Source organism: Mesorhizobium sp. C399B (assembly GCF_030323185.1).
In the GTDB taxonomy this organism is placed as follows: domain Bacteria; phylum Pseudomonadota; class Alphaproteobacteria; order Rhizobiales; family Rhizobiaceae; genus Mesorhizobium.
In genome coordinates this window covers 678,053-791,594 of record NZ_CP100472.1, presented here as the reverse complement: position 1 = coordinate 791,594, position 113,542 = coordinate 678,053, and the positions used below count along the sequence as shown (strand labels likewise).

Annotated in this window: 103 protein-coding genes (2 of these 103 cut by a window edge); 51 read left to right on the top strand and 52 right to left on the bottom strand. The window is 63.4% G+C overall.

Going from position 1 to position 113,542, the window contains the following annotated elements; translation table 11 throughout:
* A protein-coding gene (locus NLY36_RS03855; protein WP_023735889.1) for a sarcosine oxidase subunit beta family protein crosses the window boundary here: on the bottom strand, positions 1–779 show its 5' portion. Its footprint begins 481 nt before the window's first position; 779 of the gene's 1,260 nt are visible here — the first part of the coding sequence; it begins with the start codon at positions 777–779; its stop codon lies off the left edge, out of view.
* A 318-nt stretch (positions 780–1,097) separates the two neighbouring features.
* Between NLY36_RS03855 and NLY36_RS03850 the strand changes: the two genes are divergently transcribed.
* From NLY36_RS03850 to NLY36_RS03805, 10 genes are all read left to right on the top strand, one after another.
* The gene (locus NLY36_RS03850) at positions 1,098–3,587 is read left to right on the top strand and encodes a mechanosensitive ion channel family protein (RefSeq protein ID WP_023735888.1); all 2,490 of its coding nucleotides are present in this window, start codon (positions 1,098–1,100) and stop codon (positions 3,585–3,587) included.
* A 144-nt stretch (positions 3,588–3,731) separates the two neighbouring features.
* Entirely contained in the window at positions 3,732–3,995 is a 264-nt protein-coding gene (locus NLY36_RS03845; RefSeq protein WP_023670370.1) for a hypothetical protein, read from the top strand.
* 206 nt (positions 3,996–4,201) lie between these two features.
* A complete protein-coding gene (locus tag NLY36_RS03840; RefSeq protein ID WP_023735887.1) occupies positions 4,202–5,635 on the top strand; it encodes a UbiA family prenyltransferase in 1,434 nt (477 codons plus the stop codon).
* Positions 5,636–5,638: 3 nt separating this feature from the next.
* A complete protein-coding gene (locus NLY36_RS03835) occupies positions 5,639–6,991 on the top strand; it encodes an FAD-binding oxidoreductase (RefSeq protein WP_023706098.1) in 1,353 nt (450 codons plus the stop codon).
* Positions 6,992–7,115: 124 nt separating this feature from the next.
* On the top strand, positions 7,116–7,559 hold the full coding sequence (locus NLY36_RS03830) for an EamA family transporter (RefSeq protein ID WP_023700340.1): 444 nt from the start codon (positions 7,116–7,118) through the stop codon (positions 7,557–7,559).
* A complete protein-coding gene (locus NLY36_RS03825; RefSeq protein ID WP_023735886.1) occupies positions 7,556–8,605 on the top strand; it encodes an NAD-dependent epimerase/dehydratase family protein in 1,050 nt (349 codons plus the stop codon). The genes NLY36_RS03830 and NLY36_RS03825 overlap by 4 nt, the downstream gene beginning before the upstream one ends.
* A 19-nt stretch (positions 8,606–8,624) precedes the next feature.
* A complete protein-coding gene (locus NLY36_RS03820) occupies positions 8,625–10,055 on the top strand; it encodes an aspartate aminotransferase family protein (protein ID WP_245260261.1) in 1,431 nt (476 codons plus the stop codon).
* Between the two features lie 34 nt (positions 10,056–10,089).
* A complete protein-coding gene (locus NLY36_RS03815; protein WP_023735884.1) occupies positions 10,090–11,325 on the top strand; it encodes a glycosyltransferase 87 family protein in 1,236 nt (411 codons plus the stop codon).
* The gene (locus NLY36_RS03810; RefSeq protein WP_023670377.1) at positions 11,322–12,077 is read left to right on the top strand and encodes an FkbM family methyltransferase; all 756 of its coding nucleotides are present in this window, start codon (positions 11,322–11,324) and stop codon (positions 12,075–12,077) included. The genes NLY36_RS03815 and NLY36_RS03810 overlap by 4 nt, the downstream gene beginning before the upstream one ends.
* Positions 12,078–12,232: 155 nt before the next feature.
* Positions 12,233–14,794 (top strand): GcvT family protein, encoded by a 2,562-nt coding sequence (locus tag NLY36_RS03805; protein WP_023735883.1) that lies wholly within the window; start codon positions 12,233–12,235, stop codon positions 14,792–14,794.
* A gap of 69 nt (positions 14,795–14,863) precedes the next feature.
* On the opposite strand, the gene NLY36_RS03800 is transcribed toward NLY36_RS03805, so the two are convergent.
* A protein-coding gene (locus NLY36_RS03800) for an IS3 family transposase (protein ID WP_502882028.1) occupies positions 14,864–16,218 on the bottom strand; the annotation gives its coding sequence in 2 pieces (ribosomal slippage) (positions 14,864–15,739 and positions 15,742–16,218; 1,353 coding nt in all).
* Between the two features lie 97 nt (positions 16,219–16,315).
* On the opposite strand from NLY36_RS03800, the gene NLY36_RS03795 reads away from it, so the two are divergent.
* From NLY36_RS03795 to NLY36_RS03780, 4 genes are all read left to right on the top strand, one after another.
* Positions 16,316–17,161: a DUF1194 domain-containing protein gene (locus tag NLY36_RS03795; RefSeq protein ID WP_023691008.1), complete on the top strand. Its 846-nt coding sequence runs from the start codon at positions 16,316–16,318 to the stop codon at positions 17,159–17,161.
* 99 nt (positions 17,162–17,260) lie between these two features.
* Complete coding sequence (locus tag NLY36_RS03790) at positions 17,261–18,211, top strand: ABC transporter substrate-binding protein (RefSeq protein ID WP_023696445.1); 951 nt, start codon at positions 17,261–17,263, stop codon at positions 18,209–18,211.
* Between the two features lie 90 nt (positions 18,212–18,301).
* Positions 18,302–19,075: an ABC transporter permease gene (locus NLY36_RS03785; RefSeq protein WP_023688107.1), complete on the top strand. Its 774-nt coding sequence runs from the start codon at positions 18,302–18,304 to the stop codon at positions 19,073–19,075.
* On the top strand, positions 19,072–19,869 hold the full coding sequence (locus tag NLY36_RS03780) for an ABC transporter ATP-binding protein (protein ID WP_023696446.1): 798 nt from the start codon (positions 19,072–19,074) through the stop codon (positions 19,867–19,869). Before NLY36_RS03785 ends, NLY36_RS03780 begins: the two co-directional genes overlap by 4 nt.
* 13 nt (positions 19,870–19,882) lie before the next feature.
* On the opposite strand, the gene NLY36_RS03775 is transcribed toward NLY36_RS03780, so the two are convergent.
* The 3 genes from NLY36_RS03775 to NLY36_RS03765 all read right to left on the bottom strand — a co-directional run bounded on the left by NLY36_RS03775 (position 19,883) and on the right by NLY36_RS03765 (position 21,854).
* The gene (locus NLY36_RS03775) at positions 19,883–20,821 is read right to left on the bottom strand and encodes a GlxA family transcriptional regulator (RefSeq protein WP_348524244.1); all 939 of its coding nucleotides are present in this window, start codon (positions 20,819–20,821) and stop codon (positions 19,883–19,885) included.
* Between the two features lie 349 nt (positions 20,822–21,170).
* Complete coding sequence (locus NLY36_RS03770; RefSeq protein WP_023681787.1) at positions 21,171–21,305, bottom strand: hypothetical protein; 135 nt, start codon at positions 21,303–21,305, stop codon at positions 21,171–21,173.
* A gap of 363 nt (positions 21,306–21,668) precedes the next feature.
* A complete protein-coding gene (locus NLY36_RS03765; RefSeq protein ID WP_023681786.1) occupies positions 21,669–21,854 on the bottom strand; it encodes a hypothetical protein in 186 nt (61 codons plus the stop codon).
* A gap of 202 nt (positions 21,855–22,056) precedes the next feature.
* Here NLY36_RS03765 and NLY36_RS03760 point away from each other — a divergent pair, with 202 nt between their 5' ends.
* Positions 22,057–22,956, top strand: a complete 900-nt coding sequence (locus NLY36_RS03760) for a LysR substrate-binding domain-containing protein (RefSeq protein ID WP_023670389.1) — start codon at positions 22,057–22,059, stop codon at positions 22,954–22,956.
* Between the two features lie 124 nt (positions 22,957–23,080).
* Here the strand turns inward: NLY36_RS03760 and NLY36_RS03755 are convergent, their stop codons facing one another.
* From NLY36_RS03755 to NLY36_RS03700, 12 genes are all read right to left on the bottom strand, one after another.
* The gene (locus tag NLY36_RS03755) at positions 23,081–24,046 is read right to left on the bottom strand and encodes an alpha/beta hydrolase (RefSeq protein ID WP_023688109.1); all 966 of its coding nucleotides are present in this window, start codon (positions 24,044–24,046) and stop codon (positions 23,081–23,083) included.
* A gap of 251 nt (positions 24,047–24,297) precedes the next feature.
* The gene (locus tag NLY36_RS03750) at positions 24,298–24,465 is read right to left on the bottom strand and encodes a hypothetical protein (protein WP_196813564.1); all 168 of its coding nucleotides are present in this window, start codon (positions 24,463–24,465) and stop codon (positions 24,298–24,300) included.
* A gap of 186 nt (positions 24,466–24,651) precedes the next feature.
* On the bottom strand, positions 24,652–26,781 hold the full coding sequence (locus NLY36_RS03745) for an ASKHA domain-containing protein (RefSeq protein ID WP_032997853.1): 2,130 nt from the start codon (positions 26,779–26,781) through the stop codon (positions 24,652–24,654).
* Positions 26,732–27,706 carry a methyltetrahydrofolate cobalamin methyltransferase gene (locus NLY36_RS03740; protein WP_023670394.1) on the bottom strand — a complete coding sequence of 325 codons (975 nt, stop codon included), beginning with the start codon at positions 27,704–27,706 and terminating at the stop codon, positions 26,732–26,734. Before NLY36_RS03740 ends, NLY36_RS03745 begins: the two co-directional genes overlap by 50 nt.
* Positions 27,707–27,786: 80 nt before the next feature.
* A complete protein-coding gene (locus tag NLY36_RS03735; RefSeq protein WP_023681780.1) occupies positions 27,787–28,878 on the bottom strand; it encodes a methylenetetrahydrofolate reductase in 1,092 nt (363 codons plus the stop codon).
* Positions 28,875–29,486, bottom strand: coding sequence for a methylenetetrahydrofolate reductase C-terminal domain-containing protein (locus tag NLY36_RS03730; protein WP_023735231.1), 612 nt, complete (start codon positions 29,484–29,486; stop codon positions 28,875–28,877). Before NLY36_RS03730 ends, NLY36_RS03735 begins: the two co-directional genes overlap by 4 nt.
* Positions 29,479–29,781 (bottom strand): virulence factor, encoded by a 303-nt coding sequence (locus tag NLY36_RS03725; RefSeq protein WP_023670397.1) that lies wholly within the window; start codon positions 29,779–29,781, stop codon positions 29,479–29,481. Before NLY36_RS03725 ends, NLY36_RS03730 begins: the two co-directional genes overlap by 8 nt.
* A gap of 273 nt (positions 29,782–30,054) precedes the next feature.
* Positions 30,055–30,570: a GNAT family N-acetyltransferase gene (locus NLY36_RS03720; protein ID WP_081731010.1), complete on the bottom strand. Its 516-nt coding sequence runs from the start codon at positions 30,568–30,570 to the stop codon at positions 30,055–30,057.
* Positions 30,558–30,824: a type II toxin-antitoxin system TacA family antitoxin gene (locus tag NLY36_RS03715; RefSeq protein ID WP_023735234.1), complete on the bottom strand. Its 267-nt coding sequence runs from the start codon at positions 30,822–30,824 to the stop codon at positions 30,558–30,560. The genes NLY36_RS03720 and NLY36_RS03715 overlap by 13 nt, the downstream gene beginning before the upstream one ends.
* Positions 30,825–30,880: 56 nt before the next feature.
* Positions 30,881–31,663 carry a formyl transferase gene (locus tag NLY36_RS03710; RefSeq protein WP_023735235.1) on the bottom strand — a complete coding sequence of 261 codons (783 nt, stop codon included), beginning with the start codon at positions 31,661–31,663 and terminating at the stop codon, positions 30,881–30,883.
* A gap of 110 nt (positions 31,664–31,773) precedes the next feature.
* Entirely contained in the window at positions 31,774–32,349 is a 576-nt protein-coding gene (locus NLY36_RS03705) for a DUF4893 domain-containing protein (RefSeq protein WP_023681777.1), read from the bottom strand.
* A gap of 114 nt (positions 32,350–32,463) precedes the next feature.
* Positions 32,464–33,093 (bottom strand): DUF1638 domain-containing protein, encoded by a 630-nt coding sequence (locus NLY36_RS03700; protein ID WP_023681776.1) that lies wholly within the window; start codon positions 33,091–33,093, stop codon positions 32,464–32,466.
* A 65-nt stretch (positions 33,094–33,158) separates the two neighbouring features.
* Here NLY36_RS03700 and NLY36_RS03695 point away from each other — a divergent pair, with 65 nt between their 5' ends.
* Complete coding sequence (locus NLY36_RS03695; protein ID WP_023670401.1) at positions 33,159–33,299, top strand: entericidin A/B family lipoprotein; 141 nt, start codon at positions 33,159–33,161, stop codon at positions 33,297–33,299.
* Between the two features lie 89 nt (positions 33,300–33,388).
* Here the strand turns inward: NLY36_RS03695 and NLY36_RS03690 are convergent, their stop codons facing one another.
* Positions 33,389–34,087, bottom strand: coding sequence for a cobalamin B12-binding domain-containing protein (locus NLY36_RS03690; RefSeq protein ID WP_023670402.1), 699 nt, complete (start codon positions 34,085–34,087; stop codon positions 33,389–33,391).
* Positions 34,088–34,349: 262 nt separating this feature from the next.
* On the opposite strand from NLY36_RS03690, the gene NLY36_RS03685 reads away from it, so the two are divergent.
* The 7 genes from NLY36_RS03685 to NLY36_RS03655 all read left to right on the top strand — a co-directional run bounded on the left by NLY36_RS03685 (position 34,350) and on the right by NLY36_RS03655 (position 42,198).
* Positions 34,350–35,924 (top strand): trimethylamine methyltransferase family protein, encoded by a 1,575-nt coding sequence (locus NLY36_RS03685; RefSeq protein ID WP_023735236.1) that lies wholly within the window; start codon positions 34,350–34,352, stop codon positions 35,922–35,924.
* Positions 35,925–36,013: 89 nt separating this feature from the next.
* A complete protein-coding gene (locus NLY36_RS03680) occupies positions 36,014–36,700 on the top strand; it encodes a hypothetical protein (RefSeq protein WP_023681775.1) in 687 nt (228 codons plus the stop codon).
* A gap of 104 nt (positions 36,701–36,804) precedes the next feature.
* A complete protein-coding gene (locus NLY36_RS03675; RefSeq protein ID WP_023735237.1) occupies positions 36,805–37,542 on the top strand; it encodes a dienelactone hydrolase family protein in 738 nt (245 codons plus the stop codon).
* 95 nt (positions 37,543–37,637) lie between these two features.
* Complete coding sequence (locus NLY36_RS03670) at positions 37,638–38,816, top strand: BaiN/RdsA family NAD(P)/FAD-dependent oxidoreductase (RefSeq protein ID WP_023735238.1); 1,179 nt, start codon at positions 37,638–37,640, stop codon at positions 38,814–38,816.
* 215 nt (positions 38,817–39,031) lie between these two features.
* Entirely contained in the window at positions 39,032–39,592 is a 561-nt protein-coding gene (locus NLY36_RS03665) for an RNA polymerase sigma factor (RefSeq protein ID WP_023688122.1), read from the top strand.
* Between the two features lie 2 nt (positions 39,593–39,594).
* The gene (locus NLY36_RS03660) at positions 39,595–41,691 is read left to right on the top strand and encodes a vWA domain-containing protein (protein WP_023735239.1); all 2,097 of its coding nucleotides are present in this window, start codon (positions 39,595–39,597) and stop codon (positions 41,689–41,691) included.
* A 240-nt stretch (positions 41,692–41,931) separates the two neighbouring features.
* On the top strand, positions 41,932–42,198 hold the full coding sequence (locus NLY36_RS03655) for a hypothetical protein (RefSeq protein WP_031202677.1): 267 nt from the start codon (positions 41,932–41,934) through the stop codon (positions 42,196–42,198).
* 8 nt (positions 42,199–42,206) lie between these two features.
* Here NLY36_RS03655 and bmt read toward each other — a convergent pair whose 3' ends face one another.
* The gene (gene bmt / locus NLY36_RS03650) at positions 42,207–43,229 is read right to left on the bottom strand and encodes a betaine--homocysteine S-methyltransferase (protein ID WP_023735240.1); all 1,023 of its coding nucleotides are present in this window, start codon (positions 43,227–43,229) and stop codon (positions 42,207–42,209) included.
* A gap of 114 nt (positions 43,230–43,343) precedes the next feature.
* A complete protein-coding gene (locus NLY36_RS03645; protein ID WP_023681768.1) occupies positions 43,344–44,201 on the bottom strand; it encodes a helix-turn-helix domain-containing protein in 858 nt (285 codons plus the stop codon).
* A gap of 224 nt (positions 44,202–44,425) precedes the next feature.
* Here NLY36_RS03645 and NLY36_RS03640 point away from each other — a divergent pair, with 224 nt between their 5' ends.
* On the top strand, positions 44,426–45,436 hold the full coding sequence (locus NLY36_RS03640; RefSeq protein ID WP_031249048.1) for a fatty acid desaturase: 1,011 nt from the start codon (positions 44,426–44,428) through the stop codon (positions 45,434–45,436).
* 91 nt (positions 45,437–45,527) lie between these two features.
* Positions 45,528–46,355 (top strand): phosphate/phosphite/phosphonate ABC transporter substrate-binding protein, encoded by an 828-nt coding sequence (locus NLY36_RS03635; RefSeq protein ID WP_023735242.1) that lies wholly within the window; start codon positions 45,528–45,530, stop codon positions 46,353–46,355.
* Here the strand turns inward: NLY36_RS03635 and NLY36_RS03630 are convergent.
* The 5 genes from NLY36_RS03630 to NLY36_RS03610 all read right to left on the bottom strand — a co-directional run bounded on the left by NLY36_RS03630 (position 46,320) and on the right by NLY36_RS03610 (position 54,080).
* On the bottom strand, positions 46,320–47,627 hold the full coding sequence (locus tag NLY36_RS03630; protein WP_023735243.1) for a M24 family metallopeptidase: 1,308 nt from the start codon (positions 47,625–47,627) through the stop codon (positions 46,320–46,322). The genes NLY36_RS03635 and NLY36_RS03630 overlap by 36 nt on opposite strands.
* Before the next feature lie 55 nt (positions 47,628–47,682).
* Positions 47,683–49,251 (bottom strand): ArnT family glycosyltransferase, encoded by a 1,569-nt coding sequence (locus NLY36_RS03625; protein ID WP_023735244.1) that lies wholly within the window; start codon positions 49,249–49,251, stop codon positions 47,683–47,685.
* Between the two features lie 44 nt (positions 49,252–49,295).
* The gene (locus NLY36_RS03620; RefSeq protein ID WP_023735245.1) at positions 49,296–51,866 is read right to left on the bottom strand and encodes a GcvT family protein; all 2,571 of its coding nucleotides are present in this window, start codon (positions 51,864–51,866) and stop codon (positions 49,296–49,298) included.
* Positions 51,867–51,884: 18 nt separating this feature from the next.
* Positions 51,885–52,349 (bottom strand): endonuclease domain-containing protein, encoded by a 465-nt coding sequence (locus NLY36_RS03615; RefSeq protein ID WP_023688130.1) that lies wholly within the window; start codon positions 52,347–52,349, stop codon positions 51,885–51,887.
* 153 nt (positions 52,350–52,502) lie between these two features.
* Positions 52,503–54,080, bottom strand: a complete 1,578-nt coding sequence (locus tag NLY36_RS03610) for a trimethylamine methyltransferase family protein (protein ID WP_023735247.1) — start codon at positions 54,078–54,080, stop codon at positions 52,503–52,505.
* 271 nt (positions 54,081–54,351) lie between these two features.
* Here NLY36_RS03610 and NLY36_RS03605 point away from each other — a divergent pair, with 271 nt between their 5' ends.
* The 5 genes from NLY36_RS03605 to NLY36_RS03585 all read left to right on the top strand — a co-directional run bounded on the left by NLY36_RS03605 (position 54,352) and on the right by NLY36_RS03585 (position 60,568).
* Positions 54,352–55,545 carry an MFS transporter gene (locus NLY36_RS03605; protein ID WP_023696464.1) on the top strand — a complete coding sequence of 398 codons (1,194 nt, stop codon included), beginning with the start codon at positions 54,352–54,354 and terminating at the stop codon, positions 55,543–55,545.
* A 110-nt stretch (positions 55,546–55,655) separates the two neighbouring features.
* Positions 55,656–56,813, top strand: coding sequence for an MFS transporter (locus tag NLY36_RS03600; RefSeq protein ID WP_023735248.1), 1,158 nt, complete (start codon positions 55,656–55,658; stop codon positions 56,811–56,813).
* A 110-nt stretch (positions 56,814–56,923) separates the two neighbouring features.
* A complete protein-coding gene (locus NLY36_RS03595; RefSeq protein WP_156933181.1) occupies positions 56,924–58,981 on the top strand; it encodes a prolyl oligopeptidase family serine peptidase in 2,058 nt (685 codons plus the stop codon).
* A 32-nt stretch (positions 58,982–59,013) separates the two neighbouring features.
* Positions 59,014–59,136 (top strand): hypothetical protein, encoded by a 123-nt coding sequence (locus NLY36_RS03590; protein ID WP_023670422.1) that lies wholly within the window; start codon positions 59,014–59,016, stop codon positions 59,134–59,136.
* Between the two features lie 52 nt (positions 59,137–59,188).
* Positions 59,189–60,568, top strand: coding sequence for an aspartate aminotransferase family protein (locus NLY36_RS03585; RefSeq protein ID WP_023696467.1), 1,380 nt, complete (start codon positions 59,189–59,191; stop codon positions 60,566–60,568).
* A 424-nt stretch (positions 60,569–60,992) separates the two neighbouring features.
* Here the strand turns inward: NLY36_RS03585 and mmsB are convergent, their stop codons facing one another.
* Entirely contained in the window at positions 60,993–61,877 is an 885-nt protein-coding gene (gene mmsB / locus NLY36_RS03580; protein ID WP_023691030.1) for a 3-hydroxyisobutyrate dehydrogenase, read from the bottom strand.
* Between the two features lie 23 nt (positions 61,878–61,900).
* The gene (locus NLY36_RS03575; RefSeq protein ID WP_023696468.1) at positions 61,901–63,067 is read right to left on the bottom strand and encodes an isobutyryl-CoA dehydrogenase; all 1,167 of its coding nucleotides are present in this window, start codon (positions 63,065–63,067) and stop codon (positions 61,901–61,903) included.
* 149 nt (positions 63,068–63,216) lie between these two features.
* Between NLY36_RS03575 and NLY36_RS03570 the strand changes: the two genes are divergently transcribed.
* The gene (locus tag NLY36_RS03570; RefSeq protein WP_023735249.1) at positions 63,217–63,825 is read left to right on the top strand and encodes a dimethylsulfonioproprionate lyase family protein; all 609 of its coding nucleotides are present in this window, start codon (positions 63,217–63,219) and stop codon (positions 63,823–63,825) included.
* A 2-nt stretch (positions 63,826–63,827) separates the two neighbouring features.
* Positions 63,828–65,303 carry a cobyric acid synthase gene (locus NLY36_RS03565; RefSeq protein ID WP_286461679.1) on the top strand — a complete coding sequence of 492 codons (1,476 nt, stop codon included), beginning with the start codon at positions 63,828–63,830 and terminating at the stop codon, positions 65,301–65,303.
* A 147-nt stretch (positions 65,304–65,450) separates the two neighbouring features.
* Here NLY36_RS03565 and NLY36_RS03560 read toward each other — a convergent pair whose 3' ends face one another.
* Positions 65,451–65,621 carry a hypothetical protein gene (locus NLY36_RS03560; protein ID WP_023670429.1) on the bottom strand — a complete coding sequence of 57 codons (171 nt, stop codon included), beginning with the start codon at positions 65,619–65,621 and terminating at the stop codon, positions 65,451–65,453.
* A 52-nt stretch (positions 65,622–65,673) separates the two neighbouring features.
* The gene (locus NLY36_RS03555; RefSeq protein WP_023696471.1) at positions 65,674–66,459 is read right to left on the bottom strand and encodes a TSUP family transporter; all 786 of its coding nucleotides are present in this window, start codon (positions 66,457–66,459) and stop codon (positions 65,674–65,676) included.
* Positions 66,460–66,655: 196 nt separating this feature from the next.
* Between NLY36_RS03555 and NLY36_RS03550 the strand changes: the two genes are divergently transcribed.
* Entirely contained in the window at positions 66,656–67,087 is a 432-nt protein-coding gene (locus NLY36_RS03550) for a TerB family tellurite resistance protein (RefSeq protein WP_023696472.1), read from the top strand.
* Positions 67,088–67,103: 16 nt separating this feature from the next.
* On the opposite strand, the gene NLY36_RS03545 is transcribed toward NLY36_RS03550, so the two are convergent.
* From NLY36_RS03545 to NLY36_RS03525, 5 genes are all read right to left on the bottom strand, one after another.
* Positions 67,104–68,726, bottom strand: coding sequence for an ABC transporter ATP-binding protein (locus NLY36_RS03545; protein ID WP_023696473.1), 1,623 nt, complete (start codon positions 68,724–68,726; stop codon positions 67,104–67,106).
* On the bottom strand, positions 68,723–69,592 hold the full coding sequence (locus NLY36_RS03540) for an ABC transporter permease (RefSeq protein WP_023696474.1): 870 nt from the start codon (positions 69,590–69,592) through the stop codon (positions 68,723–68,725). Before NLY36_RS03540 ends, NLY36_RS03545 begins: the two co-directional genes overlap by 4 nt.
* Positions 69,589–70,536 carry an ABC transporter permease gene (locus tag NLY36_RS03535; RefSeq protein WP_023696475.1) on the bottom strand — a complete coding sequence of 316 codons (948 nt, stop codon included), beginning with the start codon at positions 70,534–70,536 and terminating at the stop codon, positions 69,589–69,591. Before NLY36_RS03535 ends, NLY36_RS03540 begins: the two co-directional genes overlap by 4 nt.
* 325 nt (positions 70,537–70,861) lie before the next feature.
* Positions 70,862–72,337: an ABC transporter substrate-binding protein gene (locus tag NLY36_RS03530; protein WP_023696476.1), complete on the bottom strand. Its 1,476-nt coding sequence runs from the start codon at positions 72,335–72,337 to the stop codon at positions 70,862–70,864.
* A 121-nt stretch (positions 72,338–72,458) separates the two neighbouring features.
* Positions 72,459–73,739, bottom strand: coding sequence for an acetylornithine deacetylase/succinyl-diaminopimelate desuccinylase family protein (locus NLY36_RS03525; protein ID WP_023735251.1), 1,281 nt, complete (start codon positions 73,737–73,739; stop codon positions 72,459–72,461).
* 223 nt (positions 73,740–73,962) lie between these two features.
* Between NLY36_RS03525 and NLY36_RS03520 the strand changes: the two genes are divergently transcribed.
* The gene (locus NLY36_RS03520) at positions 73,963–74,394 is read left to right on the top strand and encodes a L,D-transpeptidase (RefSeq protein WP_023681747.1); all 432 of its coding nucleotides are present in this window, start codon (positions 73,963–73,965) and stop codon (positions 74,392–74,394) included.
* 13 nt (positions 74,395–74,407) lie between these two features.
* Here NLY36_RS03520 and NLY36_RS03515 read toward each other — a convergent pair whose 3' ends face one another.
* From NLY36_RS03515 to NLY36_RS03485, 7 genes are all read right to left on the bottom strand, one after another.
* Positions 74,408–75,415 carry a lipid A biosynthesis lauroyl acyltransferase gene (locus NLY36_RS03515; protein WP_031249051.1) on the bottom strand — a complete coding sequence of 336 codons (1,008 nt, stop codon included), beginning with the start codon at positions 75,413–75,415 and terminating at the stop codon, positions 74,408–74,410.
* Positions 75,416–75,419: 4 nt separating this feature from the next.
* On the bottom strand, positions 75,420–76,448 hold the full coding sequence (locus NLY36_RS03510) for a zinc-binding dehydrogenase (protein WP_023681745.1): 1,029 nt from the start codon (positions 76,446–76,448) through the stop codon (positions 75,420–75,422).
* Positions 76,449–76,484: 36 nt separating this feature from the next.
* Positions 76,485–77,756 carry a beta-ketoacyl-ACP synthase gene (locus NLY36_RS03505; RefSeq protein ID WP_023706061.1) on the bottom strand — a complete coding sequence of 424 codons (1,272 nt, stop codon included), beginning with the start codon at positions 77,754–77,756 and terminating at the stop codon, positions 76,485–76,487.
* A 42-nt stretch (positions 77,757–77,798) separates the two neighbouring features.
* Positions 77,799–78,992: a beta-ketoacyl-ACP synthase gene (locus tag NLY36_RS03500; protein WP_023735253.1), complete on the bottom strand. Its 1,194-nt coding sequence runs from the start codon at positions 78,990–78,992 to the stop codon at positions 77,799–77,801.
* Positions 78,993–79,047: 55 nt separating this feature from the next.
* On the bottom strand, positions 79,048–79,329 hold the full coding sequence (locus NLY36_RS03495) for an acyl carrier protein (RefSeq protein ID WP_010909964.1): 282 nt from the start codon (positions 79,327–79,329) through the stop codon (positions 79,048–79,050).
* 209 nt (positions 79,330–79,538) lie between these two features.
* Positions 79,539–80,087: a histidine phosphatase family protein gene (locus NLY36_RS03490; protein ID WP_023670442.1), complete on the bottom strand. Its 549-nt coding sequence runs from the start codon at positions 80,085–80,087 to the stop codon at positions 79,539–79,541.
* Between the two features lie 99 nt (positions 80,088–80,186).
* Positions 80,187–83,237, bottom strand: coding sequence for a caspase family protein (locus tag NLY36_RS03485; RefSeq protein WP_023735254.1), 3,051 nt, complete (start codon positions 83,235–83,237; stop codon positions 80,187–80,189).
* A 143-nt stretch (positions 83,238–83,380) separates the two neighbouring features.
* On the opposite strand from NLY36_RS03485, the gene NLY36_RS03480 reads away from it, so the two are divergent.
* The 3 genes from NLY36_RS03480 to NLY36_RS03470 all read left to right on the top strand — a co-directional run bounded on the left by NLY36_RS03480 (position 83,381) and on the right by NLY36_RS03470 (position 87,259).
* Complete coding sequence (locus NLY36_RS03480) at positions 83,381–84,331, top strand: AEC family transporter (RefSeq protein WP_023735255.1); 951 nt, start codon at positions 83,381–83,383, stop codon at positions 84,329–84,331.
* Between the two features lie 251 nt (positions 84,332–84,582).
* On the top strand, positions 84,583–86,040 hold the full coding sequence (locus NLY36_RS03475) for an NAD-dependent succinate-semialdehyde dehydrogenase (protein WP_023670445.1): 1,458 nt from the start codon (positions 84,583–84,585) through the stop codon (positions 86,038–86,040).
* A 193-nt stretch (positions 86,041–86,233) separates the two neighbouring features.
* The gene (locus NLY36_RS03470) at positions 86,234–87,259 is read left to right on the top strand and encodes an aldose epimerase family protein (protein WP_023681740.1); all 1,026 of its coding nucleotides are present in this window, start codon (positions 86,234–86,236) and stop codon (positions 87,257–87,259) included.
* 9 nt (positions 87,260–87,268) lie between these two features.
* Here the strand turns inward: NLY36_RS03470 and NLY36_RS03465 are convergent, their stop codons facing one another.
* Positions 87,269–88,189, bottom strand: coding sequence for a sugar kinase (locus tag NLY36_RS03465; RefSeq protein ID WP_023735256.1), 921 nt, complete (start codon positions 88,187–88,189; stop codon positions 87,269–87,271).
* A gap of 154 nt (positions 88,190–88,343) precedes the next feature.
* Here NLY36_RS03465 and NLY36_RS03460 point away from each other — a divergent pair, with 154 nt between their 5' ends.
* Both NLY36_RS03460 and NLY36_RS03455 read left to right on the top strand, forming a co-directional pair.
* A complete protein-coding gene (locus tag NLY36_RS03460) occupies positions 88,344–88,787 on the top strand; it encodes a FixH family protein (RefSeq protein WP_023735257.1) in 444 nt (147 codons plus the stop codon).
* Positions 88,788–88,791: 4 nt separating this feature from the next.
* Positions 88,792–89,991, top strand: coding sequence for a cytochrome-c peroxidase (locus tag NLY36_RS03455; RefSeq protein WP_023735258.1), 1,200 nt, complete (start codon positions 88,792–88,794; stop codon positions 89,989–89,991).
* 1 nt (position 89,992) lies between these two features.
* Here NLY36_RS03455 and NLY36_RS03450 read toward each other — a convergent pair whose 3' ends face one another.
* Positions 89,993–90,445: an Lrp/AsnC family transcriptional regulator gene (locus tag NLY36_RS03450; RefSeq protein WP_023688158.1), complete on the bottom strand. Its 453-nt coding sequence runs from the start codon at positions 90,443–90,445 to the stop codon at positions 89,993–89,995.
* 163 nt (positions 90,446–90,608) lie between these two features.
* Between NLY36_RS03450 and putA the strand changes: the two genes are divergently transcribed.
* Complete coding sequence (gene putA / locus NLY36_RS03445) at positions 90,609–94,217, top strand: bifunctional proline dehydrogenase/L-glutamate gamma-semialdehyde dehydrogenase PutA (protein WP_023735259.1); 3,609 nt, start codon at positions 90,609–90,611, stop codon at positions 94,215–94,217.
* A gap of 87 nt (positions 94,218–94,304) precedes the next feature.
* A complete protein-coding gene (locus NLY36_RS03440) occupies positions 94,305–95,369 on the top strand; it encodes a glycosyltransferase (protein ID WP_023735260.1) in 1,065 nt (354 codons plus the stop codon).
* A 45-nt stretch (positions 95,370–95,414) separates the two neighbouring features.
* Here NLY36_RS03440 and hmuQ read toward each other — a convergent pair whose 3' ends face one another.
* From hmuQ to NLY36_RS03420, 4 genes are all read right to left on the bottom strand, one after another.
* On the bottom strand, positions 95,415–95,729 hold the full coding sequence (gene hmuQ / locus NLY36_RS03435; RefSeq protein ID WP_023681734.1) for a heme-degrading protein HmuQ: 315 nt from the start codon (positions 95,727–95,729) through the stop codon (positions 95,415–95,417).
* Positions 95,730–95,779: 50 nt separating this feature from the next.
* Positions 95,780–96,688, bottom strand: a complete 909-nt coding sequence (locus NLY36_RS03430; RefSeq protein ID WP_348524897.1) for an energy transducer TonB family protein — start codon at positions 96,686–96,688, stop codon at positions 95,780–95,782.
* A 178-nt stretch (positions 96,689–96,866) separates the two neighbouring features.
* On the bottom strand, positions 96,867–97,301 hold the full coding sequence (locus tag NLY36_RS03425; RefSeq protein WP_023710743.1) for a hypothetical protein: 435 nt from the start codon (positions 97,299–97,301) through the stop codon (positions 96,867–96,869).
* Positions 97,302–97,306: 5 nt separating this feature from the next.
* Positions 97,307–99,454, bottom strand: coding sequence for a TonB-dependent hemoglobin/transferrin/lactoferrin family receptor (locus NLY36_RS03420; RefSeq protein ID WP_245260191.1), 2,148 nt, complete (start codon positions 99,452–99,454; stop codon positions 97,307–97,309).
* Positions 99,455–99,712: 258 nt separating this feature from the next.
* On the opposite strand from NLY36_RS03420, the gene hemP reads away from it, so the two are divergent.
* The 5 genes from hemP to NLY36_RS03395 are packed head-to-tail and all read left to right on the top strand — an operon-like array spanning position 99,713 to position 103,813.
* Positions 99,713–99,919, top strand: coding sequence for a hemin uptake protein HemP (gene hemP, locus NLY36_RS03415; RefSeq protein WP_023673860.1), 207 nt, complete (start codon positions 99,713–99,715; stop codon positions 99,917–99,919).
* A 49-nt stretch (positions 99,920–99,968) separates the two neighbouring features.
* Positions 99,969–101,027 (top strand): hemin-degrading factor, encoded by a 1,059-nt coding sequence (locus NLY36_RS03410; protein ID WP_023735263.1) that lies wholly within the window; start codon positions 99,969–99,971, stop codon positions 101,025–101,027.
* A gap of 10 nt (positions 101,028–101,037) precedes the next feature.
* Positions 101,038–101,919 carry a heme/hemin ABC transporter substrate-binding protein gene (locus tag NLY36_RS03405; RefSeq protein ID WP_031194752.1) on the top strand — a complete coding sequence of 294 codons (882 nt, stop codon included), beginning with the start codon at positions 101,038–101,040 and terminating at the stop codon, positions 101,917–101,919.
* Between the two features lie 4 nt (positions 101,920–101,923).
* Entirely contained in the window at positions 101,924–103,018 is a 1,095-nt protein-coding gene (locus tag NLY36_RS03400) for a FecCD family ABC transporter permease (RefSeq protein ID WP_286461669.1), read from the top strand.
* 6 nt (positions 103,019–103,024) lie between these two features.
* Complete coding sequence (locus NLY36_RS03395; RefSeq protein WP_023735264.1) at positions 103,025–103,813, top strand: heme ABC transporter ATP-binding protein; 789 nt, start codon at positions 103,025–103,027, stop codon at positions 103,811–103,813.
* A 109-nt stretch (positions 103,814–103,922) separates the two neighbouring features.
* Here NLY36_RS03395 and rirA read toward each other — a convergent pair whose 3' ends face one another.
* Positions 103,923–104,384 (bottom strand): iron-responsive transcriptional regulator RirA, encoded by a 462-nt coding sequence (gene rirA, locus NLY36_RS03390; protein ID WP_023672640.1) that lies wholly within the window; start codon positions 104,382–104,384, stop codon positions 103,923–103,925.
* Between the two features lie 294 nt (positions 104,385–104,678).
* Between rirA and NLY36_RS03385 the strand changes: the two genes are divergently transcribed.
* The 3 genes from NLY36_RS03385 (at position 104,679) to NLY36_RS03375 (ending at position 107,264) form a co-directional block, all read left to right on the top strand.
* Positions 104,679–105,974: a DUF445 domain-containing protein gene (locus NLY36_RS03385; protein WP_023688166.1), complete on the top strand. Its 1,296-nt coding sequence runs from the start codon at positions 104,679–104,681 to the stop codon at positions 105,972–105,974.
* A gap of 209 nt (positions 105,975–106,183) precedes the next feature.
* Entirely contained in the window at positions 106,184–106,606 is a 423-nt protein-coding gene (locus tag NLY36_RS03380; RefSeq protein WP_023672638.1) for a phasin family protein, read from the top strand.
* Positions 106,607–106,766: 160 nt separating this feature from the next.
* A complete protein-coding gene (locus tag NLY36_RS03375) occupies positions 106,767–107,264 on the top strand; it encodes a MaoC family dehydratase (RefSeq protein ID WP_023681725.1) in 498 nt (165 codons plus the stop codon).
* A 15-nt stretch (positions 107,265–107,279) separates the two neighbouring features.
* On the opposite strand, the gene NLY36_RS03370 is transcribed toward NLY36_RS03375, so the two are convergent.
* Positions 107,280–108,752, bottom strand: coding sequence for an MFS transporter (locus tag NLY36_RS03370; protein WP_023735265.1), 1,473 nt, complete (start codon positions 108,750–108,752; stop codon positions 107,280–107,282).
* Between the two features lie 131 nt (positions 108,753–108,883).
* Between NLY36_RS03370 and NLY36_RS03365 the strand changes: the two genes are divergently transcribed.
* Positions 108,884–109,777: a LysR family transcriptional regulator gene (locus tag NLY36_RS03365; protein ID WP_023735266.1), complete on the top strand. Its 894-nt coding sequence runs from the start codon at positions 108,884–108,886 to the stop codon at positions 109,775–109,777.
* Between the two features lie 4 nt (positions 109,778–109,781).
* On the opposite strand, the gene NLY36_RS03360 is transcribed toward NLY36_RS03365, so the two are convergent.
* The gene (locus tag NLY36_RS03360) at positions 109,782–111,200 is read right to left on the bottom strand and encodes an aminotransferase-like domain-containing protein (protein WP_023735267.1); all 1,419 of its coding nucleotides are present in this window, start codon (positions 111,198–111,200) and stop codon (positions 109,782–109,784) included.
* A 106-nt stretch (positions 111,201–111,306) separates the two neighbouring features.
* On the opposite strand from NLY36_RS03360, the gene NLY36_RS03355 reads away from it, so the two are divergent.
* A complete protein-coding gene (locus tag NLY36_RS03355; protein WP_023735268.1) occupies positions 111,307–112,170 on the top strand; it encodes a DMT family transporter in 864 nt (287 codons plus the stop codon).
* 28 nt (positions 112,171–112,198) lie between these two features.
* Here NLY36_RS03355 and NLY36_RS03350 read toward each other — a convergent pair whose 3' ends face one another.
* Positions 112,199–113,239: a zinc-dependent alcohol dehydrogenase family protein gene (locus tag NLY36_RS03350; protein ID WP_023735269.1), complete on the bottom strand. Its 1,041-nt coding sequence runs from the start codon at positions 113,237–113,239 to the stop codon at positions 112,199–112,201.
* 36 nt (positions 113,240–113,275) lie between these two features.
* Positions 113,276–113,542, bottom strand: the 3' portion of a protein-coding gene (gene maiA / locus NLY36_RS03345; RefSeq protein ID WP_023688172.1) for a maleylacetoacetate isomerase. Its footprint extends 384 nt past the window's final position; 267 of the gene's 651 nt are visible here — the last part of the coding sequence; its start codon lies beyond the right edge, outside the window; it ends in the stop codon at positions 113,276–113,278.

Here is a 113,542-nt window from a genome sequence, read left to right as displayed (position 1 = left end):
AGCACATGGCTCTCGATCGGCATCCTGTCGATGCCGGCAAGCTGCATCACCCGTCCGGTGCTGCCGGCAACGGCCACGGCAACTTTCTTGCCGCGGATCTCTCCGCGCGTCGTCTGTACGCCGGTGATGCGGTCGCCGTCGCGCAGGAAGCCGGTGACCTCGCAATTCTCGACGATGTCGACGCCGCGTCGGTCGGCGCCGCGCGCATAGCCCCAGGCAACCGCATCGTGCCGGGCGGTGCCGGCGCGTGGCTGCATCAGGCCGCCGACGATGGGAAAGCGCGCGGAGGCCGACATGTCCAGCGCCGGGACCAGGCGCGCGATCTCGGCGGTGCTCATCAGCTCGGCATCGACGCCGAGATGGCGCATGGCGTTGCCGCGCCTGGCCAAGTCGTCGAACTGGGCCGGCGTGTGAGCCAGGTTCAGGCAGCCGCGCTGCGAGAACATGACGTTGTAGTTGAGGTCGTGCGACAGGTTCTCCCACATCTTCATCGAATGTTCGTAGAAGCGGGTGTTGGACGGCAAAAGGTAGTTGGAGCGCACCGCCGTGGTGTTGCGGCCGACATTGCCGGAACCCAGCCAGCCCTTTTCCAGCACCGCGACATTGGTGATGCCGTGCTCCTTGGCCAGATAGTAGGCCGTCGACAGGCCATGACCGCCGCCACCGATGATGATGACATCATAGGAGGCCTTGGGCTCGGGCTTGCGCCAGGCCGGCTTCCAGTCCTTGTTTCCCTTGAGCGCGTTCGTGAGAAGCGAAAGGGCTGAATATTCCGCCATTCTTCATGTCATCCCTAGAGCATGATGCCGAAAGGTGTGAAGCGGTTTTCGGACGACATCATGCTCTATATCTTTGATTTCTAGAGCCGGATTGTTTCAGGTCGGACAGACCTGAAACCATCCGGCTCGGGTGCGATGCGGCAGACTATAGAGCAGGCGGCGGGCGCAAAGCCAAGATTGCGCCATGGCTTTTCGACTGGCCGACTCCCGCAAGGCGACACCTGCCATGACTTCGCCACGACTTGCCCCATGGGATGAGCGTCTCTATCAAGGTCCGCTTTAGAAGCGGCCTTTGCCGCGCTTCGAGTCGCCACCATTATGTTTTTTCGCTTCTTTCGCCTGATCCTGGTCCTCGCGCTCGTTGCCTTGGCGCCGCATTCGTTCGGCGCGATGGCGCAGGGGCTGGGCCAGGCGCCTGCCGGGCTGGTCGCCGACCAGCAGAAAATCCTGCAGGGTTTGACGACGAAAACCGACGCTCTGGAGAAGAAAGTCCAGGAGGACGGCGTCGACGACGCTACCCTCGTCGAGATCCGCCTGCAGCTGGAAGAGCTGTCGCGCGGTGCGCTGAACAGCGCGCTGGCGTTTCGTTCGCGGCTGGGAGAGATCAATTCGAGGCTCGAGCAGCTTGGCGCCCCGCCGGCTGCCGGACAGCCCCCTGAACCGGACATCGTGACCGGCGAGCGCCAGGCGCTGGCGTCGGAAAAGGCGGAGATCAACGCCGTCATCGCCGGGGCGCAGAACCTGTCGATTCGCATCAATTCGCTGATCGAGAAGATCGGTAATATGCGCAGCGAGCTGTTTCGCAGCGGCCTAACCAAGCGCTATGTGCTGTCCGATGCACTGAGCCCGCAGGTGTTTTCCGACGCAAGGGACGAATACGCCAATTTTTACAGGGCGGTGTCGTCGTGGCTGAGCTTTGCCTTCAAGTTCAAGTTCCAGGCGATGCTCGCGGCGACCCTCATGGCGCTTGCGTTGGCCGTGGTGCTTCTGGTCGGTGGGCGCCGCCTGTTTGGGCGCATCTTCGAGCCCGACGCGTCGGTTGAAGATCCGACGTATCTCAGTCGCCTGTCGGTGGCGTTCTGGTCGACCTTGCTGCCGACGCTGGCGGTCAGCGCCTTCCTCGCCTCGACGGTGTTCCTGTACAACTACTACAATGTGCTGCGCGGCGACATAGGCGTGTTCCTCAACGCTCTGGCAGCCGTCATCGCCATAGTGTTCTGTGTCAACCGCCTGACCAATGCGGCTCTGTCGCCCAGCATGCCGAACTGGCGTCTGATCCAGGTCGAGACCGGCCCGGCGCGTTGGCTGGTGCGGCTGACGACGGCCATGGCAGTCGTCATCGGCATCAACAATTTCCTGTCGATCGTCAACGACAAGATGGGCTCGCCTCTGTCGCTGACGGTGGCCAGGAGTTTTGTCGCCACCGTGATCGTCGGGGTCATCCTGATCCTGATGGCGCTGCTGAAGCCTTACAAGGACGTCGCTGGGCGCTGGCGCCGCTGGCCGGCCTGGCTGCGCTACACCTGTGTCGCGCTCGGCCTGTTCACGATTGCGGCGGCGCTGTTCGGCTATATCGGTCTTGCCATCTTCGTCTCGTTGCAGGTCGTGGTCACTGGCACCATCCTGCTCACCGCCTATATCGGCTTCCTGTCGGCGCGCGAGATCGGCGAGGAGGGTGGTTTCGCCGGCACGTCCATCGGGCGCTGGCTGAAGACCAATTCCAGCTATGAGGACACCGCGCTCGACCAACTCGGCCTCGTCGTCAGCGTCGCCATCAACCTGATGATCGTGCTGGTGTTCCTGCCGCTGATCCTGTTGATGTGGGGCTTCCAGCCCGGCGATATCCAGGCCTGGGGCTATAAATTGGCGACAGGCGTCACCGTCGGTTCGGTGACGATTTCGGTCACCGGCATCCTCACCGGCATCGTCGTCTTCATCATCGGCTATTTCCTGACCCGCTGGTTCCAGGGCTGGCTCGACGGCTCGGTTATGGCTCGCGGCAAGGTCGATACCGGCGTGCGCAACTCGATCCGGCTGGCGGTCGGCTATGCCGGCGTCGCGCTCGCCGGCCTGGTCGGCATCTCGGCGGCGGGCATCGATCTTTCCAATTTGGCGCTCGTTGCCGGCGCACTCTCGCTGGGTATCGGCTTTGGCCTGCAGAATGTCGTGTCCAACTTCGTGTCGGGCCTGATCCTTCTCGCCGAGCGGCCGTTCAAGGTCGGCGACTGGATCGTCGCCGGCGACACATCAGGCACGGTCAAGAAGATCAGCGTGCGCGCCACCGAAATCGAGACCTTCCAGCGGCAATCGGTGATCCTGCCCAATTCGAACCTCATCAACAACGCCGTCGGCAACTGGACGCACCGCAACAAGCTCGGACGTGTGGAGATCAAGGTCGGGGTCGCCTATGGCAGCGACGTCAAGCGGGTACACGCGGTCCTGCTTGAGATTGCGCGCGGCCATGCGCTGGTGCTGAAGAACCCGGAACCCTTCGTGCTGTTCACCAATTTCGGGCCGGCAGCACTCGAGTTCGAGATCCGCGTGTTCCTGGCCGATGTGCTGAACGGCGCCATCGTTCAGAACGATATCCGCTTTGCCGTTCTCGATGCTTTTGACGCCGAGCACATAGAAATCCCCTCGACGCCGCGCGCCGAGGTCAAGGTCAAGCAGACCGACGCATGGCCGATCGACGACGACAAGATCGAAGTCGAGTTCGCCGAGAAGGAGCAGGCGGAGGCCAGAGCCGCCACCGAGGCGAAGCGGCTGGCCAAAACTGGTCGCAAGGCCCGCAAACCCGATCCCAGCTAGGCCCCAAGCTCCTCCCAAACCGATTGCGGCATGAATGCGGCATTCAGTTGCGGTTCAGCTTGCATCTCATATAAGCTCACATGCAAAGGCGAGAATGCCTTGCGAAATGCAACAGAGGCGGTGTGGAAACACCGATATTGCAAAATGTGGAAGTCGCTCGTCGTCGCCATCGCTCTTACCGCAGCGAGTGGCTCGGCCTTTGCCGCCAGCGCGGTCAACAAGGATGCTGAGACCCGTACGCTGATCGTGACGGAAGGCGGCGGCAAGACGGAGTTGGCGCTGGCCGCTGGCGAAACCGTGGAATTCTGCCCGAACGGCTGTTTTGTCACCTTGCCCAATGGTGACCTCGAGGCCCTGACCGGCTCGGAAACGGTCGAAATCTCGGGTGGCGTTGCCCGCATCAAGTAAAGTCGGCAGGCAGATGTAGTAGAGGCCGGGCAATGCCCGGCCTTTTATTGTTCGCGGTAGCGATTGCTTAACAATGACGCGGGAAATATCGTGGCGCCTACCGGCTGCAACCGTGCGTTTTAACGTTCAATACGCCGTTCCGCCGCTATACCGGTGCGAAGACGCCGAAACACGGCGCAACCGGTTATGAATAGGGCAGAACGGACATGGATGCGCGGTCGGACAAGAACGCAATCCCGCTTGCGGTCGACCTCGACGGCACGCTGATTGCGACCGATCTTCTTTGGGAAGGCCTGTTCATCCTGCTCAAGAAGAATCCGCTCTATGTTTTCCTGGTTCCGTTCTGGCTGGCCGCCGGCCCGGCGCGGCTGAAACAAGCGATCGCAGACCGCATCGACATCGATCCGGCCTCGCTGCCCTATCGCGAAGCGCTGCTGCAGCGGCTGCGCGCCGACCATAGCGACGGACGCAAGATCGTGCTGGCGACCGGTACGCCACGCAAGTTCGCCGAGGCGATCGCCGCGCATCTGGGCGTCTTCGACTATGTGCTGGCGACCGACGGTCCCCACAACATGACCTCGGGCCGCAAGCGCGACGCGCTCATCGCCGCCTATGGCGACGGCGGTTTCGACTATGCCGGCAACAGCCGGCTCGACCTCAAGGTTTTCGGAGCCGCACGCAACGCCATCGTCGTGGCGCCCGACCGCCATGCGAGGCGCTGGCAGGCCGCGCATAGCGCCGAAAGGATGCCGGCGCCGAAAAGGACATTGAAGACATTCGTCAAGATGCTGCGGGTGCATCAGTGGCTGAAGAATTCGCTGATAGCGGTGCCGATGGTGCTGTCGCATGAATACTTCAACATCAACATGATCTGGCAATGCCTGCTGGCGTTCGTCTCCTTCAGCGCCGTGGCTTCCGCCATCTACATCCTCAACGATTTCTTCGACCTTGCGCTTGACCGCAAGCACCCGACCAAACGCAACCGGCCTTTCGCCAGCGGCGCGCTGTCGATACCGTTCGGTCTCGGCGCGATGGCCGCTCTGCTGACGATCGGCATCGCCGCCGGGCTTCTGTTGCCGATCGAGTTCCTGGGCGTGCTCGCCGGCTATCTGGTGGTGACCACAGCCTATTCGCTGTCGTTCAAGCGCATGCTCCTGGCCGACGTACTGACGCTGGCGGGGCTCTACACAGTGCGTGTGCTGGCAGGTGCTGCGGCGACCGGGGTCGAAGTCTCGTTCTGGCTGCTCGCCTTCTCGATTTTCTTCTTCCTGTCGCTGGCGCTGGTGAAGCGCTATGTCGAACTGCGCACCACAGCCATTCCGGTGGGCGAGCGCATTAGCGGTCGCGGCTACCGCATCGAAGATCAGGAGATCGTCGCCCAGGCGGGCATGGCGTCGGCCTTCTCCTCGGCGCTGGTGCTGGCGCTCTACATGGACAGCGTCTCCGTGCGCGAACTCTATCCGCATCCCAGGCTGGTCTGGCCGCTGGCGCCGATCGTGCTGTATTTGACCATGCGGGTCTGGATCCTGGCGCGCCGCAACGAGATGAATGATGATCCGGTCATCTTCATCATTCGCGACTGGCGAAGCCAGATCGTCGTGGTGATCGGCGCCGCCCTTCTGGTCGCGGGAGGCTGGTAGGGCATGGCCGGCGAACGGTACCGGAGTTTTGGCCTCGCCACGCCGGCCGCAAAGCGAGCCATCGCGGCCGACGATGCCATCGCGCTGATGCGAAGCGGCAAGGCGACAAAGAACGCTCTGCTCGCCTATGGCAATGGCCGCTCCTACGGTGATTCCTGCCAGAACGGGCCAGGTGCGGTCGTGGACATGCGGCCGCTGAACCGCATCGGCGCCTTCAATGCCGAGACCGGCCTGCTCGAGGCGGAGGCCGGCGTGTTCCTCTCCGATATCATTGCGCACACTGCACCTTACGGTTTCTTTCCGACTGTCGTCCCAGGCACCCAGTTCGTCACCCTTGGCGGCGCGATCGCCAATGACGTCCATGGCAAGAACCATCACCGGCGCGGCACCTTTGGCTGCCATGTCGAGTCGTTCACGCTGCTGCGCTCGGACGGGCGGACCTACACCTGCTCGGCAACCGACAATGCAAGGCTGTTTGCGGCGACGATCGGCGGCATGGGGCTGACCGGCCTGATCCTGTCGGCCTCGATCCGGCTGATGCGGGTGCATTCGCTCGATATCGCCGAGAAGGTAACGCGGTTTGCCGATCTCGGCGAATTCTTCGAACTGGCCGAGGCCGCCGACCAGGCCAATGAATATGCCGTCGCCTGGATCGACCAGCTTGCCGGCGGCCATGGCCGCGGGCGCGGCCTGTTGTTGACAGGCAATCATGCCGAGTATGGCTCGCATGCGGCGTCTCGCGCCGGCTCCCGTTTTTCAGTGCCGTTCCAGCCGCCGTTCAATGTGCTCAACCGGCCGTTCCTCACCGCCTTCAACGCCGCCTATCGGTGGAAGAAGGGGCGCTCGCCGGGGCCGAGCCAAACCGGCTACCAGGGCTTTTTCTTTCCGCTTGATGGTGTCGGCGACTGGAATCGGCTGTATGGCCCGAAAGGTCTCTACCAGCACCAGAGCTTGGTGCCGGAAAATGTCGCGCGCCAGACCGTGCCGGCGCTGCTCGAGGCGGCGCGACGGGCCGGGCAGGGCTCTTTCCTCACCGTGTTGAAGCGCTTCGGCTCGATCCGCTCGCCGGGGCTGCTGTCTTTTCCGCGGCCAGGCTTCACGTTGACGCTGGATTTCCCCAATCGCGGCGACAGGACGCTGGCCCTGCTCAGCGAACTCGACGGCATCACGGTCGCGGCCGGCGGCGCGGTCAACCCGTACAAGGATGCGCGCATGGGCGCTGATACTTTCGCGGCCTCCTTCCCGAATTGGCAGCGGCTTGAAGCGCTGCGCGACCCGGCGTTCGTGTCCAGTTTCTGGCTGCGGACGGCGAAAAAGCTCAACGTCCGGCCAGGGCGTGTCGAGGCAGCTGAATAGGTACAATCCGAATAAGTCATGGTGAATAGATCGTAATTTCCGTGGTTTACTCAAAGCATTGTCGTGACTTCATGAAATGTTTGCAGGTTCGTAATACGACCGTTGCGAGTGGCGGGTGCAAAATATGAAATACATCGTCTTCATTCTGTTCACGGTCATGACCAATGCCGCCGCGCAGCTGATGCTGAAGCAAGGCATGATGTCACTCGGGCCGATTTCGTTCGAAGGCACCAATCCGCTGTTGAGGCTGTTGCAGGTCGTTTTCAGCCCATGGGTGTTTCTCGGCCTGTGCACCTTCGTCATCTCGATGGCTTCGCATCTCTATGTGCTGTCCAAGGTCGAGCTCAGCTTTGCGTATCCGTTCCTCAGCCTTGCCTATGTCGCGGTTGCGATCTTCGCCTATTTCATCTTCCGCGAGGACCTCAATGCCTGGCGCATTGCCGGCATCGCCTTCATCTGCGTCGGCACCGTGCTGATCGCGCAAAGCGGTCGAGACTTGGGCGGGCGCGGGCATGACGACCAAACCGCTTCCATCATCCCCAACAAGACCAGCGAGATCGTTCGATGAGACATGTTATTTTCGGCGGCGACGGCTTCGTCGGCCGTCATCTTGCCCCGAAGCTTGTGGCCGATGGCGAAGAGGTTGTCGTTGCCGACATCGTCAAGAGCGACCTGGCGCACTATCGCAACGTTCGCTTCGTCACCTGCGATGTCACGGATACGGCCTCGGTGGCCAACATCGGATTGAAGGCCGACGACATGGTCTACAACCTGTCGGCCAAAATGCTGTCGCCGATCCAGGTGCGGGCCAAGCGTCACGACTTCTTCTTTCCGGTGAATCTCCACGGCACCGAACACATCATGCAGGCGATGGACAAGGCCGGCGCGTCCAAGCTCGTCCACTACACCACGGACATGATCTACGGCCACACGGTCACCCAGCCGATGACCGAGGAGCACCCGGTCGCGCCGCTCGGCGAATATGGCTGGTCGAAGCAGAAGACCGAGGAGCTCGCCGCGCAATGGCGCAAGCGCGGCATGTCGATCTCGCTTTTTCGACCGCGGCTGATCATCGGTCCCGGCCGGCTCGGGATCCTGGAAAAGCTGTTCAAACTGATCGACTGGAATTTTCCTGTGCCGATGATCGGCTCGGGCAAGAACCCCTATCAGTTCATCTCGGTGTTCGATTGCGCGGAAGCTGCCCGCGCGGCCTGGAAGGCAGGCGTGCCCAACCAGGCCTATAATCTGGGCTCCCTCAATCCGCCGCCGGTGAAGAAATTGCTGGGCGACCTGATCAAGCATGCCGGCTCGAAATCGCTGCTGATCCCGACGCCGGGCTGGGCGGTCAAGCGCACCCTCGACCTGCTCGATCTCATGAACATGCCGATCATGGATCCCGAACAATATCTGATCGCCGATGAGGAGTGCGTGCTCGACGTATCCAAGGCCGAGCGCCAGCTCGGCTGGGTGCCGCAATATCGCGACGAGGACATGCTGATCGCCGCCTACAGCGAATACCGCGCCAAGAAAGACGGGCTTGCCGTCACCGCAAATCATGTCCCCGCCGTGGGACGACCAGGAGAACTCCGAAATGACCGTCATGGCCAAGCCTGAGCAGACGAACGCGCGCACCATGGTCGGCGCGCCGGCGTTGTCGCCTACCGCCATCGCCAAGCCCGACCTGATCAGCGTCGAGCAGGCGAAGGCGATGGATGTTGCGCGCATGACCGACTTGTTCAAGGCGCATCTCAATCCGGGCCAGCTGCATTTCATGAAGCTGCTCGGCTTCCACAAGATCAAGATCGAGCGTGCCGAAGGCATGTTCTACATCGACCAGAACGGCCGCAAGATTCTCGACTTCTTCGGCGGCTTCGGTTCGCTGGCCTTCGGCCACAACCATCCGCGCATCCTGGAGGCCCGGCGCAAATTCCAGGAGGAGAAGCGCCAGGAAATCGCCATCGCCTTCATGTCGCAATATGCATCGGCGCTGGCGCACAACATCGCCAAATGCTCGCCCGGCGATCTCGACATGGTGTTTCTGGGCTCGTCGGGTTCGGAAGCGATGGAAGCGGCGGTGAAGCTCGCCGAGCGCGCCGCCGGGCCGAAGAGGCCAAAAATCGTCTATGCCGAGAATTCCTTCCACGGCAAGACCAAGGGCGTGCTCGGCATTACCGATGGCCAGCTCTACCGCGCGGACTTCAAGATGGCTGAGAACACCGTTCGCATTCCGTTCGCCGATATCGAAGCGGTCGAGCGGCTGTTCCGCTCCGACCCGGAGGTCGGCGTCATCGTGCTTGAGACAATCCAGGGCGGCGGCGGCATCATCCAGGCGCCGGCCAAATACTGGCAGAAATTGCGCGTGCTCTGCGACCAGTATGGCGTGCTGTGGGTGGCGGACGAAGTGCAGTGCGGCTATGGCCGTTCGGGACGCTTCTATGCCTTCGAGCATTATGGCGTCGTGCCCGATGTGACGGCGCTGGCGAAATCGCTCGGCGCCGGCAAGGCGGCGGTCGGCGCGATGATCGCCCGGCGCGAGGTCTATATGAAGGCCTATGGCACGCCGAAGACGGCGATGATCCATGCCATGGCCACCTTTGGCGGCATGGGCGAGGCCTGCGTCACCGCGATCGAGGGCATCAACGTGCTCTATGATGAGGGGCTGATCGACAACGCCGCCACTGCCGGCGACTATCTGCTGCAGCGCCTGCAGGCGCTGAAGGAGAAGTACCCTAAGATCATCAAGGACGTGCGCGGCAAAGGCTTTATGATCGGGCTCGAGTTCCACGACTTCTCGCAGACCTTGCCGATGGTGCTACGTCCGATCGTCAGCGTCCTCGACGACAAGCTGAAGGGCTCGCTGTCGGGCTTCGTCGGCGCGCTGTTGTTGCGCGACTATGACGTGCTCGTCGCCTTCACCGAATACAACCGCAACGTCATCCGTCTCGAGCCACCGCTGATCTGCCAGCGCGAGCATGTCGACCGTTTCGTCGATGCTTTCGACAGCCTGCTGTCGCGCGGCATCGTGGGAATCGTCAAGGATTTCGTCAAAAGCCAAGTCCGTTAAAAGAAGTCCGTTGAGCGAAGTCCTGAGTCCGACAATGCTGAGCAAGTCTCCCGCCCCGCAAAACACACTCGACCGGCTGACTGCGGCCGCTCTCGCGTGGGGCGAGGGGACTTATGCGCGATGGGCGGCTCCGGTCGGCGCGATCGCGTTTTCGCTCTATATCCTGCTGACGGCGTTCATGGCCTTGACGATGCCCGACGCCAATTGGGACATGCTGCCCTATCTCGCCATCGCCGAGGAGGGCGCTTATCCCGATGCGCAGGCATTGCATGACTATGCCTACAGCACGGTCCAGGCCGGCGTGTCGGCCGGCGACTACAAGACGCTGACCGACGATGGTGGCGGTTTCCGCAGCCATATGGCGCAAAATGCCGCCGACTTTCACTCGCTGCTTGGCATGTACCGGATCAAGTTCCTCTACGCCGAGATTCTTTCGACGATGAGTTCGGTGATGTCGCCTGTCGAGGCGATGCGGGTGCTGCAGGTGGTCTCGGTGCTGCTGTTCGGGATGATCACGCTGCTGTGGCTGCGAACCGAAGGCGCGTTGGCGCTGGCGCCGGTGGCCGGCGCGGTGCTGATCATGGCCGATTTCGGCGACGCGGCACGCGCCTCGACCCCGGATCTGTTGTGCTCGGCGCTGTTCCTCGGCGGGCTGCTTGCCTATGTGCGCGGCCGCGAGGCAGCGACCGCTGTCCTGCTTTTCCTGGCCTTCATGGCGCGGCCGGACAATATTGTTTTTCTGGCCATCTTCGCCGTGCTGCTGCTGGTCTTCCGGCAGCGGGCGTGGGGCGCGCTGGCCGGCTTTGCCGCGTCCTTCGTCGCTTATTTCGCGATTTCGCATTGGGCGCAGCATCCCGGCTGGTGGCCGCATCTGTGGTTCTCCAGCATCGAGCAGCACTACAATATGGATGGATTCGAGCCACCGTTCTCGGTTGGCGCCTATGTCAAGGCGTTCGCCGCATCCTTCATTCGCGCCACCAGCCTCAACAGTTGGGTCGGGGTCTGGGTTCTGGCGCTGGCCGGGTGGCTTGCGCTCAGCCGCGCCGGCTTCCGGCTCGATCGCCGCGCCGGCATCCTGCTTGCAGCACTGGTGCTTGGCGTGCTGGCGAAATTCACCGTCTTTCCGATCCACGACACCCGCATCTACTTCCCGAACCTTCTGCCGCCCTACCTTTTGCTCGTCGGCCCGATCATGGCGCTGTGGGCGTCGGCAAGCCTGAATGGAAGGCGGCCCATCGCCTTGCAGGCCATACCTGGAGATAAGCCATGAGTTCCATTTCCGGCCTGGCGCGCATCGCCCTTTCGCTCGGCCTGCCCGCCGGCCTGCTCGATCGGGGGCCGGCGTTGCGTGGCACGAAATTCCTGGCCAAGGCGGCGCTGAAGGCGCGGTTTGGCGGTGGGCAAGCCTTCCAGATGGTCAATGTCGGCGCTTGCGACGGCGCGCTGTTCGACGACGTCACGCCGTGGCTGCACCGCATTCCGCGGGCGCGGGCCGTGCTGGTCGAGCCGATCCCGTACAATCAGAAGCGGTTGCGGGCCAACTATCCCGACACGGAACGCTTCGTCATCGAACCGGTCGCGGTGACGAAGACCAAGGGCACGATCACCGTCCACACTTTCGATGCCGCGGCACTCGAGGCCGGCACGCTGCCGATCGAGTTCATCGGCTGCTCGTCGGTCACCGACACCAATCTGATGTCGGGCAAGAATGCCTGGGGCGAGGACGACGCCAATTTCAACAAGTTCGCGCCGCACGTGAGGGATATCGAGGTGCCGTCGGAAACGCTGCAGACGCTGCTCGACCGCAACGGCATCACGCATATCGACGCCTTCCTGGTCGATTGCGAGGGCGCCGACTGGATCGTCTTCGAACAGCTCGATCTCAAGCGCTATCGTCCGGGCATGATCAAGGTCGAGGTCGGCGCGCTGCCGGCCGCCGAAATCGGCCAGGTCGTGGTCAAGCTGAAGACATCAGGCTATCAGGTCGGCTTCCAGGCCGAGGACATCTGGGCCTTCGCCTGAGATAGATCGCCACTGGCGGCACGCCGGCGCGCCGGGTCGCGTCGCATCCGCGACGTGTCGCAAACAGGCGGTAGCTGCATCCACGTCCTCTGCATATTGTGCGCCATTCGAACGGGCGCGGACGCGCCCGCTTTATCCCCTTGGAGTCGCGGGCAATGGCAGAGTTTCCGAAACAGGCGAAGGTCGTCATCGTCGGCCTGGGTGGCATTGTCGGCGCGTCGATCGCGCATCATCTGATCGAGCGCGGCTGGACCGACATTGTCGGCATCGACAAGTCGGGCATCCCGACCGATATCGGCTCGACCGCGCATGCCTCGGACTTCTGCTACACCACGAGCCATGATTTCCTGTCGTGCTGGACGACGCTCTACTCGATCGATTTCTACGAAAAGATGGGCCATTACGCCCGCATCGGCGGTCTCGAAGTGGCGCGCGTCGGCGACGACAGCCGCATGGACGAGATCAAGCGCAAGATCGCCTCGGCCAAATCCTTCGGCACCCGCGCCCGGCTGATCGAACCGGCCGAGATCAAGGAAAAATTCCCGCTGATCGAAGAGTCCATGGTGCAGGGCGGCCTGTGGGATCCGGACGCCGGCCTGGTCATCCCGCGCTCGCAGACCGTCGCCGGCAAGCTGGTCGACCAGGCGGAAGCTACGGGGAAACTCAAATCCTTCGCGAACACGCCCGCCAAATCTCTCATCGTCGAGGAAGGCCGCATCAAGGGCGTCGTCACCGACCGCGGCACGATCATGGCCGATTATGTCATCGTCTGCGCCGGCATCTGGGGCCGGCTGATCGCCGAGATGGTCGGCGAAGACCTGCCGGTCATGCCGATCGACCATCCGCTGACCTTCTTCGGGCCTTACAATCAATTCGCCGGCACCGGCAAGGAGATCGGCTGGCCGCTGTTGCGCGACCAGGGTAATTCGGCCTATATGCGCGACACCGGCGACCCCAGGACCGCCGAAGGCGGCCAGATCGAATGGGGTTACTACGAAGAGACCAATCCGCGTCTTTGCCATCCGCGCGATTTGCTGGAAAAGGATCAGGCGCGGCTGTCGCCGTCGCAGCGCGATCTCGACATGGAGCAGATCCTGGCGCCGCTGGAGCGCGCCATGGAACTGACGCCGATTCTGGGCGAACTCGGCTACAATGAAAGCCATTCCTTCAACGGCCTGTTGCAGGTGACCGCCGATGGCGGCCCGTCCATGGGCGAGAGCCAGAAGGTGAGGGGCCTCTGGTACGCCGTCGCCATCTGGGTCAAGGACGGCCCCGGCATGGGCAAGCTGATCGCCGACTGGATGACGGACGGCCGCACGGAAATCGACCATCACGCCATCGACTATGCGCGCTTCTATCCGCACCAGACGAAAGAGCAGTTCATCTGGGATCGCTGCACCGAGACGGCGATGAAGGTCTACAATCCGGCGGTGCATCCGCGCGAGCCGTTCTCCAAAGGCCGCAACATCCGCCGCTCGCCGTTCTGGGAGCGCGAGAAGGAGCTTGGCGGTTACTTCATGGAGCTGGGCGGTTGGGAGCGCGCGCATGGCTATGCCGCCAACGAGCATCTGCTGGAGAAGTATGGCAACCGGGTTCCCATACGTGAGAACGAGTGGGACAATCGCCATTTCTGGCGGGTGTCCAATGCCGAGCACCTGGCGATGAGCGAGGATTGCGGCATCGTCAACCTCTCGCATTTCTCGATGTACGACATCGAAGGGCCGGATCATGTCGCGCTGCTGGAGTGGCTGTGCGCGGCCAAGATCGGTGGCGACAACAATATCGGCAAGGGTATCTACACCCACTTCCTCGACGAGCAAGGCATGGTGCGCGCCGACTTCACCGTCATCCGCATGGCCGACCGCTGCCGGCTGATCGACGGCGCCGACGCCGGCCCGCGCGACTTCCGCTACATGCAGCGCACCGCGCAGGACAAAGGCTTTGACGTCACCATCACCGACGTGACGGAAAAATATGTCACCATCGGCATCTGGGGACCGAACGCGCGGGCGACACTGCAGAAAGTGGTCGAAAATCCGGATGGTCTCTCGCTGGAGAACTTCCCGTTCGCGGCGATCAAGCCGGTCAGGATCGGCGGCAAGGACGTCACCGCCTTCCGCATCTCTTATGTCGGCGAGCAGGGCTGGGAACTGCACATGCGCTACGAGGACGGCCTGGCCGTTTGGGACGCGCTGCGCTCGACCGGCGTGATGCCGTTCGGCGTCGAGACCTATGCCAACACGCGGCGCATGGAAAAGAGCCTGCGCCTGCAGAACGCCGACCTTCTGACCGAGTACAATCTGCTTGAGGCCGACCTTGCCCGACCGAAGGTCAAGGAGAACGATTTCTGCGGCAAGGCCAAACATGTCGAATACCGCGCCCGCGAGCACCAGCCGGCGATCCTGTGCACGCTGGTGATGACCGAGAACGTCGATGCGAAAGGCGTTGCCCGCTATCCCGTCGGCACCATGCCGGTGATGGATCCGAAGACCGGCGAGACGCTGGTTGACGAACTCGGCCGCCGGTCTTTCACCACGTCGATGGCCTATGGCCCGACCATCGGCAAGAACATCGGCCTCGCCTATCTGCCCTGGGCCCATGCCCAGGAAGGCCGCAAGCTCGCCATCGAATATTTCGGCGAGACCTACCCGGTAGAAGTGGCGGCGGTTGGTTACAAGCCGCTCTACGATCCAGAGAATTTGAAGCCGAGGAGTTGAGCGTCATAGGTTCCAACCAACACATCGAAAAGCCCGGCACCTTGAACTGACCCCATAAAGTTGGACGGTTCATTGAGCTGGTAGGTTTAAGGGCTGGTTCCTGTATTGCACAGGGGCCAGCCCTTTCAGTTTCAGTTTGATGCGGCGGTGGTTGTAGTAGTCGATGTAGTCCGTGATGGCGTCGTCCAGGCTTTGAACGGTGTCGAAGGTTCCGGGATGGAAGAGCTCGGATTTGAGGATGGCAAAGAAGCTCTCCATTGGGGCGTTGTCGAGGCAATTGCCTTTGCGTGACATGCTCTGTTGAAGGCCTCTGGCTTCCAGCCTGCGTTGGAATGCCGACATTTGATACTGCCATCCCTGATCGGAATGCAGGATCGGCCGTTCGTCCTCACCAAGCCGGGCGAGGGCTTTGGTCAGCATATTGTCCACCAGTTTGAAGCGTGGCCGCCGCGCCGTCTCGAACGCGACGATCTCGCCATTGTAGAGGTCCATGACTGGGGACAGGTAGAGCTTGTCGCCGGCCAGGCTGAACTCCGTCACGTCGGTCACCCATTTGCGGTTAGCCCGGTCGGCGCCGAACTTGCGCTGCAACAGATCGGGAGCGGTCCGCCCAGCCTCGCCCCTGTAGGAGCGATACTTCTTCGGCCTGACCAGCGACTTCAATCCCATCCCGGCCATCAGGCTCTGGACGGTCTTGTGGTTGACGCGCCGGCCCAACCGGTGCAGTTGCGCAGTCACCCGGCGATAGCCGTAGCGACCCTTGTGGCTGTCGAAGATGGCCTTGATCGCCGCCTTCAGCGCCGCATGGCGGTCCGAGCGCTTCGCTGCTTTCTGTCTGTAATAGAACGTGCTGCGCGCAAGCTTCGCCAGCTCGAGCAGCCCCTCAAGCGAATGCAACGGCCTTAACGCCTGGACGGCTTGCGCTTTTTGGGCGCATGTCCCTGCGTTAAGGCCTCCAGTTTTTTTAGGTAGTCGTTCTCCATCCGCAGATGCTTCAGCTCAGCCAGCAGTTCTTCGCGGCTTTTGGCCTCGTCACTGGCTGCAACAGGCACTACGGGGGACGGCGGCTTTGACATGGGTCGTCCTCTGGGACGTGGGCCGAGCGCCTCTATCCCGCCCGCATGATAGCGCTTCTCCCAGCCCGTCAGGCAACTGGCATTGCGGATATTGAACAATGCAGCCGTCTGCCGATACGACAGACCTTCCTCCCACATCCGCTCAAGCACCGACAGCCTGAACGCCGCGTCATAACGATCGTACTTGGCAGATAGCCCGGCATCTCCATGGGCCTGGTACAACGCAACCCACTTGCGAACAGTGGCCGCATCAACGCCATGCATTGACGCCGCGCTCGCGTAGCCCTCATCCTCGCCTAAATAGATGTCGACAACCGAGCGCTTGAAACTCTCGCTGTATTTGGACATGCAAAACCCCCGAAGGTTGTGTCCAACTTTCGGGGGTCAGTTCAACCTCGCCGGGCTTTTTGCTTTGTCAGCAGCCGGTTTTCGCTTACCTTCGGGTATGTCTGCTTTTTCTTGCGCACGACATTTCCTTTCAGGCAGCGCCGCGCTGGCGCTGGGGCTCTGGCTGGTGCCGCCGGTTCAAGCCGCCGAGCCGGTCGACGTCGAGCTGGTGCTGGCCGTCGACGTGTCGCTGTCGATGTCGCCGGGCGAACTTGAAATCCAGCGTCACGGCTATGCTGCTGCGCTGACGCACGACAATGTTCTGCAGGCCATCGCCGATGGCGCCTACGGCAAGGTCGCCGTCACCTATGTCGAATGGGCGGGAGCGACCACGCAGCAGGTCGTCGTGCCGTGGACGGTGATCGCCAGCCGGGCCGATGCCGAGCGGGTGGCCGCGCAGCTTTCCGCCCATCCGCCGGCCAGCGCCCGGCGCACCTCGATTTCCGGCGCGCTGGAATTCGGCAGCGATCTGTTCGCCGAAAGCGGTTTTCAGGGGACAAAGCGCGTCATCGATATTTCCGGCGACGGGCCCAACAACCAGGGCGCGCCCGTCGACATCACCCGCGACGCGGTGGTCAAGCAAGGCATCATCATCAACGGCCTGCCGCTGATGACGCGCGGCGGGTTCGGCGGCGCCTATGACGTCAACAATCTCGACCGCTACTACAGCGACTGCGTCATCGGCGGTCCCGGATCCTTCATGATCCCGGTCAATGACTGGACGCAGTTTCCCGAAGCCATCCGCCGCAAGCTGGTGCTGGAGCTGGCCGGCGCCGCTTCGCCGCAACGGGCGCGCGAGGAGGCCGGGCATCCGCCGGTGGTGCTGGCGCAGGACCGGCCGACCGACTGCCAGGTCGGCGAAAAGATGTGGCGCGACCGCAGCTGGATGTTCGATGCGCGTTAGCGTTCGAATCATCACGCTGCCGTGAAGGGCCGGTTTCATTGACAAGCCCATGGGCGTCTGTGACACAATTCGGCATCCAAAAAAACAAGGGGAACCGACATGAACAAGACCATCGTCGCTGCCGCGGTATTGGCGCTTGCGGCTGCAATATCCGTGCCGGCCGAGGCTGCCACATCGGTCACCATCGGCATCAGCGGATGGACCGGCTTTGCGCCGCTGACGCTCGCCAAGCAGGCCGGCATCTTCGAGAAGCATGGCCTCGACGTGACCCTGAAGAAAGTGCCGCAGGCCAGCCGGCCGCTCGCCATCGCCAGCGGCGATCTGCAATGCGCCGCCACCACGGTCGAGACCTGGCTGGTGTGGAACGCCTCAGGGGTGACCACCAAGCAGATCTTCCAGCTCGACAAATCCTATGGCGCCGACGGCATTGTCGTGCGCAACGACATCAAGACCGTCGCCGACCTCAAGGGCAAGAATGTCGCGTCCTCGGCGCCGGGCACGTCGCCCTATTTCATGCTGGCCTGGGTGCTGAACAAGAACGGCCTGTCGACCAAGGATGTGACCGTCGTCAACCTGGAACCGGATGCGGCGGCGCAAGCCTTCCTGGCCGGCCAGAACGATGCGGCGGTCACCTATGAGCCGTTCATCTCGGCGGTGCGCGACAAGTCCGATCAGGGCCACATATTGGCGACCACGCTCGACTACCCGATGGTGCTCGACACGGTCGGCTGCACGCCTGAATTCCTCACCGCCAATCCCGACGCCGCCAAGGCGCTGGCCGACAGTTATTTCGAAGCGCTCGACCTGATCAAGAGCGATCCGCAGAGATCCTACGAGATCATGGGCGCCGACGTGAAGCAGTCTGCGAAAGAATTCGAGGATTCGGCGAAATACCTGAAATGGGCCGACAAGGCGGAGAACAAGCAGTTCTTCACCAAGGAATTCCAGGACTTTTCCAAGACCGCCGGCGAGCTTCTGCTGCAGATGGGGTTGATCAAGGAAGGGCCAGATGTTGCCACGCTGGCCGACACCAGCGCGGTGGCGAACTGATAGTCCGGCCTTTGACCATTGTGCGGCGGCGCCTAGGGCCGCCGCTCTCTCCTGGACAAGTGATGATTTGACGATGCGGACGATCTGAAGATGCGCCCCTTGCATCCGGTGTCGCCGGGCATTCGAACCGTGCTTGGCATTTCCTTCTTCGTGCTGTTCGTCGCCTTCTGGGCGTGGATCACGCTTGGCGGCCACGTCAACCGCATCTTCCTCGCCGACCCGCTGTCGATGCTGCGGGATGGTTGGCGGCTGCTGGTCGAGGACCGCTTCTGGCTCGACATATTGATCACCATCTGGCGGGTCTTCGGCGGGTTCCTGCTGGCGTCGATCGTCGCCGTGCCGATCGGCATCGCCATGGGCGCCTGGAAACCAATAGAGGCGTTTCTGGAGCCGTTCGTCTCCTTCGCCCGCTACCTCCCGGCTTCGGCCTTCATTCCGCTGCTCATCCTGTGGGCCGGCATTGGCGAGCTGGAAAAGCTGCTGGTCATCTTCGTCGGCTCGGTGTTCCAGATCATCCTGATCGTCGCGGTCAAGGTGGGCTCGACGCGGCGCGACCTGGTCGAGGCGGCCTATACGCTGGGTTCGACCAACAGCGGCATCGTCAAACGGGTCATCATGCCGGCCAATGCGCCCGAGATTGCCGAGACGCTGCGGCTGGTGCTCGGCTGGGCTTGGACCTATGTCATCGTCGCCGAGCTGATCGGTTCGTCCTCAGGCATCGGCTACATGATCATCAACAGCCAGTCGCGGCTGGCGACAGGGCAGATCATCTTCGGCATCATCGTCATCGGGCTGATCGGACTGTTGTCCGACTTCGCCTTCAAGGCGTTCAATCGCTGGCTCTTTCCCTGGAGCCTGGCATGAGCAAGTTGCTTATCGAAGGCGTCTCGCGAACCTTCGCCGGCGTGCGCGGCGGGCAGCCGGTCAAGGCGCTGATGCCGGTCGACCTTGCGGTCGCGGCCAACGACTTCATCACCATTCTGGGGCCGTCCGGCTGCGGGAAGTCGACGCTGCTCAGGATCGTTGCCGGCCTGGAAGCGCCGAGCGAAGGCCGTGTGCTGCTCGACGGCAAGGCGGTGACGCGGCCGGGACCGGATCGCGGCATGGTGTTCCAGTCCTACACGCTGTTTCCGTGGCTAACGGTGGCGCAGAATATCGCCTTCGGACTGCGCGAACGTGGCATGGCCGAAAAGGAGCGAGACGGGATCGTCGCTTCCTATGTCGACCTCGTCGGGCTCAAGGGCTTCGAGAACCATTGGCCAAAGCAGCTGTCCGGCGGCATGCAGCAGCGCACGGCGATCGCCCGGGCGCTGGCCAACGACCCCGAAATCCTGTTGCTGGACGAGCCGTTCGGTGCGCTCGACAACCAGACGCGCGGACTGATGCAGGAACTGCTGCTCGGCATCTGGGAGCGGCGCAAGAAGACAGTGCTGTTCGTCACCCACGACATCGAGGAGGCGATCTTCATGGCTTCGCGGGTGATCGTGATGAGCGCGCGGCCAGGCCGCATCAAGTCGGATGTCGCCATCGACCTGCCGCATCCGCGTCACTATACGCTGAAGACCAGCCGGGAGTTCTCGGCGCTCAAGGCGCGGCTGACCGAGGATATCCGCGTCGAGGCGATGCGCACAGTACAGGCGCAGCCCGCCGAAGCCTGAGTGCGTTTTCGGATCAGGCCGCCAGCAATTGCTTGCGGTCGACGCGCTCCTGCTGCGGCGAGCGGGCATAGAGTTCGCGGTAGCATTTGGAGAAATGCGACGCCGAGACGAAGCCGCAGGCGACCGCTACCTCGACCACCGGCATCGAGGACTGGATCAGCAGGTGCCGGGCGCGGTCGAGGCGGATTTCCAAGTAGTAGCGGGCAGGGGATCTGCCCATCTCGGTGCGGAACAGGCGCTCGATCTGGCGGCGCGACAGGTCGACATGGTCGGCGATCTCGATCAGCGACAGCGGTTCGGAGAGATTGCCTTCCATCAGTTCGATGATGGTCAGCACCTTGGAATTCTGCACGCCGAGGCGGGCGCGCAGCGGCAGGCGCTGGCGGTCGGTGGGGCTGCGCACGCGGTCGGTCAGCACCTGCTCGCACACGCGGTTGACCAGATTGTCGTCGAAATCGTCGCCGATCAGCTTGAGCATCATGTCGAGGGCGGCGGTGCCGCCGGCGCAGGTGTAGATGTTCTGGTCGATCTCGAAGAGGTCGGCAAAGACGTTGGCCTTGGGAAAGGCCTCGGAAAAGCCCGGCAGGTTTTCCCAATGGATGGCGCAGCGCTTGTTGGAGAGCAGGCCGGCGGCGGCAAGGATATGCGCGCCGGTGCACAGGCCGCCGACGGCGACGCCTCTGTTGTATTCCTCGCGCAGCCAGGCGAAGGCCGACCTATTCTGGTAGCGCTCGACATTCATGCCGCTGCAGACGATGGCCATGTTCGGCCGATCCGGCCCGGCCATTTTCTTGCGCTCTTCCTCGAGCGAGGTGTTGACGGCGCATTCGACGCCGTTGGAGGCGCGCACCGGCTTGCCGTCGATGCTGGCGAGGCGCCAGCGATAGGCCTCATAGCCGAGCATGCGGTTGGCCGAGCGCAGCGGGTCGAGCGCCGTCGCAAAGGCGATCATGGTGAAGTCCGGGACAAGGAAGAATACAAACGATCGCTTGATCGGATGCTTTACGGCGTTCAAGGGAACCTCACGCGGCCATGGCGCGAACAGGATGTCGCGAACAGCACAGCGACATCAGGAAAAACCATTCCTGTCAATCGGCTAGGGGGCTAAGCGGAAACTATATTTGCGACATGGGTCGCAAATGAGCAATCGTCCGGGATGACAGGCACGGGCTGCCGACGGATTGGGCATGGTGGCGGCGGCATAGGTGCCAAAAATGAGAAACGCCGCTTCGGTCAAGCCGAAGCGGCGCTGTTATCGACTATCGGCAGCGGCAGGGAAGCGCTGAGCGCTAGCCGTTATCTCAGGCAACGAAACCGAGGCGCACCGCATTCATGGCACCGGTCTGGCCGGGCATGGTATTGGCAAGGCGCTGGCGCTCGAGAGCGGTCGTCAGGTTCATTTCGCGGCGGGCAAAGAGGCGGGCAAAAAGCTTCATCATCATCTCCTATCGGTTGCTCAGACGGGTCGCCTTCGCTTGATGGAGTGGGGCAGCTCGTTTGCTGACGGTGATATAGGCCTGCGTGAGCAGAAACTAAATCGCAAATGCGAAGCGCTTGAATAGAAATGCGACATCGTTTGCGACATTATTGGGCATGGTGCCCAAAATTTACGATTACTTACAGTGTGTTACCGGCGACATTGAGGCGCCATGCAAGTGACGCATATGCGCTATGCAGCGGCGACACGGCTCTGAAAATCATTTGAGTGCAAATAAGTTGGAGAAAGCCTGCAGGGCCAATAGAGAAGGCCTGCCGGGCTGGTCTGCGCGGCAGGCCTTCAGCACAAGGTACACAATGGTTTACTTTGCTCCAGCCCAGGATCCGACGCCGTGGCGTGCACCGGTCTTGGTGTCGGCAGCTTCAGGCCAGCCGATATCCTTCTGCAGTTCGATCGGCAGCGAGCGGATCGCACGTTCGGTCTGGAAGCGGGCGCGGGCCGCGCTCAATTCGGTCGCAAGCCGACCGATGGATGACAGGATAGACATTTCATTCTCCTTTGGTTGTGGCACGTCCCGCATGAACGCGTTCCGTCGCCTGGATATTCCGCATCGAGTGCAATTCCGTGTCAGGAGCGTTGGAGCCATGGCACGTCCTGCCTTCGATGGAGTTGACTATCCTCCCAATCTGATGTTCAATCAAACGAAATGGAATGATGCTTCACATCAGAAAAATTGAAGGTCGATCCCGATGAACGCCCCACTCAATCATCCGCTGCCGCTGCTCGATCTCGACGTTTTGCGCACCTTCGTGGCCATTGCAGAGACCGGCAGTTTCACCACGGCGGCCAATGCGGTGTTCCGCACGCCGTCGGCGGTCTCCATGCAGATCAAGAAGCTCGAGGACATTCTCGGGCGGTCTGTTTTCGCGCGGGATGCGCGCTCGGTGACGCTGACCACGGATGGCGAGATGCTGCTCGGTTATGCCCGCCGGCTGTTGTCGATCAACCGCGAGGTGGTGTCGAAGTTCATCATCCCCGAGATCGTCGGCGTGGTGCGGCTCGGCTCGCCGGACGACTATGGCGAGCGCGTGTTGCCGCATGTGCTGAAGCGTTTCGCGCAGTCGCATCCGTCGATTGCCGTCGACGTCACCATCGACCAGAGCAGCAATCTGCGCCGCCGCATGGACGACCGGGCGCTCGACATCACGCTGCTGACCAATTCCTACAAGACCAGCGCACTCGGCGCCGAGGTGCTGCTCACCGAGCCGATCGTCTGGGCCGGCGCCAAGGGCGGCAGCGCGCATCTGCGCGAGCCTTTGCCGGTGTCGCTGTGGGAAGAGGGCTGCGCCTGGCGGGCCGGCGCGCTCGATGCGCTGAGCCGTGAAGGCCGCAATTACCGCATCGCCTATATGAGCGCCCACACGGCAGGCCAGCGCGCCGCCATCATGTCGGATCTCGCGGTTGCACCGTTGCCGAAGTCGTTCCTGGGCAACGACATGGTCGAGCTTTGCCCGAAGGACGGCATGCCCGATATCGGCACCTACAATCTGGCGATGGTGGTGTCGCCGGACGCCAGCGCGCCGGTCAAGGCCGTCGCCGACCATATCCGTGCGACGTTCGAGCTTTTCCGCGAAACCGGCAAGTTCTAGAGCGGTTCACCGTTTCACGGAAACGGCGAGCCGCTCTAACTCCTTGTTTTGACTCAATTCCCAAGGGAAAGCGCTACACGCTTTCCCGGGAAAACCGTTTTACACTTTTCCTGGAATTGCTCTGCTATTCCGCTGCTTGGGCGGGGCGCGCCGCGAGAGCGGGTCGCGCCGTGCGCCGCGCAGTTGCGCGCCGCTTGGTGGGCTCACCTTCAAGGAAGGCGACGATGCTGTCCCTGGCGCGACGCGCCTCCGGCATCTCGATCAGCGGCCAGACGTGGAACATGCCTTCCTCATAGACGACGTCGATATCGACGCCGGCAGCGCGTGCCTTTTTGGCGAAGATCAGATTGTCGGGGCTGAGCAGGTCGTGCGAGCCGGTCAGAAGCAGGGTCTGCGGCAGCACCGAGAGGTCGCCATAGAGCGGACTGATATGCCAGTCCCTGCGATCGATGCCGGCACTGTACATGCGGATCGCTTCCAGCCCGCCGGAAATGCCGAGCCACGGATCGTTGCGTTCCGCCTCGAACACTTCGGGGTTGGACAGCGACATGTCGAGGCCGGGTGAAATCAGCACGTGGCGCGACGGCAAGGGCAGGCCTTCCTCAGCCGCCATCATGGTCAGCACGACGGCCATGTTGCCGCCCGCGGAATCGCCCATGAAGACGATGTCTTCAGCGTCGGTCTCATCCAGCATCTGCCGGTAGACGTCGCCGACCATGCCGAACATGGCGTGGAAATCATGCTCCGGCGCGATGGGATAGATCGGCACGGTGATGCCGAAACCCAAGCGCTCGGCCACCTCGGCGATCAACCCCCAATGATAGGATGTGATCTGGAAGACATAGGCGCCGCCATGCATGTAGAGGATGCGCCTGCGTTCGCCGGCCTTCGGCGCGATTTCATAGACAGGGAAGCCATCGACGCTGCGCTCGGTGATATCGAGCTGCTCCCGCAGCAATGCCGGGGGATGATGATCCTCGGTCTTGCGGGCATATGCGATCCAGCGCTGCAGGTTTTCCGGGCTGGCAAATGCCTTCTTGCGGCTGTGCCGGAGGATGAAGGAAACGAGGTGGCTTTTGAAACTGGGCATTCGCGTACACAAGCTCGGCCGCAGCCGACTAAGAGAATTCCCCCACTGTCTCGAAGATCGTACCTCCAGCCGAAATGTCAAGATTCTGGCCCAAGCCAACACGGTTGTTTGATCAGCCAGGTCCGCTGTTTTGCGCAGCGCGGCTCAGCGCCGGGGCAGCAGCGCGGCGCGCAGCTTGACGTCGGTCGCAGCCGGGACCATGCGGCGGCCCCGGCGCTTGGTCAGCAATTTGCACTTGTCGGCGAAGGTCATCAGCGGCCCGAGCCCAGGATCAGACGCGACAGGTTGGTCTGGGCGTCGATGCGCGGCGACACGGGCCAGCCGATGTCCTTCTGGATTTCGGGTGGCAGGTTGTTCATGGCGCGCACGGCCTGTGCATTCTTCATGGCCGCACGAAAACGGCCCAGGGTCTCGAACATCTCTATTCTCCTTTGGAGCGTTGTGGCGGCGGAATAGTCCGGTCCGCCATTCGATGTCCGTTAAATGCTTCACGTCTGTATCGGACGGATTGCGCCAAAACAGCGTTTCGGTTTCCAGATCGGTGCGATCTGGAAACATTTGCATACAAATGAAATTGGGCGAATTGGCGGCCTTCGTAAGGCGGCTTATTCCCGGCTGCGCCTGGCGGCATGGCCTTCGCGCGAACGCCGGCGCGGGGCGGCGTCGCCGGCGACGCCATCCTCGCTGACGGTCTTGCGTGGCGGCAATTTCACCGCCGCCGACAGTTTCGGGAACGGATCGACCTTGTTGGGAAGCGCCATCGCGTAGACGAAATGCTCCTGGAATTTCGGCTCCAGAGCGGTCTCGATCTTCTCGATGTGGCTGACCGTGTCCTCGATCTCGCGGCGATAGCCACGATTGAGCAGCGCCATCCGCGCACCGGCGCCGGCGGCGTTGCCGACGGCCGAGACCTTGTCGAGGTCGCAATCCGGGATCAGGCCGAGCACCATGGCGTATTTCGGATCGATGAACGAGCCGAACGCGCCGGCGAAATGGATGCGGTCGACGTGTTCGGTGTTCTGCTTTTCCATCAGAAGCTTGGTGCCGGCATAGAGCGCCGCCTTGGCAAGCTGGATGGCGCGCACGTCGGTCTGCGTGATGGTGATCTTGGGTTCGCCTTCCTTCAAGACATAAGAGAAGGTGCGGCCGTTGACCGTGACGCGCGGCGACCGCTCGGCCAGCGACCCGTCGATGACGCCATCCTCGGAGATGATGCCGGCGAGGTACATTTCGGCCACGATCTCGATGATGCCGGAGCCGCAAATGCCGGTGACGCCGGTCGCCTGCACGCTATCCAGGAAGCCGGGGTCGTCGGACCAGAGTTCAGAGCCGATGACGCGGTATTTCGGCTCCAGCGTATCGGGGTCGATGCGCACGCGCTCGATTGCGCCGGGGGCGGCGCGCTGGCCGCCGGAGATTTCGGCGCCCTCGAAGGCCGGGCCGGTGGGCGAGGAGGCTGCGACCACCCGCTTGCGGTTGCCAAGCACGATCTCGGCATTGGTGCCGACGTCGACGATCAGCATCATCTCGTCCTGGCGGTGCGGGCCTTCCGACAGCGTCACCGCCGCCGCATCGGCGCCGACATGGCCGGCAATACAGGGCAGCATATAGAGGCGGGCGCCCTGGTTGAGCTTCAGGCCGATATCGGAGGCCTTGATGCGCACCGCGCCCGAGACGGCGAGCGCGAAGGGCGCGCCGCCGAGTTCGGTCGGATCGATGCCGAGGAACAGATGGTGCATGATCGGATTGCCGACAAAGACGGAATCCAGGATGTCGTTGCGCTGGACATTGCCTTCCGCGCAGACCTTGTCGACCAGGCCCGAGATCGCCTCGCGCACGGCGACCGTCATGCCTTCGCGGCCGTCCGGGTTCATCATCACATAGGAGACGCGGCTCATCAGATCCTCGCCGAAGCGAATCTGCGGGTTGGAGGTGCCTGACGAAGCGGCGACGCGGCCCGACAGCAACGACACCAGATGCATGGCGATGGTGGTCGAGCCGATGTCGCAGGCCAGTCCATAGGCCTCGTTCTTGAGGCCGGGCCAGAGTGCTATGACGCGGGCGATGTCGCTTTCGGCATCCTTGTGGATGGCCGCGGTCGCGGTCCAGTTACCCTTGCGCAGTATGCCTTGCACCTGCGGCATCAGGTAGAAGTCGAATTCGAGGTTTTTAAAGCCCCAATCCTTCATCAAGGCGATCTTGAGGCGGTCGAGATCGCCCAGCGGCTTGTGCATGTCGGGCTCTTCGATCTCGACATAGCACATGCGGATCGCCGAATCGCGGGCGATGACGCGCGTGTCGGCATCCTTGCGGATGGTCTGGGCGTTGATGACCGTGTCCTGCGGCACGTCGATGACGAGGTCGCCGAGAATCTGCGCCGAGCAGGACAGGCGCCGCCGCTCGGGCAGGCCGCGGACGCGCTCATAGCGCTCTTCCTTGGCGCCCTTGGGCGAGATGTGGTCGTTGGACGAGACGATCTTGTGCTTGGCGAAATTGCCTTCCTGCACTTCGATCTGGCAGCGACCGCAGGTGGCGCGGCCACCGCAGACGCTCTCGACATAGACGCCGAGCTGACGCGCGGCATCGAGCACCGGTGTGCCGACGGGAAACCGCCCGCGCTTGCCTGACGGCATGAACAGCACGAGCGGATCAGTAATGTTTGCAGGCGAGTTCACGATTGCGCGCTTATCCCCTGGCCATGCGGGCTTCACGGCCGCCGCGCCGGCGACCGCCATTGCCGCCGCCTTCGCCCGGAGCGTTAACGGCGGTGGGCGCTGCGACCGCCTGGCCGCCTTCGGCCGGTTTGTAATCCTTGTAGGTGCGGATCCAGTTGGTGCAGTTCTCGTCGGTGCCGTTGAGCACATTGGCGCCGCGCACGGCTTCCATTTCCTGCGGGCGAACCGGGTTCATGATAGCGCTAGTCATGCCGGCGCCGATCACCATCGGGATGAAGGCGGCGTTGATGCCGTGGCGGTGCGGCAGGCCGAACGAAATGTTGGACAGGCCGCAAGTGGTGTTGACCTTGAGCTCTTCGCGCAGACGGCGCAGCAACGCGAAGACCTGGCGGCCGGCATCGCCGAGCGCGCCGATCGGCATCACCAGCGGGTCAACGACGACGTCATGCGCCGGAATGCCGAAATCGGCGCAGCGCTGCACGATCTTCTTGGCGACGGCGAAGCGCACATCCGGATCCATCGAAATGCCGGTCTCGTCGTTGGAGATGGCGACGACCGGAACGTTGTACTTCTTGACCAGCGGCAGGATGGCTTCGAGCTTTTCCTCTTCGCCGGTCACGGAGTTGACCAGCGGCCGGCCCTTGGCGACCTTGAGCGCTGCCTCGATGGCGGCGGTCACCGACGAGTCGATCGACAACGGCAGGTCGACAAGGCCCTGGACGATCTCCAGCGTCTGCACGAGCAGGCCGGGTTCGGTTTCGTTCGGATTAACGGAGGTGACGCCGGCATTGACGTCGAGCATGGTGGCGCCGCAGGCGGCCTGTTCCAGCGCATCCTTGATGACTGTCTCGAAATTGCCGGCGATCATCTCGGCGGCCAGCTTCTTGCGGCCGGTCGGGTTGATGCGCTCGCCGATGACGCAGAAAGGCTGGTCGAAGCCGATGATGATCTCTCGTGTCGCCGAGGCGACGATGGTCCGGGTCATGAAGTCTCTCCGCCTGATATAAAGATTTCTTTATATCGTTGTCTGGTTTCATTCAAGCGAATGGCTGGCCGTCCGCGCTGTCAGTGCGCGGTCTTCACCATATCCACCTGCGTTTCGGTAATGTCGTCGTGCAGTATGCTCTCGAGCCGGTCGGCGACCATCTGATCGTCGTGGCGGATCTCACGTTTCCATGGCTGGCGGCCTTTCAGCACACCCGATTCATCGACGATCTCGGCGACATATTCCTCCTGGCGGTAGGCCATCACATGGATGCCGGAGACACCAGGAATTTCCTTCACCTCGTTGATGATGTCGGTGCAGAGCTGCTTGCCTTCCTTCTTCTGGTCCTGCGCACCTTCCAGCCGCTTGATGATGGCGTCGGGAATATGAATGCCCGGCACGTTGGAGCGGATCCATTTGGCCGTCTTGGCCGAAGCCAGCGGGCCGACGCCGCACAGGATGAAAACTTTTTCCGTATGCCCCAAGTCCCGCGCCCTCTGCATGAAGGTTCTGAACATCGGCACGTCGAAGCAGTATTGCGTCTGCACGAACTGCGCGCCGGCGGCGATCTTCTTGCCGAGATGGATCGGGCGGAAATCGAAGGGTGGCGCGAAGGGGTTGACGGCGGCGCCGAGGAAAATTTGCGGCGGCGTCGTCAACTTGCGGCCGGACAGGAACTTGCCGTTGTCGCGCATGATGCGGCAGGTTTCGAGCAACGACATGGAATCGAGGTCGAAGACAGGCTTGGCGCCGGGCTGGTCGCCGGCCTGGACGCCGTCGCCGGTGAGGCACAGCATGTTGGCGACGCCCATGGCGGCACCGCCCAGCACGTCGCCCTGGATCGCGATGCGGTTCCTGTCGCGGCAGGCGATCTGCATGATCGGCGCGTAACCCATGCGGGTCAAAAGCGCGCAGATGCCGACCGACGACATGTGGCAGTTGGCGCCGGAGGCATCGACGGCATTGATGGCGTCGACCCAGCCGTCGAAGATTTTCGCGCGGTTATAGACGTCTTCGGGATCGGCGCTGTCGGGCGGGTTGAGCTCGGTGGTGACCGCGAATTCGCCGCGCCGCAGCACACGCTCCAGCCGGCCACGCGAGGAGTGGCCGGGCAGCGGATCGAGCGGCAGATGGATGCCGGCCGGGTTTTCATCGCGCTGGCGGCCGATCACGCGGCCGCTCCAGTGTTGGCTTTGGCCGCTGCTTCACGGGCCGCTGCCGACTGGGCCGTCACCCGCAGCCAGGCCGAGGTTTCGCGCAGCGACTGGTCGACCGGCTTCTGCACGGTCAGGATCCTGTCGCCATGCTCCATGTTCCGCGAGCCTTCCCAGGCCTTAACCCATACGCAAGGCATGTCGGGCTCGACCTCGCAATTGCCGTTGGCGCGCACACCGCCGCAAGGGCCGTTGCGCAGCTGCTTGGGGCAGTTCATCGGGCACGACATGCCGGTCGAGGACAGGATGCACTGGCCGCACATGCGGCAGTCGAACATGAAGCCTTTTACGCGTTTTTCAACGAACTTGATCGGCGCTTCGACGCGGCCGTAGCCAAGGCCTTTCCACAGCGGATGGAGCAGCAGGAACATGTCTGCGAATCTGGAGTAGAACCATTCGAGCAATCGCGAATGGCGGATCGACCACAGCCTGATCGCAAACGAGCGCTGCACGCGCCGCTGCGGCGATACGTCGGCCGGCTTGTAGTCGGATTTCGGCGCTGCCTTCTTGACCTGCGTGGCCTGGGTCACCGCCGGGCCCCCTTTGCCGGGAGTCGTGTCAGACATTTTCTTTCCCGCCCGCCTTGACCAGAGCGACCAGCCGCTCGCGGTCGTATTTCGCGTCGATGTCGCTGAATGCCTTCTCGACCTCGGCTTCGAGGTCGTCGCCGACCGGGATCGGATCGGCCTTGCGCCATTCGGCGAGGTAATCGTCGGTGCCGCCGGCGCCGGTGCGCATGGCGCACATATCGATCGCCTCGGTGAAGCGCAGCGGCAGTTCGCGCTTGGCGTTCTGCCGGCCCTTCTTGACGATGACCTGGGCGGGGATGTCGCGCCAATAGACGACGATCAGATCGGCCATGAATTCTCTCACTCCCTGTAGAGCGCCGTGCGTCCATGAGGGAAACGACGCTCCACCACTTTGTCCAGCAGGTGCGAGCATTGCCGGATGCGCAGTGGGGCTGCTTGTTATGGGACGACGCGCGCGCATTCAAAAGCGACGCTATTGGACGTCGCAAAAAGAAAGGCAAGAATCTTTGACTTTGTTACGGGCTGAGATGGCCTGAGGCGAGGGTAAGAGGGTGCGTACAAACCGCCTGGCAGGGTGAACATCGCCGCTTTTCCAACAGCGTCGTCATTCGTCCTCGAAGCCGTTTTGTTTCAAATCCGCGATCCGAACAATCATGCTGCGTTTTGGGTCGAATGGGAGATCTTCAAAGTCGAAGGCGAGATAGAAGCCTCTTACATCATCATCGAGCGGATGCGTCAGGACACCGAAGCAGCCTATTTCCCTTGAGAACCGCACCGCTGTTCTCAAGGCGAAAAGGAGAAGCGAACGTCCACAGCCATGACCTTGATACCGCCGGTCCACGGCAAGCTGGCCGAGCAAGATAACTGGAATGGGATCGGGGCGGTTGCGTTGCGCCGATTTTGGCAGATGGGCGCGCTCGATTTGACCCGTGCTTAAGGTGACATAGGCGGCGATAGCCCCGGTCGCGAGATCACAAATGATGCTGGTGCGCGAGGTCCCATCCTGTTGATTGCGCCAGGCATGGCGGCGAAGCCAGTTGTTGAGCGACTCGCGACCGCAATCGAAGGCCTCTCTGTCGTCATCCGCCGCAAGAGGCCGGGGAGGCGTTAGTCCTGCCATACAGGTCGTGAGGCAGCGAGCCTCCGCAGCCCAGGACGGGTTTTCGCGGGAGACTTCGCCCACGCCTCGAACTTTTCCCAATCGGCGGCCGGAATCGTCACGATACGTCCGTCCAGTACCTCCATTTCGGCGGCTTCGACCGCCTTGCGCCTGATAAAGTCGCTGAGATTGGTGTTTGCCTGACTGGCGGCGGCTTCAAGAATGTCACGTTCATCAGAGGTGACGCGGACACTGAGGGGGGCCATATTTGACATCGGCAAACTCGCTTTCTGTATGACAATAGCGTACAAGCCGTCAGATTGACAGTGCCTTACCACACACCCCGGCGCACACCGGTCCAGAGATGGAACCAGATCGTCGGGTGGTACCATTGTTTCGACGGCAGGCCGGGGTCGATCGTGACAAGCTTGCCGTCCAAGGCCCCGCGGACCGCCTCGACGCAGATGTCACGCGAGAACGCCGCCTGGCGCAACGCATAGCTCGAAATAGTGTCGCCGGGCTCCGGCTTGCCGCGCGCCTGTTTCAACACGCCGCCGGTGTCGACGCCGGCGTCGACCAGATGCACGGTGGTGCCGAAATTCTGGAGATCGCCGCAGGCCAGCGCCCAGTAGCCGCCATTCATGCCGCGGTATTTCGGCGCGATGCCGGCGTGGTAGTTGAGCACCGGGCAGGGCATTTGCGCCAGCGTCTGCCGGGACAAGAGCCGGCAGCCGGCGAGCAGCACCACGCCCGGGCGGATGTCGGCGATCGCCTGCAGGCAATCGGCTGCGTTGGCGGAGGAGACGTGGATGATCTTTTGTCCCGGCTTCGGCTCGGTCTCAAGCTTCTGATCGGCGATGAGCCGCTCTGCGTGGCCAGCGAAGAAGCGCTTGCCGAGCCTCGTCAACACCATCGTGCCGAGTTGACCGATGGCCGAAAACCAGCCCTGGCGGCGCGCCCGGCCGAGCAGCAATTGTTTTTTGGATTCAGGGCTTTCGAGGATGACGCTGACAGGGTCGAGCTGGTCGGCGATGGCGTTGACGATGGCCCAGATGTGCGGCCCGCCTTCGGTGACGATGACGATCGCAGCACTTTTTTCAACCGCTGATGCCATGGCGCGCTTTCTTGCCGGCGCGCAACCATTTGCCGTGCGCTGCCCGGCTCAATTCTGTGCCGGGCGAGGTTAAATCTTGATGACCGCCCGGCCAGCGAGAGACCAACGGATCAGCGCTTGAACTCGATGATGTCGAGTTTCGATTCGTAGTAGGGCGCCGGGAATTCGATGCGCCATTCATTGGCGCTGGTGCGGAAGGCATAGCCGACCTGGTCGCTTTCCGGGCCGCTGCCATAGGGTTTTGGCTTGTTGTCATTGACATAACCGGAGCCGAGATAGATCGCGCGTTTTTCGCTATCGTCGAAGAAACGGCCCTTAGTGCGTTGCGAGCCGCTGACCTTTTCCAGCTGCCAGCCGGAGCCATCGTCCGTGACCTTGCACTTGAACCAGCCATAGATGACCAGCGGGCCGGTCAGGCCCACCTTGATGGTTCGGCATTGCCAGTTGCCGCTCAGGTCCTTGTCGGAAAAGGCCACTATCGGCTTTGCCAGCAGCGCGTCGAGTTGGCTGACCTCAGCCGGGTCTCCCGCTTTTGCCTCGGCCAGCGCCGCCTTGCGGGTCTCGCCATATTTGTGGAGCCGCACCTTGTCGGCAGGCGTGATGATCTTCTGCACCTCGCCGTCGGCGCGAGCGGGCAAGACGAGGCAGAGGAGGCCAAGGGCGGAGAGCAGGACGCGAGGGGTCATCGGGACGTTCCGTGTTCGGATGGCTGAATCAGCCTGTTTGCTTGTTGCTCACAACTTAACCATCCGCGGCGGCCTGTCATCTGTTCTCGACAGCGTCCCGGCTCAAGAACCGCTTCAGGCGTGGGCGGCGGCCTGCGCCAGCCCGGCCGTCAGGTCGCCATAGCCCGTCGAGCGGCGCTCATAGGCGAGGCCAAGCATCTTCGCGGCCTGCTCGGCGACCTTGTCGAGTTCCGGATCGTCGGTCTGGGCGATGTAGATCAGCTTCTGGTAGTTGCCGAAATAGTCCTTGATCAGCTCCGGGTGCTTGTCGAGGCCGAGCGGCTTCATGAAGAAGGCGTCGAACTGGCGGCACAGGAAATCGGTCATGTAGAACGACATCATGTCGTCGTCGGCGACCTTCGCATAGGCGTCCATGCCTTGGTAGAAGGCAAAGCAGTGCGGCCCGGCCATGCGCTCGACGCCGTGCTTCTCCAGGACCCGGTCGAGCATGCCGCCGGTACCGCAATCGGCATAGCCAACGAAGATGTTGCTATAGCCTTCCGCCTTGGCCTCTTCGATCGCCTTGTCCATCGCCGGTGCGATGCGGTCGGGGTAGAAATGGAACTCCGCCGGCAGGCAGGTCAGGTCGAGATGGTCGAGCTTGAGCTGCTCCTTGACGGCCAAAACTTCGCGCGCAATCATTCCACAGGCGATGACCAGCAGCCTGTCGTCTTGATTCGGTTTCGTTTTTTGCATTCTGGCCATGGAACCCGGTCGAAGCGGCCTTCGTTGCTGTGGGGCGAATCTATCGAGAGAGGGATAAACCGTCCATGAAACTGTTACGCGTTGCGCCGATTGCAATCCTTGCCTGCGTCCTGGCGCTTACGGCCTGTGCCAACACCGTCCGTGGTGTCGGCCGGGATATCAAATCGACCGCGAAAGCCGTCGACGACACCGTCACCAAACCCTGACGCAGCCATCCGTTCCAATAGCTGGGAACAAAAAAGCCGCGCTGCAAGGCGCGGCTTTCGATTGTGGGCCAGACGCCTTGCGGAAGAGATCAGGCTGAAGCGCGCATATTATGCTTGCGCTTCATGAAGTCCTTGGCGGTCTCGACCGCCACAGCCGCGTCGCGGCAATAGGCATCGGCGCCGACGGCCTTGCCGAATTCCTCGTTTAGCGGCGCGCCGCCGACCAGGACGACATAGTCGTCGCGGATGCCCTTTTCCTTCATCGTGTCGATGACGACCTTCATGTAGGGCATGGTCGTGGTCAAAAGCGCCGACATGCCGATAATGTCGGGCTGGTGCTGCTCGATGGCGTCGAGGTATTTTTCCACCGCATTGTTGATGCCGAGATCGATGACGTCGAAGCCGGCACCTTCCATCATCATGCCGACGAGGTTCTTGCCGATGTCGTGGATGTCGCCCTTGACGGTGCCGATCACCATCTTGCCCTGCTTCGGCGCGCCGGTGGCGGCCAGCAGCGGGCGCAGGATGAACATGCCGGCCTTCATGGCGTTGGCCGACAGCAGCACCTCGGGAACGAACAGGATGCCGTCGCGAAAGTCCTCGCCGACGATGCGCATGCCTTCGACCAGAGCTTCGGTCAGCACCTTGTAGGGCACCCAGCCGCGCTCGAGCAGGATGTTGGTGCCTTCCTCGATCTCTTCCTTCAGTCCGTCATAGAGATCGTCGTGCATCTGCTGCACCAACTCGTCGTCGGAAAGCTCGGAGAGGATGATCTCGTCGTCGGCCATTTTTCTCGGGCTCCTTGCCGCACGGGATGCGATCACGGCGGCTTAAAATAATCGCGTCAATACCTAACCCGGCGGGGGCAGGTATCCATAGCTGATTTGCGACTTCCCGCAAAAGGAAAGCGACCGCAAATCTATTGGAATTCTTGTCGATTTTGCGACAGGCGTTGGCGCTGGCGGGCCGTTTCGAATAGGGTGCATGACTACGATCCGGGCGAGAAGCCGCCATACGCGGCCGCAAACGGTTTTTAGGGAAAAAACGATCATGGGTGAAAACGCGTCAGTCGACCAGGAAGCGTCCAATGCGCGACGTGGACGTGCTGCCAGCGGCGGCGCGGCTGCAAGGCGGGCGGCGCGCTCGGGCGGCGGACCGGGCACCCAGCTCACCTATATCAAGCGCAAGATCAACATCTATGAGGTCCTCAACGAGGAAGGCCTGGCGATTATCGAAAACAACACCGATACGGTGCTGGAAGAGATCGGCATCATCTTTCGCGACGACGCCGAGGCGCTGCAGCTTTGGAAAGAGGCGGGCGCCGACGTCAAGGGCGAGCGCGTGCATTTTCCCAAGGGCCTCTGCCGCTCGCTGCTGAAGACCGCGCCGCCCATCTACACCCAGCATGCGCGCAACGCCGAACGTTCGGTGCAGATCGGCGGCAACGCCACGGTCTTCGCGCCGGTCTATGGTCCGCCCTTCGTGCGCGATCTCGACGGTGTCAGGCGCTACGCGACGATCGAGGATTTCCGGAATTTCGTGAAGCTCGCCTATATGGCGCCGTCGATCCACCATTCGGGCGGCACGGTGTGCGAGCCGGTCGATGTGCCGGTCAACAAACGCCATCTCGACATGATCTACAGCCACATCAAATATTCGGACAAACCGTTCATGGGTTCGGTGACGGCGCCAGAGCGGGCCGAAGACACCGTCGCCATGGCCAAGATCGTGTTCGGCGACGATTTCGTCGAAAACAACACCGTGCTGACCAGCCTGATCAACGCCAATTCGCCGATGGTGTTCGACGAAACCATGCTGGGCGCGCTGAAGGTTTATTCGCGTCACAACCAGGCTTGCATCGTCACGCCGTTCATCCTTGCCGGCGCGATGAGCCCGGTCACGGTGGCCGGCACGCTGACACAGGTTCTGGCCGAGGTGCTGGCCGGTGCCTCTTTCACGCAGTTGATCCGCCCCGGCGCGCCGGTACTGTTCGGCACCTTCGCCTCGTCGATCTCCATGCAGTCTGGTGCGCCGACCTTCGGCACACCGGAGCCGTCGCTGGTTTCCTACGGCGCCGCACAGCTTGCCCGCCGGCTCGGCCTGCCGTTCCGCACCGGCGGATCGCTCTGCGCCTCCAAGGTTCCGGACGCGCAGGCCGCCTATGAGAGCGCCAACACGCTGAACTCGACCATTCTTGCCGGCACCAATTTCGTCCTGCATTCGGCAGGCTGGCTCGAAGGCGGACTGGCGTCCTGCTACGAAAAATTCATGATGGACATCGACCAGCTCGGCATGACGCAAAAGTTTTCCGAAGGCGTCGACCTCTCGGAAAACGGCCAGGCGATGGACGCCATCCGCCAGGTTGGCCCGGGCAGCCACTATCTCGGCTGCGACCACACCCAGGCCAATTTCCAGACCGCCTTCTACCGCTCCAGCATCGCCGACAACAATTCCTACGAGCAGTGGCTGGCCGAGGGCGAGAAGACAGCGCCGCAGCGCGCCAACGAACTCGCCCGCCGCTGGCTGGAGACCTATGAGGCGCCGTATCTCGATCCGGGCATCGACGACGGGCTGAAGGACTACATCGCGACGAAGAAGGCGTCGATGGCTGACGCCTTCACCTGAAAGGAGCCCGAGTCAGGCGGGGCTAAAGTCGCCAACATCATCCACAAGGAAGTCTGGCGGAGCGCTTTCTCCGACCCGGACAAGAAGGGATGATTGCGCGGCGCCGGGCTGACGAGATAGCGGCCGCGCTTTCCGCCGACGGCCTCATCCTGCGCGGCGGCTTCAATTTCGCAACAAGCGAAACGCCGCCGCATGGCCCTTCAGTTGCCCCCGCCAAATCCGTGCTGTTGGTGGGGCAGGCGGGAGCGGCACCCTGGCCGCATTTCCTGCGCTGGCGCGACCGGCAACCGCAAACCATTGCTAATCCGCTCGACACATGGTCGCGCGCAGTGATCGGTGCGGTGGCGGAGAAATTCGGCGCGCGCGCCGTTTCGCCTTCGGACAGACCTTATCTGCCGTTCCAGCAATGGGCGATGCGAGCGGAGAGGCTGAGACCGTCGCCGCTGGGCATCCTGATGCATCCGCAGTACGGGCTCTGGCATGCCTATCGCGGCGCGTTGCTGTTCGAGGATGAGATCGCGCTTCCTGAACGTCGCGAAGCGATTCACCTTTGCGACGCCTGTGTTGCAAAACCTTGCCTGAAATCCTGTCCGGTTGACGCCTATTCCGCGGATGGTTTCGCTCATCAGGCTTGCCTGGCGCATGTGCGGGGATCGAAGGGCGAACCATGCCGCGGCGGCGGCTGCCTCGACCGCAACGCCTGTCCGTATGGCACGGCCCATCGCTATCCGCCTGAGGTTCAGGCCTTTCACATGACGGCGTTTGCCGGCCTGTAGCCGGGTCGAAAGCCCGCACAAAGTGTTGAACGGGATTGTCAGGGAACGGCTTGCCCTGACAATGCCTGCTTATATGTATCGCACGACAATCAACGGGGCGCGCCATGGCGAAGCAGGACATTGAGATAAAAACCGAGGACGGCGTAGCGAAAGCCGGGCTGTTCCGTTCGGCGACCGCTTCCCCGTCCAGGGCCGGTGTCATTCTCTATATGGACGCCTTCGGTCCGCGACCGGCGCTCGACGCAATGGCGGAGCGGCTGGCCGGCGAGGGCTGTGCGGTGCTGGTGCCGGATCTTTTCTATCGCAACGCACCCTACGGGCCGTTCGAGCCCAAGACCGCTTTCGTCGTCGAGGAGACCAAGGTCGCGCTGACGGCGTTGGTCCACGGCACGACACAGGACATGACCATCCGCGACAGCAGGGCGTTCCTCGACACGCTTACCGCTGAAGGTGTCACCGGACCGGTCGGTGTCGTCGGTTACTGCATGGGCGGGGCGCGGGCCTTGAATGCGGCTGCAACCTATCCCGATCGCATCGTGGCGGCGGCAAGCTTCCATGGCGGCAATCTGGCCAGCGATGCCGCCGACAGTCCGCACCGCAAGGCTGCAATGATCAAGGCGCGGGTCTATGTCGGAACGTCTGCGGTGGACCGCAGCTTTCCGCCGGAGCAGTCGGCGCGACTGGCCGAGGCGCTGCGCGTGGCGGAAGTCGACCACGTCATCGAAAACTATGCCGGCATGGCGCATGGCTGGTGCGTGTCGGATCACAGCGTGTTCAACGCGGCCGGCGCCGAACGTCATTGGAAGCGATTGACGACGCTGTTCGCCGAGACGCTGATCTAACGAGGCGTTGCCTGAAGTCGCAACGAACGGGTAGAGACTGCACGATTGGCGCGGCCTGTTAAAACAGCGCCAGTCGAGCGGGAACGAACAGCCTGATGCAATCCTATGATGTCGTGGTGATCGGCGCCGGTGCGGCCGGAATGATGTGCGCCATCGAGGCCGGCAAGCGCGGCCGCTCGGTCCTGGTGCTCGATCACGCGGGAAAGCCCGGCGAGAAGATCCGCATCTCGGGCGGCGGCCGCTGCAATTTCACCAACATCCATGCGAGCCCGAAGAATTTCATCTCCGGCAATCCGCATTTCTGCATCTCGGCGCTGAGCCGCTACACGCAGCGCGATTTCATCGAGCTCGTCGAACGCCACGGCGTCGCCTATCACGAGAAGACGCTGGGACAGCTGTTTTGCGATGGCTCGGCGCGGCTGATCATCGACATGCTGGTCTCTGAAATGCAGGATGGCGGCGTGGAGCTGGCGCTGTCGACCGAGGTGAGGAACGTCAGCAAGGCCGCGGACGGTTTTGTGCTGACGCTCTCCACTGGCAGCGTCGCCTGCAATTCGCTGGTCGTTGCCTGTGGTGGCAAGTCGATCCCCAAAATGGGCGCGTCCGGTTTCGGCTACGAGCTTGCGGCGCAGTTCGGCCTGGCGGTGGTGGAAACACGGCCGGCGCTGGTGCCGCTTACCTTCGACGCAAGAACGCTGGAGCGGCTGGCGCCCTTGGCCGGCAATGCCGTCGATGCCGAAGTCGCCTGCGGCAAGACGTGGTTTTCAGAAGCGATGCTGTTTACGCATCGCGGCTTGAGCGGGCCTTCCATCCTGCAGATCTCGTCCTATTGGCGCGAGGGCGACGAGATCCGCATCGCCATGCTGCCGGGGAGGGATGTGGCGGAACTGCTGCGCGCCGCCCGGCTCGTCAACGGCAGGCAAGCGGTGCAGACGGTGCTTGCAAACCATTTGCCGAAGCGCCTTGCGCAAGCAGTCGCCGAGCGCAGTGGGATCGATGGCAATCTCGCTGATTTGACAGACCTGCAAATGAAAACCGTCGAAGCCGCCGTCAACGACTGGCGCATCAAGCCGGCCGGCTCCGAGGGTTACCGCACGGCGGAAGTGACGCTTGGCGGTGTCGATACCAACGGGCTCGATCAGAAGACGATGCAGGCGAAATCCGTGCCGGGGCTGTTTTTCATCGGCGAAGTCGTCGATGTCACGGGCTGGCTGGGCGGCTATAATTTTCAGTGGGCTTGGTCGTCCGGCTGGGCCTCGGGCCAGGTGTGCTGATATTCAGGTGAGGCCGGCCTGCAAACGACGGCTTTCTGTGCTTCCGGTGCTCGCGTACCAAAAGTACGCTCCGCTCCGGTTCTCGAAATCCATCGTTTTCGGCTCGGCCTGACCTGAATCTCAGCGCACCTGTTGCGCGTGCATCCGTCGCCTCGGAAAAAAATCTTTCCATAACCCCAAGGATTGGCCATTAGCCTTCGTCCAACAGGCAAATGATGGCGATGATGCTGGATGAAAGCGAAGCCTCCGACGCCGAATTGATCGGGCGGGCGAAGGGCGGAGACAGGGGCGCCTTCGGCAAATTGCTGGAGCGGCACTACGACTTCGTCTATCGCGCCGCCTATCGCTGGTGCGGAAAGAAGGCCGATGCCGAAGACATCGCCCAGGAGGTCTGTGTCCGTCTCGGCAAGGCGATCCGCGACTACCGCGGCGGCGGCGCGTTCACGACATGGCTCTATTCCGTGACGTTGAACGCGGCGCGCGACATGATGCGCAAGACCACGCGCGAAAACGTCAAGACCGAGGCTTTCGGCGCCTACAGCATGATATCGGGAGAGGCCTCGGCCGAACCTGAAGATCCCACTGAGGCGCTCTGGGCAGCGGTGCGGCAATTGCCGGACAAGCAGCGCGATGCAGTACTTCTGGTCTATGGCGAAGGTTTGAGCCATGCGGCCGCCGCCGAGGCGATGGCAATCTCGGAGACGACGGTTTCCTGGCACATCCATGAAGCGAAGAAACGGCTGAAGACGTTGATTCGTTCAGCCGGGGAAGTGTGACCATGGTCGACGACAACGAACTCAACAGGCTGCGCGACGCAGCAGTACCGGCGCCGGGCGAAAGCGCGAAGGCACGCGCCTTCGAAGCCGCCATGAGCGCCTATGATCAGGAAAATATTTCTGCCGTCACCCAAGGATCGGTCGGCGGGCTTCGTCTCACAGAGCGAGCACAAAAGCTCTGGAGCGAGATCATGCAAAAGAAACTCATCGCCACGCCAGCCATTGCCGGGCTCGTCGCCCTGCCGATCGCCGGATACGCCACCTTCCACATGCTGAGGGAACAGCCGTTGCCGTTCGGCGGCGACGAGAAGATCACCGAAACGCTGGCCGACAAGCCGGCGATCAACGCGCCGGTAAAAGAAAAGCAGGCGCCTGAAGGCGACAAGAAGGCCGACGCCGATGTGCGAAGCCGCGACACCACTACGCCGCTTACGCCACCCGCGCCGCCGAAGCCCGAATCGACCGTTGCTGTCGCCCCGGCGCAGCAGGATGCGCTGGGGCGCGGCGTGTTGGCCGAGCCTGCGCCAGTTGAGAGCCGCGAGTTTTCGCTTGACGGCACCGCTGCCCCGGCCGGCGGCGCGCGGGTCAACCGCATGGCCGGCGCGACCGAATCCAAGTACTTGGCACAGCCTTCGACGATGCCGGCCGACCAGATTGCGTCGCAGGAGCCAAACCGCGACCGCGTCGAGGATTTCAAGACCAATCCGGTGCATGCAGCCCTTCAGGATCCGGTCTCGACCTTCTCGATCGACGTCGACACCGCTTCCTATTCCTTCGTCCGCGGCTCGCTGAAGCAGGGCTACCTGCCGCAGGCCGATACGGTCCGCGTCGAGGAGATGGTCAATTACTTCCCCTATGACTGGAAGGGTCCGGACTCGGCTTCGGCGCCGTTCAACTCGACCGTCAGCGTCATGCCGACGCCGTGGAACGGGCACACCAAGCTGATGCACGTCGCCATCAAGGGCTTCGACATCAAGCCGGTCGAGCAGCCCAAGGCCAATCTGGTGTTCCTGATCGACGTCTCGGGTTCGATGGATGAGCCGGACAAGCTGCCGCTGCTCAAGTCGGCTTTCCGGCTGCTGGTCAGCAAGCTCAAGGCGGACGACACCATCTCGATCGTCACCTATGCCGGTGACGCCGGCACCGTGCTGATGCCGACCACGGTCACCGAGAAGGACAAGATCCTCAACGCCATCGACAATCTGCAGCCGGGCGGCTCGACGGCCGGCGAGGCGGGTATCAAGGAAGCCTACAAGCTTGCCCAGCAGTCCTTCGTCAAGGACGGCATCAACCGTGTGATGCTGGCCACGGACGGCGACTTCAATGTCGGCCAGACCGATGACGACGATCTGAAGCGACTGATCGAGCAGGAGCGCAAGACCGGCGTCTTCCTGTCGGTGTTCGGCTTTGGACGCGGCAATCTGAACGACCAGATGATGCAGACCATCGCCCAGAACGGCAACGGCACCGCCGCCTATATCGACACGCTGGCCGAGGCCGAGAAGGTTCTGGTCGAGGATGCCTCATCGACGCTGTTCACCATCGCCAAGGACGTCAAGATCCAGGTCGAGTTCAATCCGGACAAGGTCTCGGAGTACCGGCTGATCGGCTATGAAACCCGCGCCTTGAACCGCGAGGACTTCAACAATGACCGCGTCGATGCCGGCGATATCGGCTCCGGTCATTCGGTGACGGCCATCTACGAGATCACGCCGAAGGGCAGTGGCGGCGAGCAGATGGATCCGCTGCGCTACGGCCAGGCAACGGTCAACAATGGCGGCGTCGCCAATGCCGACGAATATGCATTCGTCAAGATCCGCTACAAGCTGCCGAACGAAGACGTCTCGAAGCTGATCACCACGCCGGTGACGTCGGCCAACGAGGTCCAGTCTTTCGACCAGGCCAGCACCGACCAGCGTTTCTCCATCGCTGTCGCCGCCTTCGGCCAGAAGCTGCGCGACGAGGATGCGACCGCGAAGTTCGGCTACGACAAGATCATGGAGATTGCCACCGCCGCCCGAGGAGCCGACCCGTTTGGGTACAGGTCCGAGTTCCTTTCGCTTGTGCGCCTTGCCTCGGCGCTCGGCGGTAACCGGTAGTGGCAATACAGTCGGTTCCTTTCAGACGGGGGTCGTTCTGATACGGGGAACCGGCTACGGGCGGGTGAGGCAGGCCGGCGGGGAAAACCCTGCCGGCCTTTTTTCGGATCGATTGATCCGAAGCGCACCGACGATCCGCCTGATCGTTAAATTGCGCGGCTTTTCCGGAACGTCATCGCAATGCCCTGCTATTATTGCATGGGGTCGGGACTGGGCTTGGGGAGCCGGGAATTGCAGATCATGAACATTGGAAACACGACGCCGGCGGTGAGACACACGCAGGCGTCGGGAACGCTGTCGCCAGAATCCAGGCGCATCATGGATGACGTTGACGCAGCCCGGAATACCGCAAAGTCGGCGCTGACCAATGACCGCTTTCGCGTCATGCTGGAGCAGATCGGCAATCCGCAGTCGTCGGGTGACCTGGTGACGATGAGTGGCAACGCCAACGGCACCGCCCTGGATTTCAAGACGGCGCTATCGCGTTACGCTGAAAACAGCGAATAAGTTCGATATCAGGCGCGGCTGCGGCGGCGTTCGCGGCGGGCTTCGCTGGTCTCGGCGGTGTTTTCCGTCGCCACCTTATTGCGCATCGGACCGATGCGCTCGACGATCGCCGCGACGGTCGGGCGTTCGGATTTGGTGTGCGCGTCAAGCGCCTTGCGCATGGCGGCAAGGTGCTGGAACGAGGTGCCGCAGCAGCCGCCGATGATCTTCGCGCCGCCATCGACAGCCAGCCGGACATAGTCGGCCATCAGCTCCGGCGTGCCGGAATAATGGATTTCGGTGCCACGAAATTCGGGAATGCCGCAATTGCCCTTGACGATCACCGTCGCTTCCGGCCTCGCCTCGGTCATGTCGAGCAGCGAGGCCAGGATGTCGGAGGCGCCGACGCCGCAATTGGCGCCGACACCGAGCGGTGTCTCTGAAAGTCCGTCGACGACGCCGTGGATATCCCTGGGCAGCAGGCCCATCATGGTGCGGCCGGCAGTGTCGAATGAACCGGTATAGGTGTAGGGCAGGCCGACGCGGATGGCGGCCTCCGCCGCGGCGCGGATTTCGTCCGGCGCAGACATGGTCTCGATCCAGGCGACTTCGGCGCCGCCTTCCTTGAGACCCTCGATCTGCTCGGCAAAAGCCTCGACTGCTTCGTCATAGGTCATGGCGCCGAGCGGCACCAGCAACTCGCCGGTCGGGCCGACCGAGCCGGCGACGATGACTTTCCTGCCGGCCTTGTCGGCGACCGCGCGGGCAATCTCGGCGGCGCGCTTGTTCAGCGCATGCACGCGGTCCTGCGCATGGTGCAGCTTCAGCCGGTGGCGCGTGCCGCCGAACGAGTTGGTGAGAATGATATCGGCGCCGGCGTCGACGAAATTCTGGTGCAGGCTGGTGATGGTGTCGGGCGCTGTCTCGTTCAGCAACTCCGGCGCTTCGCCGGCCTCCAGACCCATGGCGAACAGATTGGTGCCGGTGGCGCCATCGGCGAGCAGCACGCCCTTTTCGGCCAGCAGAGCATCGATGGGATTGTTCGCGGTCATCGGATCGACTTTCAGATATTTGAATGGAATAAGGATATAAAGAAGTCTTTATGTCCAGTCAATGTGTTTGCAACCTGCAATGCCGCGCGGCGCACCTTTCCGGGGCGTTGGGGATCAGGCAGAACCCGATGGAAATGACGCGCCGGCCAGATTGCGCGCGTAGGCGGCGGCCTCATGCGGGTTGATGTCGGCGGCCCGGATCAGATTGTCGAAATGCTGGGTCAGCGCTTGGACCGGCTGGGTGGCGTTCAGCACGACATACATGTCGCCGACATAGATGGCGGCGCGGTAGGGACCGAAGATTGTCAGCGGGATCGAATAGCGCATGCGGCCGTCATAGAGGAACAGGCGGAAGGTGGGGTAGAGATCGTCAAGCAGCGTCGCCATATGGGCAAGCTGCTGCCGGCGGTCAGCCTCGGGAAAGCGGTCCCAGACGCCCAGGCCGCGGGCGAAAATCTCCAGCGTGTGGCGCGGCATGCAGACCTCCATATCGGTCTCAGGGCGCCGGTTGTACTCGATGCGGTACTGCGTCTCGCTGGCCTGCGCCAGACGGCTGCGGTTGGTGATGTTGGCTTCGTAGTCGACCAGCTGGCGTGTGCGCAGGAGATCGGGAATGCCGGCCGGCACATAGCGGATCTTGGTGCCTGCGGCCTCGGCGAACCATTTGGCGAGCAGCGTGCGGTCGAAGCCGTCGGGCGCCTCTTCGATCTCCAGGCTTTCGCGGATTTCGCCGGTGACGCCTTCGTCCTGGGAGAGGCCGAGCAGCCAGTCCAGCGAGATCTTGAATTCGGCGGCGATGTTGAGCAGCGTTTCGGCACGTGGCAGGCGCGTCGAGGCGCCGGACATCAGTTGCGACAGCGCCGACCGGTCGATGCCGACTGCTGACGCGAAGGCCGACTGGTTGAGATCGGACCGTGTCAGGAGCAGCTTCAGGCGCTCCCGGAAGATTGCCGAAAGGTCCCGTTTGTCCACTGTTCGTTCTCCGCGCTCTCTTAGGAAAAATTTGCGCCCGAGCCGTCGAATCAGCACTTCCAGCGTAAATGAATCCGTAGGGTTGTTTACAATGTATAACATCTGCGGTCAAAAATGCGCAATCGCAACATTTTGTACACTTTGTCTCGTTGAGCGGAATCGCTTCTCCTGACACTATGCTGTCAGGAACCAATTCCGGCGACTGAGGGGCAGTGGTCGATAGCATGACAGGCAAGCGCATCAAGCGACGCGACGCAGCGGCCATCGAGTGGCCGACCGTGGTCCTCGCTTTCTTCTGTTACGGAATGTGGCTCGCTGCCGGGCTCCTGCTCTGGCCCTCTTATCCGATCCCGGCACTTCTTCTCCTCGGCTTCGTCCTGGCCTTGCAGTCATCGATCATGCACGAAGTGCTGCATGGCCATCCGACGCGCAGCGCGCTCATCAACGAAGCCTTCGTCTTCCTGCCGATCGGCCTGGTCTGGCCGTTCCGTCGCTTCAAGACGCTTCATTTGCGCCACCACGCCGACGAGCGCCTGACCGATCCGCTCGACGATCCCGAGAGCTATTACCAGGCGCTGTGGATGCATGATGATCTGCCGCCGACGATGAAATTCCTGCTCAAGATAAACAACACCATGGCCGGCCGTTTCTTTCTCGGCCCTTGGCTGTCCTGCATCGGTTTCTTCGTCGACGACGCCAGGCATGTGATTGCCGGCGACAAGGCGATCGGCAAGGCATGGCTGCTGCATGCGATCGGCCTCGCCATCGTAGTGCCGATCGTGCAGTTCGGCTTCGGCATTCCCGTATGGCTCTACATTCTGGTGCCGGTCTGGCTCGGCCAGTCGCTGATCGCGGTCCGGACTTTCGCCGAACATCAGTGGTCCGAGCACCCTGAAGGACGCACGGTGATCATCGAGCGCTCGCCGCTGTCGTTCCTGTTCCTCAACAACAATCTGCACTTCGTTCACCACAAGACCCCGACCGTTGCCTGGTACAGGCTGCCAAAACTGTTTGCCGACCGCCGCGACGAGTGGCTGCGGATGAACAATGGCTACGCCTATCCGAACTATTTCGCACTGATCAAAGCCTACGCCTTCAAGGCCAAGGAGCCGATCGTGCACCCGGTGCTGCGCCGCCGGCCCGAGCCGGGCAGGGCGTTCAAGCCGCGCATCAGGGCGCGCAGCATCAGCGGGCTTGGCAGCGCGCCGGTTCCGGCCGAGCCGCCGAAGGAATAATCCCCGGACTTCCCGAACCCGTGTCGGCCAATTCTGATTGGACGCCGCGTTTTTGCGATCCTTTCCCGAGCCATGATGATTGAGTGTCGGCATGAGTGATTTGGTTGCGGCATTGCCGATGTATGACTGGCCCGAAGTGCGCGGCGAGGTCGACGCGCAATGGGCAGCGTTGCGCGATGCTTTTCGGCACAAGGGCGTCGATGGGCCGCAGACAATCGTGCGCCGCAATGGCGACCTGCCGCCGGTGCCGGGCGGTATCCACGACGCCGAGGGCAGACTGATCGCGCCCGATCCGGCGATACTGCCGCCGGACGAACTCGACCATCACCAGCTTTGGCTGCATCCGGCGCTGCTGTTCGCGCAGACCTGCTGGGGGCCGATGGAACTCGGCCTGAGCAAGCATGTGCAGGTGGTCGGCCAGCCGAGCTACGACGCTTACGAGGGCGGCGAAGGCGAACTCTATTCGAGCGCGCTGGTGATGCGGACGGGCGAGGGACCGGAGGTTCGCTCGCCCGCGGATGGCAAAGCCTCGCTGCCGCTCGATCTGATGCGCGGCAAGCGTTTTACCTACAACAGCCTCGATTCGATGTCGGGCATCATTGCACTGGCGCGCGACCTGCAGGCCGCCGGCGAAAGCCTGGATATCTTTTCCTCGCGCAGCGAAAGCGGTGGCCATCGCGGCTCGATCGGCGCGGTCGCCGAGGGCAAGGCGGATATAGCTGCCATCGACTGTGAGAGCTGGGCGCTGGCGCAGCGTTTCGAACCTGCGGCAAACGCCGTGAAGGTGGTCGGCTGGACGGCAAGGCGCAAAGGCCTGCCCTACATCACCGCCAGGACGACGCCGGAAAAGACGCTCAAGGCTCTGCGCGAGGCGCTTGCCGGATCAGCCGAGCAGCCTCGCATCCAACGGGTAGGTTGAAAGCTGCTCGTTACCGGTCTCGGTGATCAGGATCTGTTCCTCGATCTTGACGCCCTCATGGCCGCCGAGACGGCCGATATAGCTTTCCACGCACAGGACCATTCCCGGCTCCAGCACGCCGTCGGGCGTGTCCGGCGTCCAGTCGCTTGCATGCGGCAGGGTTGGATACTCGTCGGCGAGGCCGACGCCGTGATAGAGCACGCCGTAGCGCGCCGGGAAGCAATCTCCCGGCGGCACCACCGAGCGTTCGACCAGGTCGCGGAAGGATATGCCGGGCTGCATCAATTGCGTGTTGTGGGCGATCTGGTCGGCGGCGATGTGGAAGAGGTCCCGTTGCTCGTTCGATGGTCTCGCATCGCCGCAAAGCCAGGTGCGGGAGAGATCGGCGCAGAAGCCGTAGGGGCCGATCAGGTCGGTGTCGAAGGCGACGAGGTCGCCTGCTTCGATCACCCGCGATGAGCATTCCTGGAACCACGGATTGGTGCGCGGTCCCGAGGCAAGCAGCCGGGTTTCGATCCATTCGCCGCCGCGCGCAATGTTGCCGCGGTGGAGTTCGGCCCACAATTCGTTTTCGGAAATGCCCGGCGTCAGCGCCTTCTCCATTTCACCCATCGCCGCTTCGCAAGCGACGATTGCGCGGCGCATGGCGAGGATCTCGTCCGGCGATTTGATCAGCCGCGCATTTTCCATCACCGCTTCGCCATTGCCGATCGAAATGCCGAGGCGGGCGAGTTCCTCGACGCCTTCCGGGTTGATGTGGTCGACCGCAATGCGGCTGTTGCCGCCGCCATGCTCCTTGACCAGATCGGCGATGCCGGCCGCCCAGCGGCGGACTTTGTGCTCGGTCAGCTCGCCGCCATAGAGATACATCCACGACACTGCCGGCCGCACCTCGTCGACGACGCCGGAATGATCGGACAGATGCTCGCAAGAGAAATAGTCGAACAGCACCACGGGTCCCTCAGTGGCGACGAAGCAGTGGCGGGTCGGATTGTGCGCGACCCACAGCTGCATGTTGGTCGAATCGGTGGCGTAGCGGATGTTGACGGGGTCGTAGAGCAGCGCGCCGGCGTAGTTTCGGCGCCTCAGTTCGGCGCGGAGGCGCTCGAGCCGGTATTTGCGCATCGCGGCAAGATCGGGCGCGGCGATGCCTGCCGCTTGCCATTCGGCTTCAGCCAGCGCGCCATAGCCCAGCACATGCTGGTTCAGCGACGCCGCCTTCTGGCGCGATGTTTCGCGCAAGGCTTCGACGGAGCCGGGCTCGAACGGCATGATCTTGCGATGACGACCGAACCCTTGTTTCTCCACCCGACGCCTCCCTGCCGACTTACTGTGGCGCTGCGCCCGCGGCCGCTTTCTTCAGCCGCGTGACCGTCAGCGTGCGGGTGGGCGGCTCGCTGTCGAACAGCATCGGAACGACCAACTGCTGCGGCGAGCCGTCAGCGACATAGCCGGCCTCGCTCAAGGCCCGCAGGATGCCCTCGGGAGGTTCCTTGTCATTGGCCATCACGAGCACCGCCGGCTCGATCAGCAAATGGCCGAAGTCCGGCATCTCGTCGTCGAGCACGACCAGATCGGGATCGACAAGACGCAGATTTCCCACCCAGTGCCAGCTCGATATCGACGTGCGAACCGGACCGTTTGCCGTCAGCTGGCCATAGAGCGACTGGTAGTCGACACGCACGATGCTGCCGCGGCTGTCGCCGCCATTGAGGTGCGTGTACCAGGTCACCGGCAGCACGAGGATGGCAAGCGTTGCGCCGACAAAGACGACGACGTCCTGCACCTTCCTTCCCTTGTCGCCTCTGGCATCCATCCGCAAGGCCAGCGCGACCGGCAGCAACACAAGGATGGGAAGCATCCAGCGATCGCGAAATTGCGTCGTCCCGCTCGCCAGGACGAGCACGATGGTCATCGCCAGGGCAAAAGCGATGGTGCGCCACACCAGTTTCTCGGTCCATGGCGCCGGTTGCAGAGCCGGCGCCGGCTTTTTCCATGCGATGAGCAAAGCCGCGACGAATATGCCGGCCGGTAACACGGCGAAATACAGGATAGCCTTGCCCAGTCCGCGCATTCCGTAGAATGCGGTTTGTATGGCGCTTTCTCCTCTGCCCATGCCGAAGCCGCCGCTGTGCGACAGCAACTGGTCGGTGTAGGTCAGGTTCCAGTAGAGCGTCGGCAGGCAAAGCAGCACCGCCACGACAAGGCTGATCGAAAACCGGCGGTTGAGGATGACGCCGCGCGTTTCGCGCAGCGACAGGGTGGACAGCATCAGCGCGCCGAGAAAGATCGCGTTGTTGTATTTCGACAGGATGGCGGCGGCCATCGCCACGCCAAACAGCACATAGGTGGCCAGCGAACGCCGCTGCACCAGTTCAACGAGCGCAAGAAACAGCACCACTGAAAAACAGAAAGCGGCGATCGAGTGGGTGAGGGCGTGCTGCATCTCCCACACCATCTGCGGAAACAACAGCAGGCCGAACAATGCGGCGGCGCCAGCGCGGCTGGAATAGCCCAGGCGGCGGACAGCGATGAAAACCGACGCCAGCGCCGCTCCGATCAGCAGGTACTTCACGATCTTGAGCGCGAGGATGTTCGTTCCGACCACGGCGGCGACGAGGCGGGCGAGCCAGGTGTAGAGCGGCGGCTGCGAGCCGCCATAGCCAGCCCAGAGGTAGCGCATGTACATCAGCTGTTCGGAATCGTCGACGCCGACACCGGTTCCCACGACATGGGACAGCAGCGCCATCACCACGATCTGGACGACGCAATAGACCGCGACGCAGACCAGTGCGGCGTTGAAGGGACCGACCTTGCCTTCGCCGAGCCAGTCCGTCCATTTCTCTAGATACTGCAAGGGGATCGTCTTCTCATCGAGGGAAATGCCTGCGGCCAACTGCCGAAGGCCCCTTACACGATCTCACGCTCCCTGTCGCCTTTTCAGGTCCGCATCTTCTCGCCGCTGGGGTCGAAGGGCGCCTCGACATTGATACGCGCCGGACGCCGGTGGCCGAGGATCTCGATCTCGAACAGTCCGGCACTTTCGTCCTCGGCGAGTGCCGCCGGCACATAGCCCTGCGCCATCGATTTCTGCACATAGTGCGCATAACCGCCCGAGGTGACCCAGCCGACCACGCGCCAGTCGCCGTCGACGATGCCGCGCACGGCGGAAGCGCCTTCGGCAGCCTTCGAGCCACGCACTTCCTTGCCCGCCATGTCGAAGCGCGGCGCGCCATAGCCATGCGGCTTTTCCACCGTGCCATAGTCCTTGCCGACCTTGGCCCAGATCGGCTCGTCGCCCATGACATCGGCGTCGGCCGCATCGATGATGAAGGAGACACGGCGCAGTTTCGGTCCTTCCGCCTGTTCCTTGGCGGCGGCCTCGCGGCCGATGAAGTCGTTCTTCTCCAGCTTGATGAAGCGGTCCATCCCGCCTTCGAACGGGCCGTAGATCGGCCGCAGCTCGCGGTACCAGGTCGGGAAGTTCTTCTCCAGGCGCATGGAGAGCAAAGCGCGCATGCCGAAATCGACGAGGCCGAACTCCTCGCCGGCGTCCTTGATCGCCTTGTAGACCAGGCGCTCATAGGCCGGCGCCATCCAGATTTCATAGCCGAGATCACCGGTATAGGTGATGCGGTTGACCATGCAGGGCGCGCCCCCGACCGCCATTTCGCGGAAATCCATGAAGCGAAACGCCTTGGTCGAGATGTCGACATCGACCAGCTTCTGCAAGAGATCGCGCGATTTCGGCCCGGCGATCGACAGGCCGACGAGCGTCTGATCGAAGCGGTGGATGCGCACCGAACCATCCTTCGGCAGGTGCTTTTCGAACCAGCGCATGTGGTATTTCTGCGCGGCGGACGAACCCCAGATCATAAATCTGTCTTCGCCTGCCTTGGCGATGGTGAAGTCGCCGATCAGCTTGCCGAATTCGTTGATCATCGGCGTCAGCACGATACGGCCGATCTTAGGCATGCGGTTGGTCATCAGCCGGTTGAGGAAATCCTCAGCCGCAGGTCCCGACACTTCGTATTTGGCGAAGTTGGCGATTTCGGTGACGCCGACGCGTTCGCGCGTGGCGCGCACTTCCTCGCCGATCGGGCCGAAATCGTTGGAGCGGTGGAAGGAGACGACGTCCTTCGGCTCCTTGCCCTTCGGCGCGAACCACAGCGGGGTCTCCAGGCCCCAGCTATCGCCCATGACGGCGTTGTTGGCGAGCATCGTGTCATAGAGCGGCGTCGTCTGCGCGGGACGCGCCGCCGGCAGCTCCTCATTGGGGAAGCGGATCGAGAAGCGGCGCGAATAGTTTTCGCGCACCTTTGCGTTGGTGTAGCGCAGGCCGGCCCACTCGCCGAAGCGGGCGACATCCATGCCCCAGACGTCGAAGCCGGGATCGCCATGCACCATCCAGTTGGACAAAGCGAGGCCGACGCCGCCGCCCTGGCTGAAGCCGGCCATGACGGCGCAGGCGCACCAGAAATTGGTCAGGCCCTGCACCGGCCCGACCAGCGGGTTGCCGTCAAGCGCGAAGGTGAAGGGGCCGTTGATGATCTGCTTGATGCCGGCTTTCTCGATGCCGGGGAAATGCTTGAAGCCGATCTCGAGCGACGGGGCGATGCGGTCGAGGTCGGGCGGCAGCAGTTCATGGCCGAAATCCCACGGCGTATTGACCGGCGACCATGGCTTGCAGGCCTTTTCATAGGTGCCGAGCAGGATGCCGTTGCGCTCCTGGCGGGTGTAGATCTCGCCCTTGAAGTCGAGCACGCCGATCATCTCGCGGCCGGTCGATTTGTTGAACTCTTCGACCTCGGGCATCGGCTCGGTGAGCAGGTACATGTGCTCCATGGCCAGCACCGGCAGTTCGACGCCGACCATGCGGCCGATCTCGCGCGCCCACAGGCCGCCGCAGTTGACGACGTGCTCGGCGTGGACGGTGCCCTGTTCGGTGACGACGTTCCAGGTGCCGTCAACTTCCTGCGTCAGCTCGACGACGCGGTTGCGCAGCACGATCTCGGCGCCCAGCTTCTTGGCCGCCTTGGAGTAGGCGATCGTCGTGCCGGAGGGATCGAGATGGCCTTCGACCGGATCCCACATGGCGCCGACGAAATTGGTCTCGTCCATCAGCGGGAACATCGCCTTGGCTTCGGAGGGCGTGATCAGTTCGGTGTCCATGCCGAGATAGCGGCCCTTGGCGTGGGCCAGGCGCAGAAAATCCATGCGCTCGGGCGTATCGGCCATCATCACGCCGCCGGTCAGATGCAGCGAGCAGGACTGGCCGGAGATTTCCTCGATCTCCTTGTAGAGCTGCACCGTATAGGCCTGCAGCTTGGCGACGTTGGGATCGCCGTTCAGCGTGTGGAAGCCGCCGGCTGCGTGCCAGGACGAGCCGGAGGTGAGCTCGGAACGCTCGATCAGCATGATGTCGGTCCAGCCGGCCTTGGCCAGATGGTAGAGCACCGAGCAGCCAACGACGCCGCCGCCAATGACAACCGCTTTAACGTAAGATTTCATGAGAGATAGGTCCGTTTTTTAAGAGATTGAATCGAATGGGCGTGGCGTGAAAACAAAGCGGAGATCGGCCGCAGCGACGTTCTCGGCCAACCTGCCATCAAGCGCGGCAAGGATGGTTTCGCAGACGGAAGTGCGATGGTTCAGGACGTCATGGTTCCAGAGACGCAGGATCGAATGGCCTTGCGCGCGCATGAAATCGTCACGGCGACGGTCATAGGAGCTGCCGGCGTGTTGATGGCCGTCGATTTCCACGACAAGCCATTTTTCGCGGCAGGCGAAGTCTGCAAAAAAGGGTCCGATGGAAAACTGGCGGGTGAAGCGATAGCCGCCAAGCTTGCGCGCCTTCAATTCAAGCCATAGCAATGCTTCCGCCTGATTGCCGCCTTGCCTCAGCGTTCGCGCGCGTTGGGTGGTGCCCATCTTGCGGCGACTGCGGGTTTCATGAGCGCCGTCCCCCACTCCGTCGCCGCTTCGCGGCGCCACCTCTCCCCCCTCCGGAGGGAGAGGAAGGGAGCCAGCCCGCATAAATTCGCGCCCTTGCATAGGCTCGCGCCTTTCCTCTCCCCCGTCGATCGGGGGAGAGGTGTCGAGCGAAGCTCGACGGAGTGGGGGTCGACTGTTCATCAACAACATTGATCAAAAATCGGTCGGCGCGCCGCCTTCGGACGTGCGCTTTTCGACGAAGTCGTTGAGTTCTTCGCGAATCGCCAGGTCCATGTAGGGTTCCTCGTAGGATGCCAGCCGCTCCTTCCAGACCTTGTTGGCCTTTTCCAGCGCGGTCGGCGATCCGGCTTCGGCCCAGGTCTCGAAATTGCGCCAGTCGGAGAGGATGGGCGAGTAGAAGGCTGTCTTGTAGCGGTCCTGCGTGTGCTGGGTGCCGAAGAAATGGCCGCCGGGGCCGACCGACTGGATGGCGTCGAAGCCGAGCGCTTCGTCGGACAGGTCGAGCGGGGTGAGGAACTCGGCCACCATCTGCAACAGGTCGATGTCCAGGATGGTCTTCTCGTAGGAACAGCGCAGGCCGCCTTCGAGCCAGCCGGCGCCGTGCATCATCAGATTGCCGCCGCCCTGGATGGCGCCCCACAGCGAGAACACACTTTCATAGGCTGCCTGCGCGTCGACGGTGTTGGCGGCGCAGGTATTGGAGGTGCGGTAGGGGATCTTGTAACGGCGGGCAAGCTGGCCGCCGACAAGCTGCGCCTTCATATATTCAGGCGTGCCGAAGGCCGGCGAGCCTGACTTCATGTCGACATTCGAGGTGAAGCCGCCATAGCCAACCGGCGCGCCCTTTCTCACCATCTGGGCGAAGGCGATGCCGGACAGCGCCTCGGCATTTTGCTGCACCAGCGCACCGGCGATGGTCACCGGCGCCATCGCGCCGGACAGGGTGAAGGGCGTGATGACGACGACCTGACCCTTGCTCGACATCTGGATGATGCCTTCCATCATCGGCACATCCAGTTTCAGCGGCGAATTGGTGTTGATGATGGTGAAGACGGACGGCTCTTCGAGCATCTGCTCATGGCTGATGCCGCGGGCGATCCTGGCGATCTCGATGCCGTCGACATTGCGCTCCTTGCCGAGCGAATAGATGTGGAACACCTTGTCGGTCAGCGTGGCGAGGTCGCGGATGCATTCGAGGTGGCGCACGGAAGGATGGATGTCGGTCGGCTCGACCGGATAACCGCCGGTGCAGTTCAGGATGTTGTGCATCTGCGCCAGACGCAGGAAGTTGCGGTAGTCCTGCTGGTTGCCCGGACGGCGGCCGCGATCGAGGTCGGAGCAGTTCGGTGCCGACGCCATCATCGACAGGATCACATTGTTGCCGCCGAAGCGCACATTGTGCGCCGGGTTGCGGGCATGGAGCGTGAATTCCGACGGGCAGTTGGAGATGAGATCGAGGATCATGTCGCTGTCGAAGCGCACGCGCTCGCTGCCCTCGCGGACATCGGCGCCGTTTTCCTTCATCATGCGGCGCGCTTCGTCATGCAGCACGTCGACGCCTATTTCCCTCAAGACGCGCAGCGAGGCGAGGTGGATCGATTCCAGCTCGTCGTCAGAGACCAGCTTGGTCGGCGTTAGCGGATTTCTCAGTTGCCGAAAAGCCGGCTGTTCGAAGGCGGCCGAGCCGCCGGCGCGCTTGCCCGCACGGCCACCGCGACGGGCCCGGTCGGTTGCCAAAGGCGGTTCGGCTGGATGCAGGGCGGCGGTCATGATGGTCCTCGTACGATGCTGGTAGCGGGCGGCATAATGGACCGGCGGCTGTCCGACCATTGCGGAGGCGGCGACCACTAGGACGAGGGAAGCGACATGCCCGAACGGCAGTCCGATAGCTGACAACCTTGCCGGGGATTAGCGGACAGGACGCGCCCACTGCGGCTCTTGGCGCAAGGGGATTTCAGGCGCGGCCCTTCCTCTCCCTAAATCGAACCGCTAGCTCAGTGGTTTGCCGCTGGATGGGCCGGCAATTCATGTGGAAGGCATCATGGCTGCGACCGGTTCGAGCGATGGCGAAGCGGGGACGCAATGGGCGGCGCTTGCCGGCGTAACTGCCGCCCTCGCGATGTTCGGTGCGGCGCAAGGGCTGAGCTCGCCGCTGTTTACGCTGCTGATGCAGAAGCAAGGCATGTCGCCGGCGCTGATCGGCTTGTCGGCAGCGATGATGCCGCTTGGCCTGATCCTTTCGGCCTCGTTCGTGCCGGCAGCCATTCGGCTGGTCGGCGCGCGCAACCTGGCTGTGGGTTGCTCATTGATTGGGGCGCTGTGCTTCCTCGGCATCGGCTACCTGCAGGACTGGGTGGGCTGGTTCGTCATCCGCTTCATCATCGGTATCGTCATCAACCCGCTCTATATACTGGGCGAAGTATGGGCGCTGTCGCTGGCGCCGCCGTCGCGCCGCGGCAGGGTGATGGGGGCATTCAACACCGTGCTGGGCGCTGGCTATGCTGTGGGGCCTTTGGTCCTGACCGCGGTAGGGATATCGGGCTGGGTTCCTTTCCTGGTCGGCATGGCCGGCTTCATCCTGTGCGCCGCGATCCTTCGTGCTGTTTCCTCAAGCCTCGCCGGCTTCGAGGATGACGGCCAATTGCCCGGCGGCTTTTTCGGTTTCGCCAGGCTGGCGCCGGCGCTGTTGTTTGCCGTGCTGGTTTCGGCGGCGGTCCAGCAGGGCACCTACGCATTGATGCCGGTCTTCGGTGCTGCCTATGGCCTGCCCGAAAGGACGCTGGCGGCCCTGGTGATGGCACTGTCGCTGGGAAACATCTTCCTGCAAATCCCGCTCGGCCTGCTTGCCGAGCGTTTCGGCGGGCGGGCGATGATCATCTTCTGTGCGTTGGCGACAACGGCCTGCGCGGTTTTGCTGCCGTTGTTGATCACGACGCCGGCGATCTGGCTCGTCCTTCTCGTCATGGGAGCGGTCGGCTATGGCGTCTACACCATGGCGCTGGTGGAGCTCGGCAGCCGCTTCAAGGGAACCGTGCTGGTCGCCGGTAACGCCGCCTTTGCCTTGATGTGGGGCGCCGGCGGCATTGTCGGCCCGCCCGGCGCCGGTGCGCTGATGCAGGTCATCGGTCCGCTCGGCCTGCCGGTGGTGATCGCCGGACTCGACGCGCTGCTGGTGAGCTTCGCGCTTTACCGATCGTTCAAGCGCCAAACTCCTGACAGGCCCAAAAACTCCTGACAGGCCCAAACTCATGACAGGCCTTGTCTGGAGCAAACGGTTTTTACCGGGGCGGGGCTTACCCGCGTCGGACAGAAAAGCTAGTCCTGAGCCTGGTTTAGGTGCCAATGATGAACCTGGCGGAAGCTGACAACGAGAAGATGCAGTGGGCGGCGATCAGCGGCGTGATCGCGACCGTCTCGGTGTTCGCCATCGCGCAAGGCCTGTCCTATCCGCTGCTGAGCTTCATTCTGCAACGCCAAGGCGTTTCGCCGGCCATTATCGGGCTCTCGGCGGCAATGACGCCGATCGGCTTCATTGTCTCGTCGCCGCTGATCCCGGCACTGGCGCGCCGGTTCGGGGCAGGGCGCACCGCGCTTACCTGCGCGGCGCTTTCGGCTATTGTGCTTGCGCTGATCGGCTGGACCCAGAATGTCTATCTGTGGTTTCCGCTGCGCTTCTTGATCGGGGTGGTGACCAACCCGCTCTATGTCTTGAGCGAAATCTGGGTCATTGCACTGGTGCCGCCATCGCGCCGCGGTCGCGTCATGGGTGTCTATTCAACCATCATCTCGGCCGGCTTCGCTGCCGGGCCGCTCTGCCTGCTCGCTGTCGGCACCGTGGGATGGCCGCCATTCCTGGTGGGGATCGCCGCCTTCATCTTCTGCGGCGCCTGCCTCGCGCTGGTGCTGCCGCGACTGCCGAAGGTCGACGAAGCTGGGCGCCGGGTTTCGGTCATGGGCTTCGTGCCACTGGCATGGCTACTGCTGTCGGCGGTGGTCGTTGCCGCCGGTTTCGAACAGGGCGTGCTGGCGCTGCTGCCGGTCTACGGCACGCAGTATGGCATCGCGGAAGCGCGCATGTCGGCGCTGCTGTCGGTGATGATCGCAGGCAACATCGCCATGCAGGTGCCGCTCGGCTTGCTGGCGGAACGGCTGACGGCGCGGCTGGTGCGATTCGTCTGCGTCGTGGTGACTGTGCTGGGCTGCGTGCTGCTGCCGCTGCTGATCGAGACGCCGTTGATCTGGCCTTGCGTCTTTATCTGGGGCGCGGTCTCCTATGGCATCTACACCATGTCGATCATCGAGCTCGGCGAGCGCTTTACCGGCTCGGCGCTGGTCGCCGGCAATGCCGCCTTCTCCCTGATGTGGGGCATCGGCGGCATCGTGGTGCCGCCGCTGGCGGGTGGCGTCATGGATGTGATCGGCGCCTCCGGCCTGCCGATCACGCTGGGCACGATTTGTCTGGCACTGGCTGTGGCCACGGTCCTGCGCCGGCGGATGGTTTGAGGCCGCATTCCCCCGATGACCTGACGTCACCATCTTGAATAAAACCGCTTGCAACGCGATGTAGGCAGGGCTGCCCGCCACTAGCCTGGAGACCATGCGTGACCCAATCGATGACAAAACGCCAGACGGATGCCACCGCGGAGGACAAGTTCCTCTGGCTGGAGGACCGGACCAGCAAGGAATCGCTCGACTGGGTGCATCGCCAGAACGAGATCACCGTGGCCGAACTACAGGGCGATCCGTCCTACCAGGCGGCCTTCGAGACGGCGCTCGACCTGATGACGGCCGAGGACAACATTGCGGCCGGTGCCGCGCTCAACGGCCAAGTCTATAATTTCTGGCAGGACAAGACCAATGTGCTCGGCCTCTGGCGCCGCACGACGGTTGCTTCCTACAAGACCGAGAAGCCTGTGTGGGAGACGATCATCGACTTCGACGTGCTGTCGGCCAAGGAGGGGGTGAAGTGGGTGTTCAGCGGCGCCAGCCGCCTTTACCCCGATTTCAACCTTTGCCTGGTGGCGATGTCGCCGGATGGCGGCGATGCCAGCGAGATGCGCGAATTCGACATCGAGACCAAATCATTCATCGAGGGCGGCTTCCGCGCTCCCGCCTCGAAATCCGGCTTTTCCTGGCTGGACAAGGACACGGTCATTGTCTCGGCTGCCTTCAATGAAGACGACAAGACCCAGTCCGGTTATCCGCGCGTCGTCAAGCTGTGGAAGCGCGGCACCCGGTTGGAGGAGGCGACGCCGATCTTCGAGGCCGAGAAGCAGGATCTCGCGGCCGGCGCGGGGGTCGAGCATGATGGCGACAGGCAGTATTTGTTTCTGGCCCGCACGATCGCCTTCTTCTCCTCGCACAGTTTTCTGCGCCTGCCGTCGGGCGAAAACCGCCGCATCCCGTTGCCCGACGATGTCACCGACACCGCGCTGTTCAAGGGCCGGTTGGTGTTCGGGGTGCGCAGCCCATGGACGGCGCCGGGCGGCACTGAGTGCTTGCCGGACGGCCTCTATTCCTTCGATTTCGAACACTGGATCGACACCGGCGACCTGGGCCCTGTTGAAACCATGCTCGCGCCAGCGCACCGTGTTTCGGTCGCCGGCATTGCCCGCACTCAGGACCGGCTGTTCATCAATCTGATGGACAATGTGCGCGGCAAGGTCGTTGTCGCCGAGCGCAGCGGCGACCGCTGGTCGCTGAAGCCGGTGGCGCTGCCCGAGAACGGCAATGTCGGCATCGCGCATGCCGAGCATTTCGGTTCCAGCGTCTCCTTCTCCTTCACCGATTTCCTGACGCCGAGTTCGATCATCTGGTCGGATGATAACGGGGCGACGCTGGCCACCGTGAAATCGCAGCCGGCTCGGTTCGACGCCGCGCCGCTGGTCTCCGAACAGTTCGAGGCGCGCTCGAAGGACGGCACAATGGTCCCGTATTTCGTCGTCAGGCGGCGCGACCAGAAGGGTCCGGTGCCGACGCTGCTCTACGGCTATGGCGGCTTCGAAATACCGCTGCTGCCCGGCTATGCCGGCGTGCGCGGCAGGCTGTGGCTGGAAAAGGGCAACGCCTATGTGCAGGCCTGCATCCGCGGTGGCGGCGAGTTCGGGCCGGCCTGGCATCAGGCCGCGCTGAAGGGCAATCGCCAGACTGCCTTCGACGATTTCGCCGCGGTGGCGCAGGACGTCGTCAGGCGCGGCATAGCCACGGCTGCTTCCCTCGGCATCCAGGGCGGCTCGAATGGCGGCCTGCTTACCGGCGTTTCCCTGACGCAGCATCCCGAACTGTTCGGCGCCGTCATCATCGAGGTGCCGCTGCTCGACATGCTGCGCTACACCGAACTGCCGCCAGGCGCCTCGTGGATCGGCGAATATGGCGATCCGGCAAAACCGGAAGAGGCCAACTGGCTCGCCGCCTATTCGCCGTACCATCATGTCTCGGCCGATGCCGTCTATCCCCCGGTGCTGCTCACGACATCAACCGCCGACGACCGCGTCCATCCCGGCCATGCCCGCAAGATGGCGGCGAAGCTGCAGGAAGCAGGTCACGGCAAGACGTTGTTCTTCGAGGAGACGGAAGGCGGCCATGGCGGGCGCGGCGACCGCCGGCCGCAAGCGGCGCAAACCGCCATGAAATACGTGTTCCTGCAAAGGGTATTGAGCGGCACCGCTTGAATTCCGGGCCTCGGGCGGCATAGACTGCCGCCATGGTCTACATGAGCACATCCGGCGCCTTCGGGGTCGCGGTGACACCGTCGCCGCGCACGCTGCGCGCCGAACTGCTCAGGCTGTGCGCCCGCATCGGCTATTCGCCGCCCGCCGTCCTCTGACGAAGTCGCCCCGGCAGCTTGCCGGTTTGATTCCAGAGGAAAGAGCAAACCCATGACTTACCAGAACTATTCGCTGAAGCAGCTTCAGCAGATTGACGCCGCGCATCATCTGCATCCCTTCACCGACCACAGGGAATTGCGCGAGACCGGCTCGCGCATCATCACCCACGCCAACGGCCCGTTCATCTACGATGCCGACGGCACCGAAATACTCGACGGCATGGCCGGGCTGTGGTGCGTCAATGTCGGCTATGGCCGCGACGAGCTGGCCGACGCCGCTTACGCGCAGATGAAGGAATTGCCCTACTATAATTCCTTCTTCAAATGCTCGACGCCGACGCCCGTGCTGCTGTCGAAGAAGCTGGCCGAGCTGGCGCCCAAGGGCATCAGCCAGGTTTTCTACGGCTCCTCCGGCTCGGAGGCCAACGACACGGCGCTGCGGCTCGTGCGCCACTATTGGGTGCTGGAAGGCAAACCGGAGAAGAACCGCATCATCTCGCGCAAGTCGGCCTATCACGGCTCGACCGTCGCCGGCACGTCGCTCGGCGGCATGGATTTGATGCACAAGCAACTCGGCGGGGCGGTTCCCAACATCGTCCATGTGATGATGCCCTATGCCTATGAGTTGGGGCTGCCCGGCGAAAGCGACCATGATTTCGGCCTGCGCGCCGCCAAGGCGGTCGAGGATGCCATTCTGGAGGCCGGCGCCGACAAGGTCGCGGCCTTCATCGGCGAGCCGGTGATGGGGGCGGGCGGGGTGAAGATACCGCCGATGAGCTACTGGCCGGAAGTGCAGCGAATCTGCCGCAAATACGATGTGCTTTTGATGCTGGACGAGGTCATCACCGGCTATGGCCGCACCGGCGAATGGTTTGCGGCGCAGACCTTCGGCATCGAGCCGGACACCATCACCACGGCCAAGGCACTGACCTCGGGCTATCAGCCGCTGTCGGCGCTGCTGGTCGGCGACCGTATCGCGGCGACGCTGGTCGAAAAGGGCGGCGAATTCTACCACGGCTATACCTATTCGGGTCACCCGGTGGCGTGCGCGGTGGCGCTGAAGAATCTCGAGATCATGGAGCGAGAAGGCCTAGTCGACAGGGTCAGGAACGACACTGGACCTTACTTCGCCCAGGCGCTGCAGGAGCGCATTGCCGGCCACGAACTGGTCGGCGAGGTGCGATCGATCGGGCTGATGGGAGCGGTCGAGATCGTCAAGGACAAGGCGACCAAGGAGCGCTTCCTGCCGGCGGGCAGTGCCGCCGTCACCGTCCGCGACCACGCCATCGCGCAAGGCCTGATGCTGCGCGCCACCGGCGACACGATGATCCTGTCGCCGCCGCTGATCTGGACCCGCGCGACGATCGACATGGCTTGCGATCGCATCGCCAAAGCGCTGGATCTGGCGCAAGCGGATTTGCGCAAGAAGTAGATGGAACGACAGCCGGACGCCTTGCAATCAGGGCGCCCGGACTGTGCGCCTGCTTATCGTCAGGGTCGAAGGGGTCAGCGCACCGATCGTGCTGGTCAATGAAGACCATCAGGCAATTCCGAACGCTGCAATCGGAATATAATTCAGATCGAACAGTATAGGACTGCAAAACGCAAAAACCGCGCTCCATCGGAACGCGGCTTTGCCAGATACGCATGGCATTTCGCCAACAACACACTTGCGAAACTTACGGGCTCCGGTACGCGAGACCTGATCCGGAGCGCCGGGCGGATGCGATATGTCCGCCTCGCCATCCGTTATATAGGCACATCGTTACCGCCGGGTTATCGAGAGCTTAAGCAAATCTAAATTTGCAATTTTTCCGCGCAATAAAAATCGAGAAAAGCGCTGCCAAATTCGAAACTTATAGAGAACTGCCGCGAAGGAAATTTATGATGCCGGAAAAATCCGATCCGCCATTTCCCTGGGCGTTGAACAGCGCATAAAGCTGGGCCGCTTCGGCCCCCATTGGCGTCACCGCGCCGGCGCTTTGGGCCGCCTCCTGCGCCAGTTTCAGGTCCTTCAGCATGAGTGCTGCGGCAAAGCCCGGTTTGTAGTCGCGGTTGGCGGGTGAGGCCGGCACGGGACCCGGCACCGGGCAATAGGTGGTCAGCGACCAGCACTGGCCCGACGAGGTCGAGGCAACGTCGAACAGGGCCTGATGCGAGAGGCCGAGCTTTTCGGCCAGCACGAAGGCCTCTGCGACGCCGATCATCGAAATGCCGAGCATCATGTTGTTGCAGATTTTGGCTGCCTGACCGGCGCCGTCGTCGCCGCAATGGACGATGCGGCCTGCCATCGGCTTCAGGACCGGTTCGGCCTTGGCGAAGGCATCCTTGGCGCCGCCGGCCATGAAGGTTAGCGTTCCCGCAGCAGCACCGCCGGTGCCGCCGGAGACGGGGGCGTCGATCGAATGCAGCCCGTGCTTCCTTGCTACGGCATGCGCCTTGCGGGCCGACTCGACATCGATGGTCGAGGAATCAATGAACAGGGCGCCTGGTTTGGCCTTGGGTGCGATGTCCTCGTAGACCGAGAGCACGTGCTTGCCGGCGGGAAGCATGGTGATCACGACATCGGCGTCCTTCACCGCCGCCACGGCATTCGCCATGACAATGACGCCATGCTCGCGGGCGACGGTGAGGTTTTCCGGCATCAGGTCAAAGCCGTGCACCGCGTGCCCCGCCTTGACGAGATTGGCAGCCATCGGGTTGCCCATATTTCCGAGACCAATGAAGGCGATGGTGGTCATCAATCTCTCCTGAATTGTTGCCGTCAGCGTCCGATCAACGCCCGCGCGATGATCACGCGCATGATCTCGTTGGTGCCTTCGAGGATCTGGTGGACGCGCAGGTCGCGCACCAGTTTTTCGATGCCGTAATCATGGAGATAGCCGTAGCCGCCATGCAGCTGCAGCGCCTCGTTGGCGACGTTGAAGCCGATGTCGGTGACGAAGCGCTTGGCCATGGCCGACCATTTGCCGGCGTCCGGCGCCTTGCGGTCTAGCTTCGAGGCGGCAGCATAGAGGAAAATGCGTGCCGCCTGCAGTTCGGTCTCCATGTCGGCCAACCTGAACTGCAGCGCCTGGAACTGGTTGATCTTCCAGCCGAAAGCCTTGCGCTCGGCGGTATAGGACAGCGCCTTGTCGAGCGCCGATTGCGCGCCGCCGAGCGAACAGGCAGCGATGTTGAGGCGGCCGCCATCAAGCCCGGCCATTGCGATGCCGAAACCGGCGCCTTCGCCCGACAGCAGGTTTGCGGCCGGCACCTTGCAGTCCTCGAAGATCACCTGGCGGGTCGACTGCATGTGCCAGCCCATCTTGTGCTCGTCGGCGCCGAAGGAGAGGCCGGGCGCATCCTTCGGCACGACGAAGGTGGAAATGCCCTTCGGCCCGTCGGCGCCGGTGCGCGCCATGACGACATAGAGGTCGCTGTCGCCGGCCCCGGAGATGAACTGCTTGGCGCCGTTAAGCACATAGTCGTCGCCGCTCTTCACCGCGCGCGTCTTCAGCGCCGCGGCATCCGAGCCGGAACCCGGCTCGGTCAGGCAATAGCTCGCCAGCCATTCCATCGAGGTCAGCTTCGGCAGGAAGCGTTGGCGCTGCTCGTCGTCGCCGAAGCGGTCGATCATCGACGCCGCCATATTGTGGATCGAGATGAAGGAGGAGAATGCCGGATCGGCGTGCGACAGCGCCTCGAAGATCAGCACGGCGTCGAGCCGGCCGAGCGCCGAGCCGCCGACATCGTCCCTGACATAGATGCCGCCGAGGCCAAGCGGGCCGGTCTCGCGGATTACATCGGCGGGAAAGTGTCTTGCCCGGTCCCATTCGAGCGCATTGGGCGCAACGCGATCGGCGGCGAAGGCCTGCGCCATCTCCTGGATGGCGCGCTGCTCCTCATTGAGTTCGAACTGGCTGGTGCTCGCATCGACCGCGGCGTCCATGGCGTGCTCCCTGTGTTTCCCCAACTGGGGTTGGCTTGCTGGCCTGTTGTTTTTGGCTTTGCGCGCCGCTCAATCTAGACCAATGATGCCGCCGCGCAACCCGGCTCGCCGCGCAGCCGCTGTGCATGAATGGATCAACGGAGCATTGCGTGCCGACATATTTCGACGAATTGCTCGACCGCTTCCATGCCTATCTCCGGGGCGTGGATAACGCGCTGGTGCGGGATGCCGTGACCCGGATCGGCTGGAATATGAGGGCGCGCGTGCTCGAAGCGCATCCACTGCCTTGCCTTGGTCTGCTCGACCGCATTGTCGAACTGGTGCCGCCGGACCCGCAGCCTCTGGTGCAACTGCTGGCGGAGCGTCGTGACGATCTGTGCTGGGGGCAAACCTACAACGCGACCGATTTTGGTGAAGCGTTCTTGCAGAAATACGGCTGGCTGGAGGTGTTTGGCACGCGCGGCCATTTCGCCAACGAAGAGGTCGCGGCCGGATTGCTGATCCTGGGGCCCGGCATCACCTATCCCGACCATCATCACATTGCCGAGGAGATCTACATTCCGCTGACCGGCGGCACCGAGTGGCGCATGGGCGACGGCGGCTTTCACACCCGCCAGGCGGGCGAAATTATCCATCACGCCTCCAATGTCAGCCATGCCATGCGCACCGGCAGCGAAGCGTTGCTGGCGCTCTACATCTGGCGCGGCGGGCCGCTGTGGCAGAAATCGACCGTTTCCGGCGCGCAGGGCAGGGGCTGAGCATGGCCAAGGCGATCATGCTGCAAGGCACGGGTTCGGATGTCGGCAAGACGGTGCTGGTGGCGGGGCTCTGCCGCGCGGCCAGGAATCGCGGGCTGAAAGTCAGGCCGTTCAAGCCGCAGAACATGTCGAACAATGCCGCCGTCGCCGACATTCCGGGCGACGACCGCCCCGGCGGCGGCGAGATTGGCCGTGGGCAATGGCTGCAAGCGCTGGCGTGTGGTGTTCAGCCGACCGTGCATATGAATCCGGTGCTGCTCAAACCCCAGAGCGACATCGGTTCGCAGGTGATCGTGCAGGGCAAGGTGTTCGGCGAGGCGCGAGCGCGCGACTACCAGACAATGAAAGCGGGGCTGATGGACGCCGTGCTGGAGTCCTGGACGAAGGTCGGTGAGGGCGCCGATCTGGTCGTCGTCGAGGGCGCCGGATCGCCGGCCGAAATCAACCTGCGCAGCCGCGACATCGCCAATATGGGCTTTGCCACGCGCGCCGACGTGCCGGTCATCCTGGTCGGCGACATCGACCGCGGTGGCGTCATCGCTTCGGTCGCCGGCACGCATCTGATCCTGCCGGAGGAAGACAGGCGCATGATCGTCGGCTACCTCATCAATAAGTTCCGCGGCGATGTCTCGCTGTTCGACGACGGCATCCGGTCGATCGAAAGCTTCACCGGCTGGCGCTGCTTTGGCGTCGTGCCGTGGCTGAAGGCGGCGGCGCGATTGCCTTCGGAGGATTCGGTCGTGCTCGAACGCCTGGCATCGGGCGAGAAGCGGGCGTTGAAGGTCGCCGTGCCGATGCTTGGCCGCATCGCCAATTTCGACGACCTCGACCCGCTCAAGGCCGAGCCGCAGGTCGAAGTGGTGTTCGTGCCGCCGGGGCAGCGCTTGCCGGAGGATGCCGGCCTGGTGGTCATTCCCGGTTCCAAATCGACGATCGGGGATCTCATGAAATTCCGCGAGAATGGCTGGGATCGCGATCTCCTCGCGCACCGCAAACGCGGCGGCCATATCGTCGGCATTTGCGGCGGCTTCCAGATGCTCGGCCGCCTGGTGCGCGATCCCGATCGCATCGAGGGCAGCGTCACCGAGGCCGAGGGACTCGGCCTGCTCGACATCGAGACGGTGATGGAGCCGGAAAAGACGGTGCGCAATGTCAGCGCCCGCTCAGTGCCGTTCGGCCTGGCGCTCGAGGGCTACGAAATTCATCTCGGCCGCACCACCGGGCCGGACATGGCGCGGCCGTCGGCTGTGATCAACGGCATCGAAGACGGTGCCATTTCCGCCGATGGCAAGGTTTTTGGCAGCTATCTGCACGGCCTGTTTTCCGCCGACGCTTTCCGGGCGAGATTCCTGGAGAGCCTCGGCGTGAAAGGCGGCGGCGTCGACTATCGGGCGGAGGTGGAAAACGCTCTGGACGAGATCGCAGCCGAACTGGAGCGCCATCTCGATTGCGATGCGATTTTTGGGTTAGCGAGGTAGGGCCGTCCACCGTTTCGTCATCCTCGGGTCTGCGCGTCCGCTTTGCTTCATGGTCATCCTTCCGCTCGGAGCCTAACAGACCATGCATGCAAAGCAAAAGCGCCCGGCTTTTGACCGGGCGCTTCGAATTGCAGAAGTCGCGGGTGCCTAGGCGCCGCGCATCAGGCAGGCGGCGGCAAGCACAATGTATGCGATGAGGACAATCCACACCGCAGCCAGAGGAATGAACGCAAGGACGCCAAGCGCGGCGAGCACGCCGATGATGGCGATAACAAGGGATATGATGAAAACAAGCTGAGTGGGTGCACTAAGATTCATGTGTGGTCCCTCCAACATGATTCGTACAACGGCACTCTATCAGGCGTGCGGCTCATACACCAACTAGCTGGCGCAATGGGTTCGCCGGATCGGCCAGCAGCTTCGCCGCCAGCGCCAGGCAGATGATCACCAGCAGCGGCTTGATCAGCCTTGCGCCGACGCGGATGGCAAGACTGGCGCCGAGCCGGGCGCCGAGGAACTGGGCGATACCCATCATCAGCCCGATCTTCCAGTAGACGACGCCGGCGATAGCAAAGACGATGAAGCCGCCGATGTTGGAGGCGAAATTGAGCAGCTTGGTGTGTGCCGTCGCCTTGAGCACGCCGAAGCCGGCGAGGCTGACGAAGGCCAACATGTAGAAGGAGCCGGCTCCTGGGCCGAACAGCCCGTCATAGAAGCCGACCAAAGGGGCGATGATTAGCCCGAACAGGAAGGGCGACAGGCGCTCGGCGCGGTCGACATCGTTCATGTTGGGTTTCACGGCGAAGTAGATCGCGATGGCGATCAAAAGCAGCGGCAGCAGCGCCCGCAGGAGATCACCCGGCACGAATGCCGCCAGCAAGGCGCCGACGGCACTGCCGGCAAGGGCCAGAAGCGCCGATGGCAGCTGTCGGCGCAGATCGACATGGCCATTCATGGCGTAGTGGATGGTCGCCGAAGCGGTGCCGAAAATGCCCTGCAGCTTGTTGGTTCCAAGTGCTGCGACCGGCGGGAAGCCGGCAAGCAGCAGGGCCGGGATGGTGATCAGCCCGCCGCCGCCGGCTATCGAATCGACAAAGCCGGCTGCAAAAGCGGCGAAGGCAAGCATGATGACGGTCTGGGTGGCGAGGTCGAGCATCGGGATTTTCTGAACATTCCGGCGGGAAAGGTGGTGCCGCGCCTTCTCATGGCCATCCGGTTTGCGCAAGGCCGATTCCGCGCTACGTCCATCCAAGCGCGTTGCGCTTGGATTTCCTGTGGTGCATGTCATTATCTCAGTACCGCTGCGCAGTTTTGGGTCATGTGCGCTGGGCGGGCTCGGGAAAGGGACACTGTTGGCGATGGCATTGCTCGACCAGATACGCTCGATCTTCGATGGTGACCCCGGCGTGCGCAAGGTTGCCGACGACCCCGTGCTGTCGGCGGAACTCTTGATGTTGTTTCGCATGATCCTGGCCGACGGCTCGGTTTCGGAGAGCGAGATGGTCGCCTTCCGGCGCATCTGCAAGGACGCCTTCGGCATCCCGGAAACCAGCATCGACGCGGTCATCGAATATCTCAATGATTTCGGCTACGAGACAAACGGTTCGCAAGCCATTGCGCTGTTCCGCGATCTCGATGTCGAACGGTGCAAGTTGCTGGCGCTCCACATGGCGGAGATCGCCAAAGCCGATTCCAAACTGGCCGAGAGCGAGGTGCGGCTGTTGCGCCGCACGCTCGATTTGCTCGACATCAGCCCGGTCGATGTGGTGAAGCCGGAGGAGTAGCCGGCCGTTCTGCTGCTCACCCCTGTTCCTGCATACGGTGAGCGATCGCCCGATGCAGATCGGGCGCAGCCGCGACCAGCGCCCTGGCCGCCTCCGACTGCGGATGATCGAGCACGTCACCGGTCTTGCCGCGCTCGACGATCCTGCCGTCATGCATGACCAGCACCTCATCGGTGATGGCGCGGGCGACCGTCAAATCGTGGGTGATGAAGAGATAGGCGATGCCGAGCTTCTGGTTGAGCTCTGCGAACAGATCGAGGATCTGGGCGCGGATCGAGACGTCCAGCGCCGAGACCGGCTCGTCGGCGACGACCAGCTTCGGCCTGGTGATGATGGCGCGGGCGATCGACAGGCGCTGGCGCTGGCCGCCGGAAAACTCATGCGGATATTTGTCCATGTCGCTGGTACCGAGGCCGACCTCGTGCAGTGCGTGCGCCACCATCTCGCGCCGCTCAGCCGGTGTCGGCTTCGTCTCCAGTACATGCAGCGGCTCGGCGACCAGTTTTACGACCTTCTGGCGCGGGTCGAAAGAGCCGTAGGGATCCTGGAACACCACCTGCATGTCGCGCCGCGCGGCTTTGAGCTCCGCCTCGCTTTTGCCGGTGATGGTCTCGCCGCGAAAGCGGATCGTTCCCGAGGTCGATTTGTCGAGCGCCAGGATCATGCGGGCAAGCGTTGACTTGCCGCAGCCGGAGCGGCCGACCAGCGCCACCGATTGGCCCGGCGCCAGCGACAAGGAGACGTCGTCGACAGCGCGGATCGGGGGAGCGGGTTTGAACAGGGATGTACGCCGCCCGGGATAGTCGCGGGTCACGCCTTCGACCTCAAGCAGCGGCTTGGCCGATCCGTTGGCGTGAACCTTGGCGCGGGCCGGCACATGCATGGAGGCAAGCGCCAGCTGGCGCGTATAGGGATGCAGCTGTTCAGACAGCGTGCGTGCGGTGTCGCCGGCTTCCATCACCTCGCCATGACGCAGGATGGTGATGTGGTCGGCCATTTCGGTTACGACGGCGAGATCGTGCGAGATCAGAAGCAGGCCCATGCGGTTTTCGCTGACAAGGCCGCGCAAGAGGTCGAGGATCTGCGCCTGCAGCACCACGTCGAGCGCCGTGGTCGGCTCGTCGGCGATGAGCAGCTTGGGTTTCAGTGCGCAGGCAATGGCGATGACGACGCGCTGGCGCTGGCCGCCCGACAGTTCGTGCGGATAGCGCGACAGCGGGAATTTGGCCTCGGGCAGGCCGACGCGGTCGAGCATTTTGCGCGCCCGGTCTTCGGCTTCCGCGCGGCTTGCCCTGGTGTGCCAGCGTATGCCTTCAGCGACCTGCTCGCCGATGGTCTTGACCGGGTTCAGCGCCGTCATGGGCTCCTGGAACACCATGCCGATGTCATCGCCGCGCAACGCGCACATCTGGTCCTCTTTGGCCGCGAGGATGTCGATGCCGTCGAAGGTCACGCAGCCGGTGGCGCGCGCAGCATGCGGCAGAAGCTGCATGATGGTCAGCGCCGTCATCGATTTGCCCGAGCCGGATTCGCCGACCAGGCCCATCACCTCGCCGGGCGCGACGGAGAGGTCGACCCCTTTGAGGATCGACGTGTCGCCGATCGCCAGCGACAGGTTCTCGATCTGCAGCAGGCTCATCGCTGTCGCCGCGATTTCGGGTCGAGTATGTCGGCGATGCCGTCGCCGAGCAGATTGAGCCCAAGCACGGTGACGACAATGGCCATGCCGGGGAAGATGGCCATCCACGGCGCCACCACCATGCGCGTCTGGGCGTCGAACAGCATGCGGCCCCAGCTCGGCATTGGCGGCTGGGCGCCGAGGCCGACATAGGAGAGACCGGCTTCGGCCAAAATGCCGAGCGCGAACTGGATGGTGCCTTGCACCAGAAGCAGCGTGGCGATGTTGGGCAGCACGTGCTCGATTGTAATCTGCGTCTTGCTCTTGCCGGCGGCGCGGGCGGCGAGGATGAACTCGCGCGGCCAGATCGCCAGCGCGCCGGCGCGGGCGACACGCGCAAACACCGGGATGTTGAAGATGCCGATGGCGATGATGGCGTTGATTGCGCCCGGTCCGAAGATGGCGGTGATCATGATCGCCGACAGCAGCGCCGGGAAGGCGAAGACGAGGTCGTTCAGCCGCATCAGCGCCTCGTCGACAAACCCGCCGCGCGCCGCGGCGAAGGCGCCGAGCGGCACGCCGACGCCCATGCCGATGCCGACCGCGACCAGCGCCACGGCAATCGAGTTGCGGGCGCCGACCATGATCATCGACAGGATGTCGCGGCCGAAATGATCGGTGCCGAACCAGTGCGCCGAAGAAGGCGCCAGCGTCTTGTCCGAGATCACCAGTTTGGTCACGTCGTAGGGCGTCCAGACGTAGGAGATGACCGCGATTGCAGCCACCAGCACCGTGATGGCGAAGCCGATGAGGAAGGAGCGGTTGCGGAAGGCCTTGGCCAGAATGCTGCCCAACGTCTCCTGCGGGATGTCGATGTGCAGCGTCATTGCCGGCCTCGAAGGCGCGGATCGACGATGGCGTAGGAGACGTCGACGACGAGGTTAACGGCAATGACGGCGACGACCAGCAGCATGACGATGCTTTCCACCACGATCAGGTCGCGCTGAGTGATCGCCTGGAACACCAGCCGTCCGAGGCCGGGGAGATAAAAGACGTTCTCGATGATGATGGTGCCGGCGAGCAGGAAGGCGAATTGCAGCCCCAGAATGGTCAGAACCGGGATCATCGCGTTGCGCAGCGCGTGCCGCCATAGTACGGCACGATAGGGCAGGCCCTTGGCGCGGGCGGTGCGGATATAATCCTCGTTCAGCACCTCGAGCAGCGCGGAGCGGGCAACGCGCGCCAGGATCGCGGCCTGCGGCAGCGCAAGTGCTACGGCCGGCAGCAGCAGCGATTTCAGCGCCGGCCAGGCGCCGGCGCTCCAGCCGGGAAAGCCGCCGGCCGGCACCAGCCGCAGCCAGACGGCAAATAGGTAGATCAGCATCAGCGCGAACCAGAAGTTCGGGATGGCGACGCCGAGTTGGGCGGCGCCCATGGCGATCGTGTCACCGGCCCGGCCGCGCCGGCTGGCGGAATAGAGCCCGACCGGGATGGCAATGATGGTCGACAGCGCCAGCGCGATCAGCGCCAGCGGCAGGGAAACCGCCATGCGCTCGCAGACAAGGTCGATGACCGGCACCGAATAAGTGTAGGAGCGGCCGAAATCGAGGCTGAGCAGGCCACCGACCCAGTGGAGGTAACGCGGGAGAAGCGGTGCGTTGAGGCCCATCTGGTTGCGCAGGAGTTCGACCTGATCGGCGCTGGCGTTGAGGCCCAGCATCAGCCGCGCCGGGTCGCCGGGCAGGATTTCGAGCACGGCGAAGACGACCATCGACGCCAGGATCAAGGTTGCGATCGCGATGGCGAGGCGTTTGAGGAGGTAGGCGGTCATGGTGGAGGGGCGCCCGGTGCGGCTGCGCCTTGAAAGTCGAGTTCCCGCCCACCCCCCTCTGTCCTGCCGGACCCGGCCCTTCGCTGTCGCTTCGGGCGTTCGTTGTTCGGAAAGCCAAGCAGTTGGCTTTCCGTCCGCTGCGCGGACCACTCCTCACCCCCCGCAAGGGGGGAGATCAGCAGTTTCTGTGTCGTCGACCAGCGTTCAACGTTCGCGATAGGCGAAAGCGGAGATGATAGCCCGATCTCCCCCCTTGCGGGGGAGATGCCCGGCAGGGCAGAGGGGGGTGTGACGGAGCGCAAACGCCGCCCTTTGGCCCGCCGCCTCAATCCGTCCACTTCACCTTGGTCAGATCATTCGCCTGGATCGGCGCATTCTCCCACAGGCCCTGCAGCTTGGCGTCCCAGACGCCGACCTTCGGCAGTTCATATAGGAAGCCGACCACGGCGTCGTCGGCCAGGATCTTCTGTGCTTCGCCGAGCAGCGTGTTGCGCTTGGCGTCGTCGGAGGTGAGGTTCAGCTCGGCGATGATCTTGTCGAAGGCGGGGTTGTCGTAGTTGAAGTAGTAGTCCTTGCGCGAGTAGATATCGATGTCGTTGGGCTCGGTGTGGGAGACGATGGTCAGGTCGTAATCCTTCTTGGTGAACACCTGGTCCAGCCACTGCGCCCATTCGACCGGAATGATTTCCAGGTCGATGCCGACATCGCGCAGCTGCGAAGCGATGATCTCGCCGCCAAGCCGCGCATAGGAAGGCGGCGGCAGTTTCAGCGTGGCCTTGATTCCGTTTTCGAAGCCGGCTTGCTTCAGCAGCTCCTTGGCCTTGTCGACATTGTGCGGGTACAGGCCGGTGAGGTCGACATAGGCCTTGCTGGCGGGCGACATGTGCGAGCCGATCGGCACGCCGAGGCCGGCCGAGGCGCCGTCGATGATCGCCTTGCGGTCGAGCGCGAAGGCAATTGCCTGCCGCACCTCGAGCTTGTCGAAAGGCGGCTTCTTGTTGTTGATCGCCAGAATGGTCTCGCCCTCAGTCGAGCCGATCACCACCTTGAAGCGCGGATCGTCCTTGACCTGCGCGACGCTGTCGGGATCGAAGAAAGGGAAAGCCTGGATGTCGCCGGAGAGCAGCGCCGGCACGGCGGCAGCGGCGTCGGGAACGATGCGGAACTCGGCCTTGTCGAGGAACACCGGGGCGCCCCAGTAAGTGTCCGATTTCACCAGCGTGATCGACGAGCCCTTGGCCCAGCTCTGGAATTTGAACGGGCCGGTGCCGATGGGCTTTTCCTTGTTGGTGTCTGCGCTCTCGGGCGCCACGATCACCGCGTCGCCCCAGCCCATATTGTAGAGGAACGACCCCTGCGGGTTCTTCAGCGTCACCTTGACCGTCGTCGGATCGACGACTTCGACCGTATCGATGGCGGCGAACAGGGCCTTTTGCGCGTTTACGGAATTGTCGGCGCGGGCGCGGTCGAGCGAGAACTTCACGTCGCCGGCGTCGAAATCGCTGCCGTCATGGAATTTGACGCCGGTGCGCAGCTTGAAGGTGTAGACCTTGCCATCGTCGGAAATGGCCCAGCTCTCGGCGAGGTCGGGCAGCACTTCGCCATTCGGGCCGATGCGGGTCAGGCCCTCGAAGACGTTGGCGTAGAGCACTTCGTCGATCGCCGCGGCAGCACCGGCGGTCGGATCGAGATGCGGCGGCTCGAGCGGAATGCCGATCACCAGGTCGGTGCGTGCGGCAAATGCCTGACTGCCGGCCAGTGCCAGCACTGCGGCGGCAAGAATGGTTTTCCACAATTTCATCGTGCAACTCCCAAATGCTCGAACCCTGATGCGATAGAAGCGTGATTTCGAGGTGGAGTAAATTGCGTTTCGTGCTCCGCAGCGGCGCGGGGAGGAATGTTTTTTCAGCGAAGCCGATGGTTCAGTCCGCGGCCGTGCCCCTGAGCAGCACATTCAGCCCGATCGCCATCACCTTGGCCGACTCCACCATATCAGAGATACCGACCCATTCGTCGGGCCGGTGGGCGAGATCCAAAATGCCCGGGCCATAGGCGATGCAATCATAGATGTGGCCGATGCGGGCGATGTGTTTCTGGTCGTAAGTACCTGGTGAAATGACATAATCCGGCTCGCGGTCGAAGATCGCCATGATGCCTTGCGCCACCGCCTTGACCACTGGCGCATCGCGCTCGGTCATCAGCGGCAGCACCTCCATCAGGTCGCGAATCTCGTAGTCGAACTTATTGCGCCCGCGTTTCAGCCGGTCGAGGATATCGGTCACCTCGCTCTTGACCGTGGCAAGGTCCTCCTCGAGCAGGAAGCGGCGGTCGATGGTCAGCCGGCAGGCGTCGGGCACGTTGGGTGAGGGCAGGCCGGGGCGGAAATCCTCGGTCTGGCCGCCATGGATCGAGTTGATGTTCATGGTCGAGCGCTTTGCGCCTTCGGGCACGACAGGCATGCGCGTCACCTTGCGGTCGAGCGCCGGAAACAGTTCATCCTCGAAGGCCTGCAGCACGGCGCCCATATGGCGCACCGCATTGTCGCCGAGGAACGGCATCGAGCCATGCGCGATCTCGCCCTTGGTCTCGATTTCCGCCCACCAGACGCCACGATGGCCAAGACAGATGCGGTCCTTGTTCAGCGGTTCCGGGATGATGACGTGGTCGACCTTGGGTTTCGAGAAATAGCCGAGCCTGGCCAGATGGGCGACGCCGCCGAAGCCGCCGGACTCTTCATCGACGGTGCCGGAGATTTCGATGGCGCCGGGAAAGTCGGGGAAAACCTCCATGAAGGCTTCCGCCGCGATGATCGAGGCGGCCATGCCCCCTTTCATGTCGCAGGCGCCGCGGCCGTAGACCTTGCCGTCCTTCACCACCCCGGCAAAGGGATCGACGCTCCAGCCTTCGCCGGCTTCGACCACATCGATGTGCGAGTTGAAATGGACACAGGCCCCAGGCGAGCGGCCGTCGAAGCGGGCGACGACATTGACGCGGGGATAGCGGTCGGTATCGCCGGGCGTGCCTTCGGCGCGGATGAATTCGGTTTCGAAGCCAAGCCTGCCTAGGCGCGCACCGATATATTCGGCGCAGGGGCGATAGGCTTCGCCAGGCGGGTTGATGGTCGGGAAGCGGATCAGGTCGGCGGTCAGTGCGACCAATTCATCAACACGGGCGTCTATCGCTTTGAAGAGTCGTTCGCTCATTCCCGGATTTGAGCAGGCAAGGGGGTGGTTTTGCAAGCATCGCGCCACTGGCGCCGAAACTTCGTGTCGCAGCGGCAACTATGGCGGGAAAATCGTTCAAATTCGCTGCTTTAGATTGGCGAATTTATCAAGGAGTGTGTGCTAGATCACTCACCTGTCGTTAAAAAGATGAAAAACCGCGTGATGACAGGGCAGGCAAGGGGCATCAAAGGGGTTTGATCTCATGACTAAAATCGTTCTCATGGCAGCTGCTTTTGCTGCGATGCTGTTCGGCACGTCCATCGAAAGCAGGGCTGCCTCGCTGGTGGCCAGCATCGACGTCTCGTCGCAGACCATGACCGTCAGCCAATACGGCCAGGTGCTTTATCGCTGGAGCGTGTCGACCGCGCGCAGCGGCTATTTCACGCCGCGCGGCACCTATCGGCCGCAGCGCACGGCGCGGATGTGGTATTCGAAAAAATACCACATGTCGCCAATGCCTTACTCGGTGTTCTTCCATGGCGGCTACGCCATCCACGGCACCGGCGCGGTCAGGCAGCTAGGGCGTCCCGCATCGCATGGCTGCGTGCGGCTGCACACCGCCAATGCCGCGATGTTCTATGCGATGGTGCGCGAAGTCGGCTTCGGCAATACGCGGATCGTTGTGACGAACTGAGGCTTTGGACGACTTAAGATTGACGCTGCCCCTGGCCGGTGGCGTTGGCCTGTCCGCGCCGGCGGCGACGCCGGCCTGAGATTTCCCACCTTTTGTGGAACCACATCCACTGTCCCGGATCCTCGCGCACCCAGCGCTCGACCACGTTGGCGAGCAGTTGGGTGGTGGCCGCGACATCGACGCTGCCGCTTTCATTGCGCGGCAAGGTCAGCTTGTCCTCGATCTCGAGGCGGAAGCGGTTGCCAGGCAGCCGCACACATCGCGCCGGATAGACGTCGCAATCATAGTGACGGGCGAGCATACCCAGAACCGGATTGCTCTGGCATGGGCGGTTAAAGAAGATTGTCTCCAGTCCGCTAGAGAATTTCTGGTCGACCAGCACGCCGATATTGCCGCCTTTCTCCAGAATCGACGCCAGCGCGAAGGAGGCGCCGGTCGAAGACGGCAGCAAGGCGCCCATGCTCGAACGCCGCGTCGAATGGATATAATCGGCGAGGTAAGGATTGTTCGGCGGACGAAACAGCGCCGTGATCTTCATGCCGAACGTCGCGGCAGCCACCGGCAGCAGTTCGAAATTGCCGAGATGGCCGGTGAACAGGATATGCGGTTTGTCCTCGCCAGCTATCTGATGGAAATGATCGGCGCCACCGACTTCGACGCGGCCGGGCGTCGCTGCGTTCGGATCATAGTCGAAGAGGGCGTCAAGAAAGATGTATTCGGCGGCGAGCCGGGCCATGTTGCCCCACATGTCGGAGGCGATGGCCTCGATCTCGACATCGCTCTTTTCGGGATAGGCAAGGCGCAGATTGTTGATGGCGACACGGTGGCGCCCGACCCACGGACCGATGCGCCGTGCCGCCCGGTCGGCGAAATTGAGCGCCCTGTCCGCGGGCAGGAGGCGCAGCAGCGAGATGATCGTCATCGCCACGCGCGCCACCAGCCAGTGCTCCATCTGGCGCAGTCTTCGGCCATAGCGGAACATGAAGTCCCGGCGGGCTTTCTTGAACACCTTGCCGGCCATTGTCCTAGGAAACGCGCAGGATGATCTTGCCGAACACGTCGCGGCCTTCCATGCGCTTCAACGCGGCGTCGATGCCGTCGAAGCCGACCTCGGTGTCGATGACAGGTGCTACCTGTCCCGCCGCCATCTTCTGCATGGCGTTGGCCATGTTCTCCATGCGGCAGCCGAAGGACCCGAGCAGCTTCAGCTGCTGCTGGAACAGCTGCATCAGATTGATCTGCGTCGACACGCCGGAGGTCGAGCCGCAGGTGACCAGGCGGCCGCCGCGCTTGAGGCACAGCATCGAGGCGGCAAAGGTGTCGGCGCCGACATGCTCGAAGACGACGTCGACGCCCTTCTTCCTGGTGAGCTTGCGCACGACGCCTTCGAAACGGTCGTCGCGGTAGTTGATGACATGGTCGGCGCCGAGCGCCTTGGCCTTGTCGATCTTGTCGTTGGAGCCGACCGTGGTGATGATGGTGCAACCCATGCGCCTGGCCAGCTGGATCGCCGCCGAGCCGATGCCGGAGCCGCCGGCATGGATGAGGATGGTTTCGCCGGGCTGCAGCTTGGCATTGTCGAACAGCATGTGCTCGACGGTGCCGAAGGTGACGGGGGCGACAGCCGCGCCGACATCGGTCACGCCGGGAGGAGCAGGGACCAGCAGGCGCGCCGGCAGGTTGATCTTCTCCTGGGCAAAGCCATCGAGATGGAAGCCGTGGACGCCCGAGACATGTTCGCAGAGATTGTCGCGGCCTTCGCGGCAGGCGCGGCAAAGGCCGCAGGTGCGCGCGCCATAGATCGATACCAATTGTCCGGGCAGCAGGCTGGAGACGCCGGGGCCGACAGCTTCGACCTCGCCGGAGGCTTCGGCGCCGACGACCAGCGGCAGCTTACGCTTGGCGAAGGCCATGCCACGCCAGCCCCAGACGTCGATATGGTTCAGCGCCACCGCCTTGATGCGCAGCGTGACTTCGCCCAATGCGGGGGGCGGCGGGGGCGGCAGGTCCACCGTTTCAAGACGGCGGTCCTCGATAAGTTGCAGTGCGCGCATGGGGCCTGTCAGTTCAGTCTGGCTGAAAAAGGTCGCTTAGACCGGTTCCCGCGCCATGACAAGGCAAGTGTTCTGGCCGCCGAAGCCGAACGAGTTCGAGAGCACGGTGCCGACTTCGGCATTGCGCTTCTTGTTGGGCACCACGTCGAGCACGATTGCCGGGTCGGGATTGTCGTAGTTGATGGTCGGCGGAATCACGCTTTCGCGCATGGTCATCAGCGAAAACGCCGCTTCGACAGCACCCGCCGCCGACAGCGTGTGGCCGATCATCGACTTGTTCGACGAGACCGGCATCGAGCCGATGCGATCGCCGAACACGGTCGACAGCGACAGATGCTCCATCTTGTCGTTTTCCGGTGTCGAGGTGCCGTGAGCGTTGACGTAGTCGATCTCGTCCTTGCTCAAGCCGGCATCGGCAAGGGCGGCGCGGACTGCTGCGATCGCCGGCGAACCGTCGGGCTTGGAACGGGTGCGATGGAAATCGTCGGCCTTTTCACCGCAGCCGCGCAGGATGCCGAGAACGCTGGCGCCCCGAGCAAGGGCTGCCTCAAGCGATTCCAGCACCAGAGCGCCGGAGCCTTCGGCCAGCACAAAGCCGTCGCGGTCCTTGGAGAAGGGTTTTGACGCCTTTTCAGGGATGTCATTGTGGGTCGACAGCGCCGAGAGCAACGAAAAGCGGATCAGCGCCTCGGCGGTTGCCGAACCGTCGGCGCCGATGGACAGCGCCCGGTCGCATTCGCCGCGGCGGATCGCTTCGACGCCGAGCTGGATGGCGGTGGCGCCCGAAGCGCAGGCCGTCGACAGTGTGATCGGCAGGCCGCGCGTGCCAAAGCGGTCGGCCAGCCGGTCGGCGATCGCGCCGAACTGCGTGCTTGCGAACGTATCTGTTTCCTTCAGCCCGCGCGCCACCCTGAGCAGCCTTTCGGCGCCGGCGCCTTTGCCGTCGGAATTGTAGAGCGCGAAGCGGTCGTGCCAGTCGAGTTCGACCGGCGGCGAGGCGAGGAACAGAGGCCCGCCAAAATCAGAGGAATCGAGGCCGGATTCGGCCACCGCCTCATTCGCGGCGGTTTCGGCCAGTTCGTAGGTCAGCAGGCTGGCGCCTTTCGAGCTTGAGTCGAGGAAATCGACCATGCCGGAGATGCGGGTGTTGAGGTGGTCGACGGGAAAGCGGGTGATCGGGTGGATGCCCGATTTGCCGGAGGTCAGTGCCGCCCAGTTATCGGCCTTGCCGATGCCGAGCGACGTTACCACACCGATGCCGGTGACGGCGACGATCGGCCTGCCCATGTGATCTCTGAGATTGGCCATCCGGAACCTCTTAACTTTGCAGCATGATCGCGCAGCGCTGCTTCAAGCAGCAGCGTTGACCAGAGCCATGCCCTCGAATTGGTGATAGCCGATCGCCGTTGCGAGCACGGTTTCGGGAATGCCTTCGAACGGCTTCTCGGCCGCGGCGTCGAATACTGGGTAGGCGGCCTTGCGGTCAACGGCCAGGGCGGCGAGGGCGACCGCGAATGGAAACTGCGCTTCCTTCATATGCCCGGTCAGCGTGGCGAAGCCGCGCGCCGATATCGCCGGATTGGCATCCAGCGCTGACTTTTCGGCTGACGTTGCGGTATGCGCGCCGGAGGCGCCCGACAGGGCAAGCAGCTTGCCGCTTGGGAGAGTTGCCTGTTTGAGCAGTGTCGCGATCTCGGCGTCAAGCTCGCCGCGCGAGCGCCGGGCGCGGCCTGAGACGACCGGTCCGAGCTCGGCATAGATTTTCCGCCCACGGCTTTGCGCGTGTTCGCGCTGCTCCAGCACCAGGAACGCGCCGCCGGAGCCGGAGACCAGGCCGCCGCCCTCGGCGCCCTGTCTCTGCCAGACCGGCTTCCATGGGCCGCGATGCAGATAGCCGGCCAATTCATAGCCGAGCAGCATGTCGGAATGTTCGGTCTGGAAGGCGCCACCTACCAGTATGTGGGTCGACTGTCCGGAGCGGATGCGCGCCGCGGCGGTCTCGACGGCGGCGACGCCGGCACCTTCCTCGCCCATGAAGGTCCTCGACGATCCCGTCACCTTGTGGACGATGGAGATGTTGCCGGCGAGCAGATTGGAGAGCTGGGCCAGGAAAAGCGTCGGCCGCAATTCGGTGGTCAGCTTCTCGTTGAGCAGCACGTCGCGGTCGTTGCGGCTCTCGGACGCGGCGAGGATGGCGGCATCGACCGCCTCGTCCCGCTCGCCGCCGCCGGCAGCGACAACCATGTCCATGGTCGTGCAGAGTTCGTCATTGCCCTTGATGCCGGCGTCGTCCAGCGCCATGCCGGCGGCATAGGTGCCCAGCCGCTGCCAGGTTTCCATCTGCCGCTGGTCGCCGCGCTTGGCGATCTGCAGGTTCCAGTCGATCTCCGGCAGGGGATGCACGGTGTAGGGCCCAAAGCGCGCGGCTTCGAGCACCGGCTCCAGGCCCGGCTGCGCCAGCTTCTGCCAGTGGGTATCCGGACCCTCTCCCAGCGAGGAGACAAGGCCGATACCGGTGATGACGACGTCGCGAGGGCTGCTCATGAGCGGCTTTGTGGGTCAGGCGGCGCAGCCCGTCAAGGCCGCGCGCTTGCCGATATCAGGCGGTCTTGGCGGCGACCAGCGCGTCGATCTTGGCGCACAGGTTCTTCATGACGAAGTAATCGTCGGTCGAAGCCTTGCCGTCATTGACTTCCTGGGTCCACTTTTCCAGCGGCACCTTGATGCCGAATTCCTTGTCGATGGCAAAGACGATATCGAGGAAATCGAGACTGTCGATGCCGAGATCGTCGATCGTGTGGCTCTCGGGAGTGATGGTATCGATGTCGATCTCGCTGGTGTCGGCAATGATCTTGGCGACTTTGTCGAACGTGGTGGACAAGGGCTCTTCCTTCGGTTGCGGGCGGAATCTGTCCGCATCTGGTTTGGGCGCTGTCTAATCGGTTTTTCCCGGCAGGAAAAGGCCTGATGCGCCGGGCGCAGATGGGATGGCCTTCCCATAAAGACAAGAAGGGCCGCCCGACAAGCCGGCGGCCCTCCCAGTTGACGTTACGTCAGCTCAGTTTTCACGGAGCTTGACCACTGGCTTTCTCAGAACGTGACGCGGCCGAGCACGCGCAAGCCATCGCCCTGCGGCTCGACCACCACCGCTTCGCCCTCGCGCGGCGAGACGCCGGTCAGCGCGACGATGTTTTCGAGATGCGTGACCATGACCAGATTGTCGGAACCGGTGTAGGCGCGGATTTCCTTCATCACCGCGTCGAGCTGCGCGGCCTTCTCGGTCGGATCGCTCCTCAGGAGGTCGAGCGGCGCAAAAAGCTCCGGCTCCGCCTCGAAGGCGATGCGGGCAGTGTCGAGGCAGCGGCAATAGCGGCTGGACAGCACCCGCTCGATGGGGGCGGCGCGGGCGCCGAACAAGGCGCCGATCTTGCTCGCCTGCTGCTTGCCGCGCGCCGATAGGTTGACCTGGGTGGCGCAGTTGTCGATGACGAAATTGGCGGGGTCGGTGGTGCCGGTGACCAGCGCGTGGCGAAGCAGCACGACATGGCCGCCGTCACGCAGCAGCGCCCAGCCGGCGTCGGTCGCGTGGGCGACGGCGGGAACAGCAAGCAGGAACAGCGACAGCACAAATCGAATCATCGAAACCTTTTCCGGGAGCCTGATGCCGCTCCGGTCATTCTGATATAGGGATCGGAAAGCCGGCACAAAGACAAGCGAAAGGCGAACCCTCGGTTCGCTTCACATTTTCGCCATTTGCTTCTTCGCCAGCTCGATCTTCTGATCGGTGAGCGGGATAGGGATCGTGTAGCCGGCTTCGGTGAAGCCCTGCTTGGCGTTCTCGAAGAATTCGATCGCCTTGAGATATTCCGGCTTGCCCGCGCCATAGCTGGCGCGGTTCCAGTGGACGTCGCCGATATTGTTCTGCTCGAAGGCCCACTGCAGCGGCTGACTTTCGCGCGTAAACACCTTCAGCGCCGCCGTGAACGCCGCTTCGGCGTCGTTGAGATATTTGTCGGTCCGCTGGAGATTGCCGAGATTGAGCAGGCTCATACCGATGCCATTTTGAGCGTTGGCCCAGTCGACCGGCGCGGCCTCGATGGTGAGTATTTCGAGCGCTGCCCGCCGCGCCGCAATCGAATCCTGCAGCGTCTTGGCATCGCCATTGCTCATGCTCAACCAGTGCAGCGTCGAGCCCAGGCCGGCCTGGGCCATTGCCCATTGCCGCGGGTTCGTCTCGCGCTTGTACTCGCGCAACGCATTGCCGTAGGCGTCGACCGCCTCGCTGTAATGCTCGGGCTTGTCGGTGACGCCGCCGAGAAGCTGCAGCGTGTTGCCGAGATTGTAGTAGCTCATCGCCCAGTCCTGCGGGAACTTCCGCCTGACATAGACCTGCCGTGCCGCCTGGAAGGCTGCCGCCGACTGTTCCAGCTTGGCCGCATCACGGGTGCGCTGACCAAGGGTCTGATAGATCGATCCAAGATTGTTCTGGGCTGACGCCCAGTCCATCGGGAAGCGCTTGCGGGTAAACACCGTCAGAGCGTCGTTGTAGGCAGCTGCAGCTTCTTCCAGCGTAGCCGTGCCCATATCGAAGCGGGCGATACCGCTCAGCGCATTGCCCAGGTTGAGGCGGCTGGTCGCCCAGGACACCGGGAAGGTTTCGCGGGTTCGCACTTCCAGCGCGGCGCGGAAAGCGTTGGCCGCCTCATTGATCTTGGCCTTATCGTTGAGCTGGATGCCAAGGGTGACCAGCGTGTTGCCGAGATTGTTCTCGATCATCGCCCATTCTACCGGCGCTTTTTCGCGCGTGTATTCCTCAAGCGCCAGCCGGTAGGCGGCTTCGGCCTGCTTAAGATGCTCGCCGGTGGGTTCGCGTTCGGAGAGCGCATAGAGGGCGAGGCCAAGATTGTTCTGCGAAGAGGCCCAGTCCAAAGGCAGCTTGTCGCGCGGGCGCCTCTCCAGCGTGGCGCGCATTGCCGCCACCGCATCGTTCAGGCGCTTGGGGTCGCTTTCGCGTTCCCCGATCTTCAGCAGCACATTGGCCAGGTTGTTCTGCGCAGCGGCCCAGTTGCGATCATCTTTCTCGCGCTCGAAAACGGCAAGCGAACCGCGGAAGATCTGCGCTGCCTCTTCCAGATGCGCGGTCTCGGTTTCGCGTTCGCCGATGGTTTGCAGCACGACCGCCATGTTGTTGCGAGTGATTGCCCAATCGCGGTTCTGTTCGCCATTGGGAATGAAGTTCAAGATGACATGATAGGCCTCGATGGACTGTTGTAGTGCATCGAGGTCGCCGGTGGCGTAGCCATAAGCGTTCAGCGCCTCGGCCTCCTGGTTCTTGTAGTTCCAGCGCAGCTTTTCGTCCCACTTCTCGACCAGCGAAAACGCCTTGGCGTAGTCGGTGGCGGCGGATTTGTAGTCGAAGACCAGCGCGGCGGCGTCGGCGCGTTTGGCATAGATGGCGGCGTCGGCGATGCGCTTTTGCCGGAGCAGGTCCTCGGCCTCATCCACCGCACCGCTGTTTTCCTCGATCCGGCCGACCGCGTCGTCGAGGAATTTGCGCGCCGTCACCATGGCGCCCTGGCCTATGGCCTTGTCGGCGGATGCGACCAGGCGACTGATCTCGGGATCGTCGGTGCGTAATGCGGCGCGCTCGGCCATCATCTTCTTCAGACGCTCGGCCTGGCTGTCCAGCACCTTCTGCAGGTCGTTGGGATCCTCAGGGATCTTTTCCGTGCCGAGCGCCTTGAGCACGCCGTAGAGCGCGTCAAGGGGCACGCCGTCCTGGAGAGAAGCCAACTCCACCTGAGCCCGTTTGGGATCGGGCAGGTCGGAAATGGTCAGCAGCAATTGCCGCCTCTCGCCGGTGATCAGCCCGTCGTCGCCGGTCGGTTCGGGCGGCGCGACGCCGAAATAGAGCAGGCGACGCAGGCTCTCGCTGACCCAGGGGCGCTGCTTTGCCTTGGTGTCGAGATAGACCTCCTCGGTTACCATGCGCATGACCGAGCCGAACTCGGTGCCTTTCATCGCGGTGAGGTGGCGCAGCAGGGCGGCGGCGTAGGGGCTGTTTTCGCCGGCGACGCCATCGAGCGCCGGTCGGCCCGGCTCGGCGGCGAAGCCGACCACGGTTCCCAGGCTGGCATCATCCACTGAGGCATCGGCGAGGGCTTTTGCGCCGCGCACCGGTTCCAGCCCGCCGGCGCCGACGGGCTCGGCGGAAGCCGTCGGCCCGCGTCGCACGACCGCGTCCGGCGGAAACGGGTTGGTGCGGCAGGCGTCAAGCAGCACGATCGTCACCGGCATGGTCTTTTTCAGCTCGTCCATGACGGCTGAAATCGGCACCAGCGCCTCACCAGCATTTTTCAACGACGAGACGTCGGCGTCGACCGGCACCAGATAGTTCTCGCCGCCGGCCTCGATGCCGTGGCCGGAATAATAGATGAAGGCTACGTCGGCGCCTTCGGCGTCCTCGACAAACCGATCGAGATCGCGCTTCAGCTTGGCGGCATCGCGATCGGTGACGTTGCGGGCGTCGAAGCCGAGGTCGGTCAGCATCTTGGCCATGTCGCGGGCGTCGTTGGCCGGGTTGGCAAGGGCTGCGATGTGTTCGTATTTCGACTGGCCGATGATCAGCGCCACGCCCTTGAGACTTTTGGTCTCGGCGGCCTGGGCCTCAGATACGCCAAGGCAAAGCAGTATAACGACGAAACCCGCCAGCCACCCCTGTCTGACCAGCCACCCCTGTCTGACCAGCCACTCCCGTCTGAAATGACGCTGTTTCGGCGTCGCGACCATTCTTTGTGTCCGCCCTAATGATCCCAAGCCTGTATAGCGCTGTCACCCGACCATGATCAAATTCAGGCGCCGGCCGGATCGAGGATCGATTTCTGAAGATCAGGGCGATTGCACTGCAATCCGGGCTCGCCTATCCCTGAAAAATGTCGCCGCTCACGGAAACCGTTCTTTTCGTCTTCAGCCTTGTCGCGCTCGGCTATCTCGCCGGGCTCACCGGCTATCTAAAGCCGGCGAGCGGCGAGGGTATCGCCGAGTTCGCCATCAACGTGGCGATGCCGCTGCTGCTGTTTCGGACGATGGTGAATTCGGATTTCCACGGCGTGGCGCCCTGGTCGCTGTGGGGTGCTTATTTCGCGGCGGTTGCAATGACATGGGCCGCCGGCCATCTGGTGACGACACGGATCTTCGGGCGGGACGCGCGCACCGGCATCGTCGGTGGAGTGTCGTCATCCTTCTCGAATGTGGTGTTGCTGGGCATTCCCTTCGTTCTCGGCGTATTCGGGTCCAGCGGATTCGAAGTGCTGTCGCTGCTCGTTTCCGTGCATCTGCCGACCATGATGATGGCTTCGATCATCATGTTCGAGATATTTGGCCGCGGCGGCAGCGAGCCCGTACACCCGCTGCGCATCATCCAGAGCTTTCTGAGAAGACTGTTCACCAATCCGTTGATCATCGGCATCCTGGCCGGGCTGGCATGGCGCCTCACCGGCGCGCCGCTGCCGAACCTTGCCATGCGACTGGCCGATGCGCTGGCTAACACCGCCGGGCCGGTGGCGCTGTTCGCCATGGGGCTCAGCCTGCGCCGTTTCGGCATTTCCGGTAACATCCGACCGGCGCTGGCGCTGTCGACGCTGAAACTGTTCCTGATGCCGGCGCTGGTGCTCGGCCTGGTCTGGCTGTTTGGCCTGCCGCCCTTGACGGCCAAAGTGGCGGTCGTGGTGGCGGCGCTGCCGTCCGGCATCAATTCCTATCTCATCGCCGTGCAGTTCAACACCGGCCAGGCGCTGGCGTCGAACCAGATGACCATCGCCACGGCAAGCGCGGTTGTTACAACCGCCTTTTGGCTGACGGTGGTGGTGCATGTCTTTGGGTAGGCTTGGTCTTCTGTAAGGCTGGTCTTTGGCAAGGCTGGTCTTTGACAAGGCTGCGGCCCAAACTAATTTACATGTGAATTTTCTCTGGCGTTGGGCTGGCCCAAAGCCTATATGCCATCTTGCAATTGCTTGCCGGGCTTGCCCTAGGTAAAGAGCAGTGGCTTCAGCGTGTCGGCTCCGCCGCCATTGTGCACGCTCGTTCAAGAGATCCAGGAAACCGGCCCGTCAGTGCGCCGAACGGAGGCTAGACCATGCTGCAGAAAACCAGCCATTTCATGCGCCAGGCCAATCTCATCAACGGCGAATGGGTGCAGGCCGACAGCGGCCAGACGGTCGACGTCAACAACCCGGCCACCGGTCTCAAGATCGGCACCGTGCCGAAGTCGGGCAAGGCGGAAACCCGCCGCGCCATCGAAGCCGCAAGCGAAGCCTTCAAGACCTGGCGCAAGACGACCGCGCTCGAGCGCTCGAAGCTGTTGCGCAAGCTGCATGACGCGATGATGGACAATCAGGATGTGCTGGCCGAACTGCTCACCATCGAGCAGGGCAAGTCGCTCGCCGAATCCAAGGGCGAGATCGGTTCGGCCGCCGCCTATATCATGTGGTTTGCCGAGGAAGGCCGCCGCACCTATGGCGATGTCGTGCCATCGCCATGGGGCGATCGCCGCATCCTGGTGACCAAGGAGCCGGTCGGCGTCATTGCCGCCATCACGCCGTGGAATTTCCCCTCCTCGATGCTTGCCCGCAAGCTTGGCCCCGCGCTTGCCGCCGGCTGCACCGCCGTGGTCAAGCCGGCCTCGCAGACGCCGTATTCCGGCCTTGCATGGGGCGCGCTCGCCGAGGAAGTCGGCTTCCCCAAGGGCGTCATCAACATCCTGACGGGTGCTGCCGGCGAAATCGGCGACGAGATCTGCGCCAATCCGCTGGTGTCGAAGATCACCTTCACCGGCTCGACCGAGATCGGCAAGCTGCTGATTCAGAAGTCGTCCGTCACCGTCAAGAAGGTCTCGATGGAACTCGGCGGCAATGCGCCGTTCCTGGTCTTCGACGATGCCGACCTCGATCGCGCCGTCGCCGGCGCCATCACCGCCAAATACCGCAATTCAGGCCAGACCTGCGTGTGCACCAACCGCTTCCTGGTGCAGGCCGGCATCTACGACAAGTTTGTCGAGAAGCTGGCCGCTGCCAGCAATGCGCTGAAGGTTGGCTCGGGCCTGGAAGAGGGCGTGCAGCAGGGACCGCTGATCGACGTGAAGGCGGTCGAGAAGGTCGAGGAATTCATCGCCGACGCCACGTCGAAGGGCGGCAAGGTCGTTGCCGGCGGCAAGCGCCACGCGCTTGGCGGCTCATTCTTCCAGCCGACCGTCATCGCCGATGCGAAGCCCGACATGCGCTTCATGAAGGAAGAGATTTTTGGCCCGATCGCCCCGGTGTTCAAGTTCGAGACCGAGGAGGAAGCCATTGCGCTCGCCAACGACACCGAGTTCGGCCTGGCCGCCTATTTCTACACCGGCGACCTCGGCCGCGCCTTCCGGGTCATGGAAGGCCTGAAATACGGCATGGTCGGCGTCAATGAAGGCCTGATCACCACGCCGGAAGCGCCGTTCGGCGGCGTCAAGGAATCGGGCCTCGGCAAGGAAGGCGGACATCAGGGCATCGAGGATTATCTCGACACCAAATATGTCTGCATCGGGGGTCTCGGCCTCTAAATCATTCACGGGCAGGGCAGGCCGCGCGCCTGCCCTTGCCAGACGACATTCAGCCGGACTGGAGCGGTTCAGCGTTTCACGGAAACGCCGAACCGCTCCAGTTCTTTGTTTTTTGCAATTCCGGACGGAAAACCGTTTCACACTTTTCCTGGAATTGCTCTAAGTCGACAGATCGATGAATTAGCATTTGGACATAGCGATGAAGGACGGCGAAGTCTTCGGCACGACGCAGGCAGGCGAACCCGTTCGCCGTTTCACCATCCGGGGCGGCGGCGTCAGCGCCAACATCATCGGGCTCGGCGCAATCATCCAGGATCTGCGGCTCGCCGGGCACGACGCGCCGCTGGTGCTGGGCTACGATCGCTTCGAGCCTTACGAGACTGACCGGGCCTTCTTCGGCGCGGTCGTCGGCCGCTATGCCAACCGCATCCGCGACGGCCGCTTCACCATTGCCGGCCAGCGCTACCAGACCGAGCGCAATTTCCTCGGCAAGCACACGCTGCATGGCGGCTCGGAGGGCTTCTTCCATCGGCCGTGGACGGTTTCGCTGCACGGCCGGGATTTTGTCACCCTGACCCTGCACGATCCTGAGGGCACGATGGGCTTTCCCGGCGCGCTCGACGTCACCTGCACCTACCGGCTGAAGATTCCCGGCACGCTCTCGATGGAACTGACCGCCACCTGCGAGGAGCCGACGCTGTGCAATCTGGCGCAGCATTCCTATTTCAATCTCGACGATGGCGGCGCCGGCGACATTCTCGACCACCGGCTGATGCTGAACGCCGGCGCCTATACGCCTGTCGATGGCGAGATGATCCCGACCGGCGTCGTCAAACCTGTCGACGGCACGCCCTTCGACTTCCGCCAGGCGCGGCCGCTGCGGATGGAAACGGAAGGCGAGCAGCTTCCCTACGACGTCAATTTCTGCCTGGCGTCAGCCCGGGGCCCGCTTCACCAGGTGGCGTGGGCGCAAGGCGCCAATTCCGGCGTCGAGATGGAAGTCTGGACCACCGAGCCGGGCCTGCAGCTTTACACCGGCCAGTATGTCGCGCCGACCTCGGGCGGCCTGGACGGACGGCGCTACAAGGCGTTTTCCGGCTTTTGCCTGGAAGCGCAGACCTGGCCCGACGCGCCGAACCGGCCCTATTTCCCGCAGGCCACGCTGTGGCCGGGCCAGATCTATCATCAGGTGACGGAATATCGTTTCAGGCTTCCCTAAGGTCTTAGACTAGCCCTCGAAAGCGGTTCTTAGAACCTCGAACGGCGCCAGCGCGCCTCGCACCTGCACGACAGCGGCGGCGACGCGATGCGCGCGCTGCACGGCATCCGCCGGGGCATGGCCGGCAAGCCGGGCGGCGAGATAGCCGCCATTGAAGGAATCGCCGGCGCCGGTGGTGTCGACCGGGGTGGCGACATGCTGGGCCGGAACCGGCTGCAGGGCTCCGCCAGTGGCGATCAGCGCGGGCTTCTCGCCATTCTTGACGACGACTTCGCCGACGAGTTTTCCGAACCGTTCGGCGGTCGCTTGCGGTGCCGAGTCGCCAAACAGCATCTGCTCGTCGGGAAAGGTCGGCAGCGCGATGTCGGCGACGGCAAGCGCGTCGAGTATCGCGGCTTGCGCCTCCTCGCGGCTCTGCCACAGGCGCGGCCGGTAGTTGGGGTCGAAGGCGACGAGCGAACCGGCGGCCCGCGCCTTGGCCACTTCTGCCAGCAACGTCTTGCGCGCGGCGGCATCCAGAATTGCCAAAGTGATTCCGGAAAAATACACAAGCGCCTGGTTTTCAAGGCTTTTTGCCAAGGCGGCCGGGTCCGAGGCAAGCCGCCTGGCCGCCGCGTCGCTGCGCCAATAGGTGAAGGCGCGTTCGGCGCCGGTCAAGGTGATGGCGTAGAGGCCGGGCCGCGCGCCTGGGATGACCGGGCTGGCGCCGATGCCGATGCCGTTTTCGGCGAAGAACGAAATCTGGCCCTGCGAGAAGGGATCGTCGCCGAAGGCCGAGACATAGGTCGCCGGCCGCTTGCCGCTCAGCGCATGCAGCGCCCACAGCGTGTTGAACGTGTCGCCGGCAAAGCCCATGCGCCAGTTCGGCCCGGCCTGGCCGGACAGTTCGAGCATGCATTCACCGATCGAAGCGACGCCGTCTGCTGCCATGTATCTGTCTCCGGATCAGTTCGCTGCTGTAGCTTTTTGCGGCCGGCAGCGCCATGCTTGGCGGCGGCGGTTTTTTGCGCCAGAAGCGTTTTCCCACAGAAGCGGCGGGACGCGAATTGCTTCCCGAGACGTTATGCCCAGAAGAGGAACCGGTTTGGCATCGATATGGCGTTATCTTCTTGCGGGCGTTGGTCTGGCCGCCTTGCTGGCTGGCATATTGGCGATCGTCTATCTGACCGCGCCGCAGTCGGCGCCGGGCCCCGATGTTTCGCGCTCGAAGAAGACGGCGAACGGCTTGTTTGTCGCCAGCATTCAGCCGGAACGCGGCGTTATCCGGCAAGGCGAACTGCAATCCTGGTTGCTGACCCTGAAGACGGTCAACGGCGATTCCGTGGAAGGTGCGGCGATCTCGGTGTCCGGCGGCATGCCGCAGCACAATCACGGCTTGCCGACCAGTCCGCAGGCGACCGACTATCTTGGCGAGGGGCGCTACCGGATCGAGGGGCTGAAATTCACCATGAGCGGCGTGTGGCAGTTGCGCTTCGCCATTTCGGCGGCGGCCGGTTCCGACACGGTCGTCTTCAATGTGGTGCTGTGAGCGGATGAACCGCCTGTTGCGCCTTCTGGCCTTGGCTGCGGTTTTGCTCGTTGCCGGCTGCGGCAAGCCGGACTTTTCCGATGCCGAGAAGAAGACCATCGCTTCGCTGGCGCTGAACACCTTGCCGGCGCTCAAACCAGACACCACCAACCGCTTCGCCGACGTGCCGGCCGCCGCCGCCTTGGGCTCCACTCTGTTCTTCGACCAGGGGATGAGCCGTGACGGGAACGTATCCTGCTCGACCTGCCACAAGATCGACCGGCAGTTCCAGGATGACCTGCCGCAATCCGTCGGCGTCGGCCGAACCAACAGGCGCTCGATGCCGCTGGCCGGCATTGCCCGCAATCCGTGGTTCTTCTGGGATGGACGGCGCGACAGCCTGTGGGCGCAGGCGCTGACGCCGCTGGAAAACCCGCTTGAGCAGGCGGGGAACCGCGCCGCCTTCGCCCATTACATCCAGAAGCGCTTTGGTGCGCGCTACGAGCGCATCTTCGGGCCACTGCCGGATCTTTCCGCCGTGCCGGCCAACGCCAGCCCGCTCGGCAACGAGGCCGAGCAGGCGGCATGGAAGGCAATGACCGCGGCGGAAATGGACGACGTCAACCGCGTCTTTTCCAACATCGGCAAGGCGATCGCCGCCTTCGAACGGTCGGTCGAACCGGCACAGACGCGCTTTGACCGCTTTGCCATCGATCTTGCGTCAGGCGCCAAGCCGAAAGCCGACGATGCCTTTTCGCCGGAGGAGATGCTCGGGCTGAAACTGTTCATCGGCAAGGCCAATTGCGTCACCTGCCATAACGGCCCGCGCTTCACCGACAACGCTTTCCACAACACCGGCGTGCCGCCGGTCAGGGATTTGCCATTGGATCGCGGCCGTTTCGATGCGGTGGCCCAGGTTCAGGCCGACCCATTCAACTGCTTCGGCGCCTTCCGCGATGGCGACGCCGGCGCCTGCGGCGAGCTGCGCTTCATCGTCAAGGCAGCACCCGAACTGATGCGCGCCTACAAGACGCCGTCGCTGCGGGGCGCGGCGACACGGCCGCCCTATATGCATGCCGGACAGTTCTCCACGCTGGAGGAGGTGGTGGCGCACTATGCGAAGGCGAAGGCGAGCGTCGAGGGCACCTCCGAGGTCCACCCGCTGCAACTGTCGGACCGCGAACGCGCGGCGCTGGTGGCGTTTTTGAAGACGCTGTCGGAGTGAGTCAGCGATCCTTCACCGTCTCCATGGCCACGAAGGTTGAAGTCTGCGCAACATGCGGCAATGCCGAGATGCGCTCGCCGAGGACACGGCGATAGGCGGCGATGTCCGTGGTGCGGACCTTCAGAAGATAATCGAAGCTCGACGCCATCATGTGGCACTGCTCGATCTCCGGCACGGCCTGCACCGCGCGATTGAAAGCATCGAGCGCGGCCGAGCGTGTGTCCGACAGTTTGACCTGGACGAAGGCGACATGACCTTCGCCCATGCGCTCGCGATCGATGATCGCCTGATAGCCCCTGATATAGCCGTCCTTCTCCAGGCGCTTCACCCGCGCCTGCACCGGCGTCTTCGACAGGCCGACCTTGCCGGCCAGTTCCGACATGGACAGCCGCCCGTCGCGCGCCAGCGCCGACAGGATGTTTCTGTCGATGCGGTCCAATTGGTCTCCTGTCACGGATATCACAGTCCATCTGATAACAATTTAGCCGCATGATAGACCGCTCGGCCTGGCATGTCGATTTCTTTGGACCGGCCGAAAATGCGGCTCTGTGCTAGCTTGCGCCATTCGGTCCGGCGACCGCCGGCCCGCTCCCAGATGCTTGCTCCGCAGGACCGCCATGCCGCTCGACACCATCCGCCAGCAGATCCGCGCCAACTACCTGCCCGACGAAGACGCGGCTGTGAAGCGCCTGGCTGCCGCGACAGAACTTTCGGCCGATGACCGCAAAGCCGTCTCGGCCCGTGCCGCGGATCTGGTGCGCGCGGTGCGCGGCTCGTCCGACCCGCGGCTGATGGAGGTTTTTCTCTCCGCCTACGGCCTCTCCACCAAGGAAGGAGTGGCGCTCATGTGCCTGGCCGAGGCACTGCTGCGCGTGCCTGACACCGAGACTATGGACGACCTGATCGCCGACAAGATCGCACCGCATGACTGGTCGGCGCATTCGGGCGGTTCGAGCTCGATCTTCGTCAACGCCTCGACCTGGGCGCTGATGCTGACCGGCCGTGTGCTCGACGAGGGCGAGGGCGGCATTGAAGGCACGCTGCGCTCGATGGTTCGCCGGCTGGGCGAACCGGTGATCCGCAAGGCGGTCGCCGCCGCCATGCGCGAAATGGGCGAGCAGTTCGTGCTCGGCCGCACCATTGCGGAAGCCGTCAAGCGCGGCAAGTCGATGATCCAGAAAGGTTATCTCTATTCCTTCGACATGCTGGGCGAGGCGGCCCGCACCGAGGCCGACGCGCTGCGCTACCTCAAGGCCTATGCCGATGCGATCTCCTCGCTCGATTCAGGCTCCAACGGTCCCGATATCCGCCAGAACCACGGCATCTCGGTCAAACTGTCGGCGCTGCATCCGCGCTACGAAGAGGCACAGAAGGAAAAGATGCTGCCGGTGATGGCGGAGCGGCTGCTGTCGCTGGCGCTGGCCGCACGCCATTCGCGCATGGGCCTCAACATCGACGCCGAGGAGGCCGACCGGCTCGACCTGTCGCTCGATGTGATCGAGCGTGTGTTGTCCGAGCCGGAGCTTGCCGGCTGGAATGGCTTTGGCGTCGTCGTCCAGGCCTACGGCCCGCGCGCGGCCTTCACCATCGACTGGCTCTATGCGCTGGCGAAAAAGTACGACCGCAACATCATGGTGCGTCTGGTCAAGGGCGCCTATTGGGACACCGAGATCAAGCGGGCACAGACGCTCGGGCTTTCCGGCTACCCTGTCTTCACCCGCAAGGCCAACACCGATGTTTCCTACATGGCCTGCGCCAGGAAGTTGCTGTCGATGACCGACCGCATCTATCCGCAATTCGCCACGCACAACGCCCATACAGTCGCTGCCGTCCTGTCGATGGCTGACAACCGTGACGCTTTCGAATTCCAGCGCCTGCACGGCATGGGCGAGGCGCTGCATGAGACGGTGCGCCAGGCCGAAGGCACGCGCTGCCGCATCTATGCGCCGGTCGGCGCGCACTCCGACCTCTTGGCCTATCTGGTTCGCCGCCTGCTGGAGAATGGCGCCAACTCCTCCTTCGTCCATCAGCTCACCGACGAGGACGTCGAGCCGGAGGATATTGCGCGCGATCCGCTCGAGACGGTCGAGAGCCAGGGCCCCGCCGCCAATCCGGCAATCGCTCGTCCTGCGACGATCTTCGGCGCTGGTCGGCGCAACTCGAAGGGGTTCGACATCACCGATCCGGTGACGCTGGCGGCGATCGACAAGGCCAAGGCGGCCTTTGCCGGGCCCGAGCGCTGGCATGCCAAGCCGATCACGCGCGCCGCCGGCTACGGCAAGCAGCGCCCGGTGGTCAATCCGGCAAAGCCTGCCGAGATCGTCGGCACGGTCGCCGAAGCCGCTGCCAAGCAGGTCGCGACCGCGGTGCGCTTTGCTGTGGAAGCGCAGCCGGCCTGGGCGAAGCGTCCCGTCGCCGAGCGCGCCGCCATCCTCAACCGCGCCGCCGACCTCTATGAGGCCAATGCGGTCGAGTTTTTCGCGCTGGCTACAAGGGAAGCCGGCAAGTCGCTGGCCGACGGCGTGGCTGAAGTGCGCGAAGCCGTCGACTTCCTGCGTTACTACGCTGCCGAAGCGGCCAACAACGAAGCGGGCACCGAGGCGCGCGGCGCGATCGTGTGCATTTCGCCGTGGAATTTCCCGCTCGCCATCTTCACCGGCCAGATCGCGGCAGCGCTCGTCACCGGCAATTCGGTCATCGCCAAGCCAGCCGAACAGACGCCGCTGATCGCCTTCCGCGCCGTCGAGCTGCTGCGCGAGGCCGGCGTGCCGGAAGATGTGATCCAGCTTCTGCCGGGCGACGGCCCGTCGGTCGGCGGACCGCTGACCGCGGATCCGCGCATTGCCGGCGTCTGCTTCACCGGCTCGACCGAGGTTGCAAAGCTGATCGAGAAGCAACTGGCCGAGACAGCTGCGCCCGACGCCATGCTGATCGCCGAGACCGGCGGTCTCAATGCCATGATTGTCGATTCCACAGCACTGCCCGAACAGGCGGTGCGCGACATCCTGGCGTCCGCCTTCCAGAGTGCGGGCCAGCGCTGCTCGGCGCTGCGCGTGCTTTACGTGCAGAAGGATGTCGAGAAGAAGATGCTGGAGATGCTGAAGGGCGCCATGGAAGCGCTCACCATCGGCGATCCCTGGCAGATTTCGACCGATGTTGGGCCGGTCATCGATGACGAGGCGCAGAACTCGATCCGCGAGTATTGCACCAAAATGGGGCTGCAGGGCCGGCTGATCGCCAAGCTCGAAGCACCCAAAGATGGCCGCTTCGTTGCGCCGCATGTGTTCCGGGTCAAAGGCATCGAGGAGATGGAGCGCGAAGTGTTCGGTCCGGTGCTGCATGTCGCCAGCTTCGACGCCGACGGGATCGACGCCGTCATCGCCGCCATCAACCGCAAAGGCTATGGCCTGACCTTCGGCCTGCACACCCGCATCGAAGGCCGCGTCCAGCATTTCGTCGACGGCATCCATGCCGGCAACATCTATGTCAACCGCAACCAGATCGGCGCCGTCGTCGGCTCGCAGCCCTTTGGCGGCGAGGGGCTTTCGGGCACCGGGCCGAAGGCCGGCGGGCCGCATTATCTCCGGCGGTTCCGCAAGGGGCCGGAGGCGGGCACGGAGATTGCCGAGGGCCACAAGGTGACGGCGACCGAACTGGCCGACAATCTGCCCGATCCGACGCTTGGCGGCTGGTCGACGCGGCCGGACCGCATCGCCATCTTGAGAAAGCATCTGCGCGGCAAGGGCGCTGCAGCGATCGGCGCTGCAGCCGCCATCGATTTCGGCCAGGTCGACCTGCCCGGACCGACCGGCGAGGCCAACACGCTGTCGCTGTCGCCGCGTGGCCGGGTGCTGTGCCTCGGTCCGGACGCCGACACGCTGCTTGCCCAGACGATCCAGGCGCTGGCCGCCGGCAATGCGGTGCTGGCCGTGGCGCCGAGCGCGCCGGCGGCACTGTCGGCGCTGACCGGCAAGGGGTTGCCGCTGGCGGCCATAGACGGTCGGCCAGACCCAGTCGAAGCGCGTTCGCTGCGCGTCCATGTCGTCGCCTTCTCGGGCAGGCCCGAGGCGGCGCGGATCGTGCGCAAGGTCATTGCCGACCGCAGCGGGCCGATCGTGCCGCTGGTCAGCGAGGTGCTCAACCCGGCGGCCTATGCGCATGAACGCGCTGTCTGCGTCGACACCACGGCCGCCGGCGGCAATGCCAGCCTGCTCGCGGCGGCCTAGGGGGCTTTTCGCGGCTCGCTTGCCTGCGTCGGGTTGCAAGGGTATGCGCAAGGGATAGAGAGCAACTCGAGCGGGGCAGCCGAACAGATGGAAGACACGTCCCGACCGTTTGAGCTGCCGCGCGTGGCGGTGGTCATCACCTGCTTCAATTATCGGCCGTACGTCGAACAGGCGATCCGCTCGGTGCTTGCGCAGACCTACCGGAATTGGGAATGCGTCATCGTCGACGATGCCTCGACGGACGGCTCGGCCGACCATGTCCGACAGCTTCTAAGGGATATAGACGACCCGCGCCTGCGCCTGTTGGCGCGCACGGAGAATGGCGGCCAGACCGCGGGATTCCGCGACGGCTTTGCCGCAACCGACGCGCCCTTCGTCGCGTTTCTCGACGCCGATGACGTGTGGCTGCCGGATTTTCTCCTCGCGCATCTGTCCGCCAACCTCAACACGACGCATTCGGCCGCACTGTCGAGTTCCGATGTGTTCCTTGTCGATGGCGACGGCACCTTGCTGGGCGGTACCTTCCTTGCCTTGCGCAAACCGCGGTCCGGAGCGGATCGCAGTGGCGTCGCCATCGCGCCCGGTGGCCGGCTTGCCGGCATGGCGCCCGGGATCGCCTACGCATCGGAGCATCCGGTAACCTATTTCGCACCTGCGGTGACGGGCTGGCTGTGGTCGCAATGCTCGGCGATCATGTACCGGCGTGGCGCGCTGGAACCGGTATTGTCCTTCCCGTTCAAGGCCAAGGTCGGGACGGATTATCTGACGGCGACACTCGCGCACCAGGCCGGCGGCAGCCTCATCCTGTCAGAAGGTCTCGGGCTCTATCGCCTGCATGGCTCCAACCTGTCCACCGGAACTGCCTTTGCCGGCGGCAATGTGCGGCAAACGCCTGCATACAGGAGCTACAGGAGCGTGTTGGCGGCGGATGCCGCAGACTATTTGCTGGCGAATTCTGCCTGGCTCAGCGATCTCAACGGGCGCAATTTCATAGCTGCATTCCTGACGCAGCATGTGCGCCAATTCCCGGAGCTGGCCGGTGATCCGCGGTTGGCGCGCTACCTGACACGCGGACAGCCCTGGCGGCGGCTGCGCCTGCACATTGCCCAGCGGCTTCGGCGACTGGGCGGCCGGAATTCAACCGGAACATGACGGCATCTGCCCGTCGTCAGATCTCGTCGACGGGTGAAATCTCAATCAGGCCCCTTCGACGACCGAAAAGCCTTCGAACTGCGGATGGCCGAGATAATGCACCTTCGAGGTGCCGGTGTTGCGGTGGGCGGCGCGAAAATTCTCGGATTTGGTCCAGGCGACGAAATCCTCATGGCTTGCCCACACCGTGTGCGAGGCAAACAGCGTGTAACCCTCGGCCTCGTTGACCGGGCCGCGCAGCAAGTGGAATTCCCTGAAGCCTTTCATCTCCGAGAGGCTCGAATCGCGGTTCTTCCAGACATCCTCGAAAGCGGTCTCCGAGCCGTTCTGGACCTTGAAGCGGTTCATGGCGATGTACATTGGGCTTCCTCTTGAATTGATGGACGATTTGGCGAAGCTCTACGAGCTGGTTAAAACGGACCGATCCGCGCCCTGAACACCCAACTTGATAATCCGGTCTCGGGTGGAATGGGCGGGAACGGGGCTTGCTGGCGCACCAGTTTCAAAGCGAATTGGTCTAGCTCGGCAGACCCTGAACTTTCGACAAGCTGCAAGTCGCTGACGCTGCCGTCGGCCATGACGACGAAATAGACCCTGGCATTGTTGCGAGCCTTGGCTTGAATTTCCTTCGAAACGCGCCGGTTAGCGCGGGCAAGCTTCTTTTGAATTTCACCGCCGTAACGAGATTCCATCGCATTGCCAGCCGCGTCCTGGTTTTTACCCTTGCTGGCAACCGCCGGTGCGTCGCGTTCTTCGCCATCTGCCGCACCGCGGGTATCTCCAGATCCGGCTGGAGGGGTCGGCCGCGGGCTCGGGACTGGTGGTTTGGCAGCAGGCAAATCAACGGCGGGCTCGTCGGCGGGCGGTGCCTCTGAACTTTGCGTTTGAACCCCTGGCGGAGTCGACGTCTCAGCGCTTGGGGCGACAGTTTGATCATTCGGGATGGCGGCCGTCAGTGTATCTGGCGCGGCGGTCGCCTGTTCGGCGGCTTCCGGCGCAGGCTTGGGCGCCGCCGGCTCCTTTACCGGTTGAGGCGCCTCGGTCGGCGGCACGGGTCGAACGGCCTCGGGCTTGGCCGGCTGCGGATCGGTTACCAGGGTAACATCGACCGCGTCGGGAGCCTGGCTGTCCAAGGCGCTGCCGACCACCTCGGCGCCTGATCGATCGGCGCCTTCGGCCTGTATTGCCTTCCCGGTATCGAATGTCCCGGCGGGTGCGACCATGAACGCCGCTGCGGCAGCGGCATGGAGCAGGCAGGACGCGACGATCGCCACAGTCCATTTGCGGTCCGCGGCCGCCGGCTGTACGAGCTCGTCCACAGTTATCGCCGGTTCGCTGCCGGCGTCGGGGAGGGGGGTGATGTCCTGCATGGTTCGCGGCGAGACCTGCCGCGAGCGCGGCGGGATTGTCAAATCAAGATCGGTTGCCGGCCATGACGGAGGGCCGGAGACAGGCCGCGCCGGAATATCTTGCAGGAAGGCGGGATGCAGACCCACCTCAAACGCCGAATGCGATACCGGTCTTGGTCTGCGTCTTCAGGCCGCGCATGCAGGCGCCCGGTTCGACGCCGGCGCATTCGGTGGCGCTGTTGATCAGCACGCGGCTGAGTTTGGTGCAGTCGGTGCCGGCGAGGTCGAAGCGGATCACCTTGGTCTTGCCGGCCGGCAGGTCCTTGAAGTCGAGCACGCTCAGGCGGTCGACAATGCCGGCCTCGTTGAACAGCGCGATTTCGAATGCCGCCTTGGAAAGATCGGCGCCGAGCGCATTGTTGACGACGAAGGTCAGGCGGCAACCCTTTTCGGAGGGCTGCGCGGCATTGAGCTCGAGGCTGAGTTGCGGAGCCGGCGCGGACTGAGCCCACGCCGGCATCAAGCCAAGCGACATCGCCAGCGTCGAGGTCAGGAGCCGAAGCGATGCCGTCAAACTTGTCATGGGTGTCAGCCTCCAAAGCGCATGGTTGCGGCCAGCTTCAGCGTGATGCCGGGTTCATAGATGACGGCGGTGGTGCCGCCGTTCAGCGGGTTGGTGTATTTGACGTCGAACAAATTGTCGGCGCGGAAGTCCACCTTCAGATTGTCGGTGGCCTGGTAACTGGCGAAGGCGTTGACCAGAGTATAATCCTTGGCTACGGGGTTGCCCTTCGGCTTGCCGTTGTACTGCACCTCGCCGCCGACGGTCAGCTTGTCCTGAAGGAAGCGGAAGCCGAGCTGCCCGGTGACCTGCGAGGACGGGATGGTGGCAAGGTCGGCGCGCTCACCTTCATCGGAGATGGTGTGGCCGTTGGTGATCGAGGCGGAGAGCCCGGCATAACCCCAGGCGGCATCGTAGACGCTTTCCAGTTCGAAGCCGTTTATCTTGGCCTGGGCGACGTTCTGGTACTGGAAGCAGATCGGGATGCCGGGGCCGAACGGGCAGCCGCTGGTCGGGTCGAATGCCGACAGTGTGACGCCTTCGATGTAGTCGTCGACATCGTTGTGGAAGTAGCCGGCCTTGAGCCGGAACGCGTCGCCTGCCTCGACAAGGTCGTTCAGCTTGTAGTTGACGCCGAACTCGGTGGTCTTGCCGGTTTCTGGCCGCAGGTTCGGATTGGGCAGGAACGGGAAGGTGACGCCCGCCGGATGGTTGCCGCTGATCAGCGTTTCGGTCAGCGACGGCGAGCGGTAGCCTTCCGCGTAGGTGCCATAGAACTGCAGGCCCGCCAGGCTGGCGCTTTCGAAGGGCGTGACACCAACGGTGATGCGCGGCGACAGACGATCACCTGACGTTCCATTGTCGGAATCCTCCAGGCTGTAATTGTCGTAACGCAGCCCGGCAATGACCTCGAGCCAGTCCCAGGTGAGCTTGTCCTGGATGTAGGCGCCCGAAACACTACGCTTGCCCGATGGGGTGTAGAAGCTGTCGCCGCCGGCGGTGCCGCCGGTCTCGACATCGTCACCCACCCAGTCGCCGCCATAGGTCAATTCGTGCGCAACACCGGCTGTTTCGAAGCGCGACGTGTTCCAGATGTCGACGCCGGCCGTGCCAACGTCGAAGGTCGAGGTCGAACCGACGGGCAGCAGCACGGGAAGGCCGGTCGACGGATCGAAGCGGTTCTGCGGGACCAGCGTGGCGAGGTCGAGATTGGTCTTGTTGTAGGAGGCGTTGATGTGGAGATCGAGCCAGCTCCTGGCGTCGTCAGTGATGTTGTAGCGGGCGGTGAAGGTGTTCGACTTCAGGTCGACGTCGTTGGCCGGCACGCCGCCGCTGGTTTCCGTCCAGCCGTCGCTCGAGCCGACCCAGCCGAGCTTCAATTCGCTGTTCTCGCTCGGGCGGATTGTGGTCTTGAGCAGGCCGCTCAGCACGTCGAAACCGGTACCGGCGACGGTGTCGCCGCTGCCATTCTTGTAGTCGCCGTAGTCGCGGTAGACGATGTTGCCCAGCACATCCAAATCGTCGTTGAATTTGTAGGCGCCGCTGGCGCTGGCGGTCCAGCCCTTGCCGTTGCTTTCATAGCGCCCGGTGACGGAGCCGGCCCAGGTTTCGCCCGGTCTGAGGAAATCCACCGCATCCTTGGTGTCGAAGAAGACGACGCCGCCAATGGCGCCGGAGCCGTAGGTGTTGGCGGTCGGTCCGCGAATGACGTCAACGGATTTGATGAGCTCGGGATCGACATAGAAGGTCGACTGCGTGCCGTGGTCTGAGCGCTGGAAATTCTGCCTGGCACCGTCGACGATGACCGCGACGCGACCGAAATCCTGCAGGCCGCGGATGTTGATGCTGGAGCTGACGCGTCGCGCATCGGCCTGCACCGCGACACCAGGCACACCGAGCAGCATTTCGTTCGGCGTCGTCGCCATGCGGCGGTCGAGCTGTTCCTGGTCGACATGGCTGGCCGAGGCCAGCGATTCGATTGCCGTCTCGCCGGTGCGGCTGATGACGAGGATCTTGTCCAGCAGGGTCGCGCCGGCGGGCGCCGGCTTGGTGTCCTCGGTTTTCCTGGTCTGGTCGGCCTGGTCAGCGGCCAGCCGAGCGGCCTGCTGAGCGCTGACCGGCGATGTCAGCAGCGCGATCGTCGCTGCCCCCGCAAGCAAGGCCACCTTTGCCATACACCGATGCACCGGACCGGTGCTCGCCAGACCCAGTCGTCCAGAATTTCCCAAGCCCATGCCCCAGCTCCAAATTCCAGGTTCGACGCTGGCTGGCTTGGCGCTCGCTGGCTTTTTTCATTCCGTCCGGCGTCTTAAATATTGACTCATTTAGTCCGGTATTGCACTGACTAATAAACATGATGATTCAAGTCAAGAAATGAATCGGCATTTGCAACGCCTAGCCAGTTGCCCGGCACAGGAAAGGGATCGAAAGAGATGAACACCCACAATCCCAACGACTTCCGTTACCGCGTCCGCCGTTCCGAGGAGACGCCGACCCGCTTCGACCGGGTGCCGCTGGCGGTGCGGACGCTGTCCTCCAACACGCTGTTCCAGGGCGAGCACGAGATTGGCATCGAGCACCATGGCGCGCTCTATCGGTTGAAGATCACCCGCCAGGGCAAGCTCATCCTCAACAAGTGATGAAACAGCCAGGCAGGCCAAAACGCCAGGCAGGACAGGTAAGCAGGACATGGACCAGCGCGTAAAACCCGCACCGCATGAAATCCGGCGAGCGCGGGCAGACAATCCGAAAGCGCGCGAGCGCGATCTTGCCGCCGAGCTCGGTATTTCCGAAGCCGAACTGGTCGCCGAGCATTGCGGCGACGGTGTCGTGCGCGTCGAGCCCAGGGTCAACGATCTGCTGACCGGCCTCGATGCCGTTGGCGAAGTGATGGCACTGACCCGCAACGAAAGCGCGGTGCACGAGAAGATCGGCGTCTACGACAAGGTTGTCACAGGTGCGCACAATGCCATGGTACTGGGCGAAAACATCGACCTGCGCATTTTTCCCAAAGTCTGGGCGCATGGCTTTGCCGTGGAAAAGCGCGACGGTGGCGACATCCGCCGCAGCCTGCAATTCTTCGACGCGGCCGGCGATGCGGTGCACAAGGTGCATCTGCGGCCGGCGTCCAATCTCTATGCCTACCAGAAACTCGTGGCCGCACTCGAATCGCCGAACCAGGAGGCGACCGTGTCTATCGCAGGCCTGGCCGACGACGACGCGGAGACGTCGGGCGTTGCCGCAGACACCGACGATCTGCGTGACCGCTGGAGCCGGCTGACCGACGTCCACCAATTCTTTGGCATGTTGAAAACGCTGAAGCTCAGCCGCCGCCAGGCCATGCGCATGGTCGGCCAGGACTATGCCTGGCTGCTCGACAATGACGCCATCGGCGCCATGTTCCACCATGCCGCCGCCGACGGCATGCCGATCATGTGTTTTGTCGGAAACCGAGGCTGCATCCAGATCCATTCCGGCCCGGTCAAGTCGATCAAGCCGATGGGGCCGTGGATCAACGTCATGGACGAGACCTTCCATTTGCATCTGCGCACCGACCACATCCAGGAGGTGTGGGCGGTGCGCAAACCGACCAAGGACGGTCATGTCACCTCGCTCGAAGCCTATGGCGCCGACGGCAAGATGATCATCCAGTTCTTCGGCAAGCGCCGTGAAGGCGAGGGCGAGCGCGACGACTGGCGGTTCCTTGCCGAGAACCTGCCGCGCATTCCAAGCCCGACCGCAGCCTGAGGAAACGACGATGATTTCACTGTTCAGGACGCTTGCCGCGGCCATGGGCCTGTCGCTGTTTATTGCCGCCCCAGTGCCGGCCAGCGAGAACGTGGCCGTGTTGGCCGACACGTCGCGGATCGTGGCGATCGGCGGTTCGATCACCGAGATCGTCTACGCGCTTGGCGAGGAAGGTCATCTCGTCGCCCGCGATTCGACCAGCCGCTACCCCGCCGCCGCGGTCGCGCTGCCCGACGTCGGCTATATGCGCCAGCTGTCGCCGGAAGGCGTGTTGTCGGTCAATCCTTCGGGCATTCTGGCGCTGCATGGCAGTGGGCCGAAGGAAGCGGTCGATGTGCTGAAAAAGTCGAGCGTTCCGTTCATCGACGTGCCCGAGCATTACAGCCATGACGGCATCCTGGAAAAGATCCGCATCGTCGGCAAGGCGCTTGGCGTCGACGCCAAGGCCGAGACGCTGGTGGCTGAGACCGACGCCAAGCTGAAGGCGGCCGAGAAGCAGACGGCGTCGATCAAGCAGCGCAAGCGCATCCTGTTCGTGCTGTCGATCCAGGGCGGCAAGATCCTGGCCGCCGGCACCGACACCGCCGGTGACGGCATCATCAAGCTCGCCGGTGCCGTCAATGCGGTCGAAGGTTTTTCCGGCTACAAGCAGATGTCCGACGAGGCGATCGTCACTGCCAGGCCGGACGTGATCCTGGCCATGAAGAATGCCGGCCCGCCGATTGCGGAGGCCGAGCTGTTCGCCATCCCGTCGATCACCTCGACGCCGGCGGGCGAAGGCCGCAAGCTGACCCTGATGGATGGCAGCTATCTCCTCGGCTTCGGGCCGCGCACGGCCGATGCCATCCACGATCTGGCCGCCTCGCTCTATGGCAGCCAGGTCACGGACTGAGCCGATGGTGGATCAGTCGATCGCCGGCGCGGCGGGCAAGGTGGCCGAGGGCGATCGTTCCGGGCGCGCTCGCCTGGTTATTGTGCTCCTGTGTGTGGCGCTTGCCCTTTCGATGTTCCTGTCGCTGAGGTCGGGCGCTTCCGATGCATCGGCCGTTGGTGTCATTCGTGACTGGCTGACCGGCGCCACGCCGGACGACGCCGCGCTTGGTGCCCGCGACCGGCTGATCGTCTACGATATCCGCATGCCGCGCGTACTGCTCGGTGTGCTCATCGGGGCGGCACTGGCCGTATCGGGTGCGGTCATGCAAGGCCTGTTTCGCAACCCGCTCGCCGATCCCGGCCTGATCGGCGTTTCCGCCGGGTCGAGCCTCGGCGCGGTCGCCGTCATCGTGCTCGGCACGACGTGGCTGGCGCCGCTCACTCTGGCGCTCGGCGGGCTGGCCTTGCCGCTCGCCGCTTTCTGCGGCGGCCTTGCGGTCACGCTGGTGCTCTACCGCGTCGCCACGCGGCAGGGGCGCACATCGGTCGCTACCATGCTGCTTGCCGGCATTGCGCTCGCAGCCCTTGCCATGGCGCTGACCGGTATCCTGATTTTCATGGCCGACGACCGGCAGTTGCGCGACCTGACCTTCTGGCAACTGGGCTCGCTGGGCGGCGCGACCTGGCCGAAGATCGCTTCCGTCGGTCCGATCATCATCCTGGCGCTTGCGGCAATGCCGTTCCTGGCCAAAGGCCTCAACGCCCTGGCGCTCGGCGAGGCGACGGCCGGACATCTCGGCATCCCGGTACAGCGGCTGAAATACACCGCGATCGTCGGCGTCTCGGCAGCGGTCGGCGCCTCTGTCGCAGTCAGCGGAGGCATCGGTTTTGTCGGCATCGTCGTGCCGCATCTGCTGCGGCTGCTGATCGGTCCGGACAATCGCTATCTTTTGCTCGCATCGGCGCTGCTCGGCGCCTCGATGCTGCTTCTTGCCGACGCAGTTGCCCGCGTCATCGTGGCGCCGGCCGAATTGCCAATCGGCATCGTCACGGCGATCGCCGGCGCGCCGTTCTTCCTCTGGATCCTGCTGCGCAAGCGCGGCGTAATCGACTTGTGAGGCGGCATGATCGAAGCACGCGATGTCTCGGTGGCGATCGGCGGCAAGCGCATTGTTGCCAATGTCGATTTCGTCGCGCGGCCGGGCGAAATTGCGGCAATCGTCGGACCCAACGGCTCGGGCAAGACGACGTTTTTGAAGGCGTTGTCGGGCGATCTGGCGTTTGCGGGGACAGTGGCCGTCAACGGGCGCGACCTCTCCGCGATGAAGCCGGTGGAGGCCGCGACTGTGCGTGCCGTGCTGCCGCAGGCCGCGACGCTGTCCTTTCCCCTCACCGTGCACGAAGTGGTCAGGCTCGGCCTTATCGGCGGCCGTTCCGGCGTTCTGCCGGGCGAAGATGATCGTCTGCCCGAGCGGGCGCTGGTGCGGGTCGACCTCGACGGCTTTGCCGGCCGCTTCTATCAGGAGCTTTCGGGCGGCGAACAACAGCGTGTGCAACTGGCGCGCGTGCTGTGCCAGGTCTGGGCGCCGGTGCTCGACGGCAAGCCGCGCTATCTCTATCTCGACGAGCCGGTCTCCAGCCTCGATATCAAGCACCAGCTGATCATCATGAACATCGCCCGCGATTTCGCCCGGCGCGGCGGCGGTGTGATCGCCATCCTGCACGACCTCAATCTGACGGCCATGTATGCCGACCGGATTTTCGTGATGCATCGCGGCCGGCTCGCCGCCGACGGTTCACCGCAGGAGGTGCTGAGCGACGATCTGATCGAAAAGGTGTTCGATTGTCGGCTAAGGGTCGGTGTGTTGCCGGCGGCGAGCATGCCGTTCGTCTTGCCGCAGTCAGCCGCCTAAAAGCGCGTCGCGTTTGAACGGACTCAGGCGACGCGCTTTAGGTCTTTGTTTTTATGCATGTCGTTGTCTCAAAACCGGGGCCACTTTTGAGCGACATGCACTAGAAAACTCAGGCGGCCGGAGCTCGCTGGACCAGCATGTCGATGCCGAGCAAATGACGCACATTCGGGCGCGCCGCCACCATATCGGCGATGGTGTAGCGGGAAAGCACGGCAAAGAAGGCGTTGAGCGCCTCGCGCAGCGCCGAATTCAGCTGGCAGCTGTCGACCAGCGGGCATTCGGCGGCGTCGTTTTCGAAGCACTCGGCCATGGCGAAGCTCTCTTCGGTCACCCGTACGACGTCGAACAGGCTGATCTGCTCGGCGGGGCGGCCGATCCTCACGCCGCCATTCCTGCCGCGCACTGTCTCGACCAGGCCATGCTCGACCAGCGGCTGCAGGATCTTGAACAGGAAAAGCTCCGACACCGAATAGGCGGCCGCAATCTCGGGGATGCGGCTCAGGCGATCGTTGTTGGCGGCGCAATACATCAGGATGCGCATGGCGTAGTTGGTCTGGCGCGTCAGCCGCATTTCATTCCTCACCGAGTGCTGGCGCGCTGGAACTGCACCAGATTTTAGATTGTGCTGGTGCAGCTTTCTCACCCGGAGTTTCGGATTCGCCCACACTGGCCTGATCGGAATATGGCCTATACCTTGGAACAATTCCAGACTGGGATTGCATGATAGATGAACATTCTTGTCAACTTTGCGTGCGAAACCGGCAATTCCCGGACGAAATCGGCCCATCCGATCATGCTACGGGCCCAAACACCCCCTAAATAGCCCATGCCAGATAGCCAAGAGATCGATGAGGAGCGGCGTATCATGTCCCAATCGGCTTCGTCCCTGGCGCCTGGCGGTTTTGATGCCGAGACGGGCGCCAAGCTTTTCGCGTTGCGGCGGACAAAGTTCCTCGCCACGGCTGCGCTGGTGCTTTGCGTCGTGGTTTTTGCCGTGGCCAAATCGTTCGAGGCCAAGTATCCGTGGCTGGGCTTCGTGGCGGCCTTCGCCGAGGCGGCGACCATTGGCGGCCTGGCCGACTGGTACGCGGTGGTGGCGCTGTTCAAGCGGCCGCTGGGCCTGCCGATCCCGCACACCGCCATCATCCCAGCGAACCAGAACCGCATCGCCGATAATCTGGGCCGCTTCATCGAGGTCAATTTTCTGGCGCCCGGGCCGGTGCGGGAAAAGCTGGCCGAGGTCGATTTTGCAGCACTCGTCGCCGACTGGCTGACTGACGCCGAACGCTCTGCCGGCCTGTCGCGCTTCGTCGTACGGCTGGTCCCGCAGACGCTTGCGGCGATCGAGCAATCCGGCCTGCGGAGCTTCGTCACCAGCCGCATGCTCGAGCAGATCGACAAGGTGCCGCTGGCGCCGCTCGCGGCCGAATTGCTGTCGGCACTGACCGACGACCGCCGCCACCAGAAACTCTTCGACGAATTCACCAGGGTGATCGGCCGGTTCCTGAACGATGAAGAGGCGCTGGCGACCATGCGCGAGAAAATCCGCGAGGAATTGCCGTCGCTGTTCAACCTGTTCAGAGCCGACGCCTATCTGCTGAAAAAGATCGTCGCTTCCGCCGGTTCGCTGCTTGACGAGGTGCGGGCCGATCCCGACCATCCGATGCGCGCCGAATTCGACCGTTTCGCGCACAGCTTCATCGAGCGGCTCAGAACCTCGAAGCAATACGCCAAACGGGCCGAGAAGCTGAAGCGCGATTTCCTGGCGCGGCCGGAAGTGAAGTCGCTCGCCGGCGACATGTGGCAGAGCCTCAGCGTGTTCATCGAACAGGACGCCAAGGCGGAGAATTCGATTGTTCGCGCGCATCTCGCCAACATGTTCGTCGAGGTCGGCCGCCATCTCTCAGGCGATCCGCAGATCAGGGCCGACATGAACCAGGGCTTTGTCGTGGCGCTGTCGTCGTTCGTGGAGAGCCAGAAGAGCGGTGTGTCGACGTTCATCGCCGATCAGGTCAAGCGCTGGGACCTTGCCCAGCTGACGAGGCTGATCGAGATGAACATCGGCAGGGACCTGCAATATATCCGCTTCAATGGCATGATTATTGGCGGCCTGGCCGGTCTCGTGCTCTACACGGCGGAGAGGCTGTTTCTCGCTGGCTGATGCTGCATTTGCCGCTGAATTGCTTGGGCGTCCGAATGGACACACGGCGCGCGAGTGCTATTGTCCAGAACAGAACAGTTCACCGTTTCAAGGAAACGGCGACCTGCTCTAACTCTTTGTTTTGACGCAATTCCTGACGGAAAACCGTTTCACACTTTTCCTGGAATTGCTCGAGGTTCAGCATTTGCGACAACTGGGGAGCACGAGCAATGGCCAAACAACCCGACTCCGATTCGTTCCTTGACATGTTCAGCCGGTTCGGCCGTGACCTGAAGGTGCCGAATGTCGAGGCGATCCTCGCGCATCATCGCAAGAACCTCGAGGCCCTGGAAAGATCGGCGCGGGCGGGAGCTGCCGGCGCGACCTCATTGTTGTCCAGACAGCGCGAGATGCTGCAGGACACGCTGCGTGAAGTCAGCGACATGGCGCAGAGCTACAAGGCGCCGGGCAATCCCCAGGAACTGATGACAAAACAGGCGGAGTTCGCCAGGAAATCCTTCGAAGCCGCCCTGAAAAATGCCGGCGAAGTGGCCGAGCTGGTCAAGAAATCCGGCACCGAATCGATCGAAATCCTGCGCAGCCGCATCAAGGAAGCGATGGAGGAAATCCGCTCGGGCTATGACAAGAAGTGACTCTCAACGCAACCATGAGAGGAGTGGGCCGGTTGCGGCGCATGAGCATGGACGAGGGACGCTGTTTGGCGGAAAATGGCGGAACGGAATCGCAACGGGCGAATTGACAGGAGCCGTCCGTTCGTGGTCCGAGGCACTGGGAGCCACCGGGAAAGCAGGAATGACGGAACTACGGCCGAAAACGCCGCCGACCTTCGAGCAGTTAAGGGCGATGGCCGGGCAGGAGCTCGGCGTGTCGGAATGGACGACCGTCGACCAGAACCGCATCAACCAGTTTGCCGAATGCACAGGCGACCATCAGTGGATCCACGTCGATCCGGAGCGGGCGAAGCGGCAGAGCCCATTTCGCACCACGATCGCGCATGGCTATCTGACGCTGTCGATCATCGGCGCGCTGGCGCTGGGCATGGGCATCGTACCCGAAAACACGCAAGCCGCCTTCAATTACGGCTTCGACAAGGTGCGGTTCCTGGCGCCCGTCAGGGTCGGCGCACGCATCCGGCTGCGCACGACGCTGTTGTCGGTGGAGGACAAGGGGCCGGGCCAGTATCTGATGAAGGCCGCCAATACGGTCGAGATCGAGGGCGAACAGAGGCCGGCGCTGACCGCCGAAACGCTGGTCATGCTTTATGAGCGGCGCAAGCGGGCGGGAGCGTAAGCTCCCTATCTTCGGTCATGATGGCTGTTGCCGCACCGACAGCCTGCCGCCGGCGCGGGTCGAGAGCAGTGCCAGCAACAGCGCAGCCACCGCCAGGACCGTTGCCGTCTGAAAGGTAACCTGCATGCCGCGCGCGGCTGCCGCTGAGGTCAGCATGTCCTGGCTTTGCCGTTCTCCCGTCGAGGCAGCCGCAAAAATGGCGCCCATAAGCGATGCGCCGGTGATCAGGCCGAGATTGCGCGACAGATTGAGCAGGCCGGACACCACGCCGCGCTCGCCGGCAGCGACACCGCTCATGACGGCGGCATTGTTAGATGTCTGGAACAGGGCGTACCCGAAGCAGGTGACGGCGATCGGCACGATATAGCTGGCAATGCCGAGTTTTGTTGCGGCGAGCGACAACAATGAGGTTCCGACGGCAAGACTGAACAGTCCGACGACCATCATCCTGTGCGCGCCGAAGCGATCGGTGAGGCGGCCGGCGACGAGCGCCGAGAGCGCGGAGACCAGCGGACCTGTCGACAGGACCACGCCGACCATCGCAGCATCGAGCCCCAGCGCTCGCGACAGATAGAATGGAGCGACCACCAGGGTCGCCATCATCACTGTGGCGACAACGAGGTTCGTGGCGAGGCTGGCGCTGAGCCGGATGTCGTACAACCGGGCAAGCCGGATCAAGGGATTCTTCGCCCTCTTCTGCGCGACGCCGAACAGAACGACGCCGATGCCGGCGGCAACCAGCAGGCCGGTGTTGAGGGCGCCGAAATGGCCGCGGCCGAGCGTCATGGCCAATGCATAGGCGGCCAGCGTCAGGGCCAGCAAGACCGTCCCGATCGCATCGAAGCTGTTTTGAGCTGCTTCCGCAGTCTTGTCGCGGGCAGGCAGGGCCAGCGAGGCGAGGGCAAAAGTCAGGAGGCCGAGCGGCACATTGACGAGGAAGATCGCCCGCCAGCCGAAGCCGGCGATCAGCAAGCCGCCGAGCGAGGGTCCGAGCGTCGTGCCGATCGCCGACATGGCGCCGAGCAGGCCCATGGCGCTGCCGGTTCTCTCCTTGGTCACGGTCTCCGCGACAAAGGCCAGCGTCAACGCCATCATCAGCGCGGCACCCAGTCCTTGTACGGCGCGCGCCGCAATCAGCAGCCAGAGCGTCGGCGCCAGGCCGCAGAGCACCGAAGCCAGTGTGAACAGCGCGATGCCGCCGAGCAGCAACGGCCGGCGGCCGAGCATATCGGCCAGCCGACCGGCGCTGACGATCAGGGCCGTGATGGCGAGCAGATAGGCGAGAACCACCCATTGCACGGACTGGAACGGCGCACCGAACGCCTGCATGAGGGAAGGCAGTCCGACGCTGGCAATGCTGGTTCCAAGCGACGACAGCAGCGTGGCGAGCGACAGGCTGGCCAATGCCAAGACAGGAGAGTGGGCCAGGCCTGCGGACCGGGTGTTGTGCGGCGCCGATGCGCACTCGTTCTGCTCAGCAATTGCCATGGCGATTTCCTCCTTGTCAGTCCCGCAACCGGACCTGTCGGAGATCTAGTCGTCAGGATGGAATGGCGGAAGGCGCATCATTTGCATCTTATTCGTGCACCAAACGCCATGGCATGTGCTACAATCCGCCGATGGCATCGCCAGATCTCAATCTGCTGTTCGCTCTCGACGTCCTGCTGACCGAAGGTAGCGTGGCTCGCGCGGCAACCCGGCTGCGGCTCAGCCCTTCGGCGATGAGCCGCACGCTGGCGCGGCTGCGGGAAGCGACCGGCGATCCGCTGCTGGTCCGCGCCGGCCGCGGCCTGGTCCCGACGCCGCGCGCGGAGGCATTGCGGCAGCAGGCCGGCCGTGTCGTCCACGATGCGGAAACGCTATTGCGTCCCGCCAGGCTGCTCGATCTGGCAAAGCTGAACCAGATCTTCACGCTGCGCACCAATGAAGGGTTCGTCGAGGAATTCGGGCCGCGTCTTGTCGCCCGCATCCAGGCCGAGGCGCCGGGCGCGCGGCTGCGCTTTGCGCCGAAAGCCGACAAGGACGTCGCCTCATTGCGCGACGCCGACATTGACCTCGAAATCGGCGTTGCCGGCGAGGCCGGACCTGAAGTGCTGATACAGGCGCTGTTTCGCGACCGCTTCGTCGGTGCTGTGCGAGCCGGCCACCCTTTGAGTGAAGGCGCGGTAACGCCTGAACGCTACGCGGCCGGCCGCCACATCAGCGTTTCACGGCGGGGTCGGGAAAGAGGGCCGATCGATCAGACTTTGGCGCTGCTCGGCCTGCAGCGAACCGTGGCGTGCATGGTCTCCGGCTTTTCGGCTGCACTCTCCATGGCCCGCGCTTCGGACCTTATTGCCAGCGTGCCCGAACGGCACACGCAAGGCGCACGCGCCGGCATGGTCAGCTTTCTGCTGCCGGTCGCCACGGTGGAGGTCACCATCTCGATGCTCTGGCATCCACGGCTCGATGCCGATCCGGCGCAACGCTGGCTGCGAGATTGCGTTCGGGAGGTCTGCGCGGCCTCCCGCTGAGCCCTCAGCGCGCCATTGCCCCCTTGAGCACCCTGAAAATCCGCTCGTCCTGGCACTGGGCAACGTTGAAGCGCAGGAAGCGGCTGGCGGTTCCCGACAGGCTGAATGCGTTGCCGGGCGCCAATACGATGTTGTCGGCCAGCGCGCGGCGGGCGATTTCGGCTGCGTCCACGCCATCGGGCAGGCCGCACCACAGGAACAGTCCGGCGGGCTGGTCGATCCAGGGCGCGATGCCGATCGCCTTCAGGCGCGCGCTCGTCTCGCCCATGGCGCGGGAAAGGCGCGCGCGCAGCAATTCCATGTGCTTGCGGTAGCTGCCATCCCTAAGCAGCGTCAGCACCAGTTCGGCCGCCAGCCTGCCCCCGCCGAAGGTGGTGGCGATCTTGAGGTCGGTGAGCTGTTCGATCCAGTCGCGGGGTGCGGCGATAAAGCCGCAGCGCACCGAGGCCGACAGCGTCTTGGAGAAGCTGCCGATATGGACGACGCGGTTGAGGCCGTCGAACGCCGCCAGCCGAGGCGCTGGGCTGTGCTCGAAATCGGCGAAGATATCGTCCTCGACGATGGTCAGGTCCGACTGGTCGGCGAGTTTCAGCAGCCGGTGCGCAGTGACCGGCGACAGGATCGCGCCGGTCGGGTTGTGGATGGCGGAATTGGTGATGTAGAGGCGCGGCCTGTGCTCGGCGAGCGCCTGCGCGAACATCTCGATGTCCGGCCCCGATGGCGTGTAGGGCACGCTGACGACCTTGGCGCGGTGGGCGCGCAGCAGTGCGTGGAAATTGAAATAGCAGGGGTCGTCGACCAGCACGGTATCGCCGGGTTCGATCAGGAAGCGGCACAGAAGATCGATGGCCTGCGTGCCCGATTCGGTCAGCATGATCTGTTCGGGCGAGACCTCGATGCCGTGGCCGGCCATGCGCCGCGCGAGCAATTGCCTGAGCGGCGGCAGGCCGAGCGGCGTGCCGTAATCGGCTAGGTCGACATCGTCGGCGCGCGCCACGGTGCGCAGCGCCCGGCGCAAGGCGGACTGCGGCATCCACGAGGCAGGCATCCAGCCGCAGCCGGGTTTCAGCATCTCGTCGCCGGCTTCCAGCGATTGGCGCGACACCCAAAGCGGATCCACGGCGCGGTCGAGCCGCGGGCCGATCTCGGCCAGCGACAACGGCGCCAGCGATCCGGCGGCATAAAAGCCCGAGCCCGGCCGGGAGCGTATCGCGCCTTCGGCGGCGAGCCGCTCATAGGCTTCGACCACGGTCGACTTGGACACCTGCATGGCCTTGGCGGAGGCGCGAATCGAAGGCAGCCGCGCGCCTGGCGTCAGGCTGCGCGCCGATATCCGCTGGCGGATGGTCGCCATGACAGTTTCCACAAGCGTGGTCGCGACAGGAGGGTGCGCATTGCCGGTTTCCAAAATGAATTCGGTCATCTGTATTGCTCTGATAGCCATTACAGTTTTGCGGAATTGTACTGCATTGTCTCTGGCTGCACCATAGGCACTTGCCCGATAGAGGGCGAAAGCAATGGAGCCTGGAATGGACAAAACCGCGAGCGGCTGGATGAACGGATTCATCGGCGTGCTGATCTTCTCAGGCTCGCTGCCGGCAACGCGCGTGGCCGTGGCCGATTTCGATCCGATATTCCTGACTTCGGCCCGCGCCGCGATTGCCGGACTTCTCGGTCTCGCCATGCTGATGCTGTTTCGGCAGAAACGCCCGGAGCGCGGCGATTTTCTGTCGCTGGTGATCGTCGCCCTTGGCGTGGTTGTCGGCTTTCCCTTGCTCACCGCGCTGGCGCTGAAGCACGTCACCTCCGCCCATTCCATCATCTTCGTCGGCCTGCTGCCGCTGGCCACCGCGATCTTCGGCGTGCTGCGCGGTGGCGAGCGTCCGCGCCCGGCCTTCTGGCTGTTTTCCTGCATCGGCAGCGCGCTGGTCGCCGGTTTTGCCCTGATGCAAGGCGTGACGGCCTCACCTGTCGGCGACGGCCTGATGCTGGCCGCAATCATCGTCTGCGGATTGGGCTATGCCGAGGGGGCCGCATTGTCGCGCAGGCTGGGCGGCTGGCAGGTGATCTGCTGGGCGCTGGCGATCTCGCTGCCGATCATGCTTGTGCTGACCTTTGCGACGCTGCCGCCATCCTTTGCCGGCGTCGGCTCCGGCGCCTGGGTCGGTCTCGCCTATGTCTCGCTGTTCAGCATGCTGATCGGCTTCGTGTTCTGGTATCGCGGCCTGGCGCAAGGCGGCATCGCCGCGGTCGGGCAGTTGCAACTGCTGCAGCCCTTCTTCGGCCTCGCGCTGGCAGCGTCGCTGCTGCACGAGCAGGTCAGCCCGCTGATGGTGGTCGTCACGCTCGGCGTGGTGGCTTGCGTGTTCGGGGCGAAGAAGTTTGCACGCTAGGGGTTTGGTGGTGGAGGGCGACTCCGCCCTAGAACTTCGTCACCACCCCAATGCCAATCCCCTCGAACCCGCCCATTGCCATCAGCGCCGCAGGCGCCTCGTCGAGGCTGATCTTTCTGCCGACCAGCAGTTCGGGCTTGAGCTTGCCGGTGCGGATCATCTCCATCATTGCGGGGTAGCGGTAGGCCTGCATGCCGTGGCTGCCGAGGATTTCCAGCTCGAAGGCGATCACCTTGTCCATGGGCACTTGCGGGCGGGCGTGTTCGCCCAGCATCAGGCCGACCTGCACATGGCGGCCGCGCCGGCGCAGGTTCGCGATCGAATTGAACGAGGTCGTGGAGTGGCCGAGCGCGTCCATAGACATATGCGCCCCGCCATTGGTGATCTGCTTGACCGCCTTGACCACGTTCGGCGTGGTCGAGGCGTTGATGGTCGCCACGGCGCCGATCTTTCTGGCGAAGTCCAGTTTCTCGTCGGTGAGGTCGATGGCGATGACATTGGCGCCCATGGAACTGGCGATCATGATCGCCGACAGGCCGACGCCGCCGCAGCCATGCACCGCCACCCATTCCCCCGGCGTCACCCGGCCCTGGTCGACAATGGCGCGAAACGAGGTGACGAAGCGGCAGCCGAGGCTGGCGGCGGTGGCGAACTCCATCTCCTCGGGCAGGCGCACGAGATTGGTGTCGGCATGCTCGATGGCGACATATTCGGCAAACGATCCCCAGGCGGTGAATCCCGGCTGCGTTTGTTGTTCGCAGACCTGATGATTGCCCGAATTGCATTCGAAGCAGCGGCCGCAGCCGACGCAGAACGGCACGGTGACGCGTTCGCCGGCCTTCCAGCGGGTCACCTGCTTGCCGACGGCGACGACGATGCCGGCCAGTTCATGGCCCGGCACATGCGGCAGCGTGATGCCGTCATCATGACCCATCCAGCCATGCCAGTCGCTACGGCAGAGCCCGGTCGCCTCGACCTTGATGACGACGCCGTCGGCAGCCGGTTTCGGATCCGGCACGGTCAGGATTCTCGGCGTCTCACCGAATTTTTCGAAGACGACGGCTTTCATCGGCAACTCCCCGTGCTCTGCTCCGGCATTGTGAGCCTATTCGGCATCTATCTGATTCTCCGGCGCCGCCTTCTGAAAGGCCGGCAGCGCCATGCAGGCGGCGTGGATGCGCGAGATCTCGGGGTAGGGTGTCAGGTCGACGCCGAAGCGGGCGTTGCTGGCGATCTGGGCGACCAGGCAGATGTCGGCGAGGCCCGGTGCGTCGCCATGGCAAAATGTGCCGGTCTCATCCGATGAAGCCAGAATCTTTTCAAGCGGCTGGAACCCTTCGTTCACCCAGTGGCGAAACCAGTGGATGACATC

Bases quoted from the DNA above. Each gene is read 5' to 3' on its own strand.
- NLY36_RS03640 (WP_031249048.1), top strand. From the start codon at position 44,426: ATGACAGGCAAGCGCATCAAGCGACGCGACGCAGCGGCCATCGAGTGG.
- NLY36_RS03760 (WP_023670389.1), top strand. From the start codon at position 22,057: ATGAACGCCCCACTCAATCATCCGCTGCCGCTGCTCGATCTCGACGTT.
- NLY36_RS03410 (WP_023735263.1), top strand. From the start codon at position 99,969: ATGGACCAGCGCGTAAAACCCGCACCGCATGAAATCCGGCGAGCGCGG.
- NLY36_RS03775 (WP_348524244.1), bottom strand. From the start codon at position 20,821: ATGATCGCCTTTGCGACGGCGCTCGACCCGCTGCGCTCGGCCAACCGC.
- NLY36_RS03670 (WP_023735238.1), top strand. From the start codon at position 37,638: ATGCAATCCTATGATGTCGTGGTGATCGGCGCCGGTGCGGCCGGAATG.
- NLY36_RS03375 (WP_023681725.1), top strand. From the start codon at position 106,767: ATGACGGAACTACGGCCGAAAACGCCGCCGACCTTCGAGCAGTTAAGG.
- NLY36_RS03610 (WP_023735247.1), bottom strand. From the start codon at position 54,080: ATGACCGCCGCCCTGCATCCAGCCGAACCGCCTTTGGCAACCGACCGG.
- NLY36_RS03455 (WP_023735258.1), top strand. From the start codon at position 88,792: ATGAACCGCCTGTTGCGCCTTCTGGCCTTGGCTGCGGTTTTGCTCGTT.
- NLY36_RS03630 (WP_023735243.1), bottom strand. From the start codon at position 47,627: ATGCCGTTCGAGCCCGGCTCCGTCGAAGCCTTGCGCGAAACATCGCGC.
- NLY36_RS03555 (WP_023696471.1), bottom strand. From the start codon at position 66,459: ATGCTCGACCTCGCCACCCAGACCGTCATCATGCTTGCCTTCGCCGCT.
- hmuQ (WP_023681734.1), bottom strand. From the start codon at position 95,729: ATGTACATCGCCATGAACCGCTTCAAGGTCCAGAACGGCTCGGAGACC.
- NLY36_RS03490 (WP_023670442.1), bottom strand. From the start codon at position 80,087: ATGATTCGATTTGTGCTGTCGCTGTTCCTGCTTGCTGTTCCCGCCGTC.
- bmt (WP_023735240.1), bottom strand. From the start codon at position 43,229: ATGACCGCGAACAATCCCATCGATGCTCTGCTGGCCGAAAAGGGCGTG.
- NLY36_RS03525 (WP_023735251.1), bottom strand. From the start codon at position 73,739: ATGAGCGAACGACTCTTCAAAGCGATAGACGCCCGTGTTGATGAATTG.
- NLY36_RS03420 (WP_245260191.1), bottom strand. From the start codon at position 99,454: ATGGCAAAGGTGGCCTTGCTTGCGGGGGCAGCGACGATCGCGCTGCTG.
- NLY36_RS03825 (WP_023735886.1), top strand. From the start codon at position 7,556: ATGAGACATGTTATTTTCGGCGGCGACGGCTTCGTCGGCCGTCATCTT.
- NLY36_RS03690 (WP_023670402.1), bottom strand. From the start codon at position 34,087: ATGGCCGACGACGAGATCATCCTCTCCGAGCTTTCCGACGACGAGTTG.
- NLY36_RS03530 (WP_023696476.1), bottom strand. From the start codon at position 72,337: ATGAAATTGTGGAAAACCATTCTTGCCGCCGCAGTGCTGGCACTGGCC.
- NLY36_RS03730 (WP_023735231.1), bottom strand. From the start codon at position 29,486: ATGTCTGACACGACTCCCGGCAAAGGGGGCCCGGCGGTGACCCAGGCC.
- NLY36_RS03660 (WP_023735239.1), top strand. From the start codon at position 39,595: ATGGTCGACGACAACGAACTCAACAGGCTGCGCGACGCAGCAGTACCG.
- NLY36_RS03805 (WP_023735883.1), top strand. From the start codon at position 12,233: ATGGCAGAGTTTCCGAAACAGGCGAAGGTCGTCATCGTCGGCCTGGGT.
- NLY36_RS03745 (WP_032997853.1), bottom strand. From the start codon at position 26,781: ATGGCGGTCGCCGGCGCGGCGGCCGTGAAGCCCGCATGGCCAGGGGAT.
- NLY36_RS03840 (WP_023735887.1), top strand. From the start codon at position 4,202: ATGGATGCGCGGTCGGACAAGAACGCAATCCCGCTTGCGGTCGACCTC.
- NLY36_RS03505 (WP_023706061.1), bottom strand. From the start codon at position 77,756: ATGGCCAATCTCAGAGATCACATGGGCAGGCCGATCGTCGCCGTCACC.
- NLY36_RS03765 (WP_023681786.1), bottom strand. From the start codon at position 21,854: ATGTCTATCCTGTCATCCATCGGTCGGCTTGCGACCGAATTGAGCGCG.
- NLY36_RS03605 (WP_023696464.1), top strand. From the start codon at position 54,352: ATGGCTGCGACCGGTTCGAGCGATGGCGAAGCGGGGACGCAATGGGCG.
- NLY36_RS03810 (WP_023670377.1), top strand. From the start codon at position 11,322: ATGAGTTCCATTTCCGGCCTGGCGCGCATCGCCCTTTCGCTCGGCCTG.
- NLY36_RS03755 (WP_023688109.1), bottom strand. From the start codon at position 24,046: ATGCCCAGTTTCAAAAGCCACCTCGTTTCCTTCATCCTCCGGCACAGC.
- NLY36_RS03635 (WP_023735242.1), top strand. From the start codon at position 45,528: ATGAGTGATTTGGTTGCGGCATTGCCGATGTATGACTGGCCCGAAGTG.
- rirA (WP_023672640.1), bottom strand. From the start codon at position 104,384: ATGCGGCTGACGCGCCAGACCAACTACGCCATGCGCATCCTGATGTAT.
- NLY36_RS03350 (WP_023735269.1), bottom strand. From the start codon at position 113,239: ATGAAAGCCGTCGTCTTCGAAAAATTCGGTGAGACGCCGAGAATCCTG.
- NLY36_RS03795 (WP_023691008.1), top strand. From the start codon at position 16,316: ATGTCTGCTTTTTCTTGCGCACGACATTTCCTTTCAGGCAGCGCCGCG.
- NLY36_RS03515 (WP_031249051.1), bottom strand. From the start codon at position 75,415: ATGGCCGGCAAGGTGTTCAAGAAAGCCCGCCGGGACTTCATGTTCCGC.
- NLY36_RS03770 (WP_023681787.1), bottom strand. From the start codon at position 21,305: ATGAAGCTTTTTGCCCGCCTCTTTGCCCGCCGCGAAATGAACCTGACG.
- NLY36_RS03590 (WP_023670422.1), top strand. From the start codon at position 59,014: ATGGTCTACATGAGCACATCCGGCGCCTTCGGGGTCGCGGTGACACCG.
- NLY36_RS03380 (WP_023672638.1), top strand. From the start codon at position 106,184: ATGGCCAAACAACCCGACTCCGATTCGTTCCTTGACATGTTCAGCCGG.
- NLY36_RS03830 (WP_023700340.1), top strand. From the start codon at position 7,116: ATGAAATACATCGTCTTCATTCTGTTCACGGTCATGACCAATGCCGCC.
- NLY36_RS03510 (WP_023681745.1), bottom strand. From the start codon at position 76,448: ATGCGCGCACTGCAACTTATCGAGGACCGCCGTCTTGAAACGGTGGAC.
- mmsB (WP_023691030.1), bottom strand. From the start codon at position 61,877: ATGACCACCATCGCCTTCATTGGTCTCGGAAATATGGGCAACCCGATG.
- NLY36_RS03520 (WP_023681747.1), top strand. From the start codon at position 73,963: ATGACTAAAATCGTTCTCATGGCAGCTGCTTTTGCTGCGATGCTGTTC.
- NLY36_RS03545 (WP_023696473.1), bottom strand. From the start codon at position 68,726: ATGAGCCTGCTGCAGATCGAGAACCTGTCGCTGGCGATCGGCGACACG.
- NLY36_RS03480 (WP_023735255.1), top strand. From the start codon at position 83,381: ATGTCGCCGCTCACGGAAACCGTTCTTTTCGTCTTCAGCCTTGTCGCG.
- NLY36_RS03595 (WP_156933181.1), top strand. From the start codon at position 56,924: ATGACAAAACGCCAGACGGATGCCACCGCGGAGGACAAGTTCCTCTGG.
- NLY36_RS03475 (WP_023670445.1), top strand. From the start codon at position 84,583: ATGCTGCAGAAAACCAGCCATTTCATGCGCCAGGCCAATCTCATCAAC.
- NLY36_RS03585 (WP_023696467.1), top strand. From the start codon at position 59,189: ATGACTTACCAGAACTATTCGCTGAAGCAGCTTCAGCAGATTGACGCC.
- NLY36_RS03705 (WP_023681777.1), bottom strand. From the start codon at position 32,349: ATGACCCCTCGCGTCCTGCTCTCCGCCCTTGGCCTCCTCTGCCTCGTC.
- NLY36_RS03665 (WP_023688122.1), top strand. From the start codon at position 39,032: ATGGCGATGATGCTGGATGAAAGCGAAGCCTCCGACGCCGAATTGATC.
- NLY36_RS03655 (WP_031202677.1), top strand. From the start codon at position 41,932: ATGAACATTGGAAACACGACGCCGGCGGTGAGACACACGCAGGCGTCG.
- NLY36_RS03785 (WP_023688107.1), top strand. From the start codon at position 18,302: ATGCGCCCCTTGCATCCGGTGTCGCCGGGCATTCGAACCGTGCTTGGC.
- NLY36_RS03370 (WP_023735265.1), bottom strand. From the start codon at position 108,752: ATGGCAATTGCTGAGCAGAACGAGTGCGCATCGGCGCCGCACAACACC.
- NLY36_RS03680 (WP_023681775.1), top strand. From the start codon at position 36,014: ATGATTGCGCGGCGCCGGGCTGACGAGATAGCGGCCGCGCTTTCCGCC.
- NLY36_RS03395 (WP_023735264.1), top strand. From the start codon at position 103,025: ATGATCGAAGCACGCGATGTCTCGGTGGCGATCGGCGGCAAGCGCATT.
- NLY36_RS03365 (WP_023735266.1), top strand. From the start codon at position 108,884: ATGGCATCGCCAGATCTCAATCTGCTGTTCGCTCTCGACGTCCTGCTG.
- NLY36_RS03675 (WP_023735237.1), top strand. From the start codon at position 36,805: ATGGCGAAGCAGGACATTGAGATAAAAACCGAGGACGGCGTAGCGAAA.
- NLY36_RS03780 (WP_023696446.1), top strand. From the start codon at position 19,072: ATGAGCAAGTTGCTTATCGAAGGCGTCTCGCGAACCTTCGCCGGCGTG.
- NLY36_RS03700 (WP_023681776.1), bottom strand. From the start codon at position 33,093: ATGGCCAGAATGCAAAAAACGAAACCGAATCAAGACGACAGGCTGCTG.
- putA (WP_023735259.1), top strand. From the start codon at position 90,609: ATGCCGCTCGACACCATCCGCCAGCAGATCCGCGCCAACTACCTGCCC.
- NLY36_RS03385 (WP_023688166.1), top strand. From the start codon at position 104,679: ATGTCCCAATCGGCTTCGTCCCTGGCGCCTGGCGGTTTTGATGCCGAG.
- NLY36_RS03560 (WP_023670429.1), bottom strand. From the start codon at position 65,621: ATGAATCTTAGTGCACCCACTCAGCTTGTTTTCATCATATCCCTTGTT.
- NLY36_RS03440 (WP_023735260.1), top strand. From the start codon at position 94,305: ATGGAAGACACGTCCCGACCGTTTGAGCTGCCGCGCGTGGCGGTGGTC.
- NLY36_RS03400 (WP_286461669.1), top strand. From the start codon at position 101,924: ATGGTGGATCAGTCGATCGCCGGCGCGGCGGGCAAGGTGGCCGAGGGC.
- NLY36_RS03540 (WP_023696474.1), bottom strand. From the start codon at position 69,592: ATGACGCTGCACATCGACATCCCGCAGGAGACGTTGGGCAGCATTCTG.
- NLY36_RS03405 (WP_031194752.1), top strand. From the start codon at position 101,038: ATGATTTCACTGTTCAGGACGCTTGCCGCGGCCATGGGCCTGTCGCTG.
- NLY36_RS03740 (WP_023670394.1), bottom strand. From the start codon at position 27,706: ATGACCCGGACCATCGTCGCCTCGGCGACACGAGAGATCATCATCGGC.
- NLY36_RS03485 (WP_023735254.1), bottom strand. From the start codon at position 83,237: ATGGTCGCGACGCCGAAACAGCGTCATTTCAGACGGGAGTGGCTGGTC.
- NLY36_RS03500 (WP_023735253.1), bottom strand. From the start codon at position 78,992: ATGAGCAGCCCTCGCGACGTCGTCATCACCGGTATCGGCCTTGTCTCC.
- NLY36_RS03790 (WP_023696445.1), top strand. From the start codon at position 17,261: ATGAACAAGACCATCGTCGCTGCCGCGGTATTGGCGCTTGCGGCTGCA.
- NLY36_RS03845 (WP_023670370.1), top strand. From the start codon at position 3,732: ATGTGGAAGTCGCTCGTCGTCGCCATCGCTCTTACCGCAGCGAGTGGC.
- NLY36_RS03750 (WP_196813564.1), bottom strand. From the start codon at position 24,465: ATGTTCGAGACCCTGGGCCGTTTTCGTGCGGCCATGAAGAATGCACAG.
- NLY36_RS03565 (WP_286461679.1), top strand. From the start codon at position 63,828: ATGGCCAAGGCGATCATGCTGCAAGGCACGGGTTCGGATGTCGGCAAG.
- NLY36_RS03695 (WP_023670401.1), top strand. From the start codon at position 33,159: ATGAAACTGTTACGCGTTGCGCCGATTGCAATCCTTGCCTGCGTCCTG.
- NLY36_RS03425 (WP_023710743.1), bottom strand. From the start codon at position 97,301: ATGACAAGTTTGACGGCATCGCTTCGGCTCCTGACCTCGACGCTGGCG.
- NLY36_RS03620 (WP_023735245.1), bottom strand. From the start codon at position 51,866: ATGAAATCTTACGTTAAAGCGGTTGTCATTGGCGGCGGCGTCGTTGGC.
- hemP (WP_023673860.1), top strand. From the start codon at position 99,713: ATGAACACCCACAATCCCAACGACTTCCGTTACCGCGTCCGCCGTTCC.
- NLY36_RS03465 (WP_023735256.1), bottom strand. From the start codon at position 88,189: ATGGCAGCAGACGGCGTCGCTTCGATCGGTGAATGCATGCTCGAACTG.
- NLY36_RS03685 (WP_023735236.1), top strand. From the start codon at position 34,350: ATGGGTGAAAACGCGTCAGTCGACCAGGAAGCGTCCAATGCGCGACGT.
- NLY36_RS03710 (WP_023735235.1), bottom strand. From the start codon at position 31,663: ATGGCATCAGCGGTTGAAAAAAGTGCTGCGATCGTCATCGTCACCGAA.
- NLY36_RS03360 (WP_023735267.1), bottom strand. From the start codon at position 111,200: ATGACCGAATTCATTTTGGAAACCGGCAATGCGCACCCTCCTGTCGCG.
- NLY36_RS03355 (WP_023735268.1), top strand. From the start codon at position 111,307: ATGGACAAAACCGCGAGCGGCTGGATGAACGGATTCATCGGCGTGCTG.
- NLY36_RS03575 (WP_023696468.1), bottom strand. From the start codon at position 63,067: ATGGACGCCGCGGTCGATGCGAGCACCAGCCAGTTCGAACTCAATGAG.
- NLY36_RS03835 (WP_023706098.1), top strand. From the start codon at position 5,639: ATGGCCGGCGAACGGTACCGGAGTTTTGGCCTCGCCACGCCGGCCGCA.
- NLY36_RS03850 (WP_023735888.1), top strand. From the start codon at position 1,098: ATGTTTTTTCGCTTCTTTCGCCTGATCCTGGTCCTCGCGCTCGTTGCC.
- NLY36_RS03600 (WP_023735248.1), top strand. From the start codon at position 55,656: ATGAACCTGGCGGAAGCTGACAACGAGAAGATGCAGTGGGCGGCGATC.
- NLY36_RS03715 (WP_023735234.1), bottom strand. From the start codon at position 30,824: ATGTCAAATATGGCCCCCCTCAGTGTCCGCGTCACCTCTGATGAACGT.
- NLY36_RS03815 (WP_023735884.1), top strand. From the start codon at position 10,090: ATGCTGAGCAAGTCTCCCGCCCCGCAAAACACACTCGACCGGCTGACT.
- NLY36_RS03725 (WP_023670397.1), bottom strand. From the start codon at position 29,781: ATGGCCGATCTGATCGTCGTCTATTGGCGCGACATCCCCGCCCAGGTC.
- NLY36_RS03820 (WP_245260261.1), top strand. From the start codon at position 8,625: ATGGTCGGCGCGCCGGCGTTGTCGCCTACCGCCATCGCCAAGCCCGAC.
- NLY36_RS03720 (WP_081731010.1), bottom strand. From the start codon at position 30,570: ATGGCAGGACTAACGCCTCCCCGGCCTCTTGCGGCGGATGACGACAGA.
- NLY36_RS03535 (WP_023696475.1), bottom strand. From the start codon at position 70,536: ATGACCGCCTACCTCCTCAAACGCCTCGCCATCGCGATCGCAACCTTG.